Genomic DNA, 114,882 nt, shown 5'->3' on the forward strand with positions numbered 1-114,882 from the left:
AACGTGGATGTTCAGTTTTGCTTCAATACCAAAACCGGTTGGCAGTGGGCCAATGCCGACTTCGCCTTCAATAAAGGCCTCTTTTGGCAGGGTGAATTTGTCGCGTGCGGCCACGAATTTCATCGCGCCCAGGAAGCAGGCAGAGTAGCCCGCGGCAAACAGCTGCTCAGGGTTGGTCACGTCTCCCCCCATGCCGCCCATCTCTTTTGGCACACCCAGTTTGACGTCCAGTACGCCATCGGAGGAGGTGGCACGACCGTCACGGCCACCGGTGGCTTTTGCTTTGGCGGTATAAACAACTTTTTCTAAAGACATGGCAGGTTCCTCATCTTGTTTTAACGTGTGCTATTAAATAGCGTGCGATATATATGGGTGAATAATAACGCGTAAAGTATAGCGTTACGCGCGGTGTAGCTGTTGTCGCAAAAGTTCGAGCTGCTGTTTGAGCGCCAGCAGGGTGTCAGTATCACACTGCGCTGCGCACCCCACCGCATGGGGGATACCCAAAGCCTGCTGCTGGAGCTCACGTCCCGCTTCACTCAGGGTGACGGCGACCTGACGTTCGTCTTTGCGTGAACGGTGGCGGTTGATGAGCCCGGCGCTTTCCAGACGCTTCAACAGCGGCGTCAGGGTCGCAGAGTCAAGAAACAGCCGTTCACCGATGTCCGACACCGTCATATCATCCTGCTCCCACAGCACCAGCATCACCAGATATTGCGGGTAGGTCAGGTTCAGCGGTGCCAGCAGCTGCCGGTACAGCTTGTTAAGCGCCAGATTTGCCGAATAGAGGGCAAAGCAGAGCTGGTTATCCAGCTTGAGCGCAGCGGTTGCATCGTTCGTTTTCGCGTTCATGAGATGAATATAGGTAGTGTGCGATTTAATTGCAAGCAATTTTATGGGCAGGTGTAACGGAGCGCCACCTGAACGGCCATTTTGCGGTAGTGCTGGCGCTGCGCCTGCTCGTCTGCGCCTTCTTCAAACAACAGCGTAAAGGTGTAGCTGTTGGCAACGTAGTGAAAGCTGAAGCTGCTTATCAGACGATGAAGATCGCGGGCGTCAACCGTCTCACTGAAGAGCTGTTTTTCTTTCCCCCGGCGCAGGATCTCCTCCAGCAGGTCGAGCGCGCTGCGATTGACCTGGCGGAGATAGCTCGACTGCTGCATAAAGCGGCCGCGCTGCATGTTTTCCATGCAGATAATCCGGATGTAGTCAGGGTGGTCGGCATGATAGTCAAAGGTGGCTTCAACCAGATTGACCAGCGCTTCGACCGGGGGCATTCCCGTCAGGCTTAGCGCTTTTTCACTGGCGCGAATCTGGGTGTAAACATGTTCCAGTACCAGGAGATAGAGGTTCTCTTTATTCTTGAAATGGTAAACCACCATGCGTTTGGTGGTGCCCGCTTTCTCTGCGATCTGCTCCATTCGTGCACCGTTCAATCCATACTCGGCAAAAAGCGCGATGGCGCTCTGAAAGATTTTCTCTTTCAGGCTGGATTCTTCACTGTGCTCGGGGTGTTCGCTGCCAGGGTTAGCCACATCCTTTCCTTATTTTCACCAAACGGACCAGAAGAATTATCTCCACGGCAGCGAAATAATACAAATATCAAACGCGTGGGCGTTTGCGGTACAGCCACAGTCCGGGGATCGACAGCCCGATGGAGAGCGCGCCGACGATGGATGACGCCTTAAGAAAGTTGCTCAGGAGGAGGATCATCTGAGGCTCGGTATAACCGAAATGGCTGATTTTCACTGCGGAAATCATCGCCGTATACGCAGATATGCCTGGGAACATCGGGATCACCGCGGCAACGGTGAACACTTTGGGATGCGCCAGATACCAGCGCGACCACTGGATGCCGATACTGCCGACCAGCATGGAAGCCATGAATGTTGACCATTCGATGTTAAAACCCGCGGTCATCATCACCATTCGCGAGCCATGGCCAATCGCACCCAGCAGCGCGCACCACGGCAGCGCGCGTTGCGGTACGTTAAATACCATCGCAAAGCCGACGGCAGGAATGGCGGCCAGAAGCATGTCCTGTGCCAGCGCCAGCAGAAAATCTATCACGCCCATCCGCGTAACCCCCAGAGAGTCATGGCCATGACCACGCCGATGCAGGTCGCCAGCGTCAGCAGGCTGGCGATAGCCCAGCGTGCCAGACCGGTATTGATGTGCCCTTTAAACATGTCGGCGACGGCGTTGATCAGCGGAAAGCCCGGGACCAGCAGAAGCACGCTGGCGGCCATGGCAACGGTCGGGGTGTTGGCAAACTGCGGCAGGCGCAGCAGCAGGCCGGAAACCGTGGTGGCGACAAACGCGGTAATGCAGAAGTTAATTTGCGGGTGCAGCTGCCGGTGCGTGAGCAGCTGGCGAACATACATGGCGATACTGCTGGCAAAAAAGGTGACGAGCGCGCCGTCCCAGCCGCCTTTATTGAGCTTACAAAAGCAGGCGCAAGAGAGCCCTACCATTAACACGACGAGCCAGCGCGGATAACGTAATGGCTTGATCTGGTTGAACCGTTTTTCAATTTCATGGAGATCGAGAAGCTTGTGTTCAGCAAGGATGACGATGTGCTGCACTTCGGTCACGACGTGCATGTTAATGCCGCGGTCATGGTTTTTGCGGGTGGAGGTCAGGCACTGACCGTCTTTGATCGTGGTCAGCACAATGGCGTTAGATGAGATTGCGCTTTCAACGCTATCCATACCCAGCGCCACTCCCAGCCGGGTGGAGAGCTCCTCAACCAGCGCGCTTTCCGCACCGTGCTGGAGCAGAAAAAGACCGCACTTTATACATAGCCGCGTGATAGCACGCTGCGTTGACCGATCTGCCTGCATGTATTGTCCTGAAAAAGATGGATAGGTTGCCGGTTAGCCCGTAGTGAGTACTTTTAGCACAAAGTGCAGTCCCTCTTGCTGTGGGCCAGATCAAGGTTTGTGCAAACAGTTTCAGCCCGTATCACGAAAGGGGCGTTGGATTAATTTATCAATGCGGTGAATTATAAATATAAAAATATAGAATATTTGTATTTAGTTATTCTAATTTTATATTGTCGTTATTTTAATGGCTCCGCAATTAAATTTATTTGCGCTTTATGAGATATTACCGTTGTTTTAGGCATTTCTTATACTAAGAACATATCTCATCTTCTGCTTGTATTAATCAGTTTTACACTCAGGGACGAAAATACTCATACATTGGTGCGTTTTAACGTTACTCATCAAATGAAGAATGGACACGGAGGGTCTATGTTGTCATTGCATGGTAAGTATGGCGTTGTCATTAGCCGGATGCCCGTGATGCAAAACGGGTTAGGGGGCGTGATGGCACGCCATTTCCCGGATTTTGAATTGACCTATTGTCGCTCATTGCAGGAGTTAACACTGCTCCAGCTACGCCGCGCAGATGTCATTATTGCCGATATTTCAGGTGAATACAGAAATCCTCGGGGAACCCTCGAAGAGTATTACGGTTTATTGAACCAATACCGGGACATTCACTGGATCTTTTTAGTCTCGCGGCCGCTTTACCCTATTGCGGTTGAGTTGCTTATGCGCCCGGAAAGCACGTTGCTGTCTGATATGGAGCCCATTGAAGGCGTGGTTAACGCGATTCAGGCAGGTAGCGAGCGGGCAGAGCGGATAAGCCAGACGTTATTAACCCCGGAGCCTCAAAGTACGGAGGATGAAGACGAACACGTTATCGCACTCACGCACTCCGAACGCAAGGTACTGCGTCTGTTAGGTAAAGGATGGGGGATTAACCAAATCGCCACATTGCTGAAGAAGAGCAATAAAACCATCAGTGCGCAGAAAAACAGTGCGATGCGGCGGCTATCTTTACGTAGTAATGCCGATATGTACGCCTGGATCAACAGTACGCAGGGAATGAGAGAGCTGAATTTGATGTCAGCCTATGGAGAGTTTGAGGAATGGAAAAAACCGATTCAACACGACATATCGCCATCGTCGAAAATTGCACGATGAGTGCTGTTGGGCTACAGCATTTATTTGCGATGCCCGGCCTGAATCACTATCAGCTGCATCTGTTTAGCGAATTTGACAGCTTCAAGAAAGCACTTCAGCACGTCAATTTTTTCTCGCTGATCTATTCACTTTCCGATGCACGAGAGGAGCGCCGTAACTGCCTGGCGCACCTGCGGGAACTCGCGTTTACGCATGGTCATATCCAGCGCATTATCCTGGTCGCTGATGAGACGGAAGCACGGTTAGTTAGCCATCTTTCACCGTCACGCCTTCACGGTGTGGTCAGTAAATCGCTGACGCTTGAGCACCTGCAGCAGGAACTTATGGTGTTGTTGAGTGAAACGCTGCGCATCAATGATAATATGATGAATCACTGGTACCGGAGTCAAAACAGAATGTTAAGCCCAACGGAACGGGCAATACTGCGTTATATGTCTTGCGGCTATTCTATTCCTCAAATTGCGGCACAGCTTGAACGCAATATTAAGACCATCCGGGCGCATAAGTTTAATGCGATGGTGAAGCTGGGGGTGAGCTCTGACGTCGGGTTGCTCGATGCGGCGGATATTATTACTCACCTTCCGGCAAGAGAACCGCGAAGTTCGGCACTCAGCAAGCCGACCTTTTTATAGCCAGCCCGCTGCGCGCCAGACAGGCTCTGGCGCATCAATCAGATGCAAACGTCAACCCACTTTGCGGAAGTCAGCTCTGCCATTCTGTCAGGTGAAATACGCACGGCACTATGAATTGCGCCTGCGGCGGGCAGGACTTCGGTGTACTGCTTTAATGAGATATCGCAGTAAACCGCGAGCGGATTTTCCAGCCCGAACGGGCACACGCCGCCAACGGGATGACCGGTGATGGTCACCACTTCATCACTGCTGAGCATGCGCGCTTTCGCACCAAACGTGTCTTTCAGCTTTTTGTTATCCAGGCGCGCATCGCCTTTCGCCACCACCAGAATCACCTCATTTTTCACCTTGAGTGACAAGGTCTTGGCGATTTGTCCCGGTTCAACACGATGGGCGGCAGCAGCCAACGCAACGGTAGCGGTACTCTGGCTAAGTTCAATTACGTCTATATCCGGCGCGTTGTCGGCAAAAAACTGCTGTACAGACTGCAAACTCATTGTTTCCTCCTGACAAATATCCTGCGTAATCTGTCATAAGAATTTATGCTCTGTAAATATCTCTTAAGTAACAAATATCCCGAACGGCTGATTTCTGGATCCTCTTCACATTCACAGAAACCGGTTACAGTAACCGGTTGCAGAGCGTGATGCGTCGATTAATACTGAGTACGTAACGTCCCCTGTATCCAATAATAAGAGCCAAATATGAAACCATTTCGTCTGAGCAGTACCACTGGTACACAAGCCAGCAAGGTTGTGAAGCTGATTTATGGAACAACGTGCGGCGCGAAAGTGCCCGTAACAAACGTCTGACAGGAGATCTGCCATGTCTGCCAACCATGCTGCGTTTAACCTGATATTCCGTTTCGTTGAAAATTACGTGAGCCCGATTGCCGGGCGGATCTCTTCCCAGCGTCATGTCATGGCTATTCGTGATGGATTCATCTCCGCGATGCCATTTATGATTGTGGGTTCATTTTTGTTAGTGTTCGCTTATCCACCTTTTTCGCCTGATACCACGTGGGGTTTCGCCCGCGCATGGCTGGATATGGCGAAGCAGTTTGAAGGCCAAATCCTGACGCCGTTTGATATGACGATGGGCATTATGTCCATTTATATCTGTGCGGCCATTGCCTATAACCTTGGCAAACACTATGTCAAATCGCACCAGTTAGACCCGTTCATGTGCGCCATGCTGTCGCTGATGGCGTTTCTGCTGGTCGCGGCACCGAAAACCAAAGGCACGCTTCCTGTCGACAGTCTGGGGGGAACGGGGATTTTTACCGCGATTCTGGTGGCGATCTACTGCGTTGAGATGATGCGTTTCCTCAAGGCGCATAACATCGGTATTCGCCTGCCAGACCAGGTTCCTCCGATGATCAAAAACTCTTTTGATCTGCTGATCCCGGTGCTGGTGGTGGTGTTAACGCTCTATCCTCTGAGCCTGGTCATTCAGTCTCAGTTTGGCATGCTGATCCCGCAGGCCATTATGTCGGTCTTTAAACCGCTGGTTTCCGCGGCGGATTCACTGCCTGCGATCCTGCTGGCGGTGTTGATTGGTCATCTGCTGTGGTTTGCCGGGATCCACGGCGCCGCCATCGTCTCCGGGATGTTGCAGATGTTCTGGCTGACTAACCTGGGCGCTAACCAGACCGCGCTGGCCGCCAGCCAGCCTCTGCCGCATATTTTTATGGAGGCGTTCTGGACGTTCTTTATCGTGATTGGCGGATCGGGCGCGACGATGGGGCTGGTGATTTGCTATCTGCGTAGCCGTTCAGCGCATTTACGCTCTATCGGGCGTTTGAGCGTGGTGCCCAGCTTCTTTAACATCAACGAACCTGTCATTTTCGGTACACCAATCGTGATGAACCCGGTGTTCTTTATTCCGTTCCTGCTGGCACCGATGGTTAACGCCGTGCTGGCGTGGGCGGCGATGACGTTTGATTTGATTGGGCGCGTCATCTCGGTCGTTCCCTGGACGGCACCGGCGCCGATAGGGGCAGCATGGGCTCTGGGCTGGGACTTCCGCGCGGCTATTCTGGTTGTGGTTCTGGCCTGCGTATCGGCGATCATCTACTTCCCGTTCTTCAAAGTGTATGAGAAGCAACTGCTGGAGCAGGAAGCGGAAGAAGCGCAGCGTAATGCTGAAGAGGACAATCAGCAGGTGGCTTAGATAAAAGCAAAACGGCAACGCAGGTTGCCGTTTTTTGTGTTTGTTCCCTCTCCCCGTGGGCTGAGGAATCCCCACAAAATAATGCCTGCACGGACGACCCCCTCTCCCTTGAGGGAGAGGGCTGGGGTGAGGGGGAACATACGGCTGTGGTGGTCATTCCGTTCACTTTATGTTTCTTGCTACTCTGTAAGGACATGACCGGTGAACGTGCCATGGCGGCTCAATCGCCGCCGCCCTGGCGACCCGGGCTCCCGGCGGTAAATCGCCGCTTCGCGGTCCCCTCAGCTTATTCCTTCAGGCTATCGGGTCGGGCATGAGCCTGCATCCCTGCAGGCCACGCCCTCTCGGCGCATCCCTGCGCCTCGCCCCGGCCTTACGGAAACGCTTCGGCGATTTACAGCCGGACCAGGGCGTCGCTGTAAGTTATTAATTTTTTTGAAGCAACGTTCATCGCTTCAGGTAAAAAAATTACTGGGGATTCCTCAGTCCTGTGGGAGAGGGTCAGGGTGAGGGCATCAGGCCGGGCAATTCACTGCTCTACTTCAGCGTGCAATCCCCGCATTGCTTAACGTCCGGCAGGCGATAGCGCTGGCAGCAGGTGCGGCGAACCAGAAGCCCATCACGGAGCACGACGGTTCGGAACAACGGGTTGTCACGGCCATCGGAAAGCTGTTTTGCAAAGAAACAGGACTGACGCAGGGCGTCAACGTTCTCATCACCAAGAAGCGGCTTCATTTCCGTTAAATACCAGTGGATTAAATAGCCCGTATTGCTCCAGATAAGCTTCCCGTTAATCTCTCCTGTCGCTTCAAGCGCTTCTACCACCGGGATCAGGGCCTGAGTGACCAGCTGTTCCATACGCTCCTGAGCCGTCAGGCGTTCCGCGCTCTGGTCTTCATGTAGATCAATCCAGAAGCAGGCAGCACGTCCGGTTTCGTGAAACTCGACGTGAAAATTATCCGGCGAGAGTTCCAGCATGCTCTTCTGTGTTAAGAGCGCCAGCATGAGGGGAGGCACCATCAGCCCGATATACCACTGTGCCCAGAGTGAGAGCAGGGGTTTATTTTCCCGCGTAAGGGTGGGCTGATTGCGATAGATATGGTCGGAATAGGTGGCCAGCAGCGATTGCAGTTTTGCCGGTTGGCGCCACTCTGAGAGCGTCATGGCGTGGTTCGGGGGGGCTTCATCAAGCCGGATAAAGTCCAGCAGGTGGGCGCGCGTTTCCGCAATCTTATCCCGTATGGCATCCGCAAGCGAAGCATTCCCGCTGGTGAGGGGCGCTCGCCAGAGGAGGGGTTCGACGATGTGTGCGGTATGCGTGGCCATAGTATAGATAGAAATCTAAATGATAATGATTGCCAATCCTAACTATTGCTCATACCAATGGCAAGACTTTTGTCCTGGTGACATCGCCGTGATGTTTACGCCGTCTGAATCTCTTCACTCAACAGAATGTTGTTGCGCCCCATATGCTTTGCTTCGTAGAGGGCTTTATCCGCTTTTTCCAGCGCGCCTTCCACGTCTTCATCCTCGAAAATGGCAATACCAATGCTGATGGTGACGTTTGTCGCGACGCTTTCGTTAAACAGATGCGGGATTTTCAAATCGTAAACTTTCTGACGGATCCGCTCGGCCGTCTGGCGAGCATGTTCGAGTGAAATGTTGGTCAGCAGCACCATAAACTCTTCCCCACCAAAACGCGCCACAATATCGCGAGAACGCACGGCATCGCGAATTGCCGCAGAGACGCGCTTCAGCGCCTGGTCGCCCATCATATGGCCGTAATGGTCGTTATAGGCTTTGAAGTGGTCGATATCCATCAGCAGGACAAAGTGCTCGCCATTCTCTACCGTGGGCAAATTCTCCAGACGGCTTTGCAGACCGCGACGATTATAGAGCCCGGTAAGCGGGTCCATCATGCTGAGATCGGTAAGGGTTTCCCGTTCCTCCAGAAGGCGGGAAAGGAGCTCCTGAGCAAAACGGTCATTGCGTCTTTGCAAAATGTTATGAATAGCAATTGCCACCACAGGAAGTGCGAAAGAATAGGTCATTCGCAGCCATATATCGTGATCGCTTAACCACAGGCAGACAATAAAGGTGGGCAGTGAATGCAGCGTAAAGGCTTTGATATTACTGGCGAACGCCAGCGTGCCGATAAAAAGCACCGTTAAAAGGGCGATTAACAAATACGTCGCATGATCGTGGGTAATTAAGGCGAATTTGGAGACAATTTGCCAGGCCCACAAAATACCGAAGATCCCTGAAACGACGGGAATATTTATCTTCCGCGCGCGCTTTCTCCAGTGCCAGACGAACAGGCCGGTACTGATGGAGAATATAGCAATCAGAGGGGCGGAAAACAGTCGTACAGAATTGAGCGGGTTTGTTACCGAGAACACTGCCGATGTTGCGTTCAGAAATAAAAATAAACGTAACGATAATTGATATTTTCTGTGAACCAAAGACCGCCAGGATTGTGATGTCATAGTCGTGTATTTTTATTAAAATTTAATTAAAACAAATAAATAGATGTCGTTTCGCAATTAAATATGCAAAAAGCTCAAAGAGTAATTATCAGAAAATCTTTAGACGTTGTTAACAGGTGCGCAATTTATCACCTTAGGCAATTCCTGTCATTACGGGAAAGGTAAAGGTCGATGGATTTTGATTCATTCAGCTGACAAATGATAATACCTGTCATATGATATTGGTTATCATTATCGTTGTGAGAGGGCAGATCATGTTGAACAGGGCGCTGGGAAGTTGTTGGGGGGTATTGCTGCCGGGAGCCATTCTCGGCGGTTTGACGTTTGCCGATCTCTCTCTCGATACCTGGAAAGCCATCATTGTGTCAGGACTGTTAGTCACGTCAGGCATGATCTGGCATAAGCAACTACGTCACTTTGTTTTACTGCCATCCTGCGTAGCACTGGTCAGTGGAATTCTGGTGATACTAATGAGTTTGAAATAACAGGGAAAAGAAGATCTTCAGAGGGGTTGTAAGATAATTGGTGCGAGGGGGGGACTCGAACCCCCACATCCTAAGGACACTAACACCTGAAGCTAGCGCGTCTACCAATTCCGCCACCTTCGCACAGTCATCTTACTATTTACATCATTACTATGTTGATATCGCCTCGTTGGTGCGAGGGGGGGACTCGAACCCCCACATCCGTAAGGACACTAACACCTGAAGCTAGCGCGTCTACCAATTCCGCCACCTTCGCCCAGTGCGAGCAATATCATCGTGATTTATGGTGCGAGGGGGGGACTCGAACCCCCACATCCGTAAGGACACTAACACCTGAAGCTAGCGCGTCTACCAATTCCGCCACCTTCGCATACCATCGATACTGTAAAAGTATCGTAACCACGGAGGCGCATTCTAGATGTTTTCAGCTTTACGTCAACTGAAAAGTGCGCACCTTTTATTGATTGCTGCAAAAATGGCCGGAACTGAGACGCCTGCTTGCCGGATAGTGATTGCGCTTATCCGGCCTGCAGGAGTGAGATTACTTTTTGGCCTGGCGCGTCATCACGGTACGATAGACCTTAAAGCGGCCGGTCTGGGCGATCACTTCGTGGAAGCCAAAGGTTTCGTCCAGCACTTTCGGGTACGCCAGGAAGGCGTTCGCAACGATACGCAGCTCGCCGCCGCTGTTAAGGTGACGGGTTGCGCCACGGATCAGCGTTTGTGCCGCTTCAAGGCTGGTTTCCATACCGTCGTGGAACGGCGGGTTAGAGATGATCATGTCGAAGCGACCGGTGACGTCAGAGAAGACGTTGCTGGCAATCACCTCGCCTTCAATGCCGTTTGCGGCAAGCGTTGCGCGGCTGGCTTCAACCGCCGGGGCGCTCACGTCACACAGGGTTAAGCGCACCTTTGGCGAATGGCTGGCGAGCACGGTAGAGAGCACGCCCGCGCCGCAGCCCACGTCCAGCACTTTGCCTTTGGTGTGCGGCGTCAGAGTGGAGAGCAGCAGCTTGCTGCCCGTATCCAGCGCGTCACGGCTGAACACGCCCGGCAGGGTTTTGATGGTCAAGCCGTCAAGCTGGTATTCGTCCCAGTAAGCCTGCGCATCAAACGTTGTCTGTTTTTCCAGTCGTCCGTGGTACAGACCACAGCGGCGAGCGCTGTCGACTTTATTCAGCGGCGCGTAGTCTTCCAGCATCTGTTCAGCGCTACGCACGCCGCTGCGGTTCTCTCCTACCACGAAAATATCGCAGCCGACCGGCAGCAGGGAGAGCAGGTTCATCAGCTGGAACTGGGCTTCCGGTTTATTCTTCGGCCAGTAGTAAATCAGCGTATCGCAGTCGGCGATATCGCTCTGCTCCGCCACCAGGCTAAAGCGCGCGCGCTCGCCCATCTGACGGCTCAGCACCTGCCAGTGGTGGTAATATTGGGTGTGGGCACGGCTTTCAGCACAGTCGAAACGCGCGGGCAGGTCATCCTGCATATCTCCGGCAAACAGAATACGGCTTTCTTCGAAATCATCACTGTGACGCAGCAAGACTTCACTTGCCGGGGTAAATGCAGACATGAATTGTTCCTCAATAAACTCAGGCGGGGATTATAGTAGGTAGATGGCGCACTTTCGACACATTTGCTATATTTGCGCGCCTGAGAGACAGGAGTTTTCCCTATGACATCCCGACGAGACTGGCAGTTGCAGCAGCTGGGCATTACCCAGTGGGCTTTGCGTCGCCCGACGGCGTTGCAGGGCGAAATCGCCATCTCCATCCCGGCGCACGTTCGCCTGGTGATGGTGGCGGAAGAACTGCCTGCCCTGAATGAACCCCTGATCGATGATGTCCTTCGCAGCCTGAAGCTGACGGCCGACCAGGTTTTACCGCTGACGCCAGAGCGTGTCGCGATGCTGCCTCCTGATAGCCGCTGTAACAGCTGGCGTATCGGAGAGACAAATGAGATCTCCCTCCAGGGGAGCCAGATCTGCTCGCCAGCGCTGGACGAACTGAAAGCCAACCCAAAAGCGCGCAGCGCGCTATGGCAACAAATCTGCGAATATGAACACGATTTCTTCCCTCACGACGCCTGACCTGACCACAGCGTTTGCGATTGAAACACGCGCCCACGCGTTTCCGTGGAGCGAAAAAACCTTCGCCAGCAATCAGGGCGAACGGTATCTGAACTACCGCCTGGACGTTGACGGCACCATGGCCGCTTTCGCGATCACGCAGGTTGTTCTTGATGAGGCGACGCTGTTTAATATCGCGGTTGATCCCGCGTTTCAGCGCCGTGGGCTGGGAAAAGAACTGCTTGAGCACCTCATCCGTGAGCTCGAAACCCGTGACGTTTTCACCCTGTGGCTGGAGGTGCGCGCGTCGAATGTCGCCGCCATCGCGCTCTATGAAAGCTTAGGCTTTAACGAGGCGACAATCCGCCGTAACTACTACCCCACCGCAGAGGGACGTGAAGACGCCATCATAATGGCTCTGCCGATTGGATAATAAAAAATAAGGTTGTAACGATGAAATGGGACTGGATTTTCTTTGATGCCGACGAAACGCTGTTTACGTTCGACTCGTTCGGCGGCCTGCAGCGGATGTTTCTCGACTATAGCGTAACCTTCACCGCTGAAGATTTTCAGGACTATCAGGCGGTCAACAAACCGCTGTGGGTGGATTACCAGAACGGTGCCATCACCGCGTTACAGCTTCAGCACCAGCGCTTTGACGTCTGGGCGGAACGTTTAAAGGTCAGTCCGGGGACGCTTAACGAGGCTTTCCTTAACGCCATGGCCGATATCTGTGCGCCGCTGCCGGGCGCGGTTTCCCTGCTGAATGCGTTGAAAGGTAAGGTGAAACTGGGGATCATCACCAACGGTTTTACCGCCCTGCAGCAGATCCGCCTTGAGCGCACCGGCCTGCGCGATCATTTTGACGCGCTGGTGATCTCGGAAGAGGTGGGTGTACCTAAACCGGATCCGCGAATTTTCGATTATGCGCTGGCGCAGGCCGGTAATCCCGACCGCGATCGCGTCCTGATGGTGGGGGATACGGCAGAGTCAGATATTCTGGGCGGCATTAAGGCCGGTCTGTCGACCGTGTGGCTCAATGCGCATGGCCGTGAGAAGCCTGACGGCATCGAGCCGACCTGGACCGTGACGTCGTTGAACGAACTGGAGCAACTCCTGTGTAAACAATGATTGCCTGCCCCCCGTTGATGGGTAAAATAGCCGCAATTTTGTATTCCATGATGCGTGGCGTGCTGCCGCGCTTATAAAAGAAGATTTAATTATGACGTTGTCTCCTTATCTGCAAGAGGTGGCCAAGCGCCGCACTTTTGCCATTATCTCGCACCCCGATGCCGGTAAAACGACCATCACTGAGAAGGTGTTGCTGTTCGGACAGGCGATCCAGACTGCGGGTACCGTTAAAGGCCGTGGCTCCAGCCAGCATGCAAAATCCGACTGGATGGAGATGGAAAAACAGCGTGGTATTTCGATTACCACCTCCGTGATGCAGTTCCCTTATCACGACTGCCTGGTGAACCTGCTGGACACCCCGGGTCACGAAGACTTCTCCGAAGATACCTACCGTACCCTGACGGCGGTGGACTGCTGTCTGATGGTGATCGACGCCGCGAAAGGTGTAGAAGATCGTACCCGTAAGCTGATGGAAGTGACCCGTCTGCGCGATACGCCGATCCTCACCTTTATGAACAAACTCGACCGTGACATCCGCGATCCGATGGAGCTGATGGATGAAGTGGAAAACGAGCTGAAGATCGCCTGTGCGCCAATCACCTGGCCGATTGGCTGCGGTAAGCTGTTCAAAGGCGTTTATCACCTCTATAAAGACGAAACCTACCTGTATCAGACCGGTAAAGGCCACACCATTCAGGAAGTGCGCATTGTTAAAGGTCTGGACAACCCGGATCTGGACGCGGCGGTCGGGGAAGAGCTGGCCGCGCAGCTGCGCGACGAGCTGGAGCTGGTCAAGGGCGCGTCTCACGAATTCGACAAAGAGCTGTTCCTGAGCGGCGAAATTACCCCGGTCTTCTTCGGTACCGCACTGGGTAACTTCGGCGTTGACCACATGCTCGACGGTCTGGTGGAGTGGGCGCCGCAGCCGATGCCGCGCAAAACCGACACCCGTGAAGTGGAAGCAAAAGAAGAGAAGTTCACCGGCTTCGTATTTAAGATTCAGGCCAACATGGATCCGAAACACCGTGACCGCGTGGCCTTTATGCGCGTGGTGTCCGGTAAATATGAAAAGGGCATGAAGCTGCGCCAGGTGCGTACCGGGAAAGATGTGGTCATCTCCGATGCGCTGACCTTTATGGCGGGCGACCGTTCGCACGTTGAAGAGGCCTATCCGGGCGACATCATCGGTCTGCACAACCACGGCACTATTCAGATCGGCGATACCTTCACCCAGGGCGAAATGATGAAGTTCACCGGCATTCCGAACTTCGCACCAGAGCTGTTCCGTCGTATCCGTCTGCGCGATCCGCTGAAGCAGAAACAGCTGCTGAAAGGCCTGGTTCAGCTCTCCGAAGAGGGCGCCGTGCAGGTCTTCCGCCCGATTGCGAACAACGATCTGATCGTTGGTGCGGTCGGCGTGCTGCAGTTTGACGTGGTTGTCGCGCGTCTGAAGAGCGAATACAACGTGGAAGCGATTTACGAGTCGGTGAACGTCGCGACCGCGCGCTGGGTCGAGTGTTCTGACGTGAAGAAATTCGAAGAATTTAAGCGTAAGAATGAAGTTCAGCTTGCGCTGGATGGTGGCGATAACCTGACCTATATCGCGCCAACCATGGTGAACCTGAACCTGACGCAGGAACGTTATCCTGACGTTCAATTCCGTAAAACCCGCGAGCACTAATCCCCTCTCAGAGCACGGCTGCCGCCGTGCTCTTCTTTAATTCCTGTCTTATTAATCCCTTGCGGAATGTTCTTAATTCAACGCAATTTCACGCTATTCGCGCGTTTTTTACCCAATTCTGAAAGCGGCTCTGTGAGAGTGATCTATATTTAACTCAGTGTTTAACACCGGGCGTGGATAAATTAACTGTTCAATGCATGACTTTAGGTTATCCATTTTGCCCGTGTGTTTATTCGCAATATATATCACTACTAAGGAAGTGCGTAGCCCGAATAACGGGTCAACACAGGAATAGATCGATGAATATGACAAGACTGAAGATTTCTAAAACTCTGCTGGCTGTAACCCTGGGTAGCGTTCTGGTGAGCGGCTCCGCCCTCGCGGAAAGCAGCACCATGGATAAAGCACAATCCACGGCCGATAACGCAGGGCAAAAAATCGATAGCTCTATGAATAAAGTCGGCAACTTCATGGATGACAGCTCAATCACAGCAAAAGTGAAAGCCGCACTGGTGGATGATGAAGCCATTAAGAGCACCGATATTTCCGTTAAGACCGACAAGAAAGTGGTCACGCTGAGCGGCTTTGTTGAAAGCCAGGCTCAGGCAGAACAGGCGGTGAAAGTCGCGAAAGGCGTCGAAGGTGTTGCCTCCGTCAGCGATAAGCTGCACGTCCGTGACGGCAAAAACGCGTCGGTGAAAGGTTACGCCGGTGATGCCGCCACCACCAGCGAAATCAAAGCTAAACTTTTAGCAGATGACATCGTGCCGTCCCGTAAGGTGAAAGTAGAAACCACCGATGGTGTGGTTCAGCTTTCCGGTACGGTAGATTCGCAGGCGCAAAGTGAACGTGCCGAGTCCATTGCGAAAGCGATAGATGGTGTTAAAAGCGTTAAAAACGATCTGAAAACGAAGTAAATCTGGACCATTCGCCCGCCTGGCTAACACCTGCGGGCGATATAAGAACGACTCTGGAAAAACGCCGGTGAGTGACCTGAGCGCTCACGTTTAGCGGCCGACATTAACTATGGTAAAGGAGAAGCTTATGTTTCGTTGGGGCATTATATTTCTGGTTATCGCGTTAATTGCCGCCGCATTGGGCTTTGGTGGACTGGCAGGTACAGCGGCATGGGCAGCTAAAATTGTCTTCGTTGTGGGTATTATTCTGTTCCTGGTCAGCCTGTTTACGGGTCGTAGACGTCCGTAGCAAACGCAATATTCCTTCAACAAAAAAAAGCCAGTCGCTGTGACTGGCTTTTTCTTATTTGCGTAACAGGTCGGGTGCGTTACTGTGGTGTTATAAAATAGTCAAAACAGGAAAGCAGAGGTGGGGCAACGAATTCCCGTTACGCTCGGCAATATTGCGCCGCTGACGTTAAAACCGTTTCGCGCAGGTCAACTCGCGCTGGTCTGCGAAGGTGGAGGACAGCGCGGCATTTTCACCGCCGGCGTGCTGGACGAATTTATGCGCGCGCAGTTCAACCCGTTTGACCTCTACTTTGGCACGTCTGCCGGGGCGCAGAACCTTTCTGCCTATGTCTGCAACCAGCCCGGCTACGCGCGAAAGGTCATCATGCGCTACACCACGGCGAAAGAGTTTTTTAATCCGGTGCGCTTTGTGCGCGGCGGTAACCTGATCGATCTCGACTGGCTGCTGGAGTCGACCTCCAGCCAGATGCCGCTGGCCATGGACACCGCGGCCCGTCTGTTTGATAGCGGCAAAGAATTCTGGATGTGCGCCAGCCGGGGGGATGATTATTCGCCGGGCTATTTTTCGCCTCAGAAGGAGAACTGGCTGGACATCATCCGCGCCTCCAGCGCGATCCCCGGTTTTTATCGTACCGGTGCGCTGCTGGACGGCATTAGCTATCTGGACGGGGGGATCAGTGACGCGGTACCGGTGCAGGAAGCCGCCCGTCGCGGGGCGAAAACCATTGTGGTGATCCGTACCGTACCGTCGCAAATGTATTACACGCCGCAGTGGTTTAAACGGATGGAGCGCTGGTTGGGCGACAGCAGCCTGCAGCCGCTGGTGAACATCGCGAAGCAGCATGAAACCACCTACGGCGCGATGCAGCGCTTCATTGAAAAACCGCCGGGTAAGCTGCGTATTTTTGAAATCTATCCGCCTAAGCCGCTGCTGAGCATGGCCCTGGGCAGCCGCGTCCCTGCGCTGCGCATGGATTACAAAACGGGACGGCTGTGCGGGCGCTACTTCCTGGCAACGGTAGGGAAAATGCTGGCGGAGCAGCCACCGCTTCATCGCCATAAACGCATTATTACGCCGCCTGCGATTGTCGCCAACGATGCCCTGACGATGCCGCTGGTGGACATTCCGCAGGCGAATGATGCTTTACTGGATAACGAGGATCTGGCGTGACGCACCGCTTTATCGATACCCACTGCCACTTTGATTTCCCGCCGTTTACGGGGGAGGAAGCGCAAAGCATTGCGAAAGCGGCTGACGCAGGCGTTCAGGCCATCATTGTGCCGTCAGTGGAAGCGGCGTACTTTTCCCGCGTGCTGGATCTTTCTGCGCGGCACCCCGCGCTCTATGCGGCGCTCGGCCTGCATCCGATCGTGATTGAGCGGCATCGTGATGAGCACATAGAGAGACTTGATGAGATAGTGCAGACCGCAGGCGACAAGCTTGTCGCCATCGGGGAGATCGGCCTCGATCTTTATCGCGAGAACCCGCAGTTTGAGCGCCAGCAGATGATCCTCGACGCGCAGCTCAGGCTGGCGAAGCGTCACGATCTGCCGGTGATCCTCCATTCAAGACGCACGCACGATAAGCTGGCGATGCACCTGAAACGCATCGATCTGCCGCGCAGGGGCGTCGTGCACGGTTTCTCCGGCAGCCTGCAGCAGGCGCAGCGTTTTATTGAGCTGGGCTATAAAATCGGCGTCGGTGGCACCATCACCTATCCGCGCGCCAGTAAAACCCGGGACGTGATGGCGCAGCTGCCGCTGTCGGCGCTGCTGCTGGAAACCGACGCGCCGGATATGCCGCTGAATGGTTTTCAGGGTCAGCCGAATCGCCCGGAACAGGCGGCGCGCGTGTTTGCCACCCTGTGTGAACTGCGAAAAGAGCCTGAAGTGGTGATTGCCGATGCGCTGCTGGAAAATACGCGGTCGGTATTTGGTATCACGCTATAGGTAAAGCGCCGGGCGGATCACCGTTATCTTCTGTTTTTCCAGCGCCCGCGCTAGCGGTTCAACGTCCTCAGGCGTGGCGCTGCGCCATGACGCTGCCTCACCGTACACGCCATGCGCATGAAACGCGTTAATACGCACCGGAATATTCCCCAGCCCGTGGATAAACGTTGTCAGCGGTTTCAGATGTTCCAGATAATCACATTGCTCTGGGATCACCAGGAGCCTCAATTCAGTCAGCCGTTGATGCTGTGCCAGCCAGCGAATACTCTGTTTAATCTGCGGGTTTTCGCGCCCGGTCAGAAAACGGTGATGCTCATTGTCCCACGCCTTGAGATCCAGCATCGCGCCATCCAGTACCGGCAGCAGCTTTTGCCAGCCGGTTTCGCTTAACAGACCGTTGCTGTCGACCAGACAGGTGAGATGGCGCAGGGTTGGATCGGCTTTGATCGCAGTGAACAGGGCGATCAAAAACGGTAATTGCGTTGTGGCTTCACCGCCGCTGACGGTGATCCCTTCGATAAACGGTGCGGATTTGCGGACCTGAGCGAGGATCTCTTCCACGCTGAAGCGGTGCGCCATAGGCGTTGCCTGCTGCTGACACAGGTGCAGACAGGTGTCGCACTGCTGGCAGTCGCTCTCCTGCCACCAGACGCGCCCGGCCTGAATGGTCAGCGCGTCGTGCGGACAGTGGGGCACGCAGTCCCCGCAGTCGTTGCAGCGGCCAATCGTCCACGGGTTGTGGCAGGTTTTACAGCGCAGGTTGCAGCCCTGCAGGAAGAGGGCAAGGCGGCTGCCCGGCCCGTCCACACAGGAAAAAGGAATGACCTGACTAACTAAAGCGCATCTGCTGTTCATGGCTAATCACGCGCGGCTGACGTTCCAGAATGCGGGTATTGCGTGCGGCTTCTTCCCCCAGCCACGTGGTGTTCGTTCTCGACCCTGCTTCCCGGTATTTCTCCAGATCCGATAGCCGCACCATATACCCGGTGACGCGCACCAGATCGTTACCCGCCACGTTGGCGGTAAACTCGCGCATACCCGTCCTGAACGCGCCCAGGCACAGCTGAACCACCGCCTGCGGGTTGCGTTTTACCGTCTCATCCAGCGTCAGGATATCGCTTATCCCGGAAGAGTAGTGCTTGTGATGGGGAGCTACCGCCAGCAGGTGGCTGATGGGATCCGGCTCGTCGCCGTACGGCAGGCGCGCGCCCGGCGTGGTGCCGGAGTCGGAGCTGATCCCCGACTGCGCGTGAAGCATCGCGCGCTGCTTCCAGCCGTGCTTCACCGGCGTGTTTTCGACAAACACCGCAAGCTGTTCGCTGATGCGATAGCCCAGCGCGTTGGCCTGCTCATCTTTGCCGTAACGTCCCGCGATGCCAGCTTTCTCACAGAGCATGTTTACCGCTTCCGCCAGTCCGTACATGCCAAACATCGGCACAAACCGATCGGCATCAATCAGCCCCTCTTTTACCAGGAAGCTATTCTCAAAGAAGCCAGATTGCTCGTACAGGAAACCACAGCGTGCATCGATGATGGCCATTTGCTGCTGGCAATAGTGCGGGAGCGTGCGGGTGAAGAAGTCTTCAATGGACGTGCTGCATTCAGCAATGGCTTTGAGGTTAAGGCGCACCAGGGTGCTGCCACCGCCAGCCAGAGGCAGGGAGTTGTAACAGCTCACCACGCCATAACGACCTTTTGTGAAAATTTTATCATTCACCGGGCCATTAGAAATATGCGGTTTACTGCATTCACATATGTTTTTTGCTACCTCAAGCAGCAAATCGTCCGGGGTGGTCTCTGGATCATAAATAAAGGTCAGGTTCGGCGCGACCTGCTTCAGCTCTGCATCGGCACGCAGAATGGCACGGGTGATGGGCGTATCTTCCGGCCCGATATTGGCATGCATAAAGGCATCCGGCAGCGTACGGTCAAGATAGCGCCAGAAACGTTTTATTCGGCTATTGATTTCTTCTTGTGTTAGAATTCTAACATATGGTTGCAGCAGCGCATCAAGCTGGCCGAGATAGACCGGCATCGATGTGACGGACGGAACATGGTGATAAAGGATGGTTAGCAGCGAGAGGGCATCGTCGAGATCTTTTGCCCCTTCCAGCTCCAGCCATTCTGAACCGTTAGCCAGAAATTTTGCGTAATCCGGCAGAACGTAACGGGGTTTGTAAGGCGCATGGCCTTCGAACATGTCGCAGATAAACCCCTCGTCCAGCGCGGCGCGCGCAGCTTCAGGAAGTGCCGGATACGGCAGGTTGTTTTCCGCTTCCAGCGCCAGAAAATGACGTTTTTGTTCCGGGGATAACACCGGGCTTGTCACAATCTGCTGGCAACGTTGCTGCAGGGCGTCGGGGCTGGAGTGGGGCATATTCGCTTCCTTGAATGTTCTGCGGATGATGAACGGATTGTAGAAAGCCTGCCTGTTGGCGCTTTTGATCCCACAGGGGGTATTGCTGCTTTAGTCGGCAATTTGCGCACTAAAGTTTGAAGAAGATCTCATTACAGTAATGCAAATTTGTACGCAGTTTTCATTAACTGTGATGAATGTCGAAGTGTGGATGCGGGTGGATGTTAGAATACTCACAGACCCGCAAGGTAAAATTTATACGGCACTGCCGTTGGAGATTGTTATGACCGATTTAACTGCAAGCAGCCTGCGCGCGTTGAAACTGATGGACCTGACTACCCTGAACGATGACGACACCAATGAGAAAGTCATCGCCCTGTGCCATCAGGCGAAAACGCCAGTGGGTAACACCGCAGCCGTTTGTATCTACCCGCGCTTTATCCCGATTGCCCGTAAGACGCTGAAAGAGCAGGGCACGCCGGACGTGCGCATTGCAACCGTGACTAACTTCCCGCACGGCAACGACGATATCGAGATTGCGCTGGCAGAAACCCGCGCGGCGATTGCTTACGGTGCAGACGAAGTTGACGTGGTGTTCCCATACCGCGCGCTGATCGCCGGCAACGAGCAGGTCGGTTTTGACCTGGTGAAGGCCTGTAAAGACGCGTGTGCGGCGGCAAACGTGCTGCTTAAAGTGATCATCGAAACCGGCGAGCTGAAAGAAGAGGCGCTGATTCGTAAGGCATCTGAAATCTCCATCAAAGCCGGTGCGGATTTCATTAAAACCTCTACCGGTAAAGTGCCGGTTAACGCCACCCCGGAAAGCGCGCGCATCATGATGGAAGTGATCCGCGACATGGGCGTGTCCAAAACCGTTGGTTTCAAACCTGCGGGCGGCGTGCGTACCGCCGAAGACGCGCAGCAGTTCCTGGCGATTGCTGACGAACTGTTCGGCGCCGACTGGGCCGATTCCCGTCACTACCGTTTCGGTGCGTCCAGCCTGCTGGCTAGCCTGCTGAAGGCGCTGGGTCACGGCGACGGTAAGAGCGCAAGCAGCTACTGATTGCCAGACAACGCCGGATGACGCTTCGCTTATCCGGCCTACAGGATCGTAGGGCGGGTAAGCGTAGCGCCACCCGCCACAACTCCCCCGATTCCGCATGGAGGTTACCGTGTTTCTCGCACAAGAAATTATTCGTAAAAAACGTGATGGTCATGCATTAAGCGACGAAGAGATCCGCTTCTTCATTAACGGCATTCGTGATAACACCGTCTCAGAAGGGCAGATTGCGGCTCTGGCGATGACCATTTTCTTCCACGATATGTCGATGCCTGAGCGCGTGTCGCTGACCATGGCGATGCGAGATTCAGGAACCGTTCTGGACTGGAAAAGCCTCAACCTTAACGGCCCGATTGTGGATAAACACTCCACCGGCGGCGTGGGCGACGTAACGTCTCTGATGCTCGGCCCAATGGTGGCAGCCTGTGGCGGTTACATCCCGATGATCTCCGGACGCGGCCTGGGCCACACTGGCGGTACGCTCGACAAACTGGAAGCCATTCCGGGCTTCGATATCTTCCCGGATGACAACCGCTTCCGCGACATTATTAAAGACGTTGGTGTGGCGATTATCGGCCAGACCAGCTCTCTTGCTCCGGCAGACAAGCGTTTCTACGCGACCCGCGACATCACCGCGACCGTTGACTCCATCCCGCTGATCACCGCCTCTATCCTGGCGAAGAAGCTGGCAGAAGGGCTGGACGCGCTGGTGATGGACGTGAAGGTAGGCAGCGGCGCGTTTATGCCAACCTATGAACTCTCTGAGGCGCTGGCCGAAGCGATCGTTGGCGTCTCCAACGGCGCGGGCGTGCGCACTACCGCACTGCTCACCGATATGAACCAGGTGCTGGCCTCCAGCGCCGGTAACGCGGTCGAAGTGCGTGAGGCGGTACAGTTCCTCACCGGCGAATACCGTAACCCGCGCCTGTTCGACGTCACCATGGCGCTGTGCGTTGAGATGTTAATCTCCGGCAAGCTCGCCAAAGACGACGCCGACGCCCGCGCGAAGCTGCAGGCGGTGCTGGACAACGGCAAAGCGGCGGAGATCTTCGGCCGCATGGTCGCGGCGCAGAAAGGCCCGACCGACTTTGTCGAAGACTACGCGAAATACCTGCCAACCGCGACGCTCAGCAAAGCGGTGTATGCCGATAGCGAAGGGTTTGTTTCTGCGATGGACACCCGTGCCCTCGGCATGGCGGTGGTCTCGATGGGCGGCGGCCGTCGTCAGGCATCGGACACCATTGATTACAGCGTCGGCTTTACCGATATGGCCCGTCTGGGCGACAGCGTTGACGGCCAACGTCCGCTGGCGGTGATCCACGCCAAAGACGAAGCCAGCTGGCAGGAAGCGGCGAAAGCGGTGAAGGCGGCCATCACGCTTGACGATAAAGCACCGGAAACCACACCGACTGTCTATCGCCGTATCACCGAATAGCGGTATACTGATCTGATCGATAATTTTTGAAGCACTACGTACGGAGAACAATTATGAAACGTGCATTTATTATGGTGCTGGACTCATTCGGCATCGGCGCAACCGAAGATGCAGAACGTTTTGGTGACGTGGGTTCCGATACCATGGGTCACATCGCGGAAGCCTGTGCGAAAGGCGAAGCGGACAACGGTCGTAAAGGCCCTCTGACTCTACCCAACCTGACCCGCCTTGGTCTGGTGAAAGCGCATGAAGGCTCTACCGGTAAAATCGCAGCCGGTATGGACGGCAACGCGGAAGTCGTGGGCGCCTACGGCTGGGCGCACGAGCTTTCCTCCGGTAAAGACACCCCGTCTGGCCACTGGGAAATCGCCGGTGTGCCGGTGCTGTTCGACTGGGGCTACTTCTCCGATCACGAGAACAGCTTCCCGCATGAGCTGCTCGATAAGCTGGTGAAGCGTGCCAACCTGCCGGGCTACCTCGGTAACTGCCACTCTTCCGGTACCGTGATTCTGGACCAGCTCGGCGAAGAGCATATGAAAACCGGCAAGCCGATTTTCTACACCTCTGCTGACTCCGTGTTCCAGATTGCCTGCCACGAAGAGACGTTTGGCCTGGATAAACTCTACGAGCTGTGCGAAATCGCACGCGAAGAGCTGACCGAAGGCGGCTACAACATTGGCCGCGTGATCGCGCGTCCGTTTATCGGCGACAAAGCGGGTAACTTCCAGCGTACCGGTAACCGTCACGACCTGGCCGTTGAGCCGCCAGCGCCAACCGTGCTGCAGAAGCTGGTCGATGAGAAAGGCGGTCACGTGGTGTCCGTGGGTAAAATCGCGGACATCTACGCCAACTGCGGCATCACCAAAAAAGTGAAAGCCACCGGTCTGGATGCGCTGTTCGATGCCACCATCAAAGAGATGAAAGAAGCGGGCGACAAGACCATTGTCTTCACCAACTTCGTGGACTTCGACTCCTCCTGGGGTCACCGTCGCGACGTCGCGGGTTATGCTGCGGGTCTTGAACTGTTCGACCGCCGTCTGCCGGAGCTGATGGAGCTGGTGGGTGAAGATGACATTCTGATCCTGACCGCGGACCACGGCTGTGACCCAACCTGGACCGGTACCGACCACACCCGTGAGCACATTCCGGTGCTGGTGTACGGCCCGAAAGTGAAGCCGGGCTCGCTCGGTCACCGTGAAACCTTCGCGGACATCGGCCAGACTATTGCGAAATACTTTGGTACGTCTGACATGGAATATGGCAAGGCCATGTTCTGAATCATGTAGGGTGCGGTCTGATGCCCTCACCCCGGCCCTCTCCCACAGGGAGAGGGTGAAAAGAATAAACAATGTAAAAGGAACTGAAGATGGCAACTCCTCACATTAATGCAGAAATGGGTGATTTCGCTGACGTCGTATTGATGCCGGGCGACCCGCTGCGCGCGAAGCACATTGCAGAAACTTTCCTGGAAGACGTGCGTGAAGTGAACAACGTTCGCGGCATGCTGGGCTTCACCGGTACCTATAAAGGCCGCAAAATCTCCGTCATGGGCCACGGTATGGGTATCCCATCCTGCTCTATCTACACCAAAGAGCTGATCACCGACTTCGGCGTGAAGAAAATCATCCGCGTGGGCTCCTGTGGCGCGGTGCGTATGGACGTTAAGCTGCGCGACGTGGTTATCGGCATGGGTGCCTGCACCGATTCCAAAGTAAACCGCATGCGTTTCAAAGACCATGACTTCGCGGCAATCGCTGACTTCGGCATGGTGCGTGACGCGGTTGACGCGGCAAAAGCGCTGGGCGTTGACGCGCGCGTGGGTAACCTCTTCTCTGCTGACCTGTTCTATGCACCAGACGGCGGTGAGATGTTCGACGTGATGGAAAAATACGGCATTCTGGGCGTGGAAATGGAAGCGGCGGGCATCTACGGCGTTGCGGCGGAGTTTGGTGCGAAAGCGCTCACCATCTGCACCGTATCCGACCATATCCGTACCCACGAGCAGACCACCGCTGCCGAGCGTCAGACGACCTTCAACGACATGATCAAAATCGCGCTGGAATCCGTTCTGCTGGGCGATAAAGAGTAATTCTGTCTCTTCCCTCCCTCTCCCTGTGGGAGAGGGCCGGGGTGAGGGCACCAAACCGCACTTAACGTACGGCCTGCGCAATCCATGCTGACAAATCCCTCAACTCTTTTTCCTGCTCCGGGAAATCCCCAATCAACGCGTCGCATTCCTGCTGCAGCATATCCGCCCGGTACAAACAGCCCTGCAAACGTGCCGCCAGCGCCTCTAACGGTGCCGGATTCAGGCTATCGGTAAACACCTGCGTGCGGGTGATATGGCCTTTCTCCACATCAAAATGCAGCTCCACGCCGCCCCAGGTAAAACGCTCATCCAGCAGATGGGAAAACGCAGGAGCCTGGCCGAAGTTCCACTCCCAGCTGCTCTGGCGGGCGAAGGTTTCGGCAAAGTTGGGCAGGTCCGGGGTTTTGTCAGGGGAGATCACTTCGGCTTCCACGCGCTCGCCGTAATGTTCAAAGAACGCGTCACGGATCGCATCGCAAATCTGCTCGTGCGTAATCCCCGGCAGCAGCTCCACCAGATTCGCCACGCGCCCGCGCACGGAGGTAATCCCCTTAGCCTGGAGCTTTTTCTTGTCCGGATTCAGGTAGTTCGCCAGACGGCTCAGATCGGCATTCAGCAACAGGGTGCCGTGGTGGAACCCGCGATCCATCGTTTCGCGGTAGGCGGAGCCGGAGACCTTCCGGTCGCCCTCCGGGGTTTTGACCACCAGATCGTTACGTCCGGAGGCATCTGCCGTCACGCCGAGTGAATTCAGCGCATTGAGGACAATGGAAGTAGAGATGGTTTTGTCGTACTCTGGTTTTCCTGCCATAAAGGTAAAGCAGGTATTGCCCAGATCGTGGAACACCGCGCCGCCGCCGCTGCTCCGGCGCGCCAGGCGGACGTTGTCTTCTTCCATACGCCGGGTGTTGCACTCTTTCCATGGGTTTTGCGCACGACCAATGACCACCGTATCGGCGTTACGCCAGAGAAACAGTACGCGCTGGGTGGCGGGCATCTGGCGGAAGATGCACTCTTCTACCGCGAGATTAAACCAGGGATCGTAAGAGTCAGAGATAAGCAGGCGTAACGTCGTCATGGCAAAGTTCCTTTTCCGAATCGTTCGCCTACTTTATCACTATTCTTTCTTCTCGCTCTCTTCGTCTTCAGGGACGGATTTGCTGGCGGTCAGCAGGAACGGGGATTGCTGCCAGCGCGAGCGCTTGCCCCGAAGCAGGGTGCGTGCCAGCACAACGCCGATGGCGAGTGAAAGCAGCAGCATCAGGCGCAGAATATTGGTGGTATTATCGACCTGTTTGGCTTCAGTGGGCAGGGTGTGGGTATCGAGAGTCAGGCGCAGATAGCCCAGCGGACCATTCTTTCCCTGAATAGGTTCGACGATCTGCTGGTTAAAATAGCCCCCGGCTTTTTTACCGTCCAGCGCCAGCCTGTCGCGCACGTCGACATGCTCGCCCGCGCGGGCAATCAGGTTACCTTGCTCATCATAGACGCCGGCATCAAGAATGCGGCTGTTCTCCGTGAGCTGGCGTAAAACCTGGCCTATCCGCTTATCGTCCGGCGTTTCAGTACGCATGGATGGCGCGACGTTGAGCGTCACCTGGCGTGCCAGCGTGCGGGCCAGCTCTTCAAACTGCGGGTTGCGTTGCCGTTGATGGTTCTGGCTAAACCAGGATGCCCCTTGCATCAGCACCACTAACAGTGCGAGACAGGAGAGGACAATCACGGCGCGATGGAGCCGGAATTTCAGTTTTGCGCGAGCCATATTCCACCTGCTGAAAATTTACGGCTTAATGTTGCCAGAAGTGATGGTTACAGGGTAGCCTCATGCGTTATTTTCCCTCTGCAACCTTCCGGCGCGAACGAAACTACAGGAGCTTTAATGCCGAACATTACCTGGTGTGACCTGCCAACGGATGTCTCTTTATGGCCAGGATTGCCGCTCTCTTTAAGTGGCGATGAGGTGATGCCTCTGGATTACCACGCCGGTCGTAGCGGCTGGCTCCTCTACGGACGCGGTCTGGATAAGCAACGCCTGACCCAGTATCAAAGCAAGCTGGGGGCGGCGATGGTCATCGTCGCCGCCTGGTGCGTGGAAGACTACCAGGTTATTCGCCTGGCGGGCTCTCTGACGCAGCGCGCAACGCGTCTGGCGCATGACGCCGGGCTGGACGTCGCGCCGCTGGGTAAAATTCCGCATCTGAAAACGCCGGGCCTGCTGGTGATGGACATGGACTCTACCGCCATTCAGATCGAGTGTATCGACGAAATTGCGAAGCTGGCGGGCAGCGGCGAGCTGGTGGCGGAAGTGACCGAGCGTGCGATGCGCGGCGAGCTGGACTTCACCGCCAGCCTGAGACAGCGCGTGGCGACCCTGAAAGGGGCCGATGCTAACATTCTGCGCCAGGTGCGCGACGTGCTGCCGCTGATGCCAGGGCTGACGCAGCTGGTGCTGAAGCTGCAGTCGCTGGGCTGGAAAGTGGCGATCGCCTCCGGTGGCTTCACCTTCTTCGCGGATTATCTGCGGGAAAAACTGCATCTGACCACCGTGGTGGCCAACGAGCTGGAGATCATGGACGGCAAGCTGACCGGCCAGGTGATCGGCGATATTGTGGATGCCCAGTACAAAGCCAATACGCTGACGCGTCTGGCGGAAAAATATGAAATTCCGGTTGTCCAGACCGTCGCGATCGGGGATGGCGCTAACGACCTGCCGATGATCAAAGCGGCCGGCCTGGGCATTGCCTACCATGCCAAGCCAAAAGTGAATGAAAAGACGGAAGTGACTATCCGTCACGCTGACCTGATGGGGGTGTTCTGCATTCTCTCCGGCAGCCTTAATCAGAAATAACGGCCTGCTTTGTAGGCCGGGTAAGCGTAAGCGCCACCCGGCTCGCAGGCCGCACAGAAATAACGAGGTAAACCGTGGCGAAAGCTCCAAAACGCGCATTTGTCTGTAACGAATGTGGTGCGGATTATCCGCGCTGGCAGGGGCAATGCAGCGCCTGCCATGCCTGGAACACCATCACCGAAGTGCGTGGTGTGGCGGCTTCGCCGAGCGTGGCGCGCAATGAACGCCTGAGCGGCTACGCGGGCAATGCGGGCGTAGCGAAAGTCCAGAAGCTCTCGGACATCAGCCTCGAAGAGCTGCCGCGCTTCTCCACCGGGTTTAAAGAGTTTGACCGCGTGCTCGGCGGCGGCGTAGTGCCGGGCAGCGCGATTCTTATCGGCGGTAACCCGGGCGCGGGCAAGTCAACCCTGCTGCTGCAAACGCTCTGCAAGCTCGCCGAACAGATGAAAACCCTGTACGTCACGGGGGAAGAGTCCCTGCAGCAGGTGGCGATGCGCGCGCACCGTCTGGGCCTGCCGACCGGTAATCTGAACATGCTGTCGGAAACCAGCATCGAGCAGATCTGCATGATCGCCGAAGAAGAGCAGCCGAAGCTGATGGTGATCGACTCCATCCAGGTGATGCACATGGCGGACATCCAGTCCTCGCCGGGCAGCGTCGCGCAGGTGCGTGAAACCGCGGCCTACCTGACGCGCTTTGCCAAAACGCGCGGCGTGGCGATTGTGATGGTCGGCCACGTGACCAAAGACGGCTCGCTGGCCGGGCCGAAGGTGCTTGAACACTGTATCGACTGCTCCGTGATGCTCGACGGCGACGCGGACTCCCGCTTCCGTACCCTGCGCAGCCATAAAAACCGCTTTGGGGCGGTGAACGAACTGGGCGTGTTTGCCATGACCGAGCAGGGGCTGCGCGAAGTCAGCAACCCGTCGGCCATCTTCCTGAGCCGTGGCGATGAGATCACCTCCGGCAGCTCGGTGATGGTGCTATGGGAAGGGACGCGCCCGCTGCTTGTCGAAATTCAGGCGCTGGTGGACGTGTCGATGATGGGCAACCCGCGGCGCGTGGCGGTTGGTCTGGAACAGAACCGTCTGGCGATCCTGCTGGCGGTGCTGCACCGTCACGGCGGGCTGCAGATGGCGGATCAGGACGTCTTTGTGAACGTGGTCGGCGGCGTTAAAGTCACTGAGACCAGCGCAGACCTGGCGCTGCTGCTGGCAATGGTCTCCAGCCTGCGCGACAGACCGCTGCCGCAGGATCTGGTCGTCTTCGGCGAAGTGGGCCTTGCCGGGGAAATCCGTCCGGTACCCAGCGGCCAGGAGCGTATCTCCGAGGCGGCAAAACACGGTTTCCGTCGCGCGATAGTTCCCGCCGCCAACGTGCCGAAAAAAATCCCGGAAGGGATGCAGGTTTTTGGCGTGAAGAAACTCGCAGATGCGTTAAATGCCTTTGACGACTTATAATTACGTAAATTTGATTTTGCAGGAGGCACCGTAATTTATGTCATCATTTGACTACATCAAGACCGCTATCCGCCAGAAGGGCTGCACGCTGCAGCAGGTGGCAGACGCCAGCGGCATGACCAAAGGCTACCTGAGCCAACTGCTGAACGCCAAAATCAAAAGCCCCAGCGCGCAGAAGCTCGAAGCGCTGCACCGCTTTCTGGGGCTGGAATTCCCGCGTATGCAAAAGAACATCGGCGTGGTGTTCGGCAAGTTTTACCCGCTGCATACCGGGCATATCTATCTGATCCAGCGCGCCTGTAGTCAGGTGGACGAGCTGCACATCATCATGGGCTATGACGAAACCCGCGACCGTCAGCTGTTTGAAGAGAGCGCCATGTCGCAGCAGCCGACCGTGCCGGACCGCCTGCGCTGGCTGCTTCAGACCTTCAAGTATCAGAAAAATATTCGTATTCATGCCTTTAACGAAGAGGGTATGGAGCCGTACCCGCACGGCTGGGACGTGTGGAGCAACGGCATCAAAGCGTTTATGGAAGAGAAGGGCATTGCGCCGAACTGGATCTACACCTCTGAAGAGTCCGATGCGCCGCAGTTCCGCGAGCATTTGGGCATCGAGACGGTGCTGATCGATCCGAAGCGCACCTTCATGAACATCAGTGGGGCGCAGATCCGCGAAAACCCGTTCCGCTACTGGGATTACATTCCGACCGAGGTGAAGCCGTTCTTTGTGCGCACCGTCGCGATCCTGGGCGGCGAGTCGAGCGGGAAATCAACGCTGGTCAACAAGCTGGCGAACATCTTCAATACCACCAGCGCGTGGGAGTACGGACGCGACTATGTCTTCTCCCATCTGGGCGGTGATGAGATGGCGCTGCAGTATTCCGACTACGACAAAATCGCGCTCGGTCATGCCCAGTACATTGATTTCGCGGTGAAATACGCCAACAAGGTAGCGTTTATCGATACCGATTTTGTCACTACGCAGGCGTTCTGTAAAAAATACGAAGGGCGCGAGCACCCGTTCGTGCAGGCGCTGATTGACGAATACCGCTTTGACCTGGTGATCCTGCTGGAAAACAACACCCCGTGGGTGGCCGACGGCATGCGCAGCCTCGGCAGCTCCGTGGACCGGCGGGAGTTCCAGTCCATGCTGGTGGAGATGCTCAACGAAAACAACGTTGAGTTTGTGCACGTGGAAGAGTCGGACTACGACTCCCGTTTCCTGCGCTGCGTCGAGCTGGTGAAGGAGATGATGGGAGAGCAGGGGTAAGCGTTAACCTCCCTCTCCCTGTGGGAGAGGGCCGGGGTGAGGGCATCAGGCCACTCAATACTCAACCACCACTTTCCCGCGCATATGCCCGTCCAGCACCTTACGGTGCGCCTCGGTAATGCTTTCCACGCTCAGCCCGTGCAGCGTTTCACTCAGCGAGCTTTCCACCACGCCGTTATCCACCAGCTTCGCCACCTCATTGAGGATCTCACCCTGACGCGCCATATCAGCGGTCTGGTACATGCTGCGGGTGTACATAAATTCCCAGTGCAGCGCGGCGGATTTCGACTTCAGCTTGTCCTGGTTCAGCGGACGTTCATTCTCGACGATAGAACAGATATGCCCCTGAGGCGCAATCAGTTCGCTGACCGCATCCCAGTGCCCGTCGGTATCGTTGAGGATGAAAATATAATCCACAAAGGTCAGCCCGTGTTTCGCCAGTTCGCCTTTCAGATCGCGGTAGTTTACCACCACATCTGCACCGCGATCGCGGCACCACTGAGCGGAATCTTCGCGGGACGCGGTTGCGATGATTTTCACCTTGCTGTTGTGCTTCGCGAACGGGATCGCCAGCGATCCCACCCCGCCCGCACCGCCGATGATCAGCAGGTTTTTGTCCGCACCGGCATCCTGGATGTTCAGCCGTTCAAACAGTCCTTCCCACGCGGTGAGTGCGGTCAACGGTAGCGCAGCGGCAGCCGCCCAGCCGAGGCTTGCCGGTTTGTGCCCGACAATGCGCGCATCGATCAGCTGGTGTGTGGTGTTGCTGCCCGGGCGGGTGATGTCCCCTGCATACCACACCTCATCTCCCGGCTTGAATCCGGTGACGCCAGCTCCAGCTGCTTTGACGATCCCGCTGGCATCCCAGCCGAGCACGCGCGGCTCTTTCAGCCCGTTTTTGGCAATGCCCGCGTGGACTTTGGTATCGACCGGGTTAACGGAGACGGCCTTCACCTCCACCAGCAGATCGTGCTCGCCGGGCTGCGGCATCGGCGGGGTGATTTCAATGAAGGTAGAGGGATTTTCAGGGTTAACGGCAATGGCTTTCACTGACATGGTGTGCTCCTCAATGGCATGCGTTTTGTTGAGGCTAGTCTATTAAGTGGCCAGCTGCATGATAAGATGGACAATCAAGAACTCAGCGTTCGTACAGGATGAACAATCATGTTTAAGCAGCTTCAGGATATGGCGCTGTTCGCGCTGGTGGCGGAGATGGGCAGCTTTACCGCGGCAGCGCAGAAAGCCGAACTGCCGAAATCGAGCGTTAGCCAGCGAATTAGCCAGCTGGAGCAGCAGGTGGGTATTCGCCTGCTAAACCGCACCACGCGCAGGATCAGCCTCACGTTTGCGGGTGAGCACTATCTGGTGCACTGCCGCGAAATGCTGGCGGCCAGCGAGCGGGCGGAGTACGCCATTCAGCGCCTGCGCGAAAACCCGAGCGGGCGGCTGCGCATCACCTGCCCGGCGGGGATAGGGGCGACGCTGCTGGCGCATATGAATGCCGAGTTCCAGCTTCGCTATCCTGAGGTTTCGCTGGACGTGTCGATCTCTGATGACGTGGTGGACCTGGTCGAGGCCGGGTTTGACGTGGCGCTGCGTACCGGCAAGCCGCAGGACTCCTCCCTGATTGGCCGCATGATCGGGCACTGCCCGCGTTACATGCTGGCCTCGCCGGACTATCTGGCGCGCCGGGCGCCGCTGACGCATCCCCGTCAGCTTGTGGAGCACCGCAGCATTACGCATCGGGCGTGGTCAGAGTGGCTTCTGCGAAGCGAGAGCGAGGATTACCGCTACCTGCCGGATAACGCGCACATGACCGATAACCTGGTATACGCCCGCGAATGTGCGATTGCCGGTGCGGGGATTACGCTCCTTCCGGCTTTTTTGCTGGAAGATAAGGTCGAGAAAGGGGCGCTGGTGCAGGTACTGCCGGAGTGGAACGTTGAAGGAAACGACCTGTGGCTGGCCTATCCGAGCCGTAAGCTCAACTCACCCGCGCTGATGAGCTATATCGACTTTGCAATGCAGTTTGATGAGGTGAAGCGGTATTACGTGGGTGGGTGATTTTGTGCGGCCTGATGCCCTCACCCTGGCCCTCTCCCACGGGGAGAGGGTACAAACATAAAAAACGGCAACCGAAGTTGCCGTTTTGCTTTTATTTCGCAATACGCTTGTACTTAATACGCTTCGGCTCCAGCGCGTCGGCGCCCAGCGTGCGTTTCTTGTACTCTTCGTATTCGGTGAAGTTACCTTCGAAGAACTCCACTTTACCTTCGTCCTGGTAGTCCAGAATGTGGGTCGCGATACGGTCCAGGAACCAGCGGTCGTGCGAGATAACCATCGCGCAGCCCGGGAACTCCAGCAGGGCGTTTTCCAGCGCGCGCAGGGTTTCGATATCCAGGTCGTTGGTTGGTTCATCGAGCAGCAGAACGTTACCGCCCACCTGCAGCAGCTTCGCCAGGTGCAGACGACCGCGCTCACCGCCGGACAGCTCGCCCACGCGTTTGCCCTGATCGGTGCCTTTAAAGTTAAAGCGACCAACGTAGGCGCGGCTTGGCATCTCGGTGTTGCCGATACGCATGATATCCAGACCGCCGGAGACTTCTTCCCACACGGTTTTGCTGTTATCCATCGCGTCACGGAACTGGTCAACGGAGGCCAGCTTCACGGTTTCACCCAGGGTGATTGAGCCGCTATCAGGCTGTTCCTGACCGGACATCATGCGGAACAGGGTTGATTTACCCGCGCCGTTCGGACCGATGATGCCGACGATAGCGCCTTTCGGTACGGAGAAGGTCAGGTCGTCGATCAACAGGCGGTCGCCGTAAGACTTGCGCAGGTTGGTCACTTCAACCACTTTATCCCCCAGACGTGCTCCAGGTGGAATAAACAGTTCGTTGGTTTCGTTACGTTTCTGGTATTCGGTGTTGTTCAGCTCTTCGAAGCGTGCCAGACGGGCTTTGCCCTTAGACTGACGGCCTTTCGCGCCCTGACGCACCCACTCCAGCTCTTTCTCGATAGACTTACGACGGGCCGCTTCCTGAGACGCTTCCTGAGCCAGACGCTGATCTTTCTGCTCCAGCCAGGAGGAGTAGTTGCCTTCCCACGGAATACCTTCGCCGCGGTCCAGCTCCAGGATCCAGCCGGCGACGTTGTCGAGGAAGTAACGGTCGTGGGTGATCGCCACAACGGTGCCTTCGAAGTCGTGCAGGAAGCGTTCCAGCCACGCCACGGATTCCGCATCCAGGTGGTTGGTCGGTTCGTCGAGCAGCAGCATGTCTGGTTTTTCCAGCAGCAGGCGGCACAGCGCCACGCGGCGGCGTTCACCACCGGAGAGGTTCGCGATTTTCGCATCCCAGTCCGGCAGACGCAGGGCATCAGCCGCGCGCTCCAGCTGCACGTTCAGGTTGTGACCGTCGTGCGCCTGGATAATCTCTTCATACTTGCCCTGCTGCGCGGCCAGCTTGTCGAAGTCCGCATCCGGCTCGGCGTATTTGGCATACACTTCATCCAGACCTTTCAGGGCGTTAACCACTTCGGAAACCGCTTCTTCAACGGACTCACGCACGGTGTGTTCCGGATTCAGCTGAGGTTCCTGCGGCAGGTAGCCGATCTTGATGCCAGGCTGCGGACGGGCTTCACCTTCGATGTCTGTATCAATGCCGGCCATGATGCGCAGCAGGGTGGACTTACCGGCACCGTTGAGACCCAGAACACCGATTTTTGCGCCCGGGAAGAAGCTCAGCGAGATATTTTTAAGAATATGACGTTTCGGCGGGACAACTTTGCCGACACGATGCATGGTATAAACGAATTGAGCCACGTTGGACTTCGCCTCTTTTATCGTAATGAGAAGGAATTTCAGCCTCGAAGTGTAGCCTTTTTCACGGCCTAATCCCAGCCAGGAACGTCGGGAGTGTTAAAACGCGCAAGAAAGGTAAAAAAGTGTCCATGACGTGGCGCGTTGAAGGATGCCTGGTTAGCATAAGTTAATTAGACTTTGACGTGGCAAGACGCTGCAATTGACGAAAAAACAATGAGGAAGAGCTTGTGGAAAAAGCCAAACGGGTGGTCTGGCGTCTGCTGGCTGCCAGCGTATGCGTAATGGCGGTAAGCCAGGCGGTGCATGCCGATTCACTGGATGAACAACGTAATCGCTACGCCCAGATTAAACAGGCGTGGGACAACAAGCAGATGGATACCGTGCAGGCGCTAATGCCGACGCTAAAGGATTATCCGCTGTATCCGTATCTGGAGTATCGCCAGATTACGGACGATCTGATGAACCAGCCTACCGTCACCGTGAATAACTTCATTCAGGCGAACCCGACCCTGCCGCCAGCCCGAAATCTCCAGTCTCGTTTTGTGAATGAGCTGGCGCGTCGCGAAGACTGGCGTGGACTGGTGGCGTTTAGTCCTGAAAAGCCGAACGCCACCGAAGCCCAGTGTAACTACTACTATGCGAAATGGGCGACTGGCCAGCAGGAAGAGGCCTGGGCCGGGGCGAAAGAGCTCTGGCTGACCGGGAAAAACCAGCCGAACGCCTGTGATTCCCTGTTTGGCGCATGGCGCGCTTCCGGTAAACAGGATCCGCTGTCCTACCTTGAGCGCATCCGTCTGGCGATGAAAGCCGGTAACACGCGTCTGGTGACCACGCTGGCGGGGCAGATGCCGTCCGATTACCAGACGATCTCCACCGCGGTTATCTCGCTGGCGAACGATCCGAACAGCGTGCTAACCTTTGCCCGCAGCACGGGCGCGACCGATTTTACCCGCCAGATGGCGGCGGTGGCCTTTGCCAGCGTGGCGCGTGACGACGTAGAAAACGCGCGGCTGATGATCCCGCAGCTGGTGCAGGCGCAGCAGCTTAATGAGGAGCAAACCCAGGAGCTGCGCGATATCGTGGCGTGGCGACTAATGGGTACCGATGTGACCGACGAACAGGCGCGCTGGCGTGACGATGCCATTATGCGTTCGAACTCCACGTCGCTGGTGGAACGCCGCGTGCGCATGGCGCTGGGCACGGGAGATCGCCGTGGGCTGAATACCTGGCTCGCGCGGTTGCCAATGGAGGCTAAAGAGAAAGACGAATGGCGCTACTGGCAGGCCGATCTGCTGTTGGAGCGCGGTCGTGATGATGAAGCTAAAGAGATCCTCCATACGCTGATGCAGCAGCGCGGGTTCTACCCGATGGCGGCCGCGCAGCGTCTGGGCGAGGAGTATACCTTCCGCATTGATAAAGCGCCCGCTAACGCGAACCCGGCGCTGACGCAGGGGCCAGAAATGGCGCGCGTTCGCGAGCTGATGTACTGGAATATGGATAACACCGCGCGCAGCGAGTGGGCGAATCTGGTGACCAGCCGCACCACCGACGAAAAAGCCCAGCTTGCTCGCTATGCCTTTGATAATCACTGGTGGGATCTCAGCGTGCAGGCGACGATCGCCGGCAAGCTCTGGGATCATCTGGAAGAGCGTTTCCCGCTGGCGTACAAAGATCTCTTCGATCGCTATACCAGCGGCAAAGATATCCCGCAAAGCTACGCAATGGCGATTGCCCGTCAGGAGAGCGCATGGAACCCGAAAGTCCGTTCCCCGGTGGGCGCCAGCGGCCTGATGCAGATTATGCCGGGCACGGCGACGCACACGGTGAAGATGTTTAATATCCCTGGGTACAGCAGCCCGTCACAGCTTCTCGATCCGGATACCAACATCAACATCGGTACCAGCTACCTGCAGTACGTGTATCAGCAGTTTGGCAATAACCGCATCTTCTCGTCGGCGGCGTATAACGCGGGGCCTGGACGTGTGCGCACCTGGCTCGGCAACAGCGCCGGGCGCATCGACGCCGTGGCGTTTGTCGAGAGCATCCCGTTCTCGGAAACGCGCGGCTACGTGAAGAACGTGCTGGCCTATGACGCCTACTATCGCTACTTCATGGGGCAGAAAGATACCCTGATGAGCGATGCCGAGTGGCAGAGACGTTACTGATCGGCGTGGGTTGTGTTATGCTGTACTCGCTAATGAGTACAAGAGGCAGCATAACATGACCCAGCATTCCCCGTATTCCTCGGCAATGGCCGAACAACGTCATCAGGAGTGGCTTCGTTTTGTGGAGCTGCTTCGCCAGTCTTACGAACAGGATCTGCATTTACCCCTGATGCAGCTGATGCTCACGCCGGACGAGCGCGAGGCGCTGGGCACGCGCGTGCGGATCATTGAAGAGCTGCTGCGCGGCGAGATGAGCCAGCGCGAGCTGAAGAATGAGCTCGGCGCGGGCATTGCAACGATCACCCGCGGCTCGAACAGCCTGAAGTCGGCGCCGGTTGAGCTGCGCCAGTGGCTCGAGTCAGTCTTATTAAGCGATCAACGATAAATCGCGTTATGGAACGGGCTTAACGCCAAAATCACCGCCTGGTGGTAAACGCCTGAACGCGTCAGCGCGCCTGCGGTAAAGACGCCAATCGCCCCTTCTTTACGACCAATCTCATCGATGCCGGTGTACTGCGACATTACCGGCCCGAGCGCTTCACCCGCACGGACTTTTTCCAGAATGATCTCCGGCAGCGGAAGGGTGGCCGAACGCGCTTCACCGCGCTGTTCACGGCTTTCGATCACCACCCAGCTAAAAGTTGCGCCTTCGTCGATACCGGCTTCAATCGCTACCCAAAAGTCAGCATTCGGTGCCGCGGCCTTAGCGTTTGCCACGCGATTTCGTGCGCCAGCGCGCGTTTCCTCGCTGCCAAACGGCTGTTCAGGCACGCCACTCTCGACGCCGATGGCCTCAATATGGCAGGATCCTGCGCCGAAGATCTCGTCAAATGCCCTTAGAATTGCCTGAATTTTGGCAGGATTAGTGGTAGCAGAGACAACATGGTGCATAATTAAGCTCGATTCAAAAAAAACTCATCGCAGTATAACGGAAAAAAAGCATGTTACAGGTATACCTTGTTCGCCACGGTGAAACGCAGTGGAACGCCGAGCGACGTATTCAAGGCCAGTCAGACAGTCCTCTCACTGAGAAGGGTGTGCAGCAAGCGTGGCAGGTGGCGGAACGCGCCAGAACGCTGGGCATAACCCACGTGATTACCAGCGATTTAGGTCGCACACAGCAGACGGCGCGCATCATCGCGGACGCCTGCGGCTGTGACGTCATGCTTGAGCCGCGCCTGCGCGAGCTGGATATGGGCGTGCTGGAAAAACGCCATATCGATACGCTGACGGAAACGGAAGAGGGCTGGCGCCGCACGCTGGTGAACGGTACCGAAGATGGCCGTATTCCTGAGGGCGAATCCATGCAGGAGCTCAGCGTACGTATGCATGCCGCACTGGCGGAATGCCTGAAGCTCCCGGCAGGAAGCCGTCCGCTGCTGGTGAGTCACGGGATTGCGTTGGGTTGCCTGGTGAGCACCATTCTGGGGTTACCGGCTTACGCCGAGCGACGCCTGCGTCTGCGCAACTGCTCCATTTCCCGGATTGATTATCAGGAAAGCGCGTGGCTGGCGTCAGGTTGGGTCGTGGAGATGGCAGGGGACATTTCGCATCTTGATGCCCCTGCGCTTGACGAACTGCAGCGTTAACGGCGTATCGGAATCAAGAATTCCATACGCAGATTGATTGGGCCTTCTTCCGGTTTGGCATCCTGCGCCGGGTAGTAGCGCTCAATGTCCTGACCTTTACGGCGATTCAGATTCAGCATCGGCATGCAGGTTCCGTAAACGGTCAGGATGAACTCCTGAACTCCCGTTCCCAGCCCTTCATAGGCGAACATCACGTATTCGCCGCCTTCCAGCACGACAGGCTTCGAACCCTGAATGTAGCCATTGGCCATATCCGGCGTCAGCGCGGTGGTGTAGAACACTTCCTGCTCGTCGTCTTTTTCCTGGCTCGGGTGCGTTTCGTTGAGACCATACAGAATCGGCGGGATCGCCGGCGCGTGGCTCAGGAAGTCGCGCCAGAACTGGACGCGCATCTGATGACGGAACTCGGAAATCTGCTCCAGTGAACAGGAGTAGCTCTGCGTTGTGCCGATCAGATGGGTTTCCGGCAGGGTAATAATTTCGTATTTCGGCATCGCGAACTCGCCCAGACGCAGCGGCGGACACATGCCAAACGAGCTCCAGTCAGGCGAGCGACGATAAAGCGCTGGCGTCAACGAGAACTGTTTTTTAAAGGCGCGGGTGAAGGTCTGCTGCGAATCGAAACGATATTGCAGGGCAATATCCAGAATCGGCCGCGCCGTCAGGCGCAGTGCCACAGCAGATTTTGATAAACGACGCGCGCGAATATAGGCCCCGATAGCATGACCGGTGACATCCTTGAACATCCTTTGCAGATGCCACTTGGAATAGCCTGCTTTAGCCGCCACATTATCCAGTGACAAAGGCTGGTCGAGATGACCTTCCAGCCAGGTGAGCAGGTCGCGAATAATTCCAGCCTGATCCATATACTATCCTCATCCTTAAAACAGCAGGTGCCTGATAACAGGTTAGCGGATAATAGCATTTTTTGATGTTTTAGCATTCAGTGTTTTTTTTGCGCATTCATGCTTTTTAGAGCACATTACAGGCAGATATATTCTAATCCTGTGATCTTGCTACATTTTTATCTAAAGTGTTGAATAATTGCTCAATGTAATTTTAAAGAATGGTAACAATATGAAATACAAGACTTTGATCTTCACCGCGTTGATGCTGATGGTCGGGCGCGCGGCGCAGGCTGAGCAGATTGGCTCCGTCGATACCGTGTTCAAAATGTTTGGCCCGGACCACAAAATCGTGGTGGAGGCGTTTGACGATCCGGACGTGAAAAACGTCACCTGCTATGTCAGCCGCGCGAAAACGGGCGGTATCAAAGGCGGGCTGGGACTGGCGGAAGACACCTCCGATGCGGCGATTTCGTGTCAGCAGGTGGGGCCGGTTGAGCTAAGCGATAAAATTAAAAACGGCAAAGCGCAGGGCGACGTGGTATTCCAGAAACGGACCTCGCTGGTGTTTAAAAAGCTGCAGGTGGTGCGTTTTTATGATGCTAAACGCAATACGCTGGCTTACCTCGCCTATTCCGATAAAGTGGTGGAAGGCTCGCCGAAAAACGCGATCAGCGCGGTGCCAATTATGCCTTGGCAGTAATTCAGGGATGAATCATGCAACAACCTGTGGTCTGGCTGGTTGAAGACGAAACCAGTATCGCCGATACGCTGATCTACATGCTTCAGCAGGAAGGATTCGCGGTAAAGGCGTTTGAACGCGGCTTACCCGTGCTGGAGGAGGCGCGGCGGCAGGTTCCGGCGCTTGCCATTCTGGATGTCGGACTGCCGGACATCAGTGGATTTGAGCTTTGTCGCCAGCTGCTGGCGCAGCATCCCTCGCTGCCCGTACTGTTTCTGACGGCGCGCAGTGATGAAGTCGACAAGCTGCTTGGCCTGGAAATGGGCGCTGATGACTACGTTGCGAAACCTTTCTCCCCTCGTGAAGTCTGCGCCCGGGTGCGGACGATTTTACGGCGCATGCAAAAATCCGCCGCACCATCAGAAACGTTGCGTATCGGGCAGTTTGAACTGAACGAACCTGCCGCGCGAATCAGCTGGTGCGGGGAAGCACTGCCCCTGACCCGCTACGAATTCTTGCTGCTCAAAACCTTGTTACAGGCGCCCGGGCGGGTCTTTTCGCGTCAGCAGCTCATGGACAAGGTATGGGGTGAAGACGGCGACAGCTTCGATCGTACCGTGGACACCCACATCAAAACCCTGCGCGCCAAGCTGCGTGCGGTGAACGAAGAACTGTCACCCATCAGCACCCATCGCGGTATGGGCTACAGTCTGGGCCTTTACTGATGCGCATTGGGATGCGGCTATTGCTGGGATACTTCCTGATCGTGGCCATCGCCGCGTGGTTTGTGCTGTCGATCTTTGTTCAGGAAGTAAAGCCCGGCGTGCGCAGGGCAACCGAGGGCACGTTAATCGATACCGCGACCCTGTTGGCCGAAATCGGACGTGATGATTTGCTTTCGGGTCATGCGCAGCAGGGCAAGCTGGCACAGGCCTTTTCCCAGCTTCATCAGCGCCCTTTCCGCGCCAATATCGGCGGGATCCATAAAGTGCGTAACGAGTATCACGTCTACATGACCGATGCGCAGGGCAGGGTCGTGTTTGATTCCGCCGGTCTGGCCGTGGGGCAAGATTACTCGCGCTGGAACGATGTCTGGCTGACGCTTCGCGGCGAATACGGCGCGCGCAGTACCCAGAGCCATCCCGACGATCCGGAGAGCACGGTGATGTATGTTGCCGCGCCGGTTGTGGATCAGGGCAAGATTATCGGCGTGCTGTCGGTGGGGAAACCGAACAGCGCGATGGCGCCGGTGATTCACCGCAGCGAGCGAAGGATCCTGTGGGCTGGCGGGGCGCTGCTCGGCATTGCCCTGCTGATTGGCCTCGTCGTGGCATGGTGGATCAATCGATCTATCGGTACGTTATCGCGCTATGCCGACTCGGTGACCACGGATACGCCTCTCCCGCTGCCTAATCCTGGCAGCAGCGAACTGCACAAGCTGGCCCAGGCGCTGGAGAATATGCGCATTCGCCTTGAAGGGAAAAACTACATTGAACGCTATGTCCATGCGCTGACCCACGAGCTGAAAAGCCCCATCGCCGCCATACGCGGCGCGGCGGAAATTCTCTCCGAGCAGCCACCGCCGCAGGTGGCCGCGCGGTTTATCGATAATATTCTGGTGCAAAACGCGCGTATGCAGTCGCTGGTTGAAAAACTGCTCACTCAGGCGCGGCTTGAAAATCGGGTCGAGATTACGCCTCAGACCGTCCGCGTCGATCTGCTGTTTACGCGGCTTGCCGATGCGCGCTCGGCGGTGCTGGCAGCAAAAGAGATTGCGCTGACCCTCCAGCCCGCTTCGCTTCATGTTGAAGGCGATCCCGACCTGCTCGAACAGGCGCTCGGCAATTTGCTGGATAACGCTATCGATTTTACCCCGCAGGGCGGTGCCATTGAACTGGCGGCCCGGGAGGAGCACGGGCAGATACAGCTTCTCGTCACCGACAGCGGAAGCGGGATCCCGGATTACGCGCTGGAGCGAATTTTTGAGCGCTTTTATTCCCTGCCGCGCGAGAACGGGTTGAAGAGCAGCGGACTCGGGCTGGCGTTTGTACAGGAAGTGGCGCGTCTGCATCAGGGAGAGATTACATTGCGTAATCGTGATGAAGGCGGCGTGATGGCCACGCTGACACTTCACCGTCCCTTCACATAACTTCAAACTGACCCCACACAGCCTGGTTACGCTCTCCTCATCACAAAGGAGACGTAATGATGAAATCCCCCCTGTTCTGGAAAGTCAGCACCCTGCTGGGGTGCATCCTGCTGCTGTTAGTCCCGCTTTTTATGGTCAGTAACCTGATATCAGAGCGGGAGAGCTACCGCAACGATGTCGAAAATACGCTTCGCCAGAGTACCAGCGGACCGCAAAAGCTGGTCGGTCCGATGATTGCGATTCCGATGACAGAGATCTTTTACAAGATAGAGGACGAGAAGAAGGTCGAGTACAAGAAAAGCTATATGCACTTCATTCTGCCGGAATCTCTGGTTGTGGAAGGGAACCAGCGCGTGGAGTCCCGCAATATTGGCATCTATGACGGGCAAATCTGGAACACTGACCTGAAGATCAAAGCGCAGTTTAATACCGACGAGCTGAAGCAGCTGAAAGGGGAAACGATCGCGACAGGGCAGCCGTTTATCGTGACGGGCGTTGGCGACGCGCGGGGCATTGGCACGGTCAGTATCTCTAAAATCAATGGTGAGACGCTAAGCGTGGAACCCGGTTCAGGCGTCTACGGGGCGCTTGCGGGGATCCACATCCCGCTGACCGACAAAGCGCTGGAAGCCAAAACGTTTACGCTTGAGATGTCCCTCAGTCTGGCGGGAACCGGCAGTTTTGCGGTGGTACCGGTAGGGCGTAATAGCGAAATGACGCTCACCAGCAACTGGCCGCATCCGGGTTTTATGGGCGATTATCTCCCTGTTAAGCATCAGATTGGCGAGTCTGGTTTCCAGGCGAACTGGCAGAGCAGCTGGTTTGCAAATAACCTTGAGAGCTGGTTCTACGACAAGGAGTCGCCGGAGTGGGAGACGCTCCCGGCCTTTAGCGTCACGGTAGCCACGCCCGCCGATCAGTATCAGCTGACTGACCGTGCGATCAAGTACGCTATTTTGCTGATTGCGCTGACGTTTATGGCCTTCTTTGTCTTCGAAACCTTAACCGGATTACGCCTTCACCCGATGCAGTATTTGCTGGTGGGGCTGTCGCTGGTCCTGTTCTATCTGGTGCTGCTGGCGCTGTCTGAACACGTCGGGTTTACACCAGCCTGGGTTGTTGCAAGTCTGGTGGGCGCAGCGATGAACGTAATGTACCTGCAGGCCGTGCTGAAAAGCTGGAAACGCAGCGGGCTGTTTGTGCTGGCACTGCTCGGGCTGGATGCCGTGATGTGGTTCCTGCTGCGCTCGGAGGACAGCGCGCTGCTGTTGGGGTCAGCGGTTCTCGCGCTGGCGCTGTTCGCCGTGATGTACCTGACCCGGCATTTCGACTGGTACTCGCTCTCTCAGCCGAAGCGACCTGAGCCACCCGCAGAGCCTGATAACGACACGATGCGGATCTGGAAATAAAAAAAACGGCGCAAATGCGCCGTTTTTTAATGCGTTAACTGCGGGATTACTCCTGCAGATCGCCGCAGAAACGGTACCCTTCGCCGTGGATCGTGGCGATGATTTCCGGCGTATCTGGCGTAGATTCGAAGTGCTTACGAATACGACGGATGGTCACGTCTACGGTACGGTCGTGCGGTTTCAGCTCACGGCCGGTCATTTTCTTCAGCAGCTCTGCACGGGACTGAATTTTGCCCGGGTTTTCGCAGAAGTGCAGCATCGCGCGGAATTCACTGCGCGGCAGTTTATACTGCTCACCGTTCGGGCTAATCAGCGAACGGCTATTGATATCAAGTTCCCAGCCGTTGAATTTGTAGCTATCTACGCTACGACGCTCTTCGCTGACCGTACCCAGGTTCATGGTGCGGGACAGCAGGTTGCGTGCACGAATGGTTAACTCGCGAGGATTGAACGGCTTGGTGATGTAGTCATCCGCACCGATTTCCAGGCCAAGAATTTTATCAACTTCGTTATCACGGCCCGTCAGGAACATTAACGCGACGTTCGCCTGCTCGCGCAGTTCGCGCGCCAGAAGAAGACCGTTTTTGCCCGGCAGGTTAATATCCATGATCACCAGGTTGATATCATTTTCAGAAAGGATCTGATGCATCTCTGCGCCATCGGTCGCTTCAAAGACATCGTAGCCTTCTGCTTCGAAAATGCTCTTTAACGTGTTGCGTGTTACCAACTCGTCTTCAACGATAAGAATGTGCGGGGTCTGCATGTTTGCTACCTAAATTGCCAACTAAATCGAAACAGGAAGTACAAAAGTCCCTGACCTGCCTGATGCATGTCGCAAATTAACATGATCGGCTTAACGTGACTAAAGTACGTAATTGCGTTCTTGATGCACTTTCCATCAACGTCAACAACATCATTAGCTTGGTCTTGGGTACTTTCCCTTTGGACCCGACAGTGTCAAAAACGGCTGTCATCCTAACCATTTTAACAGCAACATAACAGGCTAAGTGACACCAGACACCCAATAAAACTACGCTTCGTTGACATATATCAAGTTCAATTGTAGCACGTTAACAGTTTGATGAAATCATCGTAGCCGAATGCTAGCCTTTGTCACAATTTTTCAATAAACCAACTAGTTGCGGACATTGATTTATAAACGAAGCGAATCCAATCAGAATAGGGTATTCATGCCGCTATTATCATTATAAAACATAAGGATAATAGTGTTCTGTTAACATTCTAACTGATTGTTCAGACACAGAATAGTTTAGCGTTTTTAATTTGTTATGAAACGCTATTTCGGTGATTTGTGTTGCAATTTTGTAAATTCGCGCTGCGTAATATGTTGAAGTGCATCACATTTTTACCGGCTAACTGATTAAAAAGAGAGCATAAATGCATCTGTCGATAGTACTGGTCGCCCCAGCCAGAGCAGAAAATATAGGCGCAGCGGCGCGTGCCATGAAGACCATGGGTTTTACCGATTTGCGTATCGTGGACAGCACGGCGCACCTGGAGCCAGCCGCCCGTTGGGTGGCGCACGGATCGGGAGATATTCTAGATAATATAACCACTTACGCTACGCTTGCCGACGCGCTGCATGATATTTCGTTTACCGTCGCAACCACGGCGCGCAGCCGGGCGAAGTTTCACTACTATGCCACGCCAGCGGAGCTGGTGCCGATGCTGAGCGAGAAAAGCCAGTGGCTGGAGAAATCGGCGCTGGTGTTTGGGCGTGAAGATTCTGGGCTGACCAATGAAGAACTGGAACTGGCGGATGTGCTGACAGGCGCGCCGATGGTTGCAGATTACCCTTCTCTCAATTTAGGCCAGGCGGTGATGGTCTATTGCTATCAATTAGCATCCTTAATACAAATTCCGCAGTCGCCTGTTACAGGTACCGATGAAAACCAGCTGGCTGCACTTCGCGCGCGCGTGGAAAACCTGCTCATGCAGCTGGGTGTGGCTGACGATCAAAAAATGGTCGACTGGTTACAGCAGCGTTTGGGCCGTCTTGAGCAACGCGACACGGCAATGCTGCACCGTTTGCTGCACGATATTGAAAAAAAATTGGCCGAGTAAAGTGCTGTCATGCATTTTTATTATGGTGTAATCATCTGATGCTAAGGGTTGCTTTTGGGGTATTCGGATGAAAATAAATCCGACGGCAGCGGGACGTGAGAGTCTCCCGAATTGTGATCAAATTAAAAATTCGTTGACTTAAGGTGCCCGATCCTTTAACCCTAAAAGAATACAGCACAGACAGATAATAATGACAGAGTACACAACATCCATGAAACGCATCAGCATCACCACCATTACCACAACCATCATCATTACCACAGGTAACGATGCGGGCTGACGCGTACAGGAAAAACAAAAAAAAGCCCGCACCTAGACAGTGCGGGCTTTTTTTTCGGCTAAAGGAAACGAGGTAGAACCATGCGAGTGTTGAAGTTCGGCGGTACATCAGTGGCAAATGCAGAACGTTTTCTGCGTGTTGCCGATATCCTGGAAAGCAACGCCAGGCAGGGGCAGGTTGCGACCGTGCTCTCTGCCCCGGCAAAAATCACGAACCATCTGGTGGCGATGATTGAAAAAACCATCGGTGGCCAGGATGCACTCCCGAACATCAGCGACGCAGAGCGTATCTTCGCTGACCTGCTGCAAGGGCTGGCAGAGGCGCTGCCTGGCTTCCCGCACGCTCAGCTGAAGTCTTTCGTTGAGCAGGAATTTGCCCAAATCAAACACGTCCTGCACGGCATCAGCCTTCTCGGCCAGTGTCCGGACAGCATCAACGCGGCGCTGATTTGTCGCGGTGAAAAACTTTCTATCGCCATCATGGCCGGCGTGCTGGAAGCGCGCGGCCATAGCGTGACCGTGATCGATCCCGTTGAAAAACTGCTGGCGGTGGGCCACTACCTCGAATCCACCGTTGATATTGCCGAATCAACCCGCCGTATCGCCGCCAGCAAAATTCCGTCTGACCATATGATCCTGATGGCTGGCTTCACCGCCGGTAACGAGAAGGGCGAGCTGGTGGTGCTGGGCCGTAACGGCTCCGATTATTCCGCCGCCGTGCTGGCCGCCTGTTTACGCGCGGACTGTTGTGAGATCTGGACTGACGTCGACGGCGTCTATACCTGCGACCCGCGCCAGGTACCGGACGCCAGGCTGCTGAAGTCGATGTCGTATCAGGAAGCAATGGAGCTTTCCTACTTCGGCGCCAAAGTGCTTCACCCGCGTACCATCTCCCCGATTGCCCAGTTCCAGATCCCTTGCCTGATTAAAAATACCGGTAACCCGCAGGCGCCGGGTACGCTGATTGGCGCGAGCACCGATGAGGACGGCCTGCCGGTGAAAGGCATCTCCAACCTCAACAACATGGCGATGTTCAGCGTCTCCGGTCCGGGGATGAAGGGGATGGTCGGCATGGCGGCGCGCGTGTTTGCGGCCATGTCCCGCAACGGTATCTCTGTTGTGCTGATCACCCAGTCCTCTTCCGAATACAGCATCAGCTTCTGCGTGCCGCAGGCCGACTGCCTGCGCGCCCGTCGCGCGCTGGAGGAAGAGTTCTATCTGGAGCTGAAAGAAGAGCTGCTGGAGCCGCTCTCTATTCAGGAGCGTCTGGCGATCATCTCCGTGGTGGGCGACGGTATGCGCACGCTGCGCGGTATCTCCGCCAAGTTCTTTGCCGCACTGGCGCGCGCCAATATCAATATCGTGGCGATTGCCCAGGGCTCGTCTGAGCGTTCAATTTCTGTTGTTGTGGACAACGATGACGCGACCACTGGCGTACGTGTGGTTCACCAGATGTTGTTCAACACCGATCAGGTTATCGAGCTGTTCCTGATTGGCGTCGGCGGCGTGGGCGGCGCGCTGCTGGAGCAGGTTAAGCGTCAGCAGGAATGGCTGAAGAAGAAACACATCGACCTGCGCGTCTGCGGGATTGCGAATTCCAAAGCGCTGCTGACCAACGTCCACGGCCTGAACCTGGAAAACTGGCAGGCCGAGATGAAGGAGGCGAAAGAGCCGTTCAACCTGGGCCGCCTGATCCGTCTGGTAAAAGAGTATCACCTGCTTAACCCAGTTATCGTCGACTGCACCTCGAACCAGGCGGTGGCCGACCAGTACGCGGACTTCCTGCGCGAAGGTTTCCACGTGGTGACGCCGAACAAAAAGGCCAACACCTCGTCGATGGATTACTATCACCAGCTGCGTCTGGCGGCGAGCAAGTCGCGCCGCAAGTTCCTGTACGACACCAACGTTGGGGCAGGCCTGCCGGTTATCGAGAACCTGCAGAACCTGCTTAACGCGGGCGACGAACTGCAGCGTTTCTCCGGCATTCTCTCCGGCTCGCTGTCGTTTATCTTCGGCAAGCTGGATGAGGGGATGAGCCTCTCGGAAGCCACCCGCGCCGCGCGCGAGCTGGGCTATACCGAGCCGGATCCACGTGATGACCTTTCCGGTATGGACGTGGCGCGTAAGCTGCTGATCCTCGCCCGTGAAACGGGCCGTGAGCTTGAGCTTTCGGATATCGTGATTGAGCCTGTCCTGCCGGCAGAATTTGACAGCAGCGGTGATGTCGCTGCCTTTATGGCCAGTTTGCCGCAGCTTGACGACGCGTTTGCCGCGCGCGTTGCAAAAGCCCGTGATGAAGGTAAGGTATTGCGCTATGTTGGCAACATTGAAGAAGATGGCGTGTGCCGGGTGAAGATTGCCGAAGTGGATGGCAACGACCCGCTGTACAAAGTCAAAAATGGCGAAAACGCCCTCGCGTTTTACAGCCACTATTATCAGCCACTGCCGCTGGTGCTTCGCGGCTATGGCGCAGGGAACGATGTTACGGCGGCGGGTGTGTTTGCCGATCTGCTGCGTACCCTGTCATGGAAGTTAGGAGTTTAACATGGTCAAAGTTTATGCCCCGGCTTCCAGCGCGAATATGAGCGTCGGATTTGACGTGCTGGGTGCGGCGGTGACGCCGGTGGATGGTTCGCTGCTGGGCGATACGGTTACGGTGGAAGCGGCAGACAGCTTCAGCCTGAACAACGTGGGCCGCTTCGCCAGCAAACTGCCGTCTGAGCCGCGCGAAAATATCGTCTATCAGTGCTGGGAACGCTTCTGTCAGGAGATCGGCAAAAACGTGCCGGTCGCCATGACGCTGGAAAAAAGTATGCCGATCGGCTCGGGCCTGGGCTCCAGCGCCTGCTCGGTGGTCGCCGCGCTGGTGGCGATGAACGAGCACTGCGGCAAGCCGCTGAACAACAACCGCCTGCTGGGGTTAATGGGCGAGCTGGAAGGGCGCATCTCCGGCAGCATTCACTATGACAACGTGGCGCCGTGCTTCCTCGGCGGCATGCAGCTGATGATCGAAGAAAATGGCATCATCAGCCAGCAGGTGCCAGGGTTTGATGAGTGGCTGTGGGTGCTGGCCTATCCGGGTATCAAGGTTTCAACCGCGGAAGCGCGTGCGATCCTGCCCGCGCAGTATCGTCGTCAGGACTGTATTGCCCACGGGCGTCATCTGGCGGGCTTTATCCACGCCTGCTACACCCGCCAGCCGCAGCTGGCGGCCAAACTGATGAAGGACGTCATTGCCGAGCCGTACCGCACGAAGCTGCTGCCCGGCTTTAACGAGGCGCGACAGGCATCGATGGATATCGGCGCGCAGGCGTGCGGCATCTCCGGCTCCGGCCCGACGCTGTTCGCCCTGTGCGACAAGCCTGATACCGCGCAGCGCGTGGCGGACTGGCTCTCTAAACACTACCTGCAAAATCAGGAAGGCTTTGTTCATATTTGCCGTCTGGACACGGCTGGCGCACGAGTACTGGGATAATCAATGAAACTCTATAACCTTAAAGATCATAACGAGCAGGTCAGCTTCGCGCAGGCGGTCACTCAGGGACTGGGCAAAAACCAGGGGCTGTTCTTCCCGCATGACCTGCCGGAATTCCACCTGACCGACATCGACGAACTGCTGAAGCAGGACTTTGTCACCCGCAGCACTAAAATTCTTTCGGCGTTTATCGGCGACGAAATCCCGCAGGAACTGCTGGAAGAGCGCGTGCGTGCGGCGTTCGCTTTCCCGGCACCGGTGAAGCAGGTGGAGCCTGACGTTGGCTGCCTGGAGCTGTTCCACGGCCCGACCCTGGCGTTCAAAGACTTCGGCGGCCGCTTTATGGCGCAGATGCTGACCCACATCAGCGGCGACAAGCCGGTGACCATCCTGACCGCGACCTCCGGGGATACCGGTGCGGCGGTGGCGCACGCGTTCTACGGCCTGAAAAACGTCCGCGTGGTGATCCTCTATCCGAAAGGCAAAATCAGCCCGCTGCAGGAAAAACTGTTCTGTACGCTCGGCGGCAACATTGAAACCGTGGCAATTGACGGTGATTTCGATGCCTGTCAGGCGCTGGTCAAGCAGGCCTTCGACGACGAAGAGCTGAAGGTGGCCCTGGGTCTGAACTCTGCCAACTCTATCAACATCAGCCGTCTGCTGGCGCAGATCTGCTACTACTTCGAAGCGGTAGCGCAGCTGCCGCAGGAAGCGCGTAACCAGCTGGTGATCTCCGTGCCGAGCGGTAACTTTGGTGACCTGACGGCTGGCCTGCTGGCGAAATCCCTGGGTCTGCCGGTGAAACGCTTTATCGCCGCCACCAACGCTAACGACACCGTGCCGCGCTTCCTGAAAGACGGGAAGTGGGCGCCGAACGCCACGCAGGCGACGCTCTCTAACGCAATGGATGTATCACAGCCAAACAACTGGCCGCGCGTGGAAGAGCTGTTCCGCCGTAAGATCTGGCGTCTGGGCGATCTGGGCTACGCCGCGGTGACGGATGAAACCACCAAAGCGACCATGCGCGAGCTGAAGGCGGTGGGGTATACCTCAGAACCGCATGCGGCGATTGCTTACCGCGCGCTGCGCGACCAGCTTAACCCGGGTGAATATGGCCTGTTCCTGGGCACCGCGCATCCGGCTAAATTTAAAGAGAGCGTGGAAGCGATCCTGGGCGAAACGCTGCCGCTGCCGAAAGAGCTGGCCGAGCGTGCCGACCTGCCGCTGCTGTCTCATGAGCTGCCGGCGGATTTTGCCGTGCTGCGTAAGCTGATGATGACCCGAGCATAATTTTTGTCGGGTGCGGCTACGCCTTACCCGACCTACAACGGCTCAGAACGTAGGCCGGGTAAGGCGAAGCCGCACCCGGCTTTTTTGTGAAGAAATTAAGGAGAAAAATAGCAGGGAAAAAGCAGAAATTCCCAATAAATGCGGTCACTTAGCGTTTAGGATTGCAGAGAATAACATCCCCCGTTCCCCTCGCGTACTCTCCTTACATCGGCCCACGTTGGGCAAAGATAATAAGGAGTCACCGATGTCTACACTGAAACCTGTGCTGATTGCGCTTTCACTGATGCTGGTCGCTCCCATGGCGGTACAGGCATCTGAAATCACCCTTGTGCCTGCGGTCAAACTGCAGATTGGCGACCAGGATAATAACGGTCACTACTGGGACGGCGGCCGCTGGCGCGACCACGACTGGTGGAAGGCGCATTATGACTGGCGTGATAACCACTGGCGTCCGCATGATGAGCATCGTAAACATGACGATCGCCATGATGACCATCACCACGATGACCACCGCGACGATCGCGGCCCTGACTGGAAACACCATTAATGCAAAACCCCGCCAGCTGGCGGGGTTTTTTTACTGCTCGTGGCGCTTAAACACCAGCTCGCCTTTCCCTGACGACGTCTCGTCAAAGAAATAGCCTTCGCTGTTGAAGGCGGTCAGCTGCTCCGGCTTCGTCAGACGGTTCTGGATGATGTAGCGGCTCATCAGGCCACGCGCTTTCTTGGCGTAGAAGCTGATCACCTTGAACTTACCGTTCTTCTCGTCGAGGAACACCGGTTTGATAATCTCTGCATCCAGCTTTTTCGGCTTCACCGACTTGTAGTATTCATCGGATGCCAGGTTAATCACCACGTTATCGCCCTGAGCGCGCAGTGCCGCGTTCAGCTTATCGGTGATGATATCGCCCCAGAAATGGTACAGGTCTTTGCCTTTGGCATTCTCCAGACGAATCCCCATCTCCAGACGATAGGGCTGCATCAGATCCAGCGGGCGCAGTACGCCGTACAGACCCGACAGCATGCGCAGATGCTGTTGGGCAAAATCGAAATCGGCTTCGCTAAAATCTTCCGCCTGCAGGCCGGTATAGACATCGCCTTTAAACGCCAGAATCGCCTGGCGAGCGTTAGCCGGAGTGAAATCCGGGTGCCACTCGTGAAAGCGGGTCGCGTTCAGATCGGCCAGCTTGTCGCTGATGCTCATCAGTGAGGCGATTTGCGGTGCAGAGAGCTTGCGCGCTTCGCGGATCAGCTGTTGTGAGTAGTCCAGCAGTTCAGGCTGGGTATAGCGCTCGGTGGCGAGTGGGCTCTGGTAGTCGAGCGTTTTTGCAGGTGAAATCAGAATCAGCATATCCAGTCCTTGCAGGAAATTTAGAGCGACTTTAGCAAAAAATCGCCCCGAATTGATCGATAGCTGTTATTGCCGCGGCAAATCATCCCACGTACCGGGGGCAAGCTGCGCCTTAATCTCGGGATAGCGGGCGGGAGCAAATACCGGCGGAACACCCAGTTTGCGCTGACGAAGATAGTCTCTGGCAATCAGGGTCACCACGGGCGAGAGCAGCAGGATTGCCGTGAGGTTAGTGATCGCCATCAGCGCCATAATGATATCGGCCAGCTGCCAGACCAGCGGCATACTGAGCAGGGAGCCTGCTATCACCATCAGGACGACCCCGAGACGCAGGGTTCCGATTGCAGCGCGGGAGTCGAGCTTCAGGAAAATAAGGTTATTTTCGGCGTAGAGGTAATTCACCACTATTGAGCTGAAGGCAAACAAGATCAGGATGAGCGAGACAAACCCTGCACCCCAGCCGCCGGTCAGGTTCACCAGCGCCTGCTGGAGAAGCTGTATCCCGGCGGTTCCTGAGGAATGCGGTACGGGGCCTGCCAGCAGCAAAATCATGGCGCTGGCGGAACAGATGATAATGGTATCGGTAAAGACGCCAATCATCTGCACAATGCCTTGTGCGGCCGGGTGCGGCGGCCAGGAAGAGGCGGCCGCGGCGGCGTTGGGGGTTGACCCCATACCGGCTTCATTGGAGAACATGCCCCGCTGAAAGCCCGCCATCAGCGCCTGGCTGAAGGTGTAGCCCAGCGCCCCGGAGGCCACCTCGCGCCAGCCAAAGGCGCTTTTGACGATGGTGGCAATCACGCCCGGCACCTGCTCGAGATGCAGTGCGGCAACGAACAGGCTCGCGGCAACCCAGAGCAACGCCATAATGGGCACCAGCCACTGCATCAGGCGGGCGATGCCCTTAAGACCGGCAAAAATGGTGAGCAGAACGATGAGGGCTAAAGCAATACCGGCGACCCACTCCGGGCAGGAGAAGGCGTAGCTCAGGGCATTGGCGACAGAATTTGCCTGGACGGTATTAAAAATGAGGCCGTACGCGAGCAGTAAAAAAACCGAGAACAGGACGCCCATCCAGCGCATCCCCAGGCCACGCGCCATGTACCAGGCAGGGCCACCGCGAAACTGGCCGTGTTTATCTTTCTCTTTATAGAGTTGTGCAAGCGAACTTTCGGCAAAGGAGGTGGCCATTCCGAGTAGCGCCGTCACCCACATCCAGAAGACCGCGCCTGGCCCACCGGCGCTGATGGCCAGCGCAACGCCCGCCAGATTGCCGCTGCCGAGACGCGCCGCCAGGCTGGTACAGAGCGCCTGGAACGACGTTAATCCACCCGGCTGCGGCGTAACGCTGTTTTTCAGACTTCTGCCAAACTTGCGAATATAGCGAAACTGGATAAACCCACTGCGTAGCGTAAACCAAATACCTGCTCCCAGAAGCAGGTAAATCATTATCGAACCCCAGAGGACTTCGTTAATAAAGAAAAAGAAATCAGGCATTAACGTCCCTCTTGTTGATGCCAATGTGAATATGTAAGCGCTACCACTGATTGGGCATGCTGTTGCTTAGCAGCCTGTTAATCTTCCGAGTTTACCATACTCTGCCTAAGCGCACTGTCTGCGGTTGCGCTACCCCTCCGTCGTGTTATCATCAGGGCAGACCGGTTACATCCCCCTAACAAGTAAACCTGTCATTTTTCCGCTGCAGGCATGCTGTCGGTAGCGTGAATTATCCAGGGCACGTTAAAAGAGAAACACTATCATGACGGATAAATTGACCTCCCTTCGTCAGTTCACCACTGTCGTAGCTGACACCGGAGATATCGCGGCAATGAAGCTGTACCAGCCGCAGGATGCCACAACCAACCCTTCTCTGATCCTTAACGCCGCACAGATCCCTGAGTATCGCAAACTGATTGACGACGCAGTGACCTGGGCGAAAGCGCAGAGCAACGACCGCGCGCAGCAGGTTGTGGATGCCACCGACAAACTGGCAGTGAACATCGGTCTGGAAATCCTGAAACTGGTTCCTGGCCGTATCTCTACCGAAGTGGATGCGCGTCTCTCCTACGACACCGAAGCGTCTATCGCAAAAGCGAAACGTCTGATCAAAATGTACAACGACGCGGGCATCAGCAACGACCGTATCCTGATCAAACTGGCTTCTACCTGGCAGGGTATTCGCGCGGCAGAGCAGCTGGAAAAAGACGGTATCAACTGTAACCTGACCCTGCTGTTCTCCTTCGCGCAGGCGCGTGCATGTGCAGAAGCAGGCGTATACCTGATTTCTCCGTTCGTGGGCCGTATTCTGGACTGGTACAAAGCCAACACCGATAAGAAAGAGTACGCACCGGCTGAAGATCCAGGCGTGATTTCTGTGACTGAAATCTACGAATACTACAAACAGCACGGCTATGAGACTGTGGTTATGGGCGCAAGCTTCCGTAACGTCGGTGAAATCATCGAGCTGGCTGGCTGTGACCGCCTGACCATCGCGCCAGCGCTGCTGAAAGAGCTGGCAGAAAGCGAAGGCACCCTGGAGCGTAAACTGTCTTACACCGGTGAAGTGAAAGCACGCCCAGAGCGCATCACTGAATCCGAGTTCCTGTGGCAGCACAACCAGGATCCAATGGCGGTAGACAAGCTGGCGGACGGTATCCGTAAGTTTGCTGTTGACCAGGAAAAACTGGAAAAAATGATCGGCGACCTGCTGTAATCATTCTGCGTGACCGGGTTCCCGGTCACGCGACTTCTTTCGTCCCCTGTCTGAATCTCCTCTCTGCGTGTATCATTCCCTTTAATCAGTACTCTTTGAATGGAATGGATATGAATACCTTACGCATCGGCTTAGTGTCGATTTCTGACCGCGCCTCCAGCGGTGTTTACCAGGATAAAGGCATCCCCGCTCTGGAAGCGTGGCTGGCCAGTGCACTGACTACCCCGTTTGAGATCCAGACTCGCCTGATTCCCGACGAACAGCCGATTATCGAGCAGACCCTGTGTGAGCTGGTGGATGAGATGAGCTGTCACCTTGTGTTAACCACCGGCGGAACCGGGCCCGCGCGCCGTGATGTGACGCCGGACGCGACGTTGTCGATTGCCGATCGTGAAATGCCAGGCTTCGGCGAACAGATGCGCCAGATCAGTCTACACTTTGTCCCGACGGCCATTCTTTCCCGCCAGGTAGGGGTGATCCGCAAGCAGGCGTTGATCCTGAACCTGCCGGGCCAGCCGAAGTCGATTAAAGAGACGCTGGAAGGGCTGAAAGCAGAAGATGGCAGCGTCCTGGTTCATGGCATCTTTGCAAGTGTACCGTATTGTATACAGCTGCTTGACGGTCCCTATGTGGAAACCGATGAGAAAGTAGTAGCAGCTTTTCGCCCGAAAAACGCACGTCGCGAAACAATCTCCTGAAATTAACCAATATGTGACATTAGCTGAAGCGGCGATAGCGTGGTGAAGCTTTTACGGTATAGTAATTTTTTCTTTACGAATGCTGTAAAAATAAATCCACAACACACGCACAATGGTTCGCTATGTCACATAACACCCGACCTCTGAATCGACAGGACTACAAAACCCTCACGCTCGCGGCCCTGGGCGGCGCGCTGGAGTTTTACGATTTTATTATCTTCGTCTTCTTCGCCGCCGTGGTGGGAGAACTCTTCTTCCCGGCGGATATCCCGGAATGGCTGCGGCAGGTGCAAACCTTCGGCATTTTTGCCGCCGGGTATCTGGCGCGTCCGCTGGGCGGCATTATCATGGCCCACTTTGGCGATCTGGTCGGGCGCAAGAAGATGTTTACCCTTAGCATCCTGCTGATGGCCGTGCCGACGCTGGCCATTGGTTTGCTACCTACCTATGCCTCGATGGGCATTCTCGCGCCGTTGCTGCTGTTGCTGATGCGCGTTCTTCAGGGCGCGGCGATTGGCGGTGAAGTGCCGGGCGCGTGGGTGTTTGTCGCGGAGCATGTGCCGGCGCGCCGCATTGGTATCGCCTGCGGAACCTTAACGGCGGGGCTGACGGTCGGGATCCTGCTCGGCTCGGTGGTCGCAACAATTGTGAATACCAGCATGACGCAGCAGGCCGTGCACGACTGGGGCTGGCGTATTCCGTTCCTGCTGGGCGGAGCGTTTGGTCTGATCGCGATGTACCTGCGCCGCTGGCTGCAGGAGACGCCGATTTTCCTCGAGATGCAGCAGCGCAAAGCGCTGGCGCAGGAGCTGCCGGTGAAGTCGGTAGTGGTACGCCATAAAAAAGCGGTAGTGGTATCGATGCTGCTGACCTGGCTGCTCTCGGCGGGCATTGTGGTGGTGATATTGATGTCCCCGGTCTGGCTGCAAAAGCAGTACGGCTTCGCCCCTGCCGTGACGCTACAGGCGAACAGTATCGCGACAATTATGCTCTGCTTTGGCTGTCTGGCCGCCGGGCTGGCGGCGGATCGTTTTGGTGCCAGCGTTACCTTTATCATCGGTAGCCTGCTACTGGCCGCATCAAGCTGGGCGTTTTACCATCTTGCGGGCAGCCATCCTGAACAGCTGTTCCTGCTGTACGGCGTGGTAGGGTTGTGCGTGGGCGTAGTGGGGGCTGTGCCTTACGTCATGGTGCGAGCTTTCCCACCGGAAGTTCGTTTCACCGGGATCTCGTTCTCTTACAACGTGTCGTATGCCATTTTCGGCGGGCTGACGCCGATTGCGGTCACCGTGCTGATGGGCGTGTCTCCCCTGGCTCCGGCCTGGTACGTACTGGCGCTGTCGGTGATGGGGCTGGTATTAGGATTTTGGCTTCGTCAGGCGGGGGAATGTCGTGCCCGCGAGGCGGGCACGACAGAGGGATCAGTGTTTTTCACCAATCGGTAAAACGGTGCGGTCAAACTGCTCGTTCAGCACTTCACCCATTGCCAGGTAGATAGCGCTTGCGCCGCAAACCAGACCAATCCAGCCTGCAACATGAACGATACCTTCGTTATCCACCAGGTGACCAATCGCCAGCAGGGCGAACAGGACGGTCAGGCTCAGGAAGACGAACTGCAGCATGCGGTTACCTTTCAGGGTACCGAAGAACATGAACAGGGTGAAGACGCCCCACAGGCCCAGGTAAACGCCCAGGAAGTGGGCGTTTGCCGCGTCAGCCATGCCCATTTTAGGCAGCAGCAGAATGGCAACCAGGGTCAGCCAGAAAGAACCGTAAGAGGTGAAGGCGGTTAAGCCGAAGGTATTGCCTTTCTTATATTCCAGCAGGCCCGCGAAGATTTGCGCGATACCGCCGTAAAAAATGCCCATCGCCAGGATGATGCCATCCATCGGGAACATCCCGATATTGTGCAGGTTCAGCAGGATAGTGGTCATGCCAAAACCCATCAGGCCCAGCGGAGCCGGATTAGCCAACTTAGTGTTGCCCATAAGTCCTCAAAAAAATCATCATTAATATGGTGAAATGGTTAAACCCGCGTCAGTTCTCCCTGACTGGGCGCGGCATCATAATGGGCGCAATCGATGGCGTCTATGATCTCATCAGGGTGAAATTAAAATTTTTTTTATCATTCCCCCTTGATGGATGCCGTCGCGACCCCATCTTGTAGTCAACCGCAGTGTGTGGACCTGAAAAAAATCAAATCTGGGCAGTTGAAAAAGCACGTTCTGCCCTTATTACAGGTACACAACCACATGTTGACTGAATTTTTAGTGGAGACGTTTAGATGGGTAAAATTATTGGTATCGACCTGGGTACTACCAACTCTTGTGTAGCGATTATGGATGGCACTACTGCACGCGTGCTGGAGAACGCCGAGGGCGATCGCACCACGCCTTCTATCATTGCTTATACCCAGGATGGTGAAACTCTGGTTGGTCAGCCGGCTAAACGTCAGGCAGTGACAAACCCGCAAAACACCCTGTTTGCGATTAAACGCCTGATCGGTCGCCGCTTCCAGGACGAAGAAGTTCAGCGTGACGTTTCCATCATGCCTTACAAAATCATCGCGGCAGATAACGGCGATGCATGGCTTGATGTGAAAGGCGCTAAAACTGCACCACCGCAGATTTCTGCTGAAGTGCTGAAGAAAATGAAGAAAACCGCTGAAGATTACCTGGGTGAGCCGGTAACTGAAGCTGTTATCACCGTACCTGCCTACTTCAACGATGCTCAGCGTCAGGCAACCAAAGATGCTGGCCGTATCGCAGGTCTGGAAGTAAAACGTATCATCAACGAACCAACCGCGGCTGCTCTGGCTTACGGTCTGGATAAAGAAGTTGGCAACCGTACTATCGCGGTTTACGACCTGGGTGGTGGTACCTTCGATATCTCTATTATCGAAATCGACGAAGTTGACGGCGAAAAAACCTTCGAAGTTCTGGCAACCAACGGTGATACCCACCTGGGTGGTGAAGACTTCGATACCCGTCTGATCAACTACCTCGTTGACGAGTTCAAGAAAGATCAGGGCATTGACCTGCGTAACGACCCGCTGGCGATGCAGCGCCTGAAAGAAGCCGCTGAGAAAGCGAAGATCGAGCTGTCTTCCGCTCAGCAGACCGACGTGAACCTGCCGTACATCACTGCAGACGCGACCGGTCCTAAACACATGAACATCAAAGTGACTCGTGCGAAACTGGAAAGCCTGGTAGAAGACCTGGTGAACCGTTCTATCGAGCCGCTGAAAGTTGCTCTGCAGGATGCTGGCCTGTCCGTATCCGATATCCAGGACGTTATCCTGGTCGGTGGTCAGACCCGTATGCCAATGGTTCAGAAGAAAGTGGCTGAGTTCTTTGGTAAAGAGCCACGTAAAGACGTTAACCCGGACGAAGCAGTTGCAATCGGTGCTGCGGTTCAGGGTGGCGTACTGACCGGTGAAGTTAAAGACGTACTGCTGCTGGACGTTACCCCGCTGTCTCTGGGTATCGAAACCATGGGCGGTGTGATGACTGCGCTCATCAACAAAAACACCACCATCCCGACGAAACACAGCCAGGTGTTCTCTACCGCTGAAGACAACCAGTCTGCGGTAACCATCCATGTGATTCAGGGTGAGCGTAAGCGTGCGGCGGATAACAAATCTCTGGGTCAGTTCAACCTGGACGGTATTAACCCGGCACCGCGCGGCATGCCGCAGATCGAAGTGACCTTCGACATCGATGCTGACGGTATCCTGCACGTGTCTGCGAAAGACAAAAACAGCGGTAAAGAGCAGAAGATCACCATCAAGGCATCTTCTGGCCTGAACGAAGCGGAAATCGAAAAAATGGTTCGCGATGCCGAAGCTAACGCGGAATCCGACCGTAAGTTCGAAGAGCTGGTTCAGACTCGTAACCAGGGTGACCATCTGCTGCACAGCACCCGTAAGCAGGTTGAAGAAGCAGGCGATAAACTGCCAGCGGAAGACAAGACTGCTATCGAAGCTGCACTGAGTGCGCTGGAATCCTCACTGAAAGGTGAAGACAAAGCGGACATCGAAGCGAAGATGCAGGAACTGGCGCAGGCTTCTCAGAAGCTGATGGAAATCGCTCAGCAGCAGCACGCTCAACAGCAGGCGGGCGCTGACGCTTCGGCGAACAACGCGAAAGACGACGACGTTGTCGACGCTGAGTTCGAAGAAGTTAAAGATAAAAAATAATCGCCCTGATGCAGGGTAATTAATCGGCACGGGCGTAGGAGAACTCTCCACGCCCGTGCTCGCATGTTAAGGGGCTTAAAAAAACCAATGGCAAAGCAAGACTATTACGAGATTTTAGGCGTTCCGAAAACTGCGGAAGAGCGTGAAATCAAAAAGGCGTATAAGCGCCTGGCCATGAAATTCCACCCGGACCGTAACCAGGGTGATAAAGAGGCTGAAGCCAAATTTAAAGAGATCAAAGAAGCCTACGAAGTCCTGACCGATGCACAAAAACGTGCGGCCTATGACCAGTACGGTCATGCAGCCTTTGAACAGGGCGGCATGGGCGGCGGTGGATTCGGTGGCGGTGGCTTTGGCGGCGGCGCTGACTTCAGCGATATCTTTGGCGATGTATTTGGCGACATCTTCGGCGGTGGCCGTGGTCGTCAGCGCGCGGCGCGCGGCGCGGACCTGCGCTACAACATGGAGCTGACGCTGGAAGAGGCCGTTCGCGGTGTCACCAAAGAGATCCGTATTCCGACGCTGGAAGAGTGTGACGTTTGCCACGGCAGCGGCGCGAAAGGAGGTACACAGCCTCAGACCTGTCCAACCTGTCACGGCTCTGGTCAGGTACAGATGCGTCAGGGCTTCTTCGCGGTACAGCAGGCCTGTCCGCACTGTCACGGTCGCGGTACGCTGATTAAAGATCCGTGCACCAAATGCCACGGCCACGGTCGCGTTGAGAAAACCAAGACCCTCTCCGTTAAAATCCCGGCCGGCGTCGATACGGGCGACCGCATTCGTCTGGCGGGTGAAGGTGAAGCAGGTGAACACGGTGCACCGGCAGGCGATCTGTACGTTCAGGTGCAGGTGAAGCAGCACGCCATTTTCGAGCGCGAAGGTAATAACCTGTACTGCGAAGTGCCGATCAACTTCGCGATGGCGGCACTGGGCGGTGAAATCGAAGTGCCGACGCTGGATGGTCGCGTGAACCTGAAAGTGCCAGGCGAAACCCAGACCGGTAAGCTGTTCCGCATGCGCGGGAAAGGCGTTAAGTCCGTTCGCGGTGGTGCGCAGGGCGACCTGCTGTGCCGCGTCGTCGTAGAAACGCCGGTTGGCCTGAACGACAAGCAGAAACAGCTGCTGAAAGAGCTGCAGGAGAGCTTTGGTGGCCCAACGGGTGAGAAAAACAGCCCGCGTTCCAAAAGCTTCTTCGATGGCGTCAAAAAATTCTTCGATGATTTGACCCGTTAATCTGTTCTCAGATTTTCATCCGCAAAAGCCCGGAAGCGATTCCGGGCTTTTTCTATTTACGGGTATTGATCGTTAAAACTGAATCTATACTCAATATTAATCTGTTTTTGCCGAGCTATTTGGCTTGGTATTATGGTTTTATCGAGGTATTGTTGTAACAGAGAGAATTAAAGTGAAATTACTACACCGTTTTTTTAGCAGTGAGGCGTCCGGCGGCGTCATCCTGATTATTGCCGCTGCGGCCGCGATGGTGCTGGCTAACCTTGGCATCACGCAGGAACTCTACCATGCATTTCTGGAAACGCCCGTTGAGCTGAAGGTCGGGGCGCTCGAAATTAACAAGAACATGCTGCTGTGGATCAACGATGCGCTGATGGCGGTCTTCTTCCTGCTCGTCGGGCTTGAGGTTAAGCGTGAGCTGGTACTGGGCTCGCTTGCCAGCCGCCAGCGCGCGGCGTTCCCGGTGATTGCCGCGCTCGGCGGGATGGTGGTGCCGGCGCTGCTCTTCCTGGCGTTCACCTGGCAGGATCCGATTGCACGTCACGGCTGGGCGATCCCGGCTGCGACGGATATCGCCTTTGCGCTCGGGGTGCTGGCATTGCTGGGAAGCCGCGTGCCGGTGGCCCTGAAAATCTTCCTGATGGCGCTGGCGATCATCGATGACCTCGGTGCCATTGTGATTATCGCACTGTTCTACACCAGCGATCTGTCGATCCTGTCCCTGAGCGTGGCCGCCGGGGCGATAGCGGTGCTGGCGCTGCTGAACATCTTCAATGTTCGCCGTATCGGTATCTATATCCTGGTGGGGATGGTGCTGTGGACGGCGGTGCTGAAATCAGGCGTGCACGCCACGCTGGCGGGCGTGATTGTCGGCTTCTTCGTACCGCTGAAGCCGCAGGACGGCAAGTCGCCTGCCAAACAGCTGGAGCATGTGCTGCACCCGTGGGTCGCCTTTATGATCCTGCCGCTGTTTGCGTTTGCCAACGCCGGTGTGTCGCTGGGTGGCGTGACGCTGGACGGGCTAACGTCCGTGCTGCCGCTGGGCATCATTGCCGGGCTGTTTATCGGCAAGCCGCTGGGTATTAGCCTCTTCTGCTGGCTGGCGACGAAGCTGAAGCTGGCGTCTTTGCCGCACGGCACCACCTTTAAGCAGATTATGGCCGTCGGCGTGCTGTGTGGTATAGGGTTTACGATGTCGATCTTTATCTCGACGCTGGCGTTTGGGACGCATGCGCCTGAGCTTATCGTCTGGGCAAAACTCGGCATTCTCATCGGGTCATTACTGGCTGCGGTAATCGGTTATACCTTGCTGAAGGTAAAATTGTCCGGACAGGCCGTCCAGGCATAACGGAACACCGGGAGGAGGCGATCCTTCTCCCGATACACACTCAGGGAGAGAAGACGCGATGTCTCATTTAAATTACAACCATCTGTACTACTTCTGGCACGTCTATAAACAGGGCTCGGTGGTGGGGGCGGCAGAGGCGCTCTACCTGACGCCGCAAACCATCACCGGGCAAATCAAGGCCCTGGAAGAGCGCCTGCAGGGTAAGCTGTTCAAGCGTAAGGGGCGTGGGATTGAACCCAGCGAACTGGGTGAACTGGTTTTCCGCTACGCGGACAAAATGTTCACCCTGAGCCAGGAGATGCTGGATATCGTCAACTACCGCAAAGAGTCGAACCTGCTCTTTGATGTTGGCGTGGCGGATGCGCTGTCCAAGCGGCTGGTGAGCGGCGTGCTGGATGCGGCGGTGGTGGAAGATGAGCAAATCCATCTGCGCTGCTTTGAATCCACCCATGAGATGCTGCTGGAACAGCTCAGCCAGCATAAGCTGGACATGATTATCTCGGACTGCCCGATTGACTCCACCCAGCAGGAAGGGCTGTTCTCGGTGAAGATTGGCGAATGCGGCGTCAGCTTCTGGTGTATTAACCCGCCGCCGGAAAAACCGTTCCCCGCGTGCCTGGAAGAGCGTCGCCTGCTGGTGCCGGGAAGACGCTCCATGCTCGGACGCAAGCTGCTGAACTGGTTTAACTCGCAGGGGCTGAACGTGGAGATACTCGGTGAGTTCGACGATGCGGCGCTGATGAAAGCCTTTGGCGAAGCGCATAACGCGATCTTCGTTGCGCCGACGCTGTACGCGCACGATCTCTATTCGGACGATAAGATTACGGAGATAGGCAGAGTGGATAACGTGATGGAGGAGTATCACGCCATATTTGCCGAAAGAATGATTCAGCACCCGGCGGTACAGCGAATCTGTAACCGCGACTATTCAGCGCTGTTTACGCCACCGGCAATCTGAAGACATAAAAAAACCCGCGTTAAGCGGGTTCTTTAAACAAGCAACAACAAGTAGCGATTAAGCCAGTTTGTTGATCTGCGCAGTCAGGTTTGCTTTATGACGCGCTGCTTTGTTTTTGTGGATCAGACCTTTAGCAGCCTGACGATCCACGATTGGTTGCATTTCGTTAAATGCGTTCTGCGCTGCAGCTTTGTCGCCTGCTTCGATTGCTGCGTATACTTTCTTGATGAAAGTACGCATCATAGAGCGACGGCTTGCGTTGTGCTTACGAGCCTTTTCAGACTGAACGGCACGTTTCTTAGCTGATTTGATATTAGCCAAGTCCAACTCCCAAATATGATCTATGTGGACAATTCAAAGGCCGAGGAATATGCCCTCTTTGCCTTCTTTTGTCAATGGATTTGTGCAAATAAGCGCCGTTAATTAGCGACGCTACGTTACGTAGTGATGGCGCAGGATTCTACCAGCTTGTCTTCCCTGAATACAGCCTTTCGGCATAAAAATCGCAGTTCACGAGCAGATTTTTTCGCTGCGAAAGGTCAGCCTGATGAAATCATTACGGCTTTCTGTTTTGCACGAACAATCGCCGGTTAACCTTAACCGTTGTACAAGGTATACTTTGGCGATTTTCACTGTTTTGAGCCAGACATGAAGCTGATACGCGGCATACATAATCTCAGTAGCGCGCCACACGGGTGCGTGCTGACCATTGGTAATTTCGACGGCGTGCATCGTGGTCATCAGGCGCTGTTGCAGGGATTGCGTAAAGAAGGGGAGGCCCGTGGCCTGCCCGTTGTGGTGATGATTTTCGAACCGCAGCCGCTGGAGCTGTTCGCGGGTGATAAATCTCCCGCCCGTCTCACTCGCCTGCGCGAGAAGTTGCGCTACCTGGCAGAGTCCGGTGTGGACTACGTATTGTGTGTACGTTTCGATCGCCGCTTTGCCGCGCTGACAGCACAAAATTTTGTCAGCGACCTGCTGGTTAAGCGTCTTGGCGTACAGTTTCTCGCCGTGGGCGATGATTTCCGCTTTGGCGCTGGTCGTCAGGGCGATTTCTTGCTATTACAGAAGGCTGGTCTGGAGTACGGTTTTGACGTCACCAGCGCGATGACCTTCTGTGAAGGCGGCGTTCGCGTCAGCAGCACGGCGGTACGCCGGGCACTGGCCGATGACGAACTGGATACGGCAGAGACCCTACTGGGGCATCCGTTCACCATCTCTGGCCGCGTGGTCCATGGCGATGCGCTGGGCCGCACGATAGGCTTCCCGACGGCGAATATACCGCTGCGTCGTCAGGTTTCCCCGGTTAAAGGGGTGTATGCGGTGGAAGTGGCAGGACTGGGCGATAAGCCGTTTTACGGCGTCGCCAATATTGGCACGCGTCCGACCGTCGCCGGTGTGCGTCAACAGTTGGAAGTGCACCTGCTGGACGTTGTAATGGACCTGTATGGTCGCCATATAGATGTGATACTGCGTAAAAAAATACGCAACGAGCAGCGATTTGGTTCGCTGGATGAACTCAAAGCGCAAATTGCGCGAGATGAATTGACGGCCCGCGAGTTTTTTGGGCTTTGAACCCGGCTTAACTGCCTACGTGATAAATACGGAACCGAGAATCTGATGAGTGACTATAAATCAACCCTGAATTTGCCGGAAACAGGGTTCCCGATGCGCGGCGATCTCGCCAAGCGCGAACCGGGAATGCTGGCGCGTTGGACCGATGATGACCTGTACGGCATCATTCGTGCAGCCAAAAAAGGCAAAAAATCCTTCATTCTGCATGATGGCCCTCCATATGCGAATGGCAGCATTCATATTGGTCACTCGGTTAACAAGATTCTGAAAGACATTATCGTGAAGTCCAAAGGCCTCGCGGGATATGACTCGCCTTACGTTCCGGGCTGGGACTGCCACGGTCTGCCAATCGAGCTGAAAGTGGAGCAGGAGTTTGGCAAGCCGGGTGAGAAGTTCACCGCCGCCGAGTTCCGTGCGAAGTGCCGCGAATACGCCGCTACGCAGGTTGACGGTCAGCGCGCTGACTTCATCCGTCTGGGCGTGCTGGGCGACTGGTCGCACCCGTACCTGACCATGGACTTCAAAACCGAAGCCAACATCATTCGTGCGCTGGGTAAAATTATCGGTAACGGCCACCTGCACAAAGGCGCTAAGCCGGTGCACTGGTGCGTGGACTGCCGCTCTGCGCTGGCAGAAGCGGAAGTGGAGTATTACGACAAAACCTCTCCATCTATCGACGTGGCCTTCCAGGCCGTCGATCAGGATGCGGTGAAAGCCAAATTTGGCGTCTCCTCAGTAAACGGCCCAATCTCGCTGGTGATCTGGACCACCACCCCGTGGACCCTGCCTGCGAACCGCGCGATCTCCCTGTCCGGTGAGTTCGAATACGCGCTGGTTCAGGTTGAAGGTCAGGCGGTTATCCTGGCGAAAGATCTGGTTGAAAGCGTGCTGAAGCGTGCGCATATCACCGACTACACCGTGCTAGGCACCGTGAAAGGTGACGCGCTGGAGCTGATGCGCTTCAAACATCCGTTCCTGGACTTCGACGTTCCGGCGATCCTCGGCGACCACGTGACGCTGGAAGCGGGTACCGGTGCGGTACATACCGCCGGTGGCCACGGTCCTGACGACTACAACATCAGCCTGAAGTACGGTCTGGAAATCGCTAACCCGGTGGGTCCGGACGGATCTTACCTGCCTGGCACCTATCCGGCGCTGGACGGCATCAACGTCTTCAAAGCGAACGACATCATCGTCGACATGCTGCGCACCAGCGGCGCGCTGCTGCACGTTGAAAAAATGCAGCACAGCTATCCGTGCTGCTGGCGTCACAAGACCCCGATCATCTTCCGTGCGACCCCGCAGTGGTTCGTCAGCATGGATCAGAAGGGCCTGCGCGAGCAGTCTCTGAAAGAGATTAAAGGCGTGCAGTGGATCCCTGACTGGGGCCAGGCGCGTATCGAATCCATGGTGGCTAACCGTCCTGACTGGTGTATCTCCCGTCAGCGTACCTGGGGCGTGCCGATGTCTCTGTTCGTACATAAAGAGACGCAGGAGCTGCACCCGAACACCCTGGAACTGATGGAAGAAGTGGCGAAGCGCGTCGAAGTTGACGGCATTCAGGCGTGGTGGGATCTCGACGCCCGCGACATCCTGGGCGCTGACGCTGACAGCTACGAGAAAGTGCCGGATACCCTGGACGTGTGGTTTGATTCCGGATCGACCCACTCCTCCGTGGTTGACGTGCGTCCGGAGTTTGCTGGCCACGCTGCAGATATGTATCTGGAAGGCTCTGACCAACACCGCGGCTGGTTCATGTCATCTCTGATGATCTCTACCGCCATGAAGGGTAAAGCGCCTTACCGTCAGGTACTGACTCACGGCTTCACCGTGGATGGTCAGGGCCGTAAGATGTCCAAATCTATCGGTAACACCGTTTCTCCGCAGGACGTGATGAACAAGCTGGGCGCAGACATTCTGCGTCTGTGGGTGGCGTCGACCGACTACACCGGCGAAATGGCGGTATCTGACGAGATCCTGAAACGTGCTGCCGACAGCTATCGTCGTATCCGTAACACCGCGCGCTTCCTGCTGGCGAACCTGAACGGGTTCGATCCGGCAAAAGACATGGTGAAACCGGAAGAGATGGTCGTGCTGGACCGCTGGGCGGTAGGCTGCGCGAAAGCAGCGCAGGAAGATATCCTGAAGGCCTATGAGTCTTATGACTTCCACGAAGTGGTGCAGCGCCTGATGCGCTTCTGCTCCATTGAGATGGGCTCGTTCTACCTCGACATCATCAAAGACCGCCAGTACACCGCGAAAGCGGATAGCGTGGCGCGTCGTAGCTGCCAGACCGCGCTGTTCCATATCGCAGAAGCGCTGGTACGCTGGATGGCGCCGATTATGTCCTTCACCGCGGATGAAATCTGGGGTTACCTGCCGGGCGACCGCGAGAAGTATGTCTTCACCGGCGAGTGGTACGAAGGTCTGTTCGACCTCTCCAGCACCGAAGCGATGAACGATGCCTTCTGGGACGAGCTGCTGAAAGTGCGTGGCGAAGTGAACAAGGTTATCGAGCAGGCGCGTGCAGATAAGAAAGTCGGCGGCTCTCTGGAAGCGGCAGTCACGCTGTACGCTGAACCGGAGCTGGCGGCGAAGCTGACGGCGCTGGGCGATGAATTACGATTTGTCCTGTTGACCTCCGGTGCGAAAGTTGCGGATTATGCCGAGGCTTCTGCTGATGCTCAGCAGAGCGAACTGCTCAAAGGACTGAAAGTCGCGCTGAGCAAAGCCGACGGTGAGAAATGCCCGCGCTGCTGGCATTACACCACCGATGTCGGTCAGGTGGCGGAACACGCAGACATCTGCGGACGCTGTGTAAGCAACGTCGCCGGTGACGGCGAAAAACGTAAGTTTGCCTGATGAGTAAAACTCTCTGTTCAACAGGACTGCGCTGGCTGTGGCTGGTTGTGGTGGTGCTGATTATCGATCTGGGCAGCAAGTTCCTGATCCTCCAGAATTTTGCTCTGGGGGAGACGGTTCCGCTGTTCCCGTCACTTAACCTGCACTACGCACGTAACTACGGCGCAGCGTTCAGTTTCCTTGCCGATAGCGGTGGCTGGCAGCGCTGGTTCTTTGCGGGTATCGCTCTCGGTATCTGCGTGATCCTGGCGGTGCTGATGTACCGCTCGAAGGCCACGCAAAAGCTGAATAACATCGCCTACGCGCTGATCATTGGCGGCGCGCTGGGCAACCTGTTTGACCGCCTGTGGCACGGTTTTGTGGTCGATATGATCGACTTCTACGTCGGCGACTGGCACTTCGCGACCTTTAACCTCGCCGATAGCGCTATTTGCATCGGTGCGGCGTTAATCGTGCTGGAAGGCTTCTTGCCGAAACCCGCCGCGAAAGAGCAGGCGTAAAAACCAGCCGGGGGGCGCTGCGCTTACCCGGCCTACGGTTAATGTAGGCCCGGCAAGCGCAGCGCCACCGGGCAAAACAAGCGAGCAATTTGCATGTCTAAATCCGTACAGAGCAACAGCGCGGTTCTCGTTCACTTCACGCTGAAGCTGGATGACGGCTCCACGGCCGAATCCACCCGCAATAACGGCAAACCGGCCCTGTTTCGTCTTGGCGATACTTCCCTGTCTGAAGGTCTTGAGCAGCAGCTTCTCGGTCTGAAAGAGGGTGAGAAAAAAGCCTTTTCGCTGGAGCCGGATGCCGCGTTTGGCGTGCCAAGTCCCGATCTGATCCAGTATTTCTCGCGCCGTGAGTTCATGGACGCGGGCGAACCGGAAATCGGGGCGATTATGCTCTTTACCGCTATGGACGGCAGCGAAATGCCTGGCGTGATCCGCGAAATCAACGGCGATTCGATTACCGTTGATTTCAACCATCCGCTTGCCGGGCGTACCGTTCATTTTGATGTTGAAGTGCTGGAAATCGATCCTGCACTGGAGGCCTGAAATGCAGATCCTGTTGGCTAACCCGCGCGGCTTTTGCGCCGGTGTAGACCGCGCTATCAGCATTGTTGAAAACGCGCTGGAGATTTACGGCGCGCCGATTTATGTACGTCACGAAGTGGTGCATAACCGCTACGTGGTTGACAGCCTGCGCGAGCGCGGCGCCATATTTATCGAGCAGATCAGCGAAGTGCCGGACGGTGCGATCCTGATCTTCTCCGCGCACGGCGTCTCCCAGGCGGTACGTAACGAAGCGAAAAGCCGCGATCTGACCGTATTCGATGCCACCTGTCCACTGGTGACCAAGGTGCATATGGAAGTGGCGCGCGCCAGCCGTCGTGGTGAAGAGTCGATTCTGATTGGCCACGCCGGTCACCCGGAAGTTGAAGGCACCATGGGCCAGTACAGCAACCCGGAAGGGGGGATGTATCTGGTTGAGTCGCCTGAAGATGTCCTGACGCTGAACGTGAAAAATGAAGCCCGTCTGTCGTTTATGACCCAGACGACGCTCTCCGTAGACGATACCTCAGACGTGATTGACGCCCTGCGTCAGCGCTTCCCGAAAATCGTCGGTCCGCGTAAAGATGATATCTGCTATGCGACCACTAACCGTCAGGAAGCGGTGCGCGCACTGGCTGAACAGGCGGATGTGGTGCTGGTGGTCGGCTCCAAAAACTCGTCTAACTCCAATCGCCTGGCCGAACTGGCGCAGCGCATGGGGAAGGCAGCGTTCCTGATTGATGACGCGTCGGATATTCAGGAAGCGTGGGTTAAGCATGCGGCCTGTGTCGGCGTGACGGCCGGGGCGTCTGCGCCAGATATTCTGGTTCAGAACGTCATTTCCCGTTTGCAGGAGCTGGGCGGTGGCGAAGCGGTGCCGCTGGAAGGACGTGAGGAGAACATCGTTTTCGAAGTCCCGAAAGAACTGCGCATTGATGCCCGCGAAGTCGAATAGTCCCTTTTCTGATGAAAGGCCAGCACCTCCTGTGCTGGCCTTTTTTTTAACCGTTACTTTATCGTGACGACAAAATCATGTCTTTTACTGATATTTAAGTCGGTTTCACGTTAAATTCTAATTATCGGTGTTTTCAGTTGGCAGTGCTTCTCAAGGCTGGTTAATCTGAAAACGGTTTACATCATTTTAACGTAAGAGAATAACTATGCATGATGCACAGATCCGTGTCGCCATTGCGGGCGCGGGTGGACGTATGGGCCGTCAGCTTATTCAGGCGGCTCTTCAGATGGATGGCGTCGCGCTTGGCGCGGCCCTGGAGCGTGAAGGTTCTTCACTTCTGGGGACCGATGCCGGTGAGCTGGCGGGCGCAGGCCACACGGGCGTTACCGTGCAAAGCAGCCTGGAGGCGGTAAAAGAGGACTTCGATGTCTTCATCGATTTTACCCGCCCGGAAGGGACGCTCACGCATCTGGCGTTTTGCCGTCAGCACGGCAAGGGGATGGTGATCGGCACCACCGGTTTTGACGACGCGGGCAAGCAGGCTATCCAGGATGCATCAAAAGAGATTGCGATTGTCTTCGCCGCAAACTTCAGCGTGGGCGTTAACGTCATGCTGAAGCTGCTGGAGAAGGCCGCGAAGGTGATGGGCAACTATACCGATATTGAGATCGTAGAAGCTCACCACCGTTACAAAGTTGATGCGCCATCAGGTACGGCGCTGGCGATGGGCGAAGCGATTGCGCATGCACTCGATAAAGATTTAAAAGAGTGCGCGGTCTATACCCGCGAAGGTCACACCGGCGAACGCGTGCCGGGCACCATTGGTTTCGCCACCGTGCGAGCGGGTGATATCGTCGGCGAACACACGGCGATGTTCGCCGATATTGGTGAACGTGTCGAGATTACGCATAAAGCCTCCAGCCGAATGACATTTGCTAACGGCGCCGTACGCTCCGCTTTGTGGCTGAAAAATAAGAAACATGGTCTTTTTGATATGCGAGATGTGCTCGATCTCAACAATTTGTAAGCATTATTACCCATCGTGATGTGGTTATTGCAGTCGTAATTGTTTGATTGCATAGGGCAATATTTTATTGCCCTTTTATTTTTGACTGTTTCAATGTTAATCAGGCTATAAGCCTATAAAAACCTATCTATTGCTGCGTATTAACGTTGCTGAAATGTAAATTTTGACCATTTGGTCCACTTTATGATGCTCCATCCGCTGATTTTTTATTAAACCAAGCGCGCAAGCGTTTTCCGCAGTGATTTACCTGATCTTTTTGTCGCTTAAGCCTCATTCCTCTCGCCAGGCCTGCAAAAGACTAAACAAAATATCCGTTTTAAGTTGACTTTTACCCACCAAATCCCCAGAATGCCGCCGTTTGCCAAAAATCCGCTGGCAACACATTTGCATTGATCCATGACATGGTTATGAATTAATATGCAAATAAAGTGAGTGAATATTCTCTGGAGGGTGTTTTGATTAAGTCAGCGCTATTGGTTCTGGAAGACGGAACCCAGTTTATCGGTCGGGCCATAGGGGCAACGGGTTCGGCGGTTGGGGAAGTCGTTTTCAATACTTCAATGACCGGTTATCAAGAAATCCTCACTGATCCTTCCTATTCTCGCCAAATCGTTACTCTTACTTATCCTCATATCGGCAATGTCGGCACCAATGCTGCTGACGAAGAATCTTCTCAGGTACATGCGCAAGGCCTGGTCATCCGCGATCTGCCGCTGATTGCCAGCAACTTCCGCAATACCGAAGACCTCTCTTCTTACCTGAAGCGCCATAACATCGTGGCGATTGCCGATATCGATACCCGTAAGTTAACGCGTCTGCTGCGCGAGAAAGGTGCACAGAACGGCTGCATCATCGCGGGTGATAACCTCGATGCGACGCTGGCGCTGGAAAAAGCGAAAGCCTTCCCGGGCCTGAACGGCATGGACCTGGCGAAAGAAGTGACTACCGCTGAAGCCTACAGCTGGACTCAGGGTAGCTGGACGCTTTCAGGCGACCTGCCGGAAGCGAAAAAAGAGAGCGAGCTGCCGTTCCACGTGGTGGCCTACGATTTCGGCGCCAAGCGCAACATCCTGCGCATGCTGGTTGACCGCGGCTGCCGCCTGACGGTGGTGCCGGCACAAACGTCTGCCGAAGACGTGCTGAAGATGAATCCGGACGGTATTTTCCTGTCCAACGGCCCTGGCGACCCGGCGCCGTGCGATTACGCTATCGCCGCCATTAAGTCCTTCCTGGAAACCGACATCCCGGTATTCGGCATCTGTCTCGGCCATCAGCTGCTGGCCCTGGCGAGCGGTGCGAACACCGTTAAGATGAAGTTCGGCCACCACGGTGGTAACCACCCGGTGAAAGACATCGATAACAACACGGTGATGATCACCGCGCAGAACCACGGCTTTGCCGTCGATGAAGCCTCAATGCCGGCTAACCTGCGCGTGACCCACAAGTCGCTGTTCGATGGCACCCTGCAGGGCATCCACCGTACCGATAAGCCAGCGTTCAGCTTCCAGGGCCACCCGGAAGCCAGCCCGGGCCCACACGACGCCGCGCCGCTGTTCGATCACTTCATCGAACTTATCGAGCAATACCGTAAGACCGCTAAATAATCAGGAGCCGAGAAGACAATGCCAAAACGTACAGACATAAAAAGCATCCTGATCCTTGGCGCTGGCCCGATCGTGATCGGCCAGGCCTGTGAATTCGACTACTCCGGCGCGCAGGCGTGTAAAGCCCTGCGCGAAGAGGGTTACCGCGTTATCCTGGTGAACTCTAACCCGGCGACCATCATGACCGACCCGGAAATGGCTGATGCGACCTACATCGAGCCGATTCACTGGGAAGTGGTGCGTAAAATCATCGAGAAAGAGCGTCCGGACGCGGTGCTGCCAACCATGGGCGGCCAGACGGCGCTGAACTGCGCGCTGGAGCTGGAGCGTCAGGGCGTGCTGGCCGAGTTCGGCGTGACCATGATTGGTGCGACCGCCGACGCGATTGATAAAGCAGAAGACCGTCGCCGCTTCGACGTGGCGATGAAGAAAATCGGCCTCGACACCGCGCGCTCCGGTATCGCACACAACATGGAAGAAGCGCTGGCCGTTGCGGCTGACGTGGGCTATCCGTGCATCATCCGTCCATCGTTCACCATGGGCGGCACCGGCGGCGGCATCGCCTACAACCGCGAAGAGTTCGAAGAGATTTGCGAACGCGGTCTGGATCTCTCCCCAACCAAAGAGCTGCTGATTGATGAATCGCTGATTGGCTGGAAAGAGTACGAGATGGAAGTGGTGCGTGATAAAAACGACAACTGCATCATCGTCTGCTCTATCGAAAACTTCGATGCGATGGGTATCCACACCGGTGACTCCATCACCGTTGCGCCAGCTCAGACCCTGACCGACAAAGAGTATCAAATCATGCGTAACGCCTCGATGGCGGTACTGCGTGAAATCGGCGTGGAAACCGGCGGTTCTAACGTGCAGTTCTCCGTTAACCCGAAAACCGGTCGCCTGATTGTTATCGAAATGAACCCGCGCGTGTCCCGTTCCTCCGCGCTGGCCTCTAAAGCGACCGGCTTCCCGATTGCGAAAGTGGCGGCGAAGCTGGCGGTGGGCTACACCCTCGACGAGCTGATGAACGACATCACCGGTGGCCGCACGCCTGCGTCCTTCGAGCCGTCCATCGACTACGTTGTCACCAAAATTCCACGCTTCAACTTCGAGAAATTTGCAGGCGCGAACGACCGTCTGACCACCCAGATGAAATCTGTCGGTGAAGTGATGGCGATTGGTCGCACGCAGCAGGAATCCCTGCAGAAAGCGCTGCGCGGCCTCGAAGTGGGCGCGACCGGCTTCGACCCGAAAGTGAGCCTGGACGACCCGGAAGCGCTGACGAAAATCCGCCGCGAGCTGAAAGACGCGGGCGCAGAGCGTATCTGGTACATCGCCGATGCCTTCCGTGCGGGGCTGTCCGTCGACGGCGTGTTCAACCTGACCAACATCGACCGCTGGTTCCTGGTGCAGATTGAAGAGCTGGTGCGTCTGGAAGAGCAGGTGGCTGAGCTGGGCATCACCGGCCTGGACGCTGACTTCCTGCGCGTGCTGAAGCGTAAAGGCTTCGCCGATGCGCGTCTGGCTAAGCTGGCGGGCGTGCGTGAAGCGGAAATCCGCAAGCTGCGCGACCAGTATGACCTGCACCCGGTCTACAAGCGCGTGGACACCTGTGCGGCAGAATTCTCGACCGACACCGCCTACATGTACTCCACCTATGAAGACGAGTGCGAAGCGAACCCGTCCGTCGACCGCGACAAGATTATGGTGCTGGGCGGCGGTCCAAACCGTATCGGCCAGGGCATTGAGTTCGACTACTGCTGCGTGCACGCCTCCCTGGCGCTGCGTGAAGACGGTTACGAGACCATCATGGTCAACTGTAACCCGGAAACCGTATCGACCGACTACGACACCTCTGACCGCCTCTACTTCGAGCCGGTTACCCTGGAAGACGTGCTGGAAATCGTGCGCATCGAGAAGCCAAAAGGCGTTATCGTGCAGTACGGCGGCCAGACCCCGCTGAAGCTGGCGCGCGCGCTGGAAGCAGCAGGCGTGCCGGTTATCGGTACCAGCCCGGATGCGATTGACCGTGCGGAAGACCGCGAGCGTTTCCAGCAGGCGGTTGACCGTCTGAAGCTGAAACAGCCGGCGAACGCCACCGTCACCGCCATTGAGATGGCCGTTGAGAAGGCGAAAGAGATTGGCTACCCGCTGGTCGTGCGTCCTTCCTACGTGCTGGGCGGCCGCGCGATGGAAATCGTGTATGACGAAGCCGACCTGCGCCGCTACTTCCAGACCGCGGTAAGCGTGTCCAACGATGCGCCAGTGCTGCTCGACCGCTTCCTCGACGACGCGGTGGAAGTGGACGTGGACGCCATCTGCGACGGCGAAATGGTGCTGATTGGCGGCATCATGGAGCACATCGAGCAGGCGGGCGTGCACTCCGGTGACTCAGCCTGTTCTCTGCCAGCCTACACGCTGAGCCAGGAGATTCAGGACGTGATGCGCCAGCAGGTGCAGAAGCTGGCCTTCGAGCTGCAGGTTCGCGGTCTGATGAACGTCCAGTTCGCGGTGAAAGACAACGAAGTCTACCTGATTGAAGTGAACCCGCGTGCGGCACGTACCGTCCCGTTCGTCTCCAAAGCCACCGGCGTACCGCTGGCGAAGGTGGCGGCGCGCGTGATGGCGGGCCAGACGCTGGCGCAGCAGGGCGTGACCAAAGAGATCATTCCACCGTACTACTCGGTGAAAGAAGTGGTGCTGCCGTTCAACAAATTCCCGGGCGTTGACCCGCTGTTAGGGCCAGAAATGCGCTCTACCGGGGAAGTGATGGGCGTAGGCCGCACCTTCGCAGAAGCGTTCGCGAAGGCGCAGCTGGGCAGTAGCTCTACCATGAGAAAATCAGGCCGTGCGCTGCTCTCCGTTCGTGAAGGCGACAAAGAGCGCGTAGTTGACCTGGCCGCTAAGCTGCTGAAGCAGGGCTTCGAGCTGGATGCAACCCACGGTACGGCGATTGTGCTGGGCGAAGCCGGCATCAACCCGCGTCTGGTGAACAAGGTGCATGAAGGCCGTCCGCACATTCAGGATCGTATCAAGAATGGCGAATATACCTACATCATCAACACCACCGCGGGCCGCCAGGCGATCGAAGACTCCAAGCTGATTCGCCGCAGCGCGCTGCAGTACAAAGTGCACTACGACACCACCCTGAACGGCGGTTTCGCAACGGCCATGGCGCTGAACGCGGATGCTACCGAGAAGGTGATTTCAGTGCAGGAAATGCACGCGCAGATTAGCAAGTAAGTAAAAATGCCCGGTGCCGTTCGGCTGCCGGGCATTCTCCCCATCTTCAGAACCTTCTGGTTTTTCATCCGCTTTCAGTCAGTTAGCCTAAAATCATTAGGTCGATAACGAAATTCAACTGAGAGCAGGGGAAAACACCATGCCAAATAAATTACTGATCGCTTCCGTTCTGGCTGCCACGACAATGTTTACCGTTGCGGGATGTTCGTCCAATCAGGCCGTAAAAACCACCGATGGCAAAACCATTGTTACCGACGGAAAACCGCAGGTAGATGACGATACCGGTCTGGTGTCGTACAAAAACGCCGAAACCGGTCAAACCGAGCAGATCAACCGTGACCAGGTGAAATCGATGGGCGAGCTGGATAACTAATTCAGAATTCTGACGTAAGCCCGTCAATAATATTCACTATTAGCCTGTTGAATTACTGACTACACTCTTTTGTTAAAAGAAAGCAGTAACAACAGGCTAATCAATGATTCTGATAATTTATGCCCATCCTTATCCGCAGCACTCGCATGCGAATAAGCGGATGCTTGAGCAGGTAAGGACGCTTGATAACGTAGAGATACGTTCCCTCTATCAACTCTATCCCGATTTTAATATCGATATCGCCGCCGAACAGGAGGCGCTTTCCCGTGCCGATCTGATTATCTGGCAGCATCCCATGCAGTGGTATAGCACGCCCCCGCTCCTGAAGCTGTGGATTGATAAAGTCTTCTCCCACGGCTGGGCGTATGGCCACAACGGCAATGCGCTAAAAGGGAAAAGCCTGATGTGGGCGGTCACCACCGGCGGCGGGGAAAGCCACTTTGATATCGGTTCCTTCCCGGGTTTTGACGTCCTGGCACAGCCGCTGCAGGCGACTGCGCTGTATTGCGGTCTGAACTGGCTCCCGCCGTTTGCGATGCACTGCACGTTTGTCTGCGACGATGAAACGCTGCAGGCGCAGGCTCGCCATTATAAACAACGCTTACTTGAGTGGCAGGAGGCGCACCATGGATAGCCATACGCTGATACAGGCGCTGATATACCTTGGCGCAGCGGCGCTGATTGTGCCCGTGGCGGTACGCCTGGGGCTGGGCTCTGTTCTCGGCTACCTGATTGCGGGCTGCGTCATTGGACCGTGGGGCTTTCGACTGGTGACGGATGCAGAGGCGATCCTTCATTTCGCTGAAATCGGCGTGGTGCTGATGCTCTTTGTGATTGGCCTGGAGCTCGACCCGCAGCGGTTGTGGAAGCTTCGCGCATCGGTATTTGGCGGTGGGGCACTGCAGATGGTGGCCTGCGGCCTGCTGCTGGGCGGGTTCTGCATCCTGCTGGGCATGGACTGGAAAGTGGCAGAGCTCATCGGCATGACCCTGGCGCTCTCCTCAACGGCCATTGCCATGCAGGCGATGAACGAACGAAATCTGACGGTATCCCAGATGGGACGTAGCGCGTTCTCGGTGCTGCTGTTCCAGGATATTGCCGCTATCCCGCTGGTGGCGATGATCCCGCTGCTGGCGGCCAGCGGTTCCTCTACCACGCTGGGCGCTTTCGCGCTGTCGGCACTGAAGGTGGCGGGCGCGCTGGCGCTGGTGGTGCTGCTTGGTCGCTACGTCACCCGTCCGCTGCTGCGGTTTGTTGCCCGCTCGGGCCTGCGCGAAGTGTTCAGCGCCGTGGCGCTGTTCCTGGTGTTTGGCTTCGGTCTGCTGCTGGAAGAGGCCGGGCTGTCGATGGCGATGGGGGCGTTCCTCGCAGGCGTTCTGCTGGCGAGTTCTGAATACCGTCACGCGCTGGAAAGCGATATCGAGCCGTTCAAAGGGTTGCTGCTGGGGCTGTTTTTCATTGGTGTGGGGATGTCCGTCGACTTCGGCACGCTGGTGACGCACCCGCTGCGGATCGTCATCCTGCTCGTCGGCTTCCTGATCATTAAAATGGTGATGCTGTGGCTGATTGCGCGTCCATTAAACGTGCCGACCAGGCAGCGCCGCTGGTTTGCCGTGCTGCTGGGGCAGGGGAGTGAATTTGCGTTCGTGGTCTTTGGCGCCGCGCAGATGGCAAACGTGCTCGATCCCGAGTGGGCGAAAGCGCTGACGCTGGCGGTCGCACTGTCGATGGCGGCGACGCCTGTGCTGCTGGTGGTGCTGACGCGTCTGGAAAAATCGGACAGCGAGCAGGAGCGCGAAGCCGATGAGATTGACGAGGAGCAGCCGCGCGTCATCATCGCCGGATTTGGTCGCTACGGGCAGATCGTCGGGCGTTTATTACTCTCCAGCGGCGTGAAGATGGTCATCCTCGATCACGATCCCGACCATGTCGATACTCTGCGTAAATTTGATATGAAGGTGTTTTACGGGGATGCCACCCGCGTCGATCTGCTGGAATCCGCCGGGGCGGCAAAAGCCGAGGTATTGATTAACGCCATTGACGATCCGGAGACCAGCATGCAGATGGTGGAACTGGTTAAAGAGCATTTCCCGGCACTGACCATTATCTCCCGCGCGCGCGATGTGGATCACTACATCAGGCTGCGACAGGCGGGCGTAGACGCACCGGAGCGTGAAACGTTCGAAGGTGCGCTGAAGTCTGGCCGTATGGCGCTGGAAAACCTGGGGCTTGGCGCGTACGAAGCGCGCGAACGGGCGGACCTGTTCCGTCGCTTTAATACCGAGATGGTTGAAGAGATGGCGGCGATGGCGGGCAGTACGGCCACCGAGCGCGCGGCGGTGTTTAAACGCACCAGCGCGATGCTGACGGAAATCATTAACGAGGACCGTAACCACCTGTCGCTGATCCAGCGCCATGGCTGGCAGGGCACGGAAGAGGGCAAGCATACCGGCGATCCGGCTGACGAGCCCGAGAGTAAACCTTCCGCGTGAAGTGGAGTTGCCAGCAATATTAAAAAATTTCTTTATCTTTACCCTGCCGCCAGTCGACGAAAGATTAAGCTTTCCGTATAGTGGCGGCAATTTTTTGCATCCGGGAAATTTTCAATGATCAGTCTGATTGCAGCGCTGGCGGTGGACCGCGTTATCGGTATGGAAAATGCCATGCCGTGGAACCTGCCTGCCGATCTCGCATGGTTTAAACGTACTACGTTAAACAAGCCGGTAGTGATGGGCCGCCTGACCTGGGAGTCGATTGGTCGTCCATTGCCGGGCCGTAAGAATATCGTTATCAGCAGCCAGCCAGGCACTGACGATCGCGTCGAATGGGTAAAATCAGTAGACGAGGCGATTGCTGCATGCGGCAATGCCGAAGAGATTATGGTGATTGGCGGTGGGCGTGTGTACGAGCAGTTCCTGCCAAAAGCGCAGAAGCTGTATCTGACCCACATTGATGCAGAAGTGGAAGGGGATACCCATTTCCCGGACTACGATCCGGACGAGTGGGAATCGGTATTCAGCGAATTCCACGACGCGGATGCACAGAACTCCCACAGCTACTGCTTCGAGATTCTGGAACGTCGTTAAGTAATTTTCCCTCTCCCGGCCGGGAGAGGGAATCATTATCAGGAGGCAACGGCCTCACTTTCTCCTAAGTCCAGCTGTCGGTTGGACGGCTGCACAAAGTAAGCTTTATCTTCCCAGCGTAAGCAGGTTAACTCCCCACCCCAGCAGCATCCGGTATCCAGACCGTAAATCCCTTCCGGCGTTCCTTTTCCTTCCAGTGCTGCCCAGTGACCAAATACCACGCTGTACTCGCTGGTCACCGGTCCCGGAATGGCAAACCACGGTTTCAGCGGGGCGGGCGCGCTTTCCGGCGTCTCTTTGGAATACATATCCAGCTGCCCGTTCGGGAAGCAGAAACGCATGCGGGTGAACGCGTTGGTGATAAAGCGCAGGCGGGCCAGACCGCTGAGATCCTCGCTCCAGTGGTTCGGCATATCGCCGTACATGGCATCAAGGAAGAAAGGATACGAGTCGCTCGCCAGCACCGCCTCAACGTCACGCGCGCAGGTTTTCGCCGTCTCAAGATCCCATTGTGGCGTGATCCCGGCATGCGCCATGACCAGCTTTTTCTCTTCGTCGATCTGCAGCAGGGGCTGACGGCGCAGCCAGTTAATCAGATCGTCCGCGTCCGGCGCATCCAGCAGTGGTGTGAGGCGATCTTTAGGCTTGTTGCGGCTGATCCCGGCGAAAACCGCCAGCAGATGCAGATCGTGATTACCCAGCACCATGCGCACGCTGTCGCCCAGCGATTTGACGAAACGTAATACTTCAAGGGAGCCGGGGCCACGCGCGACTAAATCGCCCGTCAGCCAGAGCGTGTCCTGTCCTGGCGTAAAGTCGACCTGTTTTAACAATGCGATCAGTTCATCGTAGCAACCGTGAACGTCGCCAATCAGATATGTAGACATTAGATTAATGAATGAGTGTAGTAACGGCGAGACGGAACACAGGAATGGCAACGCGGAATCCGTTGCCATCGACGTCGACCATTTCATAATGGCCTTGCATGGTACCCATCGGCGTTTCAATTACCGCGCCGCTGGTGTACTGGTACTCTTCGCCAGGGGCGATGTGGGGCTGTTCACCGACCACACCTTCGCCCTGAACTTCAATTTCGCGGCCATTGCCGTTAGTGATAAGCCAGTAGCGCCCGCGCAGCTGCACGGGCATCCGCCCCAGATTGCGAATGGTCACGGTATAAGCGAAAACAAAACGATCTTCGTCCGGAGAGGACTGTGATTCAACATAGACGCTTTGTACATGGACACATACGCGGGGCGAATCAATCATGGCTTAACTCTCCTTCGGCGGCGCATTATCGCTGATGTAATTAGCCAGCTTGCAGTACTGCTCTACGGAAATATTCTCCGCACGCATTGCCGGGTCGATCCCCAGCTCGGCTAACACCTCTACGGTAAACGAATTGCTCAGGCTGTTACGGATCGTTTTACGGCGCTGGTTAAAGGCTTCTGTGGTAATGCGGCTCAGTACGCGCAGATCTTTAACCGGATACGGTTTCGTCTTGTGCGGCACAAGGCGAACAACCGCTGAATCCACTTTCGGTGGTGGTGTGAACGCTGACGGCGGTACTTCGAGTACCGGGATCACGTTGCAGTAATATTGTGCCATCACGCTTAAACGACCATACGCTTTACTGTTCGGGCCTGCAACCAGACGGTTAACAACCTCTTTTTGCAACATGAAGTGCATGTCGGCAATGGCATCAGTATAGCTAAAGAGGTGGAACATGAGCGGCGTGGAGATGTTGTACGGCAGGTTGCCGAAAACGCGCAGCGGCTGGCCCATTTTTTCCGACAGTTCGCCAAAGTTCATGGTCATGGCATCCTGCTGATAGATGGTCAGCTTCGGCCCGAGGAACGGGTGCGTTTGCAGGCGTGCGGCCAGATCGCGGTCCAGTTCGATGACGGTCAGTTCGTCGAGGCGTTCGCCTACCGGCTCGGTCAGTGCGGCAAGGCCCGGGCCGATTTCGACCATCGCCTGGCCTTTTTGTGGATTAATAGCCGAGACAATGCTTTCGATCACGAACTGATCGTTAAGGAAGTTTTGCCCGAAACGTTTACGGGCTAAGTGGCCCTGATGGACTCGATTAGTCATTGAGTATTAACAATCATTTTGATGGCGAGATTAAGCGCCGTAATAAAACTGCCGACATCCGCTTTCCCCTGGCCTGCCAGATCCAGCGCAGTACCGTGGTCAACGGACGTTCGAATAAAAGGTAAACCGAGGGTGATATTCACCCCGCGGCCAAAGCCCTGATATTTTAGCACGGGCAGGCCCTGATCGTGGTACATCGCGAGCACGGCGTCGGCATTATCCAGGTATTTTGGCTGGAAAAGGGTATCTGCTGGCAGCGGCCCGCTGAGGTTCATCCCCTTCGCCCGCATTTCGTTGAGAACCGGAATAATGGTGTCGATCTCTTCGGTGCCCATGTGCCCGCCTTCGCCCGCGTGCGGATTCAGGCCGCAAACCAGCACATGCGGCTGCGGGATCCCAAATTTTGTCTGCAGATCGTGATGCAAAATCCCGATGATCTCACGCAGGAGATCGGGGGTGATCGCATCCGGAATCGCTTTGATCGGCAGATGGGTGGTCACCAGGGCAACGCGCATCGCTTCGGTCGCCAGCATCATCACCACTTTCGGACTGTGCGAGCGCTCTTCGAAGAACTCCGTATGCCCGGTAAATGGTATGCCCGCTTCGTTGATCACGCCTTTGTGAACGGGGCCGGTAATCAGGGCGGCAAATTCGCCCTTCAGGCAACCGTCGCAGGCGCGCGCAAGGGTTTCAACGACATAGTGGCCGTTTTCCGTGCTGAGCTGACCCGGAATGACCGGCGTTCGAAGGGGAACAGAGAGAAGGGTAAGCGTACCGGCTTGCTGTGGTGCAGGCTGTTGGCCTTCAACGTAAGGTATGAGCGTTAAAGGCAGACCGAGCAGTGTTGCCCGGTCTTGTAACAGTGTTGCATCGGCGCAGACAACCAGTTCTACCGGCCAGCTGAGCTGGGCGAGCTGGACAACGAGGTCAGGCCCAATCCCGGCGGGTTCGCCGGGCGTGATAACAACACGATGCTGTTTCATTAGTTGCTCAGCACTTTCACGTAAGCACTGGCGCGTTGTTCCTGCATCCAGGTGGCTGCTTCTTCAGAGAACTTACGGTTAAACAGCATACGGTAGGCTCTGTCTTTCTGTGCCGCATCCGTTTTATCAACGTTACGGGTGTCCATCAGCTCGATCAAATGCCAGCCAAACGAAGAGTGGATCGGCGTGCTCATCTGGCCTTTGTTCAGCTTCATCAACGCGTCACGGAAGGCAGGATCGTAAATATCCGCAGCCGCCCAGCCCAGATCGCCGCCCTGGTTAGCAGAGCCAGGATCCTGAGAGAACTCTTTTGCGGCCTTCGCAAACGAGGTTTTACCACTCTTAATGTCTGCTGCGATCTGTTCCAGCTTCGCACGCGCCTGATCGTCAGTCATGACCGGTGACGGTTTCAGCAGAATGTGTCGAGCGTGAACTTCGGTGACGGAGATATTTTGGCTCTGGCCCCGCAGATCGTTCACCTTCAGAATGTGGAAGCCCACGCCTGAACGGATAGGACCGACGATATCCCCTTTCTTCGCCGTGCTCAGCGCCTGGGCAAAGATGGATGGCAGCTCCTGAATACGTCCCCAGCCCATCTGGCCGCCTTTCAGCGCCTGTTGGTCAGCGGAGTAGGTGATGGCCAGCTTGCCAAAGTCGCCGCCGTTACGCGCCTGTTCAACAATAGAACGCGCCTGGCTTTCTGCTTCCGCAGCCTGATCGGACGTTGGGTTCTCTGGCAGTGGAATCAAAATGTGGCTCAGATTCAGCTCTGTGCTCGCATCGTTCTGGTTACCCACCTGTTTTGCCAGCGCCTCCACTTCCTGAGGCAGGATAGTGACGCGGCGACGCACTTCGTTGTTACGTACTTCCGAAATCAGCATCTCTTTACGGATCTGATTACGGTAGGTGGCGTAGCTGATGCCGTCATAGGCCAGACGGCTGCGCATCTGATCTAAAGACATATTGTTTTGCTTCGCGATGTTAGCGATCGCCTGATCGAGCTGCTCGTCAGTGACCTTCACACCCATTTTCTGCCCCATCTGCAGAACGATCTGATCCATGATCAGACGCTCCAGGATCTGGTGGCGCAGCGTGGCGTCATCTGGAAGCTGTTGACCGGCTTCGCCCGAATTGAGCTTCACCGATTTCATCAGACCGTCAACGTCACTTTCAAGCACGACGCCGTTGTTAACCACAGCAGCGACTTTATCAACAACCTGGGGGGCCGCGAAGCTGGTATTCGCAACCATAGCGACACCGAGCAGCAGCGTTTTCCAGTTCTTCATACTTTTTCCATTTCAATTAACCGCAAAGCGGATTACGTTGCAAATCAAGCACATTACAAGGAAGTACGATATGGCAGAATATTCGAGCGCAGCATTTTCTGCGTACCCAGACCGTAGTTGGAACTCAGGCCGCGTAGCTCGAAGTTAAAGCCAATCACGTTATCGTATTTGCTCTGATTGTTGTTAGTATCCCAGCCGTTAAGCTTACGTTCGTAACCGACACGCAGCGCGTAGCAGCAGGAGTTATATTGCAGACCCACCATCTGGTCAGCTGCTTTACGAGTGTTGGTGTCAAAGTAGTAAGCGCCAACGACTGACCAGCGATCGGCGATTGGCCAGCTTGCTGCACCACCGACCTGCGAAATACCGTCTTTATACTGTTCCCCATTGCCGTAGTTTGGCAATGTGGCCTGAATATATTCCGGGCTGGCATAACGATAGGTCAACTGCACCATACGGTCTTCATCCCGGCGATACTCAATGGCCGCTGTACTGTTGGCGATATTGTCGAGACGGGTGTCATATTGCACGCCACCGCGCAGACCCCAACGGTCGGTCATACGCCAGTAGGTGTCACCAGCCCAAATCAGCGAACCTGTCTTGTTATCTTTCTCCCACTTAATATTGTCATCGCCCGTGCGAGACTCGGTGAAATAGTAGATTTGACCAACAGAAACGTTAAAACGTTCAACGGCAGCATCATCATAAACGCGCGATGTGACCCCGGTCGTTACCTGGTTTGCCGAGGCGATGCGGTCAAGGCCACCGTAGGTACGGTCGCGGAACAGGCCGCTATAGTCAGACTGCAGTAATGAGGAGTCGTAGTTATTAATATTGCTCTGATCGCGATAAGGCACGTACAGATACTGCATACGTGGCTCCAGCGTCTGGGTATAGCCATCCGCCAGTAGACCCATATTGCGTTCGAAGATCAGCTTGCCGTCCATTTTGAACTGCGGAAGCGTACGGTTTACGGATTCTTCCAGGTGACCGGTATTGTTTGGATTCGCGTTGTAATCATCGATATTTTTCTGCTGATAGTGTGTCGCCATCAGCTTAGCTTCCGTGTTCAGACTTGCCCAGTCATTTGACCATGGCAGGTTGATTACGGGCTCCAGGTGAACGCGGGTGGCTTCCGGCATATTGGAATTTGTGTTTACAAAATGCACCGCCTGACCATAAATACGGGTGTCGAATGGACCCACGTCATTCTGGTACCAGTTAACGTCCAGTTGTGGCTCAGCGCCATAGGTACTCGCCGTTTGGCTATCAAATACCTGGAACTGCTTGCTTGTTACTGTCGCATCAAAGTTCTGCACCGCATAGCCTGCGCTGAAGATCTGCGTGGCATAACCGTCAGTACTCGAACCGTATTTTGACGAGAAATCGTTGAAGTAGTTCGGGTCACTCACCTTGGTGTAGTTGACGTTGAAACGCCAGACCTGATCCATCACACCGGAATGTTGCCAGAAATACATCCAGCGGTGTTTATTACCTTCGGTCGGATGCTCATCCTGGAAGACTTTATCCGACGGCAGATAATCCAGCTCCATCAGACCCGCACCGGCGTGAGTCAGATAGCGGAACTCGTTCTCCCACATGATGTTGCCGCGCTTGTGGATATAGTGCGGCGTGATCGTCGCATCCATGTTTGGCGCGATGTTCCAGTAATACGGCAGGTAGAACTCAAAGTAGTTCGTGGTGCTGTATTTGGCATTTGGGATCAGGAAGCCGGAGCGACGTTTGTCACCCACGGGAAGCTGCAGATAAGGGCTGTAGAATATGGGCACTGGACCCAGTTTGAAGCGGGCGTTCCAGATCTCTGCGACCTGTTCTTCGCGGTCATGGATAACCTCGCTTCCGACCACGCTCCAGGTATTTGAACCCGGCAGACACGACGTGAATGTACCATTTTCCAGGATCGTATAGCGGTTTTCGCCGCGCTGTTTCATCAGGTCTGCGTCACCGCGCCCCTGGCGACCCACCATCTGGTAATCACCTTCCCAGACGTTAGTATCTTTAGTATTCAGGTTTGACCAGGCTTTCGGACCTTTCAGGATGACCTGATTGTCGTCATAGTGCACATTACCCAGCGCATCCACCGTTCGTACCGGCTCGGCCGCACCTTCCGGCTGCTTCTGGTGCAATTGCACTTCATCTGCCTGCAGGCGGCTATTACCTTGGTTAATATCCACATTGCCCGTAAACGTGGCATTGTCAGGGTAAGTCCCTTTCGAACTGTCGGCAGTAATGGTTACCGGCAAGCTATTTGTATCGCCACTCACCAGTGGGCGATTATAACTTGGGACGCCAAGCATACACTGCGAGGCGAGATCGGCCGCCAGCCCCTGTTGACTATACAGGGCGGAGCCAATCATTGTGGCCAGAAGGGTGGGGATACGTTTTTTCATACGTTGTATTTTATTGTTCCGTCATCAGTGGCTACGGCTTACAAACGCTCAGAGACTATCTTACTCATCTGCGCAGTACCAGCGTTAATCCTGCCCGTTTGCGTGCCAGAGTGTTAGGCTCGCTATCGAATGACGAGTATGATAAAGCAAATTATAGGCGATGTCCTTCAATTGACCGTGACTTGAACACAGTGATGATGACGTTGCGTCGGCCAGGAATATGACTATCCGGGGAGTATATGCAGTATTGGGGTAAAATAATCGGCGTTGCGTTCGCCATCATCATGGGTGCCGGGTTCTGGGGGATTGTGCTTGGGCTTATTATCGGCCATATGTTTGATAAGGCGCGCAGCCGCAAAATGGCCTGGTTTGCCAATCAGCGCGAGCGTCAGTCACTCTTTTTCTCCACCACCTTTGAGGTAATGGGGCACTTAACCAAATCCAAAGGGCGTGTCACAGAAGCCGATATTCAGATTGCCAGCGTTTTTATGGATCGTATGAACCTGCATGGCGATTCCCGTCTGGAAGCGCAAAATGCGTTTCGCATCGGTAAATCGGATAACTATCCGCTTCGCGAAAAAATGCGTCAGTTCCGCAGCATCTGCTTCGGACGTTTTGATTTAATTCGGATGTTTCTGGAAATACAAATCCAGGCGGCCTTCGCCGACGGTTCACTTCACCCTAATGAACGTGATGTGCTGTACGTCATTGCGGAAGAGCTGGGCATCTCCCGTATGCAGTTCGACCAGTTCCTGCGCATGATGCAGGGCGGGGCGCAGTTTGGCGGCGGCTATCACCAGCAGTCGTCCGGCGGAGCCTGGCAGCAGGCGCAGCGTGGTCCGACGCTGGAAGATGCCTGCAACGTGCTTGGCGTAAAGCCCTCTGACGACCAGACCACGATTAAACGTGCCTACCGTAAGCTCATGAGCGAGCATCATCCGGACAAACTGGTCGCGAAAGGCCTGCCGCCGGAAATGATGGAGATGGCGAAGCAAAAAGCGCAGGAAATCCAGAAGGCGTACGAGCTCATTAAAGAGAAGAAAGGTTTCAAATAAGAAAAAGCCCGACGATGTCGGGCTTTTTTTTAGAAGTCCACCGGGGCTTTAAACGTCATTGCGTTACCGAAGGCCGGATGGGTGATGGTAAGCGTCTGCGCGTGCAGCTGCAGACGTGGCGCTAAGGCCAGCGCTTCAGGCGGCGCGTAGAAGCGGTCGCCCAGAATCGGATGACCCAGGGCGAGCATATGCACGCGCAGCTGGTGAGAGCGTCCGGTAATCGGCTTAAGCAGGACGCGCGCGGTATTATCCGGCGCGTACTCCAGCACTTCATACTCGGTCTGCGCGGCCTTGCCGGTTTCATAACACACCTTCTGCTTTGGCCGATTCGGCCAGTCGCAGATCAGCGGTAAATCCACCAGCCCTTCCGCCTGCGCAGGGTGGCCCCAGACGCGGGCGACATACTGCTTTTTCGGCTCGCGCTCGCGGAACTGACGTTTTAACTCGCGTTCCGCCGCCTTATTTAACGCCACCACAATCACGCCGCTGGTGGCCATGTCCAGGCGATGGACAGACTCCGCCTGCGGATAATCGCGCTGAATGCGCGTCATCACGCTGTCTTTGTGCTCATCCAGACGCCCCGGCACGGACAACAGGCCGCTGGGCTTGTTGACCACCATAATGTGTTCATCCTGATACAGAATGACCAGCCAGGGATCCTGCGGCGGATTGTAAGGCTCCATCACCATCTTGCGCTCCGTTTACTGATGCGTCACAACGATAAGACGCAGGGCATCCAGACGCCAGCTCGCCTGATTCAGGCTTTCCAGCACCTGCTGACGGTTACTTTCAATCGCCGCCAGCTCGTCGTCACGAATGTTCGGGTTGACGGCTTTTAACGCTTCCAGACGCGACAGCTCCGCAGACAGTTTCTCGTCGGCTTCCGCGCGCGCGGCATCAATCAGCGCTCTGGCCGCTTTCTCAATCTGGGTTTCGCCCAGTTGCAGAATAGCGTGCACGTCCTGCTGGACCGCGTTAACCAGCTTGCTGCCGGTATGGCGGTTCACCGCGCTCAGCTGTCGGTTGAAGCTTTCGAACTCGACCTGTCCGGCCAGGTTCGTGCCGTTTTTGTCCAACAGCAGGCGGACCGGCGTTGGCGGCAGGAAGCGGGTGAGCTGCAGCTGTTTCGGCGCCTGCGCTTCCACAACGTAGATCAGCTCTACCAGCAGGGTGCCGACAGGCAGCGCCTTGTTTTTCAACAGGGAGATGGTGCTGCTGCCGGTATCGCCGGAGAGGATCAGGTCCAGACCGTTGCGGATCAGCGGGTGTTCCCAGGTGATAAACTGGGCATCTTCGCGGGACAGCGCCACGTCACGCTCGAAGGTGATGGTACAGCCATCTTCCGGCAGGCCCGGGAAATCCGGAACCAGCATGTGATCGGACGGGGTCAGGACAATCAGGTTCTCGCCACGGTCGTCCTGGTTGATGCCGACAATGTCGAACAGGTTCATGGAGAAGCTGATCAGGCTGGTGTCATCATCTTGCTCTTCAATACTCTCAGCAAGCGCCTGCGCTTTTTCACCGCCGTTGGAATGGATCTCCAGCAGGCGATCGCGACCCTGTTCCAGCTGCGCTTTCAGCGCGTCGTGCTTCTCGCGGCAGGACTTAATCAGATCGTCAAAGCCGTCGGTGTTTTCCGGCGCGGCCAGGTAGCCGATCAGATCGCCATGCACCTGATCGTAAATGGTGCGGCCCGTCGGGCAGGTATGTTCAAACGCGTCCAGACCTTCGTGGAACCAGCGTACCAGCACGGACTGCGCGGTTTTTTCCAGATACGGCACGTGGATCTGAATATCATGCGCCTGACCAATACGGTCCAGACGGCCGATACGCTGCTCCAGCAGATCGGGGTTAAACGGCAGATCGAACATCACCAGGTTGCTGGCGAACTGGAAGTTACGGCCTTCAGAGCCGATTTCCGAGCACAGCAGAACCTGCGCGCCGCTGTCCTCTTCCCCGAACCACGCCGCGGCGCGGTCGCGCTCGACGATGGACATGCCTTCGTGGAACACGGCGGCACGAATACCTTCGCGCTCGCGCAGGACCTGCTCCAGCTGCAGCGCGGTGGCCGCTTTGGCGCAGATCACCAGCACTTTCTGGGAGCGGTGCGCGGTCAGGTAGCCCATCAGCCACTCCACGCGCGGATCGAAGTTCCACCAGGTGCCGGTATCGCCTTCAAATTCCTGGTAGATTTGTTCCGGATAAAGCATGTCGCGGGCGCGCTCTTCCTGGGTTTTGCGCGCGCCCATAATGCCGGAGACTTTAATCGCCGTCTGATACTGCGTCGGCAGCGGAAGCTTGATGGTGTGCAGCTCGCGTTTCGGGAAGCCTTTGACGCCGTTACGGGTATTTCGGAACAGCACGCGGCTGGTGCCGTGGCGGTCCATCAGCATGTCGATCAGCTCTTTACGCGCGGATTCCGCATTGTCGCTCTCGCTGTTCGCGGCCTGCAGAAGCGGCTCGATATCCTGCTCGCCAATCAGATCGCTCAGGGTGTTGAGTTCGTCATTAGAGAGACGCTTGCCCGCCAGCAGCATGGCGACGGCATCCGCCACCGGACGGTAGTTATTCTGTTCTTCCACGAACTGCGCAAAGTCGTGGAAACGGTTTGGATCGAGCAGGCGCAGACGGGCAAAGTGGCTTTCCAGCCCCAGTTGCTCCGGCGTTGCGGTCAGCAGCAGGACACCTGGCACGCGTTCGGCAAGCTGCTCGATAGCCATATATTCGCGGCTCGGCGCATCTTCGCTCCAGACCAGGTGGTGAGCTTCGTCGACCACCATCAGGTCCCATTCAGCATCGCACAGATGCTCAAGGCGCTGCTTGCTGCGGCGCACGAAGTCCAGGGAGCAAATCACCAGCTGTTCGGTTTCAAACGGGTTGTCCGCATCGTGCTGCGCTTCGGCATAGCGCTCATCGTCAAACAGGGAGAAGCGCAGGTTAAAACGACGCAGCATTTCGACCAGCCACTGGTGCTGCAGGGTTTCAGGAACCACAATCAGCACGCGCTCGGCAGCGCCGGAAAGCAGCTGTTGATGCAGGATCATGCCCGCTTCGATGGTTTTACCCAGACCCACTTCATCTGCCAGCAGCACGCGCGGCGCGTGGCGACGGCCCACGTCATGGGCGATGTTCAGCTGGTGGGGGATCAGGCTGGTGCGCTGGCCGCGCAGGCCGCTCCACGGCATGCGGTACTGTTCACTCTGGAACTTACGCGCGCGATAGCGCAGCGAGAAGCGATCCATACGGTCGATTTGCCCGGCAAACAGGCGGTCCTGCGGCTTGCTGAACACCAGCTTGCTGTCGAGCAGCACTTCACGCAGGATGACATTGGCCTCGTCGGTGTCCAGACGAGTCCCGATGTAGGCGAGCAGTCCATTCTCTTCTTTTACGTCTTCAATCTTGAGCTGCCAGCCGTCATGGCTGGTCACGGTGTCACCCGGATTAAACATCACGCGGGTAACAGGGGAGTCATTGCGAGCGTACAGACGGTTTTCACCGGTGGCTGGGAAGAGGAGGGTAACCATACGCGTATCGATTGCTACGACGGTTCCTAATCCAAGTTCGCTTTCTGTATCGCTGATCCAGCGTTGACCAAGTGTAAAAGGCATAGTTGTTCGGCTCTAATCTTTAATTGCAGGCAATAGTTCGACCCCCGTCAAAAAAGACGGTCATCGAAAAATGGGTCCGGGAATGGAAAGGGCGCTATGGTACTGGATGGCAGCCATTTCGTCACGCGTCAAAATAGGCCAAGTTGTCCTGTCACTAGTGTAGCAAAATCATCGTCGATGAAGGGCAAAATTCCGTCGGCAACCGGCTGAAGCTGACGCGTCAGATAGTGTTCGTAATCCAGCGGAGAACGCTGATAATCCACGGGTTCCGGGCCGCTAATGGTCCAGACGTATTTGATGGTCCCCCGGTTTTGATACTGCGGCGCGCGGCCGCGGCGTACGTTTTCTTCATCCGCGAGACGCGCGGCGCGTACGTGCGGAGGAACGTTACGCTGGTACTCCGCCAGCGGGCGGCGCAGGCGCTTGCGGTACACCAGCTGCGCGTCAAGTTCGCCCGCCATCAGGCTGGCTATCGTCTCGCGCACATAGTCCTGATAGGGCTCATTGCGGAACACTCGAAGATAGAGCGTCTGTTGGAACTGCTGCGCCAGCGGCGTCCAGTCGGTACGCACTGTCTCGAGCCCTTTAAACACCATCCGCTGCGCGTCGCCTTCCTGAATCAGCCCGGCGTAGCGCTTCTTGCTGCCCTGATCGGTACCGCGAATGGTGGGCATTAAAAAGCGGGCGAAATGGGTTTCAAATTCCAGCTCCAGCGCGCTGGTTAACCGCGCTTTCTCCAGATGTTCCTGCCACCAGTCGTTCACGAAGCAGACCAGCGCTTTGCCGATTTGCGCGGCGTCTTCTTCCGAATGCGCGCCCTTAAGCCACACAAAGGTGGAGTCGGTGTCGCCGTAGATGACGTCATAGCCCCGGGATTCAATCAGCGCTTTGGTCTGGCGCATGATCTCGTGCCCGCGCATGGTGATCGAGGAGGCCAGGCGCGGGTCAAAGAAGCGGCAGGCGCTGGTGCCCAGCACGCCGTAAAAGGCGTTCATGATGATTTTCAGCGCCTGTGATAGCGGCTTGTTACCGTGGCGCTTGGCCTCGTCGCGGCCGTTCCAGATGTTTCCCACAATGTCAGGCAGACAGTGTTTTTCCCGCGAGAAGCGTGCGCCGAGGAAGCCTTCGGTGCTGTGCTCATCATCCGGCTGGGCCAGGCCCTCAACCAGCCCGACGGGATCGATCAGGAAGGTGCGGATTATCGACGGGTACAGACTTTTGTAGTCCAGGACCAGAACGGAGTCATACAATCCTGGCCGGGAATCCATGACGTAGCCGCCGGGGCTGGCCTGCGGCGGCACCTCCCCGAGGTTAGGGGCGACATAACCTGCCCGGTGCATTCGGGGAAAGTAGAGATGGCTAAAGGCGGCAACCGAGCCACCGTGCCTGTCGACCGCTAGGCCGTTAACCGTCGCGCGCTCCAGCAGGAACGGCATAATCTCGGTTTTGTGGAATATCTGCGTGACCAGCTCGCAGTCTTTCAGGTTATAGGTGGCGAGCGCGGGCTTGTCTTCGTTAAAGCGCCGGTCGATCTCGTCCATTCTATCCCAGGGATTATCGATGGATTTACCTTCGCCAAGCAGCTCCTGCGCCACTGCTTCAAGGGAGAAGGAAGAGAAGCTCCAGAAGGCGGATTTGAGCGCCTCGATGCCGTCAATAATCAGGCGGCCGTTCGCCTGTGCGAAGAAAACGCCGTTCTTAAAACCGTGTTCGCGCCATTCCAGCTCGCTGTTGCCGCGCCCGAGCATCAGCGGGATGCGGTAGCGCTCGGCGTGTTTTTGCAGCACGCGCAGGTCAAACTGCACCACGTTCCAGCCGATCAGAACATCGGGATCGTAGTCGGCAAACCACTGGTTAAGCTTCTCCAGCAGCTGCGGGCGGCTGTTGACGTACTCAAGCCTGAAATCCAGCGCGGAGGCATCACCATTTGGCGGCCCAAGCATATAGACAACCCGATCGCCACAGCCTTCCAGGCCAATGCAATACAGTTCGCCGTGACGGGTGGTTTCGATATCCAGGGAGACCCACTTCAGCGGTGGGCGATAGTGCGGATTCGGCTTCAGGCGCGCGTTAACGACGCCGCCGTTTTGTTCGATGCCATCAACCCAGACGGGGGCGGTAATAAACCGCTCCATCAGAAAGCGCTCCGGTGGGCGGATATCGGCTTCGTAGAGCGTCACGCCCGCCTCGCGGAGCAGTTTTTCATAGCGCATCAGCTGTCGATGGGCGCGACAGTAGAGGCCGTAAACCGGCTGGCGGTGGAAATCTTTCAGTTCAAGCGGGGTTATGCGCCAGCCGTTTTCGCCGCGCAGCAGCTGTTTCACCTTCTCGACGTGGGCTTCAGGAATAAAGGCCACGGATTCCTGCGGGGGCAGCGTAACGTGCAGCGGACCGTTGTCCGTCGCCAGCCAGAACGCGACCTCGGTGCCCTGCGGGGTATCCCGCCAGTGTCGGGTCAGTAAAAAACCTTCTTGCGCCTGCGCCACGCCGTTATCCCAGAAAACAAAACCAGGCCTGATTATAGCCTGGTTAAGATTTTAATGCTGGGTTTATATACAGCTTACTGCCCGTAGTAGGCCTTCGCACCGTGCTTGCGCAGGTAATGCTTATCCAGCAGGGTTTGCTGCATATCCGGCAGCTGCGGTGCCAGCTGGCGACAGAAGATCCCCATATAGGCGATCTCTTCGAGCACGATGGCGTTATGCACCGCGTCCTCCGCGTTTTTCCCCCAGGCAAACGGGCCGTGGGAGTGCACCAGCACGCCGGGCATCTGCGCCGCGTCGATCCCCTGTTTTTCGAAGGTTTCGACAATCACGTTGCCGGTTTCCCACTCATACTCACCGTTGATTTCTGCATCGGTCATCAGACGCGTGCAGGGAATGGTGCCGTAAAAGTAGTCCGCGTGTGTGGTACCGGTCGCCGGGATGGACTGGCCCGCCTGCGCCCAGATGGTGGCATGGCGCGAATGGGTATGCACGATGCCGCCGATGGTCGGGAATGACCGATAGAGCAGGCGGTGAGTGGGCGTATCGGAGGACGGTTTTTTGTTGCCTTCCACCACTTCGCCGGTCTCGAGGCTGACAACCACCATATCGTCTGCGGTCATCACCGTGTAACCCACGCCGGAAGGCTTAATCACGAACACGCCTTTTTCCCGATCAACGGCGCTGACGTTGCCCCAGGTCAGGGTCACCAGATTATGTTTCGGCAGCGCCAGGTTGGCTTCGAGCACCTGACGTTTGAGATCGTCTAACATAGTTGTCTCCTGCCGGATGGCGCTTCGCTTATCCGGCCTACGAAACCGTAGGCCCGGTAAACGCAGTGCCACCGGGCATTCAGGGCTTAGCGTTTTGAACCGTAATAGACTTCATTCCAGCGCAGCGCGTCTTTGAAGGCGGGCAGGCGGGTATCGTTATCAATCACGGTAAGCTCGATGTCGTGCAGCTCGGCGAACTGACGCATATCGTTCAGATCCAGCGCGTGGCTGAACACCGTATGGTGCGCGCCGCCGGCCAGGATCCAGGCCTCTGAGGCGGTTGGCAGGTCAGGCTGCGCTTTCCACAGGGCGTTGGCGACCGGCAGTTTCGGCAGAGAATGTGGGGTTTCAACCGCATCGACGCAGTTCACCAGCAGGCGGAAACGATCGCCGAGGTCGATCAGGCTGGCGTTGATGGCCGGGCCCGTGCGGGTGTTGAAGATCAGACGCGCCGGATCGGCTTTACCGCCGATGCCGAGGTACTGCACGTCGAGGATCGGTTTTTCCTCTACCGCGATGGAAGGACACACTTCCAGCATGTGCGAGCCGAGCACCAGGTCATTGCCGTTTTCGAAGTGGTAGGTGTAGTCCTCCATAAAGGAGGTGCCGCCCTGCAGACCGGTCGACATCACCTTCATGATGCGAAGCAGAGCGGCAGTTTTCCAGTCGCCTTCGCCCGCAAAGCCGTAGCCCTGCTGCATCAGACGTTGTACCGCCAGACCCGGCAGCTGTTTCAGGCCGTGGAGATCTTCAAAGGTGGTGGTAAAGGCGTGGAAGCCGCCCTGTTCCAGGAAGCGCTTCATGCCCAGCTCGATGCGCGCCGCGTCCAGCACGTTCTGACGCTTGTCGCCGTTGATTTGTGCCGCAGGCGTCAGGCGGTAGCTGCTTTCGTACTCGTCCACCAGCGCGCTCACGTCGCCGTCGCTGATTTCATTCACCACCTGCACCAGGTCGCCCACGGCCCAGGTATTCACGGAGAAGCCGAACTTGATCTGCGCGGCCACTTTGTCGCCGTCGGTGACCGCCACTTCACGCATGTTGTCCCCGAAACGTACCACTTTCAGGTGGCGGGTGTCCTGTTTAGAGACCGCCTGACGCATCCAGGAGCCGATACGCTGTTGCGCTTTGCCGTCCTGCCAGTGGCCGGTGACCACCGCGTGCTGCTGACGCATACGCGCGCCGATGAAGCCGAACTCGCGGCCGCCGTGCGCGGTCTGGTTCAGGTTCATAAAGTCCATGTCGATGCTGTCCCACGGCAGGGAGGCGTTGAACTGGGTATGGAACTGCAGCAGCGGTTTGTTGAGGATAGACAGGCCGTTGATCCACATTTTGGCGGGTGAGAAGGTGTGCAGCCACACCACCAGGCCGGCGCATTTATCGTCGTAGTTGGCGTCGCGGCAGATGTGGGTAATTTCATCCGGCGTCGTGCCCAGCGGTTTTAGCACCAGTTTGCACGGCAGTTTGGCTTCCGCGTTCAGCGCGTTAACGACGTGCTCCGCATGTTTCGTCACCTGCTGCAGCGCTTCCGGTCCATACAGATGCTGGCTGCCAATCACAAACCACACTTCATAATTATTAAAAATGGTCATCATCGTGTCCTTAATGGGTCAGGGTTGCCGTAGTGTCCGCGGTGCTTTTGGCCGGGGCGGCGACAGGGAGATAGTGAAGTTCGGCGCTTTTTGCCCATTGCTGGTAGCGCTGATAAAGCTGTTCAAAGCGTTGTGCCTGTTGAGTACGCGGCTGGAGTGTGTTTTCGACGGCGCTCGCCATGTGCTGCTGCGCGGTCGGGATATCCGCATGAACGCCTGCGGCCACGGCGGCGAAAATCGCCGCGCCCAGCGCGCAGCACTGATCGGAGGCCACAATCTGCAGCGGACGGTTCAGCACGTCGCAGCAGGCCTGCATGATCACCGGGTTTTTACGGGCGATACCGCCCAGCGCCATCACGTTGTTCACGTCGATGCCCTGCTCGGTGAAGCACTCCATAATGGCGCGGGCACCAAAGGCGGTGGCGGCAATCAGTCCGCCGAACAGCGCAGGCGCGTCGGTCGCCAGGTTGAGATCCGCGATCACCCCTTTCAGACGCTGGTTGGCAAACGGCGTGCGGCGGCCGTTAAACCAGTCCAGCACCACCGGCAAATGTTCGAGAGACGGATTTTTGGCCCAGGCTTCGGTGAGCTGCGGCAGAAGCTGCTTTTTGCTCTCTGCTATCTGGGTTTTCAGTTCAGGATGCACCGCCGCCAGCCGATCCAGCGGCCAGCCCAGCACGCGGCCAAACCAGGCGTAGATATCGCCAAACGCGGACTGACCGGCCTCCAGACCGATGAAGTCCGGCACCACGCTGCCGTCAACCTGGCCGCAGATGCCTTTCACCGCGCGGTCGCCGACGGTGGCTTTATCCGCCGTCAGGATGTCGCAGGTGGAGGTCCCGATGACTTTGACCAGCGTGTTTGGCTGCGCGCCCGCGCCCACGGCGCCCATATGGCAGTCAAACGCGCCGCCGGAGATCGCCACGTTTTGCGGCAGACCGAGACGCGTCGCCCACTCCTCACAGAGGGTGCCGACGGGAATATCGGCGGTAAAGGTGTCGGTAAACAGCGGGTATGTCAGGCTCTTGTTGATGATCGGGTCGAGCTCATCGAAGAACGCGGCCGGAGGCAGGCCGCCCCAGCTTTCATGCCACAGGGATTTATGCCCGGCGCTGCAGCGACCGCGGCGGATATCCTGTGGACGCGTGGTGCCGGAGAGCAGGGCAGGCACCCAGTCGCATAGCTCAACCCATGACGCTGCAGCCTGCGCAACGGTTGCGTCGGCACGGGTGACGTGGAGGATCTTGGCCCAGAACCATTCGCTGGAATAAATTCCGCCGATGTAGCGCGAGTAGTCCGTTTTGCCCGGCTGATGGCACAGGCGGGTAATGGCTTCGGCCTCTTCCACGGCGGTATGGTCTTTCCACAGCACGAACATGGCGTTCGGGTTGTCGGCAAACTCAGGACGCAGCGCCAGCACGCGGCCTTCGGCATCCACAGGGGCCGGCGTGGAGCCGGTGCTGTCGACGCCAATGCCGACAATCTCAGCCCGCTGGGCGTCCGACAGTTCAGCCAGGACGGTTTTGATCGCCGCTTCCATCGACTCAATGTAGTCACGCGGGTGGTGGCGGAACTGGTTGTTTGGCGCATCGCAGTAGCGCCCCTCTTGCCAGCGCGGGTACCACTCAACGCTGGTTGCTATCTCCTGGCCGGACGTACAGTCCACTGCCAGCGCGCGAACCGAATCGCTGCCAAAATCGAGGCCAATCGCAATTGCCATGGTGTTGCTCCATCGAAAAAAGAGGTATGGAAGAACATTAGAGACTGGGGACAAAAGTCGTCAGGCAGGATCCGCTAATCTTATGGACTAAATTGCTGTTACAACGGAAAGTGTGACGCCGTGCAAATATTCAATGTGGACATTTCTGCCGCACTTATAGACACTTTTGTTACTGCTTATCTGCCTGCTCAGGCGGAGAAATCAGGGGGAAAGGCTGAAACATGGCGGACGTAAAAGCGGCGTGATGCTTTTTGGATCTTTTCGCGGGCCATTTTTAAGCTGCTTTTAATGATATGGACAATTGGTTTCCTTCAGGACCCTTGGGAGAACTGAATCTATGGCCGAAACGCAAAACGATCCCCTGCTGCCGGGATACTCGTTTAACGCGCACCTTGTGGCGGGACTGACCCCTATCGAGGCTGAGGGATATCTCGACTTTTACGTCGACCGACCGCTCGGGATGAAAGGGTATATCCTCAACCTGACCGTGCGAGGGGAAGGAATCATCAAGAACGGCGACCAGCAGTTTGTCTGCCGCCCCGGCGATATCCTGCTGTTCCCGCCGGGGGAGATCCACCACTATGGCCGTCATCCGGATGCCAAAGAGTGGTATCACCAGTGGGTCTACTTCCGTCCGCGCGCCTACTGGCAGGAGTGGCTTTCCTGGCCGGCTATTTTTGCGCACACCGGTTTTTATCGCCCGGATGAGGTGCATCTGGCGCAGTTTCGCGAGCTTTTTGCGCAGATTATCGAGGCGGGACAGGCCGGTGGTCGTTACGCTGAACTGCTGGCCATTAACCTGCTCGAACAGCTGCTGCTGCGCCGCATGGAAGCGATTAACGAGTCGCTTAATCCCCCGCTGGATAACCGCGTGCGCGACGCCTGCCAGTATATCAGCGACCACCTGGCCGATAGCCAGTTTGATATCGCCAGCGTTGCCCAGCACGTCTGCCTTTCGCCGTCGCGTCTGTCGCATCTGTTTCGCCAGCAGCTGGGCGTCAGCGTGTTGAGCTGGCGCGAGGACCAGCGGATCAGCCAGGCGAAGCTGCTGCTCAGCACCACCCGGATGCCGATCGCCACCGTGGGGCGCAACGTGGGCTTTGAGGATCAGCTCTATTTCTCCCGGGTATTTAAAAAATGTACCGGTGCCAGCCCGAGTGAATTCCGCGCGGGATGTGAATAAACGGTAAAAAAAGATAAACAAACAGGTGAATGCGGAAAGCAACCTGTAAACTATTCAGACAATTGTTGCCTTGACGCGGTGCAGGGCGCTAAGCAGAATCGCTGATTCGTTTTCTGACCGGAATAGTTATGCAGGCATTGCTGGAACATTTTATTACCCAGTCCGTTATGTACTCACTCATCGCCGTGGCGCTGGTGGCGTTTCTGGAGTCGCTGGCGCTGGTTGGGCTGATCCTGCCCGGCACCGTAATGATGGCAGGACTTGGCGCGCTGATCGGCAGCGGCGAGGTCAATTTCTGGCAGGCGTGGCTGGCCGGGATTATCGGCTGCCTGCTGGGTGACTGGATCTCCTTCTGGCTGGGCTGGCGCTTTAAGAAGCCGCTGCACCGCTGGTCGTTTATGAAAAAGAACAAAGCCTTGCTGGATAAGACCGAGCATGCGCTGCACCAGCACAGCATGTTTACCATCCTCGTCGGCCGCTTCGTTGGGCCAACGCGTCCGCTGGTGCCGATGGTGGCGGGGATGCTGGATCTGCCCGTCGCGAAATTCGTGGTACCGAACATTATCGGCTGTGTCTTCTGGCCGCCGTTCTACTTCCTGCCGGGGATCCTCGCGGGTGCTGCCATTGATATTCCTGACGGTATGCAAAGCGGTGAGTTTAAGTGGCTGCTGCTGGGCACGGCTGTGCTACTGTGGCTGGCGGCATGGCTCTGCTGGCGGCTGTGGCGCAGCGGGAAAGCGAATATCGATCGCCTGACGCGCTACCTCCCGCGTACTCGCCTGCTCTGGCTTGCCCCGCTGACGCTGGGTGTGGCTGTGGTGGCGCTGGTGGCGCTGATTCGTCACCCGCTGATGCCGGTGTACGGTGAGATTTTATTGAAAGTGGTCAGTCGTTAAGGACTTTTCCCCTCTCCCCGTGGGAGAGGGCATCAGACCGCGCGAATGCCTAACAGTGAAGACGCCCCCGCTTGACCACTGAGCAGCTCTTCCGTCTTCCCATCCCACGCAATTCGCCCTTCAGCAACGACCACCGATCGCGGCGCAATCCGTGCGGCATCCTCAATACTGTGCGAAACCATCAGCATCGTCAGCTGCTGGCGTTGACAGACCTCCTGCACCAGGGCCAGCATCTCCTGACGCAGCGCGGGATCGAGCGCCGAGAACGGCTCATCCAGCAGCAGTATCGGCTGTTCGCGCACCAGACAACGCGCCAGCGCCACGCGCTGACGCTGGCCGCCGGAGAGCTCGCCCGGCAGCCTGTCGATAAACCCGGTGATCCCCATCTGTGCGGCAATGATCTCCAGCTTATGGCGCTGGTCATCGTTCAGCCTGAGTCCCGGGTGCATTCCCAGCGCGATGTTTTGCCGCACCGTCAGGTGGGTAAACAGGTTGTTTTCCTGAAACAGCATTGAGACAGGACGTTTTGCGGGCGGCGTGTGGGTATGATCCCGGTTATCTATGACGATCGAGCCGCTTGCTGGCTGCAGAAAACCTGCAACCAGATTAAGCAGCGTGCTTTTTCCTGCGCCGCTTGGGCCAAGCACGGCGATCATCTCTCCCTGGCGCACGGAGAGCGTGAAGCGCATCGGCAGATGCTGATAAAGCCAGGTTACATCAGTCAGTTTTAACATCACGCCCCGGAAGTTTCTCGATAACGGTAAATAAGGCAAAGCACAGCAGCAGCAGTAACAGCGCGGTGACCGCGCCGTCCTGACTGCGGTAAGAGCCGATTTGCTGATAGAGCCAGTACGGCAGCGTGCGGAAATCGTCATTGCCGAACAGCGCCACGACCCCAAAGTCTCCAATAGAGAGCACGCAGGCAAATGCCAGCGCCTGTGCCAGCGGACGTTTTAGCGCGCGCAGTTCGACCACCTTCAGCCGCTGCCAGCCCTGCATGCCCAGCGACTGGCACAGCAAACTGTAGCGGCTGTTGACGTCGCGCATCGGGTTTTCCAGCACCTTGAGCGCATAAGGGATGGCCATTAAGGCGTTGGTAAAGATCACGATGCCGTCGGCGCTTTCCGGCAGGCCGATGGTGCTGTTGAACAGCAAAAAGAAGCCCGTTGCCAGCACGATCCCCGGCATCGCCAGAATCAGCATCCCCGTCAGCTCCAGCATTTGTCCGGCTTTTTGCGCCTGACGGGCGTAAAGCTCACGGCTGCTCCACAGCAGCATCATGGTCAGGATGACGCACAGTAATCCGGCAGCCAGCGCGATACGCAGCGAGGTCCAGGTGGCTTGCCAGAGGACGGGCTGTAGCAGGACAGACAGGAGATTGAGGTTCAGCCCGTCAACGATAACGGCCAGCAGCGGCGGCAACAGCAGCAGGAGCGCCAGCCCGATTAGGACAAAATCGCTGACGCGGCTGTGCAGGCTGTCCTGCGGATCGCGCCAGCCGGTTATTTGGTGACTGCCTGCAGGAATGGCTTTACTCAGCCGCTGGCTCAACAGGACCAGGGCAAGGCAGCATGCCATCTGGACTATCGCCAGCAGCGCGGCGCGACCGGGATCGTAGTCGTAACTCAGCGCCTGGTAAATCGCCAGCTCAATGGTGGTGGCCTGCGGCCCGCCGCCGAGCGACAGCACGGTGGCAAAGCTGGCAAAGCAGAGCATGAAGATTAATGCCGCCACGGGCGGGATCTGGCGGCGCAGCCACGGCCATTCGACAAAGCGGAAGAACGACACGCCACGCATGCCGAGCTGGGCGGCAACCTGGCGCTGCTCGCCGGGAATGTTCTCCAGAGCCTGCAAAAAGAGACGCGTTGCCATCGGCATATTGAAAAAGACGTGTGCCAGCAGGATGCCCTGCAGTCCGTAAGGCGAGAATGACCATTCCAGACCAAGCTGGCCGAACAGCGATGCCAGCCAGCCCTGGCGACCGTAAACGCTCAAAATGCCGAATACCGCCACCAGCACGGGCAGGATCAGCGTCATGGCGCACAGGCGCAGCAGGGCCTGCCTGCCGGGGAAACGCCGCCGATACAGGGCGCGCGCAAGAAAAATGGCCGGGATCACCGACAGCAGGGCAGAAAGCGACGCCTGCCAGAAGGAGAACCGGATCACGTGCCAGAGGTAGCTGTCGTGCCAGAGGGCGAGCAGATCGCTCTCTGGCGCGTTGAACCACAGTGCAAGAAAAGCCCCCAGGCTGACCACCACCATCACTATGGCGGCGAGCAGCCCGGGAAGCAACCAGCCGGGAATTAGCGGCTGACGGCGCGTTGCCATTCACTTACCCATGCGGCACGCTGCGCGGCGACCTGCTGCGGCGTAAACTCCAGCGAGGTTTTCGGTTTGGTCAACTGTTCAAAACCTGCAGGCAGCGCAACGCTGGTGACCGGATACATCCAGTTGCCTGCGGGAATGGCGTTCTGGAATGCCGGTGAAACCATAAACTTCAGGAACTTCTCGGCCAGCTCAGGCTGCTTGCTGGCAGCGGTACGCGCGGCCACTTCCACCTGCAGATAGTGCCCTTCCGCAAAATCTGCGGCAGCATAGTTATCTTTCTTCTCGGCGATAATGTGGTAAGCCGGGGAGGTGGTGTAGCTCAGCACCAGGTCGCTTTCACCTTTCAGGAACAGGCCATAGGCTTCGCTCCAGCCTTTGGTCACGGTCACGGTTTTGGCAGCCAGCTTCTGCCACGCTTCCGGCGCCTTATCGCCGTAGACTTTCTGCATCCACAGCAGCAGACCCAGGCCCGGCGTGCTGGTCCGCGGATCTTCATAAATCACGCGCCACTTCTGGTCGCTTTCCACCAGCTCTTTCAGGCTCTTCGGCGGGTTTTTCAGCTTGTTTTTGTCGTAAACAAAAGCAAAGTAGCCGTAGTCGAACGGCACAAAGGTGTCGTTCTTCCAGCCGCCAGGCACGTTAACGGCCTCTGCTGCGACGCCGCTTTTGGCAAACAGTTTGGTCTGCGAGGCGGCCTCCAGCAGGTTGTTATCCAGCCCGAGCACCACGTCGGCCTTGCTGTTTTTCCCTTCCATGCGCAGACGGTTGAGTAGCGAAACGCCATCTTCCAGCGCCACGAACTTCAGCTCGCAGTTGCAGTCGGCTTCAAAGGCTTTTTTGACTACCGGGCCAGGGCCCCAGTCGGCAGAGAAGGAGTCATAGGTGTAGACCGTCAGGACGGGCTTCGCAAAAGCAGGCAGCGCAAACAGCGCCAGCAGGGGGAGAACTTTTTTTAACACTTTGCACCTCAAAGTTGAGTGGCAAAGGATTTTGAGCGACAGCCTCAAATCCCTTCGCCGGCGTTATCCGGATCAGGTTCGACGGGTATTATCTCAGCGCACATCTGTGATGCAGCACCCCGTTGAGAACGGCGCTATTGTAATGATTTGGTGAATATTACGAAAGCGTTATGGCTCCGGGGGCGCAAACCAGGCGGATTTAAAATCAAACCAGCCCAGGGTATTCATCCGCAGGCCGCGCATGCTGCGCTGGCCCTGGATCATCAGCCAGTGGTGGATCAGCGGCACGATCGCCTGTTCGGCAAGTAACGCCTGGCACCACGCGGCCAAATTCATCTCGCCCGCGCGCCACAGGGCGGCGTCCTGCTGCCAGTCCCGTTCGATGCAGTGCTGGATCAGCGGGACTTCATACAGGTGCGAGAAGAGCGAGAAATCGAGCGGCAGGGTGAAGTTGGCGCTGTTAAGCCAGATATCACTGGTGATATCCCCCTGGTGCCATTCGTCATAGTCAACTTCCCTAACCTCCAGCGTTACTCCTTCGGCTGCCAGCAGGCGGGTCATGATCCTCGCGATAAAACGATGCTCCACGTGCTCGCGGTAGTAGGTCAGGGTGATAGACTCCAGCCCTGCGGGCTTGTCGCAGTGCGACGGGCGGGCGTGGTGCCAGCGCGGAAGCAGGCCGTAGGCCGGGAACCAGTATGTCTGGTACTGCGCTTCCGCATGGTAGATCAGATTGGCGGGGGACAACACGTGGCTGATCCACTTGCGGACGGCCTGGTTTGCCCCGCGGTGGGTGCGGCGGTCAAAGAGGAGATAGTAGCATCCCTCCTCCAGGCGACTCTCCACGGCTTTTTCTCCCGTGGTGGGGCCTTCAAGCGTCAGTCCACAGCTCAGGTCTTCATTGAGATCCGGCAATACCCACACGTTGACTTCGTCGATCAGCGCCCGATAGCCAAAGTAGTCATCGAACGCGCGGATTTTCAGCTGGTTGCTGTTATTGCGGGACACGGAGTAGGGCCCGGTGCCAATCGGCAGGCTGGCAAAATTGTTCATCGATTCCCACTCGCCGGGCAAAATCATCGACGGCACGTAGCCCAGCAGCCAGGGAAGCCACTTATCATGCTGCGACAGCTCGATATCCAGCGTCCAGGCCGTGGGGGAGTGGATACGCGAAATATGCGAGTAGAGCGGCAGCCTTCGGACGCGTTCCAGAGAGGCGATGACGTCGTGCATCTCCAGCTCGCGACCATGGTGAAAGTGAATGCCGGGGCGTAAAAAGAAGCGCCAGTGAAGCGGAGAAAGTTGCTGCCAGTGGTGCGCGATATCCGCTTCCAGTTCCCCGTTTTCCTCATTTATCCGCGTCAGACCGCTGAAGATTTGCCGGGCCATATGGGTTTCGGAGCGGCGTAACGCCGTGCCGGGCAGCAGATTTTTCATTGGACGATAGTAGAGCACCCGCAGGATGTGCCGACCCTGACGAAAACTGCGTCCGAGATGGGAAACCAGCATCTGGCGCACGGCGGCTTTGTCGCCCACTAGCTGAACCAGCTGATCGATGCGGTCCTGCTCGAGCAGGTCTTCCGCGCGCTGCTGCTGCAACGCCAGCCCGGTATAGAGAAAGGTCAACCGCGAACGTTTGCCGCGTCCCGCCTCAGCTTCCCAACTTAACCAACCCTGCTGCTGCATGGTGTTGAGCAGCGTACGCATATGACGGCGGGAACAGCTAAGCAGGTCAGCCAGCTCGTTGAGCGTGGTCTCCTGCGATTGCCCCTCGCAGCATTGCCAGAGGCGGATAAACTGTTGTTGCAGACGACCGGAAGGCATAAAAGAGGAACTCCTGACAAAAAACCAGCAATTTATTTATCCCTATATTAGGCCAATAATTCTCCTCGATGAAGTGAGGAGGTAAATTATGAAGAGGTCTACCGCACGTCAGTTTTATCAGCAGTACTTTTCAGCGACAAAAGGATCGTCCTGGCTGGCCCGCCAGTGTGCAGAGCAACGGCTGAAAACGTTAGAAGAATTGATGCAGTGGGACGTTACAACACCGACCTCTTCCCGCTAACTCGCCTCGATCATGTGTGACTGAGTATTGGTGCTTATCACCCGCCAGCAAAATGTTTTTGCTGGCTTTTTTCGTTTATTCTTTCACCCGATTTTGATTCGCTTTCACAAGGACTTGCGCATGCTGTGGTTGATAACGATGGGGCGACGCCTGAACGGCGTGTATGCCGCTTTTATGCTGGTGGCCTTTATGATGGGCGTGGCGGGGGCGCTGCAGGCGCCGACGCTGAGCCTGTTTCTCAGCCGCGAGGTGGGGGCACAGCCGTTTTGGGTCGGCCTGTTTTATACCGTTAACGCCATTGCCGGGATCCTGGTCAGCCTCGCGCTGGCGAAACGATCGGACAGCCAGGGCGATCGCCGCAGGCTGATCCTCTTTTGCTGCACCATGGCGGTGGGCAACGCGCTGCTCTTCGCCTTTAACCGTCATTATCTGACGCTCATTACCTGCGGCGTGCTGCTGGCGTCACTGGCGAACACCGCCATGCCGCAGCTGTTCGCGCTGGCCCGTGAATATGCGGATAACTCGGCGCGGGAAGTGGTGATGTTCAGCTCGGTGATGCGTGCCCAGCTCTCGCTGGCGTGGGTCATTGGCCCGCCGCTGGCCTTCATGCTGGCGTTGAACTACGGCTTTACCACCATGTTCTCCATCGCCGCCGGGATTTTTGTCATCAGCCTGGCATTGATTGCCTTCGCGCTGCCGTCCGTAGCGCGCGTTGAACAGGCAACGGATAAACCTGTCACCGAGGTGAGCGGCTGGCAGGATAAAAACGTTCGCATGCTGTTTATTGCCTCCACGCTGATGTGGACCTGCAACACGATGTACATTATCGATATGCCGCTGTGGATCAGCAGCGATCTGGGTTTACCGGACAAACTCGCGGGGATCTTAATGGGAACCGCTGCCGGGCTGGAGATTCCGGCGATGATTCTGGCGGGTTACTACGTAAAGCGCTTTGGAAAGCGTCGGATGATGATCGTTGCCGTGGCGGCCGGAGTGCTGTTCTACGCGGGGCTGATCCTTTTCCATTCGCGTGAAGCGTTGCTGGCGCTGCAGCTGTTTAACGCCGTGTTTATCGGGATTGTTGCCGGGATCGGCATGCTCTGGTTTCAGGATCTCATGCCCGGTCGTGCCGGCTCGGCGACCACGCTTTTTACCAACAGTATTTCAACCGGAGTGATTCTGGCAGGCGTGATTCAGGGGGCGCTGGCGCAAAGCTATGGGCATGCGTCTGTCTACTGGATGATTGCGGCGCTTTCTGTCGTGACGCTTCTGCTGACCTGCCGCGTAAAAGACGTGTGATCGGATGAATGAAACGGAGCCCGGGAACGCCGGGCTCTGCGAACCGTTTTATTCTGAACACTGATATTTACGCTGCGCGCGTAGCGTCAGGTACATATGAACGAGGCCCATGAAACCGTGTGCCCAGAAATATGTCTCAACAAAGACCGTCAGAAATTTATGCAAATTTAAGGCGGATTCTGTGACGGATGAAACGGGTCCGAGCGTGGCGTTCAGCACGAACCAGGCCGCGCCGCAGAGTGCAACGCCCAGCAGCGCCAGCACGCCCAAACCTTGCACCGTTGCCGCCATACCGCCGGCATGCGCGTCAGGAAGCTGGCGCTGCGTGAGGGTGCGAATATCGTCAACGACTCCGCGAAAATCCAGCGCCAGCCAGGCGAAGTAATATTTAAATCCGCGCTGGGTTAACATCCATGCCATCATGGCAATGCCACAAAAAATTAAACCAAACCCGGAAATAATATGCATCCAGGTGACAATTCCGTTCAGCCCGGAGTCGTGGAGGGCTTCACTTTCGGTGAAATTAGAATTGATGATCTGGACCAGCACCAGAACGGCCACAAGAATGTGCAGTACGCGAAGAAAGGGTGTTTCTTTATGGGGAAGCGTATTGCGTAGCGTTGGGTTCATCGCTTTTTACCTCAATAATGAGAGAGCTGATGCGATGCAGTGTGACGCAGATTAATTAACGAAACCTTAACGGTGGGTTGCGTCACACTGTATTTATGCGTTCCGATTAGCGAGCAGGATCAATATGCGTCATCACGTTCAGCACATTGAATTTTTGCATCACGTTGTTTCTGGCATTGACGGCAATCTGATGCCCTTCTTTTACGCTTAATTCGCCGTTAACTTCCAGATGGACATCGACAAGGGCTAAATCGCCCATCTTGCGGGTTTTTAAATCATGGAGTCCGGTGACACCCTCGGTGGAGAGAAGACAGGTTTTGATATCATGCTCCAGCTCGGGTTCAAGCGAACGGTCCATCAGGTCGTGCAGGGCATCGGCAGAGAATTTGTAACCCATATGGGCGATAAATATCCCAACAATCAGGGCCGCAATCAGGTCCATCGCGTGAAAACCCACTAAATTCCCGGCAATACCGATGGCGACAACCACTGACGAGGCTGCGTCAGAGCGGGCATGCCAGGCATTGGCTATCAGCAGCGAGGACTGAATACGTTTTCCCGCGGCATACATGTATCTGAACAGGCTTTCCTTCACCACCAGCGCCAGTATCGCCACCCACAGAGCGGCCCCTTTCACCAGCTGATGCGTCTCGGGGTGAAGCAGTTTATTCCCTGCGGACCAGAGCATCCCGATTCCCACAAGTAGCAGAATAGCGCCAATAATGAGCTTTGCACCGTTTTCGAAACGCAGATGACCGTAATGATGATCGATATCAGAGGCTTTCTGACTCTTTTTATTTGCAATCAGAACGACAAAGTCAGAGGATAAATCGGAAAGAGAATGAATCCCATCAGCAATTAATCCCTGTGAGCCTGAGAATATTCCTGCAACTATCTGAAAGCCGGTGAGTAAACTATTTGTTATCACGCTCACTATTGTGCATTTTTGTATTTCATGAGAACGGAGATGAGACTCATTGCTATTTTTCTTTTTCATGATAATTTCCGCTGCCAGCTGATTGAACGATTATTCTGCGCAGGGAACATTAAATTGACATTAAATATAACGTCATTATTGGCTGGGTTTGCGAAGTATTTACAGAAGGAAGATGGGCATTGGGATAAAACACAGCCTGCAGAGTACACTGCAGGCCGGAGGATTATTTCATAAATGCGGGTTGTTTTTGTTCGTAAGTGGCAATCGCCGCTTCGTGCTGGAGAGTTAAACCAATGCTGTCCAGACCGTTCAGCATGCAGTGACGGCGGAAGGCATCAATGCTGAAGCTGTAGGTCTTATCCCCGGCTTTCACCACTTCGGCTTCCAGATCCACTTCAAACGAAATGCCCGGATTCGCCTTAACCAGCGCGAACAATTCGTCGACCTGTTCATCGCTCAGCGTCACCGGCAGAAGCTGGTTGTTGAAGCTGTTGCCGTAGAAGATATCCGCGAAGCTTGGGGCAATGACCACCTTAAAGCCGTAGTCGGTGAGCGCCCACGGCGCGTGTTCACGGGATGAGCCGCAGCCAAAGTTTTCCCGCGCCAGCAAAATGGAGGCGCCTTTATATTCCGGGAAGTTCAACACGAATTCCGGATTAGGCACTTCGCCCTTATCGTCGAGGAAACGCCAGTCGTTAAACAGGTGCGCGCCAAAACCGGTACGCGTCACCTTCTGCAGAAATTGTTTTGGAATAATAGCGTCAGTATCGACGTTAGCGGCGTCCAGCGGGACAACCCGGCCCGTATGTTGGGTAAATTTCTCTGCCATGATTGTCTCCTTATTTCAGGCTGCGAATATCGGCGAAATGGCCGGTGACTGCCGCAGCGGCGGCCATTGCCGGGCTGACCAGATGGGTGCGCCCACCGCGGCCCTGACGGCCTTCAAAATTACGGTTGCTGGTGGAGGCACAGCGCTCACCCGGATTCAGGCGATCGTTGTTCATGGCCAGACACATGGAACAGCCTGGCAGGCGCCACTCGAAGCCTGCTTCGATAAAGATCTTATCCAGACCTTCGGCTTCCGCCTGGGCCTTCACCGGACCGGAGCCAGGAACCACCAGCGCCTGCACGCCTGGTGCCACTTTACGGCCTTTGGCAATTTCGGCGGCGGCACGCAAATCTTCGATACGGGAGTTGGTGCAGGAGCCGATAAACACTTTATCAATGGCGACATCGGTCAACGGCACGCCAGGCTTCAGCCCCATATAGGCCAGCGCTTTTTCCGCACTGGCGCGCTCAACCGGATCGGCGAAGGAGGCCGGGTCAGGGATGCTGTCGTTGACGGAAATCACCTGACCCGGGTTGGTGCCCCAGGTCACCTGAGGCGCAATCTCTTCTGCCTGCAGCGTGACAACGGTATCAAACGTTGCCCCCTCGTCGGTTTTCAGGGTTTTCCAGTAGGCTACCGCGTCGTCAAAATCCTTACCTTTCGGCGCGTGCAGACGGCCCTTCACATAGTTGAAGGTGGTTTCGTCCGGCGCGACCAGCCCGGCTTTTGCGCCCATCTCAATGGCCATGTTGCACAGGGTCATGCGACCTTCCATACTCAGTGCCTGAATAGCGTCGCCGCAGAACTCAACGACGTGGCCGGTACCGCCTGCGCTGCCGGTTTTACCGATGATGGCCAGCACGATGTCTTTCGCGGTAATGCCAGGTGCCGCTTTACCCTTCACCTCAATCTTCATGGTTTTGGCGCGGCCCTGCTTCAGGGTCTGCGTTGCCAGCACATGTTCCACTTCGGACGTGCCAATCCCGAATGCCAGAGCGCCAAACGCGCCGTGGGTCGCGGTATGGGAGTCACCGCAGACGATGGTCATGCCCGGCAGGGTGATCCCTTGCTCAGGCCCCATCACGTGGACGATGCCCTGATACGGATGGTTCAGGTCGTACAGCTCAACGCCAAATTCATTGCAGTTCTTAATCAGCTCCTGCATCTGGATACGGGCCATCTCACCCGAGGCGTTAATGTCTTTGGTCTGGGTGGAAACGTTGTGATCCATCGTCGCGAAGGTTTTACCCGGCTGACGTACCGGACGCTTGTGCGCGCGCAGGCCGTCAAATGCCTGAGGTGAGGTCACTTCGTGTACCAGATGACGGTCAATGTACAGCAGCGGGGTTTCGTTTGGCGCCTCGTAAACAACGTGCGCATCGAACAACTTTTCATATAACGTCTTAGCCATGATTACACCCCTTCAGCGACATAGCGGGCAATGATGTCGCCCATTTCATCGGTACTGACTGCCGCCGTGCCGCGTGCCAAATCACCGGTACGGACGCCTTTCTCTAACGCCCGGTTAATGGCGTTTTCAATTGCGGTTGCCGCATCGCCTGCATCCAGGCTGTAGCGCAGCAGCAGGGCCAGGGAGAGGATCTGCGCAATCGGGTTGGCAATGTTTTTGCCTGCGATATCCGGCGCGGAGCCGCCCGCAGGCTCGTACAGGCCAAAGCCTTCTTCATTCAGGCTTGCGGATGGCAGCATGCCCATCGAGCCGGTGATCATCGCGCACTCGTCAGAGAGAATATCGCCGAACAGGTTGGAGCACAGCAGCACGTCAAACTGGGACGGATCCTTAATCAGCTGCATGGTCGCGTTGTCGATGTACATGTGCGACAGCGCGACGTCCGGGTACTGCTTAGCGACTTCACTGACGATCTCGCGCCACAAAATTGAAGACTGCAGCACGTTCGCTTTATCAATGGAGGTCACCTTATGGCGGCGTTTGCGCGCCGACTCGAACGCAATGTGGGCGATACGTTCGATTTCGAAACGGTGATACACCTCGGTGTCGAACGCTTTCTCGTGTTGTCCGCTGCCTTCGCGCCCTTTTGGCTGACCAAAGTAGATCCCGCCGGTCAGTTCACGCACGCAGAGAATGTCGAAACCGTTGGCGGCGATATCCGCGCGCAGCGGGCAGAACTCTTCCAGGCCCTGATACAGCTTCGCCGGACGCAGGTTGCTGAACAGCTTGAAATGTTTACGCAGCGGCAGCAGCGCGCCGCGCTCTGGCTGCTCTGCTGGCGGCAGGTGTTCCCATTTTGGGCCACCGACGGAACCAAACAGCACGGCATCGGCATTTTCGCAGCCTTCCACGGTCGCTTTCGGCAGCGGCGTACCGTGGTTATCAATCGCAATACCGCCCACGTCGTAGTGGCTGGTGGTGATTTTCATCGCAAAACGCGTACGAACGGCTTCCAGTACTTTCAGCGCCTGTGCCATAACTTCCGGACCAATACCGTCGCCCGGTAACACAGCAATATGGTAATTCTTCGACATTACACGGTTTCCTTGTTGTTCTCTTTATTCTGAGCTTTGCGTTGCAACTCTTTTTCGACTTCGGCGGCGCGCCAGATGTTGTTCAGAACATGCACCATCGCTTTCGCGGAGGATTCAACGATATCGGTCGCCAGGCCCACGCCATGGAAGCGGCGGCCATTGTGGGTCACAACAATGTCGACCTGACCCAGAGCATCTTTGCCGTGGCCCTTGGCCGTCAGGTCATACTTCACCAGCTCCACGTCGTACTCGGTGACGCGGTTAATCGCCTGGTAGATGGCATCGACAGGGCCGTTACCGTTCGCGGCCTCTGCTTTAATTTCATCACCGCAGGCCAGCTTGACCGAGGCGGTGGCGATGTTGCTGGAGCCGGACTGCACGTTGAAGTAATCCAGACGGAAGTGCTCTGGCTCTTCCTGCTGCTTGTTAATAAAGGCCAGCGCTTCCAGGTCGTAGTCGAACACCTGACCTTTTTTGTCGGCCAGCTTCAGGAACGCGTCGTACAGCTGATCCATGTTGTAATCGCTGTCCTTATAGCCCATCTCTTCCATACGGTGTTTAACCGCCGCGCGACCGGAACGGGAGGTCAGGTTCAGCTGCACCTGGTTCAGGCCGATGGATTCCGGGGTCATGATTTCGTAGTTTTCGCGGTTCTTCAGGACGCCATCCTGGTGAATACCGGAGGAGTGCGCGAAGGCGCCAGTGCCGACAATCGCTTTGTTAGCCGGAATGGGCATGTTGCAAATCTGGCTGACGGTCTGGCTGGTGCGCCAGATTTCGTTGTGATTGATGCGGGTATGCACGTCCATGATGTCTTTGCGCACTTTGATCGCCATGATCACTTCTTCCAGCGAACAGTTGCCCGCGCGTTCGCCAATACCGTTCATCGCGCCTTCTACCTGACGCGCACCGGCGTGGACGGCGGCGATGGCATTACCCACGGCCAGACCCAAATCATCGTGGGTGTGGACGGAGATAATTGCCTTATCAATATTCGGTACGCGGTCGTACAGTCCGGTAATGATGTTGGAGAACTCAAACGGCATGGTGTAGCCGACGGTGTCAGGGATGTTGATGGTTTTCGCACCCGCGTTGATGGCGGCTTCCACGACGCGCGCCAGGTCTTCGATTGGCGTACGGCCCGCATCTTCACAGGAGAATTCAACGTCATCGGTATAGTTGCGTGCGCGTTTCACCATATACACCGCGCGCTCAATCACCTCATCCAGCGTGCTGCGCAGCTTGGTGGCGATGTGCATAGGTGAGGTCGCAATAAAGGTGTGGATACGGAACGCTTCGGCGACTTTCAATGACTCGGCAGCAACGTCGATGTCTTTCTCTACGCAGCGCGCCAGGGCGCATACGCGGCTGTTTTTAATGGTGCGGGCGATAGTCTGGACGGATTCGAAATCACCCGGAGACGAGACTGGGAAACCGACCTCCATCACGTCGACACCCATACGTTCGAGAGCCAGCGCGATCTGCAGTTTCTCTTTTACACTCAGGCTTGCCTGCAATGCCTGTTCACCGTCACGTAAAGTAGTATCGAAAATAATGACTTGCTGGCTCATGGGTTAGGTCCTTGTCAGTCTTAGGGCGCCTTGCTACGAGCATAAAAAAACCCGCGCAGTGGCGCGGGTTTTTAGTCTTACTGGTGACGATTCAACGCTGAATTTCGCCCGCCAGTCTACCGCGCACAGTGAATGCGTTTAGTAGTAGTAGACCGGTGAAACGAATGGTGCGAATCATGAATCGTGCTCCGTTAAATTCAATATGCTTTTAGTGGTACTGGATACGGCCGTTCATGTCAACCCCTGACGATGAAAACGGTCCCGACGGACGGAATCAGCAGGGTATTCATTTTAGCTAATTGTGCTGGTTTTAGCTTTCGCGACCCGACTAATTGTCTAATTTTGGACTTAAGAAAAGAGTTGCAGAAACAAATAAATATAATTGTTTAAAAATGAGTGAAATGTCCTGAAGAGAATGCGTTGTGATTAAAAGGTTTTAATATCATTAAGTTATAAATGCAGTGAATCTGTTCCATAATGCTGAAAAGCGAACAGATATAACAGGTTGTTAACTAACTGTAGGGCGATAGCAATAACAGTTTAATAATACTTAAGTCATCATTAACCTGATGGCAATTGTATATTTGTTTGGTTTATGGTTTCATTCAAATCCTAAAGTCAAACATATCATTTGCGCTCATTAATTTTCGTTATTATAGAGTCTTTATATATTCCGAATTTTAAATAATTCTCTTTTGCTGATCGTATTTGCATGATAAATCATATTTTCGAGATGATTACCGTACGTGAGCAAAGGGAGTGTAGCGTGACAGTGGAGTCAGAAGTGTCAGAAAATAATATTAAACAACCTCAAGCTACTGATGGGATTAAACCGCAGTTACGCACGGTGGATCTTAATCTTCTGACGGTGTTTGATGCTGTCATGCAGGAACAGAATATTACCCGCGCGGCCCAGGCCTTGGGGATGTCACAACCTGCTGTGAGTAATGCCGTTGCCAGGCTTAAGGTCATGTTTAACGACGAATTGTTTGTTCGTTACGGAAGAGGGATCCAGCCTACGGCGCGCGCATTCCAGCTGTTCGGCTCCATCCGCCAGGCGTTGCAGTTGGTACAAAACGAGCTGCCGGGCTCGGGCTTTGAACCCTTAAGCAGCGAGCGCGTATTCCATCTTTGCGTCTGTAGCCCATTAGATAATTATTTAACGTCGATTATTTATAATAAAGTTGAAGAGATCGCACCAAATATCAATCTGGTTTTTAAATCATCCCTGAATCAAAACACGGAACATCAGTTACGCTATCAGGAGATCGAATTCGTTCTGGGGTATGAAGAGTTCCGTCGTCCAGAATTTTCCTGTGTGCCGCTGTTTAAAGATGAAATGGTTCTGGTCGCCAGTAAAAAACATCCGCGCCTGAATTCTCCGCTGCTAGAAAGCGATGTTTATAACGAGCAGCACGCCGTTGTTGCACTCGACAGATATGCTTCCTTTAGCCTGCCGTGGTATGACACTGCGGATAAACAGTCGAGCGTGGCGTATCAGGGCATGGCCATGGTTAGCGTATTAAACGTGGTCTCCCAGACGCAACTGGTGGCGATTGCGCCGCGCTGGCTGGCAGAAGAGTTTTCTGACCCGTTAAACCTGCAAATTTTACCTCTGCCGCTCAAGCTAAATAGCCGTACCTGTTATCTTTCCTGGCATGAAGCGGCGGGTCGGGATAAAGGGCATCAGTGGATGGAAGAGTTGCTGGTTGGCATCTGTCGCCGGTAAGCGCATCAGGATAAATCGCATCGGTTTATGTGATTTATCCTGAGTTCTTTTAGATAATTGCTATTTTATTCTGTGGTGCTTTTTTTCGGGCTGCTCTCCGGCACGCAAAAATAGATGATTTCCTGCATTGTCGCGCTTTTCAGCGATGATTTATCACCCCATCCTCTATTCCCAGAGGAATTAACCATATCTCCTGTTAACGCCTGCTTTTTCTGCTTTACGCGCCGTTTATCTACCCGGGTTTGCTAATTGCCTGCCTCATAACGAGCGGTTAAGGTAAAGAACACTCTGCAAAATATAAGATTGGTTTATCCCAATCGTAAGACGGTGCGGAAATGAATTCGGCAGTCCGTCTATAACAAAATGCCTGGAGGCAAAGCATGGAGATGTTGTCTGGCGCGGAAATGGTCGTTCGGTCGCTGATCGATCAGGGCGTAAAGCAAGTGTTCGGCTACCCTGGCGGTGCGGTCCTCGATATTTATGATGCGCTGCATACGGTAGGGGGCATTGACCATGTTCTGGTACGTCACGAGCAGGCGGCGGTGCACATGGCTGACGGCCTGGCGCGTGCGACGGGTGAAGTGGGCGTGGTGTTAGTCACGTCCGGCCCCGGCGCGACAAACGCCATTACCGGCATTGCGACGGCCTATATGGACTCTATCCCGCTGGTGATCCTCTCCGGGCAGGTGGCAACCTCACTGATTGGCTACGATGCTTTTCAGGAGTGCGACATGGTCGGGATTTCGCGTCCCGTTGTGAAGCACAGCTTCCTGGTCAAGCAAACAGAAGACATTCCCGGCGTACTGAAAAAAGCCTTCTGGCTGGCAGCAAGCGGACGCCCGGGACCGGTGGTGGTCGATCTGCCTAAAGATATCCTGAACCCGGCAAACAAGCTGCCTTATGTCTGGCCGGAATCGGTCAGCATGCGCTCTTATAACCCAACAACGCAGGGGCATAAAGGTCAGATCAAGCGGGCATTGCAAACGCTGCTGGCAGCCAAAAAACCGGTGGTCTATGTCGGTGGCGGGGCGATCAACTCTGCCTGCGAAGTCCAGCTCCGTGAACTGATTGAAAAACTTAACCTGCCAGTTGCATCGTCATTGATGGGGCTGGGGGCATTCCCTGCCACCCATCGTCAGGCGCTGGGGATGCTGGGTATGCACGGTACCTATGAAGCCAACATGACGATGCATCATTCCGATGTCATCTTTGCCGTCGGCGTGCGCTTTGACGATCGCACCACCAACAACCTGGCAAAGTATTGCCCGAACGCCACCGTGCTGCACATTGATATCGATCCTACGTCAATTTCAAAAACAGTGGCGGCTGATGTGCCGATCGTCGGTGATGCTCGTCAGGTTCTGGAGCAAATGCTGGACCTGCTGACCCAGGAGAGTGCAACCCAGCCGCTGGATGAGATCCGCGACTGGTGGCAGCAGATTGAACAGTGGCGCGCGCGTCAGTGCCTGAAATATGACACGCAAAGCGAAAGCATTAAGCCGCAGGCGGTCATCGAAGCGGTGTGGCGACTGACGAAAGGTGAAGCGTACGTAACCTCAGACGTAGGGCAGCAC

Annotated in this window: 105 protein-coding genes, 3 tRNA genes, 1 pseudogene, 1 riboswitch and 1 other annotated feature (2 of these 111 running past the window's edge); of the genes and pseudogenes, 61 read left to right on the top strand and 48 right to left on the bottom strand. The window is 56.1% G+C overall.

The genetic code is table 11. The features are described from left to right. From ACMGG5_RS08855 to ACMGG5_RS08875, 5 genes are all read right to left on the bottom strand, one after another. Positions 1-315, bottom strand: partial view of an organic hydroperoxide resistance protein gene (locus ACMGG5_RS08855; RefSeq protein ID WP_006174091.1) — the 5' portion only. The gene continues 114 nt to the left of window position 1, outside the view; the window shows 315 of its 429 coding nt (coding positions 1-315); it begins with the start codon at positions 313-315; its stop codon lies beyond the left edge, outside the window. An 84-nt stretch (positions 316-399) separates the two neighbouring features. Next, complete coding sequence (locus ACMGG5_RS08860; protein ID WP_023293337.1) at positions 400-852, bottom strand: MarR family winged helix-turn-helix transcriptional regulator; 453 nt, start codon at positions 850-852, stop codon at positions 400-402. 41 nt (positions 853-893) lie between these two features. Further along, a complete protein-coding gene (locus ACMGG5_RS08865) occupies positions 894-1,535 on the bottom strand; it encodes a TetR family transcriptional regulator (RefSeq protein ID WP_008502090.1) in 642 nt (213 codons plus the stop codon). Between the two features lie 67 nt (positions 1,536-1,602). Continuing rightward, entirely contained in the window at positions 1,603-2,076 is a 474-nt protein-coding gene (locus ACMGG5_RS08870) for a threonine/serine exporter (RefSeq protein WP_020885295.1), read from the bottom strand. Next, positions 2,067-2,843, bottom strand: a complete 777-nt coding sequence (locus ACMGG5_RS08875; RefSeq protein ID WP_024908278.1) for a threonine/serine ThrE exporter family protein — start codon at positions 2,841-2,843, stop codon at positions 2,067-2,069. Before ACMGG5_RS08875 ends, ACMGG5_RS08870 begins: the two co-directional genes overlap by 10 nt. Positions 2,844-3,254: 411 nt before the next feature. Between ACMGG5_RS08875 and ACMGG5_RS08880 the strand changes: the two genes are divergently transcribed. Beyond that, complete coding sequence (locus ACMGG5_RS08880) at positions 3,255-3,992, top strand: helix-turn-helix transcriptional regulator (protein ID WP_420277751.1); 738 nt, start codon at positions 3,255-3,257, stop codon at positions 3,990-3,992. Then, complete coding sequence (gene bglJ / locus ACMGG5_RS08885; protein ID WP_032649905.1) at positions 3,989-4,624, top strand: DNA-binding transcriptional activator BglJ; 636 nt, start codon at positions 3,989-3,991, stop codon at positions 4,622-4,624. The genes ACMGG5_RS08880 and bglJ overlap by 4 nt, the downstream gene beginning before the upstream one ends. Positions 4,625-4,662: 38 nt before the next feature. Here bglJ and ACMGG5_RS08890 read toward each other — a convergent pair whose 3' ends face one another. Next, a complete protein-coding gene (locus tag ACMGG5_RS08890) occupies positions 4,663-5,121 on the bottom strand; it encodes a YbaK/EbsC family protein (RefSeq protein ID WP_059445755.1) in 459 nt (152 codons plus the stop codon). A gap of 328 nt (positions 5,122-5,449) precedes the next feature. On the opposite strand from ACMGG5_RS08890, the gene ACMGG5_RS08895 reads away from it, so the two are divergent. Continuing rightward, the gene (locus tag ACMGG5_RS08895) at positions 5,450-6,796 is read left to right on the top strand and encodes a PTS sugar transporter subunit IIC (protein ID WP_024908275.1); all 1,347 of its coding nucleotides are present in this window, start codon (positions 5,450-5,452) and stop codon (positions 6,794-6,796) included. A gap of 537 nt (positions 6,797-7,333) precedes the next feature. Here ACMGG5_RS08895 and fhuF read toward each other — a convergent pair. Together fhuF and ACMGG5_RS08905 are read right to left on the bottom strand one after the other, a co-directional pair. After that, complete coding sequence (gene fhuF / locus ACMGG5_RS08900; protein ID WP_420277752.1) at positions 7,334-8,122, bottom strand: siderophore-iron reductase FhuF; 789 nt, start codon at positions 8,120-8,122, stop codon at positions 7,334-7,336. Between the two features lie 95 nt (positions 8,123-8,217). Next, on the bottom strand, positions 8,218-9,282 hold the full coding sequence (locus ACMGG5_RS08905; protein WP_032649902.1) for a GGDEF domain-containing protein: 1,065 nt from the start codon (positions 9,280-9,282) through the stop codon (positions 8,218-8,220). 215 nt (positions 9,283-9,497) lie between these two features. Between ACMGG5_RS08905 and ACMGG5_RS08910 the strand changes: the two genes are divergently transcribed. Next, positions 9,498-9,767, top strand: a complete 270-nt coding sequence (locus ACMGG5_RS08910) for a DUF1435 domain-containing protein (RefSeq protein WP_032649899.1) — start codon at positions 9,498-9,500, stop codon at positions 9,765-9,767. Between the two features lie 38 nt (positions 9,768-9,805). Here ACMGG5_RS08910 and ACMGG5_RS08915 read toward each other — a convergent pair. From ACMGG5_RS08915 to rsmC, 4 genes are all read right to left on the bottom strand, one after another. Next, positions 9,806-9,890: transfer RNA gene (locus ACMGG5_RS08915), tRNA-Leu, on the bottom strand. Positions 9,891-9,937: 47 nt separating this feature from the next. Further along, positions 9,938-10,023, bottom strand: a tRNA-Leu gene (locus tag ACMGG5_RS08920). 28 nt (positions 10,024-10,051) lie between these two features. After that, positions 10,052-10,137, bottom strand: a tRNA-Leu gene (locus ACMGG5_RS08925). Positions 10,138-10,308: 171 nt separating this feature from the next. Continuing rightward, on the bottom strand, positions 10,309-11,337 hold the full coding sequence (rsmC, locus tag ACMGG5_RS08930) for a 16S rRNA (guanine(1207)-N(2))-methyltransferase RsmC (protein ID WP_024908271.1): 1,029 nt from the start codon (positions 11,335-11,337) through the stop codon (positions 10,309-10,311). A 102-nt stretch (positions 11,338-11,439) separates the two neighbouring features. On the opposite strand from rsmC, the gene ACMGG5_RS08935 reads away from it, so the two are divergent. The 8 genes from ACMGG5_RS08935 (at position 11,440) to ACMGG5_RS08970 (ending at position 17,802) form a co-directional block, all read left to right on the top strand. After that, positions 11,440-11,853 carry a DNA polymerase III subunit psi gene (locus ACMGG5_RS08935; protein WP_061715999.1) on the top strand — a complete coding sequence of 138 codons (414 nt, stop codon included), beginning with the start codon at positions 11,440-11,442 and terminating at the stop codon, positions 11,851-11,853. Further along, the gene (gene rimI, locus ACMGG5_RS08940) at positions 11,822-12,265 is read left to right on the top strand and encodes a ribosomal protein S18-alanine N-acetyltransferase (protein WP_420277753.1); all 444 of its coding nucleotides are present in this window, start codon (positions 11,822-11,824) and stop codon (positions 12,263-12,265) included. Before ACMGG5_RS08935 ends, rimI begins: the two co-directional genes overlap by 32 nt. A gap of 20 nt (positions 12,266-12,285) precedes the next feature. Continuing rightward, a complete protein-coding gene (yjjG, locus tag ACMGG5_RS08945; protein WP_420277754.1) occupies positions 12,286-12,963 on the top strand; it encodes a pyrimidine 5'-nucleotidase in 678 nt (225 codons plus the stop codon). Positions 12,964-13,054: 91 nt separating this feature from the next. Continuing rightward, positions 13,055-14,644: a peptide chain release factor 3 gene (gene prfC, locus ACMGG5_RS08950; protein ID WP_420277755.1), complete on the top strand. Its 1,590-nt coding sequence runs from the start codon at positions 13,055-13,057 to the stop codon at positions 14,642-14,644. Between the two features lie 299 nt (positions 14,645-14,943). Next, positions 14,944-15,561: a molecular chaperone OsmY gene (gene osmY, locus ACMGG5_RS08955; RefSeq protein WP_039260909.1), complete on the top strand. Its 618-nt coding sequence runs from the start codon at positions 14,944-14,946 to the stop codon at positions 15,559-15,561. A 127-nt stretch (positions 15,562-15,688) separates the two neighbouring features. Continuing rightward, the gene (locus ACMGG5_RS08960; protein WP_003856556.1) at positions 15,689-15,850 is read left to right on the top strand and encodes a DUF1328 domain-containing protein; all 162 of its coding nucleotides are present in this window, start codon (positions 15,689-15,691) and stop codon (positions 15,848-15,850) included. Positions 15,851-15,970: 120 nt separating this feature from the next. Next, positions 15,971-17,023 carry a patatin-like phospholipase family protein gene (locus ACMGG5_RS08965; RefSeq protein ID WP_024908268.1) on the top strand — a complete coding sequence of 351 codons (1,053 nt, stop codon included), beginning with the start codon at positions 15,971-15,973 and terminating at the stop codon, positions 17,021-17,023. Next, entirely contained in the window at positions 17,020-17,802 is a 783-nt protein-coding gene (locus ACMGG5_RS08970) for a TatD family hydrolase (RefSeq protein WP_420277756.1), read from the top strand. The genes ACMGG5_RS08965 and ACMGG5_RS08970 overlap by 4 nt, the downstream gene beginning before the upstream one ends. Here the strand turns inward: ACMGG5_RS08970 and ACMGG5_RS08975 are convergent. Both ACMGG5_RS08975 and ACMGG5_RS08980 read right to left on the bottom strand, forming a co-directional pair. After that, positions 17,797-18,657 carry a YjjW family glycine radical enzyme activase gene (locus tag ACMGG5_RS08975; RefSeq protein ID WP_407859424.1) on the bottom strand — a complete coding sequence of 287 codons (861 nt, stop codon included), beginning with the start codon at positions 18,655-18,657 and terminating at the stop codon, positions 17,797-17,799. The genes ACMGG5_RS08970 and ACMGG5_RS08975 overlap by 6 nt on opposite strands. Further along, the gene (locus ACMGG5_RS08980; RefSeq protein WP_420277757.1) at positions 18,632-20,179 is read right to left on the bottom strand and encodes a YjjI family glycine radical enzyme; all 1,548 of its coding nucleotides are present in this window, start codon (positions 20,177-20,179) and stop codon (positions 18,632-18,634) included. Before ACMGG5_RS08980 ends, ACMGG5_RS08975 begins: the two co-directional genes overlap by 26 nt. Positions 20,180-20,441: 262 nt before the next feature. On the opposite strand from ACMGG5_RS08980, the gene deoC reads away from it, so the two are divergent. The 4 genes from deoC (at position 20,442) to deoD (ending at position 24,742) form a co-directional block, all read left to right on the top strand. Next, positions 20,442-21,221 carry a deoxyribose-phosphate aldolase gene (gene deoC, locus ACMGG5_RS08985; RefSeq protein ID WP_003856543.1) on the top strand — a complete coding sequence of 260 codons (780 nt, stop codon included), beginning with the start codon at positions 20,442-20,444 and terminating at the stop codon, positions 21,219-21,221. 109 nt (positions 21,222-21,330) lie between these two features. Beyond that, positions 21,331-22,653, top strand: a complete 1,323-nt coding sequence (deoA, locus tag ACMGG5_RS08990; protein ID WP_248165950.1) for a thymidine phosphorylase — start codon at positions 21,331-21,333, stop codon at positions 22,651-22,653. Between the two features lie 53 nt (positions 22,654-22,706). Continuing rightward, a complete protein-coding gene (gene deoB, locus ACMGG5_RS08995) occupies positions 22,707-23,930 on the top strand; it encodes a phosphopentomutase (RefSeq protein ID WP_420277758.1) in 1,224 nt (407 codons plus the stop codon). Between the two features lie 89 nt (positions 23,931-24,019). Then, a complete protein-coding gene (deoD, locus tag ACMGG5_RS09000) occupies positions 24,020-24,742 on the top strand; it encodes a purine-nucleoside phosphorylase (RefSeq protein ID WP_024908261.1) in 723 nt (240 codons plus the stop codon). Between the two features lie 61 nt (positions 24,743-24,803). Here deoD and lplA read toward each other — a convergent pair whose 3' ends face one another. Both lplA and ACMGG5_RS09010 read right to left on the bottom strand, forming a co-directional pair. Continuing rightward, positions 24,804-25,820, bottom strand: coding sequence for a lipoate--protein ligase LplA (lplA, locus tag ACMGG5_RS09005; RefSeq protein WP_420277759.1), 1,017 nt, complete (start codon positions 25,818-25,820; stop codon positions 24,804-24,806). Positions 25,821-25,859: 39 nt separating this feature from the next. Then, complete coding sequence (locus ACMGG5_RS09010; RefSeq protein ID WP_061715993.1) at positions 25,860-26,504, bottom strand: YtjB family periplasmic protein; 645 nt, start codon at positions 26,502-26,504, stop codon at positions 25,860-25,862. Positions 26,505-26,621: 117 nt separating this feature from the next. On the opposite strand from ACMGG5_RS09010, the gene serB reads away from it, so the two are divergent. From serB to nadR, 3 genes are all read left to right on the top strand, one after another. After that, the gene (gene serB, locus ACMGG5_RS09015; RefSeq protein ID WP_025757501.1) at positions 26,622-27,590 is read left to right on the top strand and encodes a phosphoserine phosphatase; all 969 of its coding nucleotides are present in this window, start codon (positions 26,622-26,624) and stop codon (positions 27,588-27,590) included. Positions 27,591-27,664: 74 nt separating this feature from the next. Then, positions 27,665-29,050 carry a DNA repair protein RadA gene (gene radA, locus ACMGG5_RS09020; protein ID WP_420277760.1) on the top strand — a complete coding sequence of 462 codons (1,386 nt, stop codon included), beginning with the start codon at positions 27,665-27,667 and terminating at the stop codon, positions 29,048-29,050. A gap of 37 nt (positions 29,051-29,087) precedes the next feature. After that, on the top strand, positions 29,088-30,320 hold the full coding sequence (nadR, locus tag ACMGG5_RS09025) for a multifunctional transcriptional regulator/nicotinamide-nucleotide adenylyltransferase/ribosylnicotinamide kinase NadR (protein ID WP_024907400.1): 1,233 nt from the start codon (positions 29,088-29,090) through the stop codon (positions 30,318-30,320). A 54-nt stretch (positions 30,321-30,374) separates the two neighbouring features. On the opposite strand, the gene ACMGG5_RS09030 is transcribed toward nadR, so the two are convergent. Then, positions 30,375-31,376, bottom strand: coding sequence for a zinc-binding alcohol dehydrogenase family protein (locus ACMGG5_RS09030; protein ID WP_420277761.1), 1,002 nt, complete (start codon positions 31,374-31,376; stop codon positions 30,375-30,377). A gap of 108 nt (positions 31,377-31,484) precedes the next feature. Here ACMGG5_RS09030 and ACMGG5_RS09035 point away from each other — a divergent pair, with 108 nt between their 5' ends. Next, a complete protein-coding gene (locus ACMGG5_RS09035) occupies positions 31,485-32,384 on the top strand; it encodes a LysR family transcriptional regulator (protein WP_024907402.1) in 900 nt (299 codons plus the stop codon). Between the two features lie 91 nt (positions 32,385-32,475). On the opposite strand, the gene ettA is transcribed toward ACMGG5_RS09035, so the two are convergent. Beyond that, positions 32,476-34,143 carry an energy-dependent translational throttle protein EttA gene (ettA, locus tag ACMGG5_RS09040; RefSeq protein ID WP_006810191.1) on the bottom strand — a complete coding sequence of 556 codons (1,668 nt, stop codon included), beginning with the start codon at positions 34,141-34,143 and terminating at the stop codon, positions 32,476-32,478. 227 nt (positions 34,144-34,370) lie between these two features. Here ettA and sltY point away from each other — a divergent pair, with 227 nt between their 5' ends. Then, the gene (gene sltY, locus ACMGG5_RS09045; protein WP_420277762.1) at positions 34,371-36,308 is read left to right on the top strand and encodes a murein transglycosylase; all 1,938 of its coding nucleotides are present in this window, start codon (positions 34,371-34,373) and stop codon (positions 36,306-36,308) included. 55 nt (positions 36,309-36,363) lie between these two features. Beyond that, complete coding sequence (gene trpR / locus ACMGG5_RS09050) at positions 36,364-36,693, top strand: trp operon repressor (protein WP_024907404.1); 330 nt, start codon at positions 36,364-36,366, stop codon at positions 36,691-36,693. Here trpR and yjjX read toward each other — a convergent pair. Further along, positions 36,684-37,199 (bottom strand): inosine/xanthosine triphosphatase, encoded by a 516-nt coding sequence (yjjX, locus tag ACMGG5_RS09055; RefSeq protein WP_023334447.1) that lies wholly within the window; start codon positions 37,197-37,199, stop codon positions 36,684-36,686. The two genes, trpR and yjjX, sit on opposite strands and share 10 nt — an antisense overlap. Before the next feature lie 50 nt (positions 37,200-37,249). Here yjjX and gpmB point away from each other — a divergent pair, with 50 nt between their 5' ends. Continuing rightward, a complete protein-coding gene (gene gpmB, locus ACMGG5_RS09060) occupies positions 37,250-37,897 on the top strand; it encodes a 2,3-diphosphoglycerate-dependent phosphoglycerate mutase GpmB (protein WP_008502057.1) in 648 nt (215 codons plus the stop codon). On the opposite strand, the gene robA is transcribed toward gpmB, so the two are convergent. Then, entirely contained in the window at positions 37,894-38,763 is an 870-nt protein-coding gene (gene robA, locus ACMGG5_RS09065; protein ID WP_420277763.1) for an MDR efflux pump AcrAB transcriptional activator RobA, read from the bottom strand. The genes gpmB and robA overlap by 4 nt on opposite strands. Positions 38,764-38,974: 211 nt before the next feature. Here robA and creA point away from each other — a divergent pair, with 211 nt between their 5' ends. The 4 genes from creA to creD are packed head-to-tail and all read left to right on the top strand — an operon-like array spanning position 38,975 to position 42,982. Further along, positions 38,975-39,445, top strand: a complete 471-nt coding sequence (creA, locus tag ACMGG5_RS09070; protein ID WP_024907407.1) for a protein CreA — start codon at positions 38,975-38,977, stop codon at positions 39,443-39,445. 14 nt (positions 39,446-39,459) lie between these two features. Beyond that, positions 39,460-40,149 carry a two-component system response regulator CreB gene (gene creB / locus ACMGG5_RS09075; RefSeq protein ID WP_024907408.1) on the top strand — a complete coding sequence of 230 codons (690 nt, stop codon included), beginning with the start codon at positions 39,460-39,462 and terminating at the stop codon, positions 40,147-40,149. Next, positions 40,149-41,573, top strand: a complete 1,425-nt coding sequence (creC, locus tag ACMGG5_RS09080) for a two-component system sensor histidine kinase CreC (protein ID WP_148769071.1) — start codon at positions 40,149-40,151, stop codon at positions 41,571-41,573. Before creB ends, creC begins: the two co-directional genes overlap by 1 nt. A 56-nt stretch (positions 41,574-41,629) precedes the next feature. After that, a complete protein-coding gene (gene creD / locus ACMGG5_RS09085; protein WP_420277764.1) occupies positions 41,630-42,982 on the top strand; it encodes a cell envelope integrity protein CreD in 1,353 nt (450 codons plus the stop codon). Positions 42,983-43,028: 46 nt separating this feature from the next. Here the strand turns inward: creD and arcA are convergent, their stop codons facing one another. After that, positions 43,029-43,745: a two-component system response regulator ArcA gene (gene arcA, locus ACMGG5_RS09090; protein WP_003856501.1), complete on the bottom strand. Its 717-nt coding sequence runs from the start codon at positions 43,743-43,745 to the stop codon at positions 43,029-43,031. A gap of 95 nt (positions 43,746-43,840) precedes the next feature. Between arcA and yjjY the strand changes: the two genes are divergently transcribed. The 7 genes from yjjY (at position 43,841) to ACMGG5_RS09125 (ending at position 50,658) form a co-directional block, all read left to right on the top strand. Continuing rightward, entirely contained in the window at positions 43,841-43,981 is a 141-nt protein-coding gene (gene yjjY / locus ACMGG5_RS09095) for a protein YjjY (protein WP_085928893.1), read from the top strand. Between the two features lie 399 nt (positions 43,982-44,380). Further along, positions 44,381-45,067, top strand: coding sequence for a tRNA/rRNA methyltransferase (locus ACMGG5_RS09100; RefSeq protein WP_267215266.1), 687 nt, complete (start codon positions 44,381-44,383; stop codon positions 45,065-45,067). A gap of 211 nt (positions 45,068-45,278) precedes the next feature. Next, positions 45,279-45,347 carry a thr operon leader peptide gene (gene thrL, locus ACMGG5_RS09105; RefSeq protein WP_015572623.1) on the top strand — a complete coding sequence of 23 codons (69 nt, stop codon included), beginning with the start codon at positions 45,279-45,281 and terminating at the stop codon, positions 45,345-45,347. Further along, positions 45,286-45,403, top strand: a sequence feature (Thr leader region). (Overlaps the previous gene by 62 nt.) 24 nt (positions 45,404-45,427) lie before the next feature. Further along, entirely contained in the window at positions 45,428-47,890 is a 2,463-nt protein-coding gene (gene thrA / locus ACMGG5_RS09110; protein WP_420277765.1) for a bifunctional aspartate kinase/homoserine dehydrogenase I, read from the top strand. A gap of 1 nt (position 47,891) precedes the next feature. Beyond that, the gene (gene thrB, locus ACMGG5_RS09115) at positions 47,892-48,821 is read left to right on the top strand and encodes a homoserine kinase (protein ID WP_032660770.1); all 930 of its coding nucleotides are present in this window, start codon (positions 47,892-47,894) and stop codon (positions 48,819-48,821) included. A gap of 3 nt (positions 48,822-48,824) precedes the next feature. Beyond that, the gene (gene thrC, locus ACMGG5_RS09120) at positions 48,825-50,111 is read left to right on the top strand and encodes a threonine synthase (protein WP_420277766.1); all 1,287 of its coding nucleotides are present in this window, start codon (positions 48,825-48,827) and stop codon (positions 50,109-50,111) included. Between the two features lie 244 nt (positions 50,112-50,355). Further along, positions 50,356-50,658, top strand: a complete 303-nt coding sequence (locus ACMGG5_RS09125; RefSeq protein WP_045327616.1) for a DUF2502 domain-containing protein — start codon at positions 50,356-50,358, stop codon at positions 50,656-50,658. Positions 50,659-50,688: 30 nt separating this feature from the next. Here ACMGG5_RS09125 and yaaA read toward each other — a convergent pair whose 3' ends face one another. Continuing rightward, positions 50,689-51,462 carry a peroxide stress protein YaaA gene (gene yaaA / locus ACMGG5_RS09130; protein WP_420277767.1) on the bottom strand — a complete coding sequence of 258 codons (774 nt, stop codon included), beginning with the start codon at positions 51,460-51,462 and terminating at the stop codon, positions 50,689-50,691. Between the two features lie 66 nt (positions 51,463-51,528). Next, entirely contained in the window at positions 51,529-52,959 is a 1,431-nt protein-coding gene (locus tag ACMGG5_RS09135; protein ID WP_420277768.1) for an alanine/glycine:cation symporter family protein, read from the bottom strand. A gap of 262 nt (positions 52,960-53,221) precedes the next feature. On the opposite strand from ACMGG5_RS09135, the gene tal reads away from it, so the two are divergent. From tal to ACMGG5_RS09150, 3 genes are all read left to right on the top strand, one after another. Beyond that, positions 53,222-54,175, top strand: coding sequence for a transaldolase (gene tal / locus ACMGG5_RS09140; RefSeq protein ID WP_420277769.1), 954 nt, complete (start codon positions 53,222-53,224; stop codon positions 54,173-54,175). Between the two features lie 110 nt (positions 54,176-54,285). Next, positions 54,286-54,873 (top strand): molybdopterin adenylyltransferase, encoded by a 588-nt coding sequence (mog, locus tag ACMGG5_RS09145; RefSeq protein ID WP_420277770.1) that lies wholly within the window; start codon positions 54,286-54,288, stop codon positions 54,871-54,873. 122 nt (positions 54,874-54,995) lie between these two features. Beyond that, positions 54,996-56,318, top strand: a complete 1,323-nt coding sequence (locus ACMGG5_RS09150) for an MFS transporter (protein WP_420277771.1) — start codon at positions 54,996-54,998, stop codon at positions 56,316-56,318. On the opposite strand, the gene satP is transcribed toward ACMGG5_RS09150, so the two are convergent. After that, positions 56,295-56,861, bottom strand: a complete 567-nt coding sequence (satP, locus tag ACMGG5_RS09155) for an acetate uptake transporter (RefSeq protein ID WP_008502042.1) — start codon at positions 56,859-56,861, stop codon at positions 56,295-56,297. The two genes, ACMGG5_RS09150 and satP, sit on opposite strands and share 24 nt — an antisense overlap. Positions 56,862-57,157: 296 nt before the next feature. Between satP and dnaK the strand changes: the two genes are divergently transcribed. The 4 genes from dnaK to nhaR all read left to right on the top strand — a co-directional run bounded on the left by dnaK (position 57,158) and on the right by nhaR (position 62,610). Then, the gene (dnaK, locus tag ACMGG5_RS09160; protein WP_024907421.1) at positions 57,158-59,071 is read left to right on the top strand and encodes a molecular chaperone DnaK; all 1,914 of its coding nucleotides are present in this window, start codon (positions 57,158-57,160) and stop codon (positions 59,069-59,071) included. A gap of 87 nt (positions 59,072-59,158) precedes the next feature. Beyond that, positions 59,159-60,304 (top strand): molecular chaperone DnaJ, encoded by a 1,146-nt coding sequence (dnaJ, locus tag ACMGG5_RS09165; RefSeq protein WP_420277772.1) that lies wholly within the window; start codon positions 59,159-59,161, stop codon positions 60,302-60,304. A gap of 172 nt (positions 60,305-60,476) precedes the next feature. Next, the gene (nhaA, locus tag ACMGG5_RS09170) at positions 60,477-61,652 is read left to right on the top strand and encodes a Na+/H+ antiporter NhaA (protein ID WP_407820844.1); all 1,176 of its coding nucleotides are present in this window, start codon (positions 60,477-60,479) and stop codon (positions 61,650-61,652) included. Positions 61,653-61,710: 58 nt separating this feature from the next. Then, the gene (gene nhaR, locus ACMGG5_RS09175) at positions 61,711-62,610 is read left to right on the top strand and encodes a transcriptional activator NhaR (protein WP_003856462.1); all 900 of its coding nucleotides are present in this window, start codon (positions 61,711-61,713) and stop codon (positions 62,608-62,610) included. A gap of 57 nt (positions 62,611-62,667) precedes the next feature. Here the strand turns inward: nhaR and rpsT are convergent, their stop codons facing one another. After that, the gene (rpsT, locus tag ACMGG5_RS09180) at positions 62,668-62,931 is read right to left on the bottom strand and encodes a 30S ribosomal protein S20 (protein WP_003856458.1); all 264 of its coding nucleotides are present in this window, start codon (positions 62,929-62,931) and stop codon (positions 62,668-62,670) included. A 101-nt stretch (positions 62,932-63,032) separates the two neighbouring features. Here rpsT and ACMGG5_RS09185 point away from each other — a divergent pair. The 13 genes and pseudogenes from ACMGG5_RS09185 to folA all read left to right on the top strand — a co-directional run bounded on the left by ACMGG5_RS09185 (position 63,033) and on the right by folA (position 78,375). Beyond that, positions 63,033-63,251, top strand: a pseudogene (locus ACMGG5_RS09185) (DUF2575 domain-containing protein). Positions 63,252-63,258: 7 nt separating this feature from the next. Continuing rightward, the gene (gene ribF, locus ACMGG5_RS09190) at positions 63,259-64,185 is read left to right on the top strand and encodes a bifunctional riboflavin kinase/FAD synthetase (protein WP_032644021.1); all 927 of its coding nucleotides are present in this window, start codon (positions 63,259-63,261) and stop codon (positions 64,183-64,185) included. Between the two features lie 45 nt (positions 64,186-64,230). Continuing rightward, entirely contained in the window at positions 64,231-67,047 is a 2,817-nt protein-coding gene (gene ileS, locus ACMGG5_RS09195) for an isoleucine--tRNA ligase (RefSeq protein ID WP_024907424.1), read from the top strand. Continuing rightward, complete coding sequence (gene lspA, locus ACMGG5_RS09200; RefSeq protein ID WP_008502034.1) at positions 67,047-67,547, top strand: signal peptidase II; 501 nt, start codon at positions 67,047-67,049, stop codon at positions 67,545-67,547. Before ileS ends, lspA begins: the two co-directional genes overlap by 1 nt. A gap of 93 nt (positions 67,548-67,640) precedes the next feature. Further along, positions 67,641-68,090 carry an FKBP-type peptidyl-prolyl cis-trans isomerase gene (fkpB, locus tag ACMGG5_RS09205; protein WP_003856450.1) on the top strand — a complete coding sequence of 150 codons (450 nt, stop codon included), beginning with the start codon at positions 67,641-67,643 and terminating at the stop codon, positions 68,088-68,090. 1 nt (position 68,091) lies between these two features. Continuing rightward, positions 68,092-69,042: a 4-hydroxy-3-methylbut-2-enyl diphosphate reductase gene (ispH, locus tag ACMGG5_RS09210; protein ID WP_024907425.1), complete on the top strand. Its 951-nt coding sequence runs from the start codon at positions 68,092-68,094 to the stop codon at positions 69,040-69,042. Positions 69,043-69,247: 205 nt separating this feature from the next. Beyond that, positions 69,248-70,069, top strand: coding sequence for a 4-hydroxy-tetrahydrodipicolinate reductase (dapB, locus tag ACMGG5_RS09215; protein ID WP_420277773.1), 822 nt, complete (start codon positions 69,248-69,250; stop codon positions 70,067-70,069). 455 nt (positions 70,070-70,524) lie between these two features. Then, positions 70,525-71,673, top strand: coding sequence for a glutamine-hydrolyzing carbamoyl-phosphate synthase small subunit (gene carA / locus ACMGG5_RS09220; protein ID WP_024907427.1), 1,149 nt, complete (start codon positions 70,525-70,527; stop codon positions 71,671-71,673). A gap of 18 nt (positions 71,674-71,691) precedes the next feature. Continuing rightward, entirely contained in the window at positions 71,692-74,916 is a 3,225-nt protein-coding gene (carB, locus tag ACMGG5_RS09225) for a carbamoyl-phosphate synthase large subunit (protein WP_024907428.1), read from the top strand. 139 nt (positions 74,917-75,055) lie between these two features. Beyond that, positions 75,056-75,289, top strand: a complete 234-nt coding sequence (locus ACMGG5_RS09230) for a YgdI/YgdR family lipoprotein (RefSeq protein WP_048989669.1) — start codon at positions 75,056-75,058, stop codon at positions 75,287-75,289. 103 nt (positions 75,290-75,392) lie between these two features. Next, positions 75,393-75,923: a glutathione-regulated potassium-efflux system oxidoreductase KefF gene (kefF, locus tag ACMGG5_RS09235; protein ID WP_024907429.1), complete on the top strand. Its 531-nt coding sequence runs from the start codon at positions 75,393-75,395 to the stop codon at positions 75,921-75,923. Continuing rightward, positions 75,916-77,781, top strand: a complete 1,866-nt coding sequence (gene kefC / locus ACMGG5_RS09240; RefSeq protein WP_157188593.1) for a glutathione-regulated potassium-efflux system protein KefC — start codon at positions 75,916-75,918, stop codon at positions 77,779-77,781. Before kefF ends, kefC begins: the two co-directional genes overlap by 8 nt. A 114-nt stretch (positions 77,782-77,895) precedes the next feature. After that, on the top strand, positions 77,896-78,375 hold the full coding sequence (folA, locus tag ACMGG5_RS09245) for a type 3 dihydrofolate reductase (protein ID WP_008502023.1): 480 nt from the start codon (positions 77,896-77,898) through the stop codon (positions 78,373-78,375). Between the two features lie 38 nt (positions 78,376-78,413). Here the strand turns inward: folA and apaH are convergent, their stop codons facing one another. The 6 genes from apaH to lptD are packed head-to-tail and all read right to left on the bottom strand — an operon-like array spanning position 78,414 to position 85,149. Next, positions 78,414-79,262, bottom strand: a complete 849-nt coding sequence (apaH, locus tag ACMGG5_RS09250; protein WP_023310360.1) for a bis(5'-nucleosyl)-tetraphosphatase (symmetrical) ApaH — start codon at positions 79,260-79,262, stop codon at positions 78,414-78,416. 4 nt (positions 79,263-79,266) lie between these two features. Then, complete coding sequence (apaG, locus tag ACMGG5_RS09255; protein WP_024907431.1) at positions 79,267-79,644, bottom strand: Co2+/Mg2+ efflux protein ApaG; 378 nt, start codon at positions 79,642-79,644, stop codon at positions 79,267-79,269. Positions 79,645-79,647: 3 nt separating this feature from the next. Then, the gene (gene rsmA / locus ACMGG5_RS09260) at positions 79,648-80,469 is read right to left on the bottom strand and encodes a 16S rRNA (adenine(1518)-N(6)/adenine(1519)-N(6))-dimethyltransferase RsmA (protein WP_023310362.1); all 822 of its coding nucleotides are present in this window, start codon (positions 80,467-80,469) and stop codon (positions 79,648-79,650) included. Then, positions 80,466-81,452 (bottom strand): 4-hydroxythreonine-4-phosphate dehydrogenase PdxA, encoded by a 987-nt coding sequence (gene pdxA / locus ACMGG5_RS09265; protein WP_024907432.1) that lies wholly within the window; start codon positions 81,450-81,452, stop codon positions 80,466-80,468. Before pdxA ends, rsmA begins: the two co-directional genes overlap by 4 nt. Continuing rightward, positions 81,452-82,738 (bottom strand): peptidylprolyl isomerase SurA, encoded by a 1,287-nt coding sequence (gene surA, locus ACMGG5_RS09270; RefSeq protein WP_420277774.1) that lies wholly within the window; start codon positions 82,736-82,738, stop codon positions 81,452-81,454. Before surA ends, pdxA begins: the two co-directional genes overlap by 1 nt. A gap of 53 nt (positions 82,739-82,791) precedes the next feature. Next, positions 82,792-85,149 (bottom strand): LPS assembly protein LptD, encoded by a 2,358-nt coding sequence (gene lptD / locus ACMGG5_RS09275; protein WP_420277775.1) that lies wholly within the window; start codon positions 85,147-85,149, stop codon positions 82,792-82,794. Between the two features lie 239 nt (positions 85,150-85,388). Between lptD and djlA the strand changes: the two genes are divergently transcribed. After that, positions 85,389-86,204 (top strand): co-chaperone DjlA, encoded by an 816-nt coding sequence (djlA, locus tag ACMGG5_RS09280; RefSeq protein WP_008502016.1) that lies wholly within the window; start codon positions 85,389-85,391, stop codon positions 86,202-86,204. A 29-nt stretch (positions 86,205-86,233) separates the two neighbouring features. Here djlA and rluA read toward each other — a convergent pair whose 3' ends face one another. The 6 genes from rluA to araB all read right to left on the bottom strand — a co-directional run bounded on the left by rluA (position 86,234) and on the right by araB (position 96,377). Continuing rightward, positions 86,234-86,893, bottom strand: coding sequence for a bifunctional tRNA pseudouridine(32) synthase/23S rRNA pseudouridine(746) synthase RluA (gene rluA / locus ACMGG5_RS09285; RefSeq protein WP_008502014.1), 660 nt, complete (start codon positions 86,891-86,893; stop codon positions 86,234-86,236). 12 nt (positions 86,894-86,905) lie between these two features. Next, positions 86,906-89,812: an RNA polymerase-associated protein RapA gene (rapA, locus tag ACMGG5_RS09290; RefSeq protein WP_090419092.1), complete on the bottom strand. Its 2,907-nt coding sequence runs from the start codon at positions 89,810-89,812 to the stop codon at positions 86,906-86,908. Positions 89,813-89,940: 128 nt separating this feature from the next. Further along, on the bottom strand, positions 89,941-92,298 hold the full coding sequence (gene polB, locus ACMGG5_RS09295; protein ID WP_090419090.1) for a DNA polymerase II: 2,358 nt from the start codon (positions 92,296-92,298) through the stop codon (positions 89,941-89,943). Between the two features lie 74 nt (positions 92,299-92,372). After that, the gene (gene araD / locus ACMGG5_RS09300) at positions 92,373-93,068 is read right to left on the bottom strand and encodes an L-ribulose-5-phosphate 4-epimerase (protein ID WP_090419087.1); all 696 of its coding nucleotides are present in this window, start codon (positions 93,066-93,068) and stop codon (positions 92,373-92,375) included. Between the two features lie 86 nt (positions 93,069-93,154). Continuing rightward, positions 93,155-94,657, bottom strand: a complete 1,503-nt coding sequence (gene araA, locus ACMGG5_RS09305) for an L-arabinose isomerase (protein ID WP_032649842.1) — start codon at positions 94,655-94,657, stop codon at positions 93,155-93,157. A gap of 10 nt (positions 94,658-94,667) precedes the next feature. Next, on the bottom strand, positions 94,668-96,377 hold the full coding sequence (gene araB / locus ACMGG5_RS09310) for a ribulokinase (protein ID WP_090419084.1): 1,710 nt from the start codon (positions 96,375-96,377) through the stop codon (positions 94,668-94,670). Positions 96,378-96,714: 337 nt separating this feature from the next. Between araB and araC the strand changes: the two genes are divergently transcribed. Both araC and ACMGG5_RS09320 read left to right on the top strand, forming a co-directional pair. Next, positions 96,715-97,560, top strand: a complete 846-nt coding sequence (gene araC / locus ACMGG5_RS09315; protein ID WP_023310373.1) for an arabinose operon transcriptional regulator AraC — start codon at positions 96,715-96,717, stop codon at positions 97,558-97,560. Between the two features lie 128 nt (positions 97,561-97,688). Next, positions 97,689-98,456, top strand: coding sequence for a DedA family protein (locus ACMGG5_RS09320; RefSeq protein ID WP_032660723.1), 768 nt, complete (start codon positions 97,689-97,691; stop codon positions 98,454-98,456). A 32-nt stretch (positions 98,457-98,488) separates the two neighbouring features. Here the strand turns inward: ACMGG5_RS09320 and thiQ are convergent, their stop codons facing one another. The 4 genes from thiQ to sgrR all read right to left on the bottom strand — a co-directional run bounded on the left by thiQ (position 98,489) and on the right by sgrR (position 103,567). After that, a complete protein-coding gene (thiQ, locus tag ACMGG5_RS09325) occupies positions 98,489-99,190 on the bottom strand; it encodes a thiamine ABC transporter ATP-binding protein ThiQ (protein WP_024907442.1) in 702 nt (233 codons plus the stop codon). Beyond that, positions 99,174-100,784: a thiamine/thiamine pyrophosphate ABC transporter permease ThiP gene (gene thiP / locus ACMGG5_RS09330; protein WP_420277776.1), complete on the bottom strand. Its 1,611-nt coding sequence runs from the start codon at positions 100,782-100,784 to the stop codon at positions 99,174-99,176. The genes thiQ and thiP overlap by 17 nt, the downstream gene beginning before the upstream one ends. After that, positions 100,760-101,743 carry a thiamine ABC transporter substrate binding subunit gene (gene thiB, locus ACMGG5_RS09335; protein WP_420277777.1) on the bottom strand — a complete coding sequence of 328 codons (984 nt, stop codon included), beginning with the start codon at positions 101,741-101,743 and terminating at the stop codon, positions 100,760-100,762. The genes thiP and thiB overlap by 25 nt, the downstream gene beginning before the upstream one ends. Before the next feature lie 31 nt (positions 101,744-101,774). Then, positions 101,775-101,875: riboswitch (TPP riboswitch) on the bottom strand. A gap of 36 nt (positions 101,876-101,911) precedes the next feature. After that, the gene (gene sgrR, locus ACMGG5_RS09340; RefSeq protein WP_420277778.1) at positions 101,912-103,567 is read right to left on the bottom strand and encodes an HTH-type transcriptional regulator SgrR; all 1,656 of its coding nucleotides are present in this window, start codon (positions 103,565-103,567) and stop codon (positions 101,912-101,914) included. Between the two features lie 88 nt (positions 103,568-103,655). On the opposite strand from sgrR, the gene sgrT reads away from it, so the two are divergent. Both sgrT and ACMGG5_RS09350 read left to right on the top strand, forming a co-directional pair. Beyond that, a complete protein-coding gene (gene sgrT / locus ACMGG5_RS09345) occupies positions 103,656-103,808 on the top strand; it encodes a glucose uptake inhibitor SgrT (RefSeq protein WP_032644049.1) in 153 nt (50 codons plus the stop codon). A 120-nt stretch (positions 103,809-103,928) separates the two neighbouring features. Further along, positions 103,929-105,107, top strand: coding sequence for a sugar efflux transporter (locus tag ACMGG5_RS09350; RefSeq protein WP_420277779.1), 1,179 nt, complete (start codon positions 103,929-103,931; stop codon positions 105,105-105,107). A 48-nt stretch (positions 105,108-105,155) separates the two neighbouring features. Here ACMGG5_RS09350 and ACMGG5_RS09355 read toward each other — a convergent pair whose 3' ends face one another. The 7 genes from ACMGG5_RS09355 to leuL all read right to left on the bottom strand — a co-directional run bounded on the left by ACMGG5_RS09355 (position 105,156) and on the right by leuL (position 111,757). Beyond that, entirely contained in the window at positions 105,156-105,737 is a 582-nt protein-coding gene (locus ACMGG5_RS09355) for a cytochrome b/b6 domain-containing protein (protein WP_024907447.1), read from the bottom strand. Positions 105,738-105,843: 106 nt separating this feature from the next. Continuing rightward, positions 105,844-106,734: a cation diffusion facilitator family transporter gene (locus ACMGG5_RS09360; protein ID WP_048989657.1), complete on the bottom strand. Its 891-nt coding sequence runs from the start codon at positions 106,732-106,734 to the stop codon at positions 105,844-105,846. A 163-nt stretch (positions 106,735-106,897) separates the two neighbouring features. Beyond that, positions 106,898-107,503, bottom strand: coding sequence for a 3-isopropylmalate dehydratase small subunit (leuD, locus tag ACMGG5_RS09365; RefSeq protein WP_048989656.1), 606 nt, complete (start codon positions 107,501-107,503; stop codon positions 106,898-106,900). A gap of 10 nt (positions 107,504-107,513) precedes the next feature. Then, entirely contained in the window at positions 107,514-108,914 is a 1,401-nt protein-coding gene (leuC, locus tag ACMGG5_RS09370) for a 3-isopropylmalate dehydratase large subunit (RefSeq protein WP_420277780.1), read from the bottom strand. A gap of 2 nt (positions 108,915-108,916) precedes the next feature. Next, entirely contained in the window at positions 108,917-110,008 is a 1,092-nt protein-coding gene (gene leuB / locus ACMGG5_RS09375) for a 3-isopropylmalate dehydrogenase (protein ID WP_048989654.1), read from the bottom strand. Further along, complete coding sequence (gene leuA, locus ACMGG5_RS09380) at positions 110,008-111,579, bottom strand: 2-isopropylmalate synthase (protein WP_024907451.1); 1,572 nt, start codon at positions 111,577-111,579, stop codon at positions 110,008-110,010. The genes leuB and leuA overlap by 1 nt, the downstream gene beginning before the upstream one ends. A gap of 91 nt (positions 111,580-111,670) precedes the next feature. Continuing rightward, positions 111,671-111,757 (bottom strand): leu operon leader peptide, encoded by an 87-nt coding sequence (leuL, locus tag ACMGG5_RS09385; protein ID WP_071787438.1) that lies wholly within the window; start codon positions 111,755-111,757, stop codon positions 111,671-111,673. A gap of 606 nt (positions 111,758-112,363) precedes the next feature. On the opposite strand from leuL, the gene leuO reads away from it, so the two are divergent. Both leuO and ilvI read left to right on the top strand, forming a co-directional pair. Next, positions 112,364-113,308, top strand: a complete 945-nt coding sequence (gene leuO / locus ACMGG5_RS09390) for a transcriptional regulator LeuO (protein ID WP_061715973.1) — start codon at positions 112,364-112,366, stop codon at positions 113,306-113,308. A 380-nt stretch (positions 113,309-113,688) separates the two neighbouring features. Further along, positions 113,689-114,882 carry the 5' portion of an acetolactate synthase 3 large subunit gene (gene ilvI, locus ACMGG5_RS09395; protein WP_061715972.1) on the top strand. Its footprint extends 531 nt past the window's final position, so only the first 1,194 of its 1,725 coding nucleotides appear in the window; the start codon lies at positions 113,689-113,691; its stop codon lies beyond the right edge, outside the window.

The organism is Enterobacter sp. BNK-34 (genome assembly GCF_048684445.1).
Lineage (GTDB): Bacteria > Pseudomonadota > Gammaproteobacteria > Enterobacterales > Enterobacteriaceae > Enterobacter > Enterobacter pseudoroggenkampii.

What these genes read in the sequence shown, in the direction of transcription:
- ACMGG5_RS08860 (WP_023293337.1), bottom strand. Translation starts at nt 852, where the DNA reads ATGAACGCGAAAACGAACGATGCAACCGCTGCGCTCAAGCTGGATAAC.
- ACMGG5_RS08870 (WP_020885295.1), bottom strand. Translation starts at nt 2,076, where the DNA reads ATGGGCGTGATAGATTTTCTGCTGGCGCTGGCACAGGACATGCTTCTG.
- ACMGG5_RS08875 (WP_024908278.1), bottom strand. Translation starts at nt 2,843, where the DNA reads ATGCAGGCAGATCGGTCAACGCAGCGTGCTATCACGCGGCTATGTATA.
- ACMGG5_RS08880 (WP_420277751.1), top strand. Translation starts at nt 3,255, where the DNA reads ATGTTGTCATTGCATGGTAAGTATGGCGTTGTCATTAGCCGGATGCCC.
- bglJ (WP_032649905.1), top strand. Translation starts at nt 3,989, where the DNA reads ATGAGTGCTGTTGGGCTACAGCATTTATTTGCGATGCCCGGCCTGAAT.
- ACMGG5_RS08890 (WP_059445755.1), bottom strand. Translation starts at nt 5,121, where the DNA reads ATGAGTTTGCAGTCTGTACAGCAGTTTTTTGCCGACAACGCGCCGGAT.
- ACMGG5_RS08895 (WP_024908275.1), top strand. Translation starts at nt 5,450, where the DNA reads ATGTCTGCCAACCATGCTGCGTTTAACCTGATATTCCGTTTCGTTGAA.
- fhuF (WP_420277752.1), bottom strand. Translation starts at nt 8,122, where the DNA reads ATGGCCACGCATACCGCACACATCGTCGAACCCCTCCTCTGGCGAGCG.
- ACMGG5_RS08905 (WP_032649902.1), bottom strand. Translation starts at nt 9,282, where the DNA reads ATGACATCACAATCCTGGCGGTCTTTGGTTCACAGAAAATATCAATTA.
- ACMGG5_RS08910 (WP_032649899.1), top strand. Translation starts at nt 9,498, where the DNA reads ATGATATTGGTTATCATTATCGTTGTGAGAGGGCAGATCATGTTGAAC.
- rsmC (WP_024908271.1), bottom strand. Translation starts at nt 11,337, where the DNA reads ATGTCTGCATTTACCCCGGCAAGTGAAGTCTTGCTGCGTCACAGTGAT.
- ACMGG5_RS08935 (WP_061715999.1), top strand. Translation starts at nt 11,440, where the DNA reads ATGACATCCCGACGAGACTGGCAGTTGCAGCAGCTGGGCATTACCCAG.
- rimI (WP_420277753.1), top strand. Translation starts at nt 11,822, where the DNA reads ATGAACACGATTTCTTCCCTCACGACGCCTGACCTGACCACAGCGTTT.
- yjjG (WP_420277754.1), top strand. Translation starts at nt 12,286, where the DNA reads ATGAAATGGGACTGGATTTTCTTTGATGCCGACGAAACGCTGTTTACG.
- prfC (WP_420277755.1), top strand. Translation starts at nt 13,055, where the DNA reads ATGACGTTGTCTCCTTATCTGCAAGAGGTGGCCAAGCGCCGCACTTTT.
- osmY (WP_039260909.1), top strand. Translation starts at nt 14,944, where the DNA reads ATGAATATGACAAGACTGAAGATTTCTAAAACTCTGCTGGCTGTAACC.
- ACMGG5_RS08960 (WP_003856556.1), top strand. Translation starts at nt 15,689, where the DNA reads ATGTTTCGTTGGGGCATTATATTTCTGGTTATCGCGTTAATTGCCGCC.
- ACMGG5_RS08975 (WP_407859424.1), bottom strand. Translation starts at nt 18,657, where the DNA reads ATGAACAGCAGATGCGCTTTAGTTAGTCAGGTCATTCCTTTTTCCTGT.
- ACMGG5_RS08980 (WP_420277757.1), bottom strand. Translation starts at nt 20,179, where the DNA reads ATGCCCCACTCCAGCCCCGACGCCCTGCAGCAACGTTGCCAGCAGATT.
- deoC (WP_003856543.1), top strand. Translation starts at nt 20,442, where the DNA reads ATGACCGATTTAACTGCAAGCAGCCTGCGCGCGTTGAAACTGATGGAC.
- deoB (WP_420277758.1), top strand. Translation starts at nt 22,707, where the DNA reads ATGAAACGTGCATTTATTATGGTGCTGGACTCATTCGGCATCGGCGCA.
- deoD (WP_024908261.1), top strand. Translation starts at nt 24,020, where the DNA reads ATGGCAACTCCTCACATTAATGCAGAAATGGGTGATTTCGCTGACGTC.
- lplA (WP_420277759.1), bottom strand. Translation starts at nt 25,820, where the DNA reads ATGACGACGTTACGCCTGCTTATCTCTGACTCTTACGATCCCTGGTTT.
- ACMGG5_RS09010 (WP_061715993.1), bottom strand. Translation starts at nt 26,504, where the DNA reads ATGGCTCGCGCAAAACTGAAATTCCGGCTCCATCGCGCCGTGATTGTC.
- serB (WP_025757501.1), top strand. Translation starts at nt 26,622, where the DNA reads ATGCCGAACATTACCTGGTGTGACCTGCCAACGGATGTCTCTTTATGG.
- nadR (WP_024907400.1), top strand. Translation starts at nt 29,088, where the DNA reads ATGTCATCATTTGACTACATCAAGACCGCTATCCGCCAGAAGGGCTGC.
- ACMGG5_RS09030 (WP_420277761.1), bottom strand. Translation starts at nt 31,376, where the DNA reads ATGTCAGTGAAAGCCATTGCCGTTAACCCTGAAAATCCCTCTACCTTC.
- ACMGG5_RS09035 (WP_024907402.1), top strand. Translation starts at nt 31,485, where the DNA reads ATGTTTAAGCAGCTTCAGGATATGGCGCTGTTCGCGCTGGTGGCGGAG.
- trpR (WP_024907404.1), top strand. Translation starts at nt 36,364, where the DNA reads ATGACCCAGCATTCCCCGTATTCCTCGGCAATGGCCGAACAACGTCAT.
- yjjX (WP_023334447.1), bottom strand. Translation starts at nt 37,199, where the DNA reads ATGCACCATGTTGTCTCTGCTACCACTAATCCTGCCAAAATTCAGGCA.
- gpmB (WP_008502057.1), top strand. Translation starts at nt 37,250, where the DNA reads ATGTTACAGGTATACCTTGTTCGCCACGGTGAAACGCAGTGGAACGCC.
- robA (WP_420277763.1), bottom strand. Translation starts at nt 38,763, where the DNA reads ATGGATCAGGCTGGAATTATTCGCGACCTGCTCACCTGGCTGGAAGGT.
- creA (WP_024907407.1), top strand. Translation starts at nt 38,975, where the DNA reads ATGAAATACAAGACTTTGATCTTCACCGCGTTGATGCTGATGGTCGGG.
- creB (WP_024907408.1), top strand. Translation starts at nt 39,460, where the DNA reads ATGCAACAACCTGTGGTCTGGCTGGTTGAAGACGAAACCAGTATCGCC.
- creC (WP_148769071.1), top strand. Translation starts at nt 40,149, where the DNA reads ATGCGCATTGGGATGCGGCTATTGCTGGGATACTTCCTGATCGTGGCC.
- creD (WP_420277764.1), top strand. Translation starts at nt 41,630, where the DNA reads ATGATGAAATCCCCCCTGTTCTGGAAAGTCAGCACCCTGCTGGGGTGC.
- arcA (WP_003856501.1), bottom strand. Translation starts at nt 43,745, where the DNA reads ATGCAGACCCCGCACATTCTTATCGTTGAAGACGAGTTGGTAACACGC.
- ACMGG5_RS09100 (WP_267215266.1), top strand. Translation starts at nt 44,381, where the DNA reads ATGCATCTGTCGATAGTACTGGTCGCCCCAGCCAGAGCAGAAAATATA.
- thrA (WP_420277765.1), top strand. Translation starts at nt 45,428, where the DNA reads ATGCGAGTGTTGAAGTTCGGCGGTACATCAGTGGCAAATGCAGAACGT.
- thrB (WP_032660770.1), top strand. Translation starts at nt 47,892, where the DNA reads ATGGTCAAAGTTTATGCCCCGGCTTCCAGCGCGAATATGAGCGTCGGA.
- thrC (WP_420277766.1), top strand. Translation starts at nt 48,825, where the DNA reads ATGAAACTCTATAACCTTAAAGATCATAACGAGCAGGTCAGCTTCGCG.
- ACMGG5_RS09125 (WP_045327616.1), top strand. Translation starts at nt 50,356, where the DNA reads ATGTCTACACTGAAACCTGTGCTGATTGCGCTTTCACTGATGCTGGTC.
- yaaA (WP_420277767.1), bottom strand. Translation starts at nt 51,462, where the DNA reads ATGCTGATTCTGATTTCACCTGCAAAAACGCTCGACTACCAGAGCCCA.
- ACMGG5_RS09135 (WP_420277768.1), bottom strand. Translation starts at nt 52,959, where the DNA reads ATGCCTGATTTCTTTTTCTTTATTAACGAAGTCCTCTGGGGTTCGATA.
- tal (WP_420277769.1), top strand. Translation starts at nt 53,222, where the DNA reads ATGACGGATAAATTGACCTCCCTTCGTCAGTTCACCACTGTCGTAGCT.
- mog (WP_420277770.1), top strand. Translation starts at nt 54,286, where the DNA reads ATGAATACCTTACGCATCGGCTTAGTGTCGATTTCTGACCGCGCCTCC.
- ACMGG5_RS09150 (WP_420277771.1), top strand. Translation starts at nt 54,996, where the DNA reads ATGTCACATAACACCCGACCTCTGAATCGACAGGACTACAAAACCCTC.
- satP (WP_008502042.1), bottom strand. Translation starts at nt 56,861, where the DNA reads ATGGGCAACACTAAGTTGGCTAATCCGGCTCCGCTGGGCCTGATGGGT.
- dnaK (WP_024907421.1), top strand. Translation starts at nt 57,158, where the DNA reads ATGGGTAAAATTATTGGTATCGACCTGGGTACTACCAACTCTTGTGTA.
- dnaJ (WP_420277772.1), top strand. Translation starts at nt 59,159, where the DNA reads ATGGCAAAGCAAGACTATTACGAGATTTTAGGCGTTCCGAAAACTGCG.
- nhaR (WP_003856462.1), top strand. Translation starts at nt 61,711, where the DNA reads ATGTCTCATTTAAATTACAACCATCTGTACTACTTCTGGCACGTCTAT.
- ribF (WP_032644021.1), top strand. Translation starts at nt 63,259, where the DNA reads ATGAAGCTGATACGCGGCATACATAATCTCAGTAGCGCGCCACACGGG.
- ileS (WP_024907424.1), top strand. Translation starts at nt 64,231, where the DNA reads ATGAGTGACTATAAATCAACCCTGAATTTGCCGGAAACAGGGTTCCCG.
- lspA (WP_008502034.1), top strand. Translation starts at nt 67,047, where the DNA reads ATGAGTAAAACTCTCTGTTCAACAGGACTGCGCTGGCTGTGGCTGGTT.
- fkpB (WP_003856450.1), top strand. Translation starts at nt 67,641, where the DNA reads ATGTCTAAATCCGTACAGAGCAACAGCGCGGTTCTCGTTCACTTCACG.
- ispH (WP_024907425.1), top strand. Translation starts at nt 68,092, where the DNA reads ATGCAGATCCTGTTGGCTAACCCGCGCGGCTTTTGCGCCGGTGTAGAC.
- dapB (WP_420277773.1), top strand. Translation starts at nt 69,248, where the DNA reads ATGCATGATGCACAGATCCGTGTCGCCATTGCGGGCGCGGGTGGACGT.
- carB (WP_024907428.1), top strand. Translation starts at nt 71,692, where the DNA reads ATGCCAAAACGTACAGACATAAAAAGCATCCTGATCCTTGGCGCTGGC.
- ACMGG5_RS09230 (WP_048989669.1), top strand. Translation starts at nt 75,056, where the DNA reads ATGCCAAATAAATTACTGATCGCTTCCGTTCTGGCTGCCACGACAATG.
- kefF (WP_024907429.1), top strand. Translation starts at nt 75,393, where the DNA reads ATGATTCTGATAATTTATGCCCATCCTTATCCGCAGCACTCGCATGCG.
- kefC (WP_157188593.1), top strand. Translation starts at nt 75,916, where the DNA reads ATGGATAGCCATACGCTGATACAGGCGCTGATATACCTTGGCGCAGCG.
- folA (WP_008502023.1), top strand. Translation starts at nt 77,896, where the DNA reads ATGATCAGTCTGATTGCAGCGCTGGCGGTGGACCGCGTTATCGGTATG.
- apaH (WP_023310360.1), bottom strand. Translation starts at nt 79,262, where the DNA reads ATGTCTACATATCTGATTGGCGACGTTCACGGTTGCTACGATGAACTG.
- apaG (WP_024907431.1), bottom strand. Translation starts at nt 79,644, where the DNA reads ATGATTGATTCGCCCCGCGTATGTGTCCATGTACAAAGCGTCTATGTT.
- rsmA (WP_023310362.1), bottom strand. Translation starts at nt 80,469, where the DNA reads ATGACTAATCGAGTCCATCAGGGCCACTTAGCCCGTAAACGTTTCGGG.
- pdxA (WP_024907432.1), bottom strand. Translation starts at nt 81,452, where the DNA reads ATGAAACAGCATCGTGTTGTTATCACGCCCGGCGAACCCGCCGGGATT.
- surA (WP_420277774.1), bottom strand. Translation starts at nt 82,738, where the DNA reads ATGAAGAACTGGAAAACGCTGCTGCTCGGTGTCGCTATGGTTGCGAAT.
- lptD (WP_420277775.1), bottom strand. Translation starts at nt 85,149, where the DNA reads ATGAAAAAACGTATCCCCACCCTTCTGGCCACAATGATTGGCTCCGCC.
- djlA (WP_008502016.1), top strand. Translation starts at nt 85,389, where the DNA reads ATGCAGTATTGGGGTAAAATAATCGGCGTTGCGTTCGCCATCATCATG.
- rluA (WP_008502014.1), bottom strand. Translation starts at nt 86,893, where the DNA reads ATGGTGATGGAGCCTTACAATCCGCCGCAGGATCCCTGGCTGGTCATT.
- rapA (WP_090419092.1), bottom strand. Translation starts at nt 89,812, where the DNA reads ATGCCTTTTACACTTGGTCAACGCTGGATCAGCGATACAGAAAGCGAA.
- araD (WP_090419087.1), bottom strand. Translation starts at nt 93,068, where the DNA reads ATGTTAGACGATCTCAAACGTCAGGTGCTCGAAGCCAACCTGGCGCTG.
- araA (WP_032649842.1), bottom strand. Translation starts at nt 94,657, where the DNA reads ATGACCATTTTTAATAATTATGAAGTGTGGTTTGTGATTGGCAGCCAG.
- araB (WP_090419084.1), bottom strand. Translation starts at nt 96,377, where the DNA reads ATGGCAATTGCGATTGGCCTCGATTTTGGCAGCGATTCGGTTCGCGCG.
- araC (WP_023310373.1), top strand. Translation starts at nt 96,715, where the DNA reads ATGGCCGAAACGCAAAACGATCCCCTGCTGCCGGGATACTCGTTTAAC.
- ACMGG5_RS09320 (WP_032660723.1), top strand. Translation starts at nt 97,689, where the DNA reads ATGCAGGCATTGCTGGAACATTTTATTACCCAGTCCGTTATGTACTCA.
- thiQ (WP_024907442.1), bottom strand. Translation starts at nt 99,190, where the DNA reads ATGTTAAAACTGACTGATGTAACCTGGCTTTATCAGCATCTGCCGATG.
- thiP (WP_420277776.1), bottom strand. Translation starts at nt 100,784, where the DNA reads ATGGCAACGCGCCGTCAGCCGCTAATTCCCGGCTGGTTGCTTCCCGGG.
- sgrR (WP_420277778.1), bottom strand. Translation starts at nt 103,567, where the DNA reads ATGCCTTCCGGTCGTCTGCAACAACAGTTTATCCGCCTCTGGCAATGC.
- sgrT (WP_032644049.1), top strand. Translation starts at nt 103,656, where the DNA reads ATGAAGAGGTCTACCGCACGTCAGTTTTATCAGCAGTACTTTTCAGCG.
- ACMGG5_RS09350 (WP_420277779.1), top strand. Translation starts at nt 103,929, where the DNA reads ATGCTGTGGTTGATAACGATGGGGCGACGCCTGAACGGCGTGTATGCC.
- ACMGG5_RS09355 (WP_024907447.1), bottom strand. Translation starts at nt 105,737, where the DNA reads ATGAACCCAACGCTACGCAATACGCTTCCCCATAAAGAAACACCCTTT.
- ACMGG5_RS09360 (WP_048989657.1), bottom strand. Translation starts at nt 106,734, where the DNA reads ATGAAAAAGAAAAATAGCAATGAGTCTCATCTCCGTTCTCATGAAATA.
- leuD (WP_048989656.1), bottom strand. Translation starts at nt 107,503, where the DNA reads ATGGCAGAGAAATTTACCCAACATACGGGCCGGGTTGTCCCGCTGGAC.
- leuC (WP_420277780.1), bottom strand. Translation starts at nt 108,914, where the DNA reads ATGGCTAAGACGTTATATGAAAAGTTGTTCGATGCGCACGTTGTTTAC.
- leuB (WP_048989654.1), bottom strand. Translation starts at nt 110,008, where the DNA reads ATGTCGAAGAATTACCATATTGCTGTGTTACCGGGCGACGGTATTGGT.
- leuA (WP_024907451.1), bottom strand. Translation starts at nt 111,579, where the DNA reads ATGAGCCAGCAAGTCATTATTTTCGATACTACTTTACGTGACGGTGAA.
- leuL (WP_071787438.1), bottom strand. Translation starts at nt 111,757, where the DNA reads ATGATTCGCACCATTCGTTTCACCGGTCTACTACTACTAAACGCATTC.